The following is a 115343-nucleotide window of genomic DNA, read 5'->3' as shown; positions in this document are numbered from 1 at the left end:
CGGCACCCCGAGGCCCGTGAGCCCCGACGGCTCGCCGCCGGGCCGCAGCTCCCGGCCGTCCAGCAGATCGGCGCCGGGCGGCGGATCGGCGTCCGGCGGGGCCTCCGACCCGGGGCCGTCCGTCCCCGACACGGTGCTGTCCGTGCCCACCAGGGACACGGCGGCCAGACCGGAGACCTCCTCGGCCCCCTCGAGACCGTCGTAGTCCGCGATCGCGGCCAGCCGCGCCGAGGTGTCCATGAACGCCGGGTCGACCCGGTGCACCGCCCGGTAGAGCGGCAGGGCGGCGGCGCTGCGGCCGGTGCCCTCGTACGCGCGGGCCAGCCAGTAGCGCAGCTCCTTGCGCTGGGGCTGCTCGCTGCGGCAGCGCATCAGGGCGGTGGCGAGCAGCGGCTCGGCCTGCCCGTACATCTCCAGCCGCACCCGGGCCATTCCGCCGAACAGCCCCGCCTCGATGCCGAGCAGCGGATCGTCCGTCAGCTGATCGGTGTTGCGGACGAGCTGTTCCCAGTCCTTGACCAGGTACGAGCGGCAGGCGTGCAGGAAGCGCACCTGCGGGTCGGTGTCCACCGGCGGCAGGCCCGCGAGCGCCCGGTCCAGCTCGGGGACGTGGCGGCCGTCCAGCCAGTGCGAGGCGTGCGCGAGCAGCAGGTCGCGCGGGCTCTCCAGTACCGGTTGCACCCACCAGCCCAGCCAGTACCAGGAGTTGAGCGTGCGCCGGTGCCGGGTGCGCTGCTCGCCGAAGCGCTCGCGGTGGCGGTGCATGCGCAGCAGCGCCGTCGTCGTGTCGACCCGCAGCGCGTGGAGGCCGAGCCAGCCGTCCGCCATGCCCGGGTCGAGGCGTACCGCGGTTCTGAATTCCTCCTCGGCCTGCGGATAGGCGCCCATGGTGTAGGCGTCCACGCCGCGCAGCCAGGCGAGGTCGGCCGGGGCCTGAGCGCCCTGCGTGCCGATGTCCATCTGGCCCCCCACAAACCGTGCCCCCGGGATGTCCCGCCGCCCGACCGGCTCGCCGGGGCGCGCCGAATCGATGTGCCACGGACGGGAATTGACCGCACCGAGAGGCATCGTACCTGCGCAGGGAGTGCGCGATTAAGGGCGCAGCAGGCGGAAGGAAGCCCGTGACCCAGGGTGATCGGAACGGGTCGGTCCGGGGCGGGGGAGAGGTGCGGGAGCAGAACGAAGCCCCCGATCACGGGGGAACAACCGGGGGCTTCGTGTCCATGGGGGCTTCGAAAAGCCGCACATTGAGAACGTAAGACCTGTACCGCCCTCGGGTCAAGCGGAGTTGGGGTACTTCCGGGGGGTTTTCTCACCATTCGATACGAGGATGCGGTGCACTCACCCTAAGTGACGGAATGGTTCGCTCCTGCTGCTGTTCGAGGTCCCTCCAGCAACTCGTATCCCACGGGCAACTGCCGTACCAGGGTGTCCGCGTGAGGACGTGAAGGATCGGCCGAGAAGTGCTCCGTCTCGGCCGCCGTCCACTCGTCCCAGAAGTCCGAGAGCGCCGGGCCGTCCCGGTGGCGGCCGCGCCGCCAGGACGCCGCGGCGTCGAGGTCCATCCACAGGAGCCGCGCCAGATGCGGCCGCAGCGCCCGCCGCCCGGCCCCGACCCCCTCGACGACGACCACCGGCGCCGGCTCCAGGACGCGCGGCGTCCCGAACCGCCGCGCGGTCCAGTCGTACGGCGCGTAGCGCGCGCATTCGCCGCGCTCCAGCGGCCCGGTCACCTGTTCCCGCATCCGGTCCGTCCAGGTGAAGAAGGAGTCGTGGGCGGCCAGGTCGTCCAGGTGCAGGACGGGGGCGTCGCCGAGCGCGGCGGCCAGTCGGGCGGCGAAGGTGCTCTTCCCCGACCCCGCGTGGCCGTCGACGGCGACCAGCCGCACCGGGCCGCAGGACGGCGCCAGGGCGGGCAGCCGCGTGGCGAGGAGCGAGAGGGCGTTCATGCGCACCAGCCTACGAGCCGTTCCGGAACAGGCGCAGGTCACGCCAGTGGACCAGACCAATATTGCTTTGCCGACGCCGGTCGAATCACTGGCCGAATCCGGCCGCGACCCGAGATAGTTGGCGCACTGTCGTGCATCCGCAGCCCCATTCCGCCTACGACTACGACCACGACCGGGGGTCTCGCCCATGAACAGACCGACCTCACGCAGGACCGTGCTGACCGCCGCGCTCGCGGTGGCGGCCACCGCCGGCTCGGTGTCGTCCGCCGCCGCGCGCTCCACGACCCCGTCCCGTACCTCCTCGGCGGCCTCCACCGTGGACAACCACTTCTGGCACACCTGCGCCGACTGGCGCGCCGGCCGCGGCGCCGGGACGCGCGTCGTGTCCGGCCTCCGGCCCGGTCTGGTGATCGGCAGGGCCGAGGGAAGCACCGACTACACCGACCCGCACACCGGCACGACCGCCTCCTGGGAGTACGCCACCTGGACCTCCCCGGTCCACCGGTCCGCCGTCCCGGCGACCGAGGTGATCGCCTCCTGGAACGCCGAGACCCCGGCGGGCACCTGGATCCAGGTCGAACTGCAGGGCCACTACTCGGACGCCACGCGGACCCCCTGGTACGTGATGGGCCGCTGGGCCGCGGGCGACGGGGACATCCGCCGCACGTCCGTCGACGACCAGACCGACGGCAAGAGCTCCGTCTGGACCGACACCCTCTCGGTGGACGACGCGACGAGCGGGCTGCGGCTGACCGCGTACCGGCTGCGCCTCACCCTCCACCGCACGCCGGGCAGCCGCCTCACCCCCGTCGTCCGGCGGCTCGGGGCGATGGCCTCCGACGTCCCGGACCGCTTCACCGTGCCGGCCAGCACCCCCGGCCTGGTCCGGGAGCTGCTGGTGCCGCGCTACTCGCAGAACGTCCACGCGGGCGAGTACCCCGAGTACGACAACGGCGGCGAGGCCTGGTGCAGCCCCACCTCGTCCCAGATGATCATCGAGTACTGGGGGCGCAGGCCCACCGCCGAGGACCTCGCCTGGGTCAGGCCGGAACTGGCCGACCCGCAGGTCTGCCACGCCGCCCGGTTCACCTACGACTACCAGTACGAGGGCTGCGGCAACTGGCCGTTCAACGCCGCGTACGCCGCGACGTACGACGACATGCGCGCGGCGGTGACCCGGCTGACCTCGCTCACGGACGTGGAGACGCTGATCCGCGCGGGCATCCCGGTCATCACGTCCCAGTCCTTCCTCAAGGAGGAACTGACCGGGGCGGGGTACGGCACGTCCGGCCACCTGATGACCGTGATCGGCTTCACCGCGGACGGCGACGTGATCGCCAACGACCCGGCCTCGCCGGACAACGAGGCCGTGCGCCGGGTCTACCGGCGCCGGGAATGGGAGAACATCTGGCTCCGCACCAAGCGCTACGACGCGAACGGCAAGGTCAGAAGCGGTACGGGCGGGGTCTGCTACGTCTACTGGCCCGCCCGGCCGACACCGGCCCAGCGCCGCGTCCTGAGGTCGTTCGACCTGGTGTGAGCCCGTGAGGCGCCGAGGTCGCCCCGCCCACCCGACGGCAGCGCTCCCGGCCGTTCCGGGCGGGCGATTCGGCGGCTCGGCGCCGAGTTCCTCGTCAAGGGACGGGCCGGAGACGGCCCCGAACGAGGGAGGGGGCGAGTCGTGCCGGGGGCTTGATCGGGGGGGAATCTGGCGATCGGCTCACGGGTGGTGATCAAGGGATGCCACAGTTGGATCATGCACAGTGACGATTCCGGCAGGACGAAGTCCGTCACCGACCTGGCACGGGAGCGGTGGGGAGTCACGCTGGGCGGAGAGTTCCCGGCGCGGTTCGCCGAGCCGGGGTGGAGCCATGAGGAGACCGTCGACCGCCGCTGCCCCGCGTGCGACGGCGAACTGCACGCCCTGCGCAGGCCGTACGAGTCCCAGGGCCGCACGTACCGGTACACGGCGCTCGTCTGCCCCGCCTGTCCCACCGCCTTCACCCTGGCGGATCTCGGCGTGAAACGGTACGACCAGCTGATCGAGGCCGTGCCCCACCAGGCCGGGCGGACCACCCGGCCCCGCCCGGCGTCCGTGCCGCCCGGGCCCTGCCCGGACGGGCCGGGGCTCACCGTGACGGCGATCGTCAGGGTGCCGGCCCAGCCGCGTCCGGGGACGCATGCGGACCGCGGTCCGGGGTGGCCGGAGGATCTGGCCGTGCCCGACGGGACCGAGCAGCGCGCCTTGGCGTGGTACAAGGTCGCCGATCCCGAGTGGCGCCCGGCCGACGCGACGCTCACGGCGGCCGAGGACGTGCGGGTGATCCTTCCCGACGGCCCGGAGTACGAGGCGCTGCGAACCTGGTTGAAGGAGCGGGACATTCCCTGCCGCGTCAGCCGGTACTGGGAGGAGGGCGGGGAGGTCGGCACGGTCAACGACACCGGCGGCCGTACGGACCTGGTCACGGTCGGCCCGGACGGTGCGGCACCCGCCGCCGGGCCCTGGGCGGTGGCGGCCCGGGACGCCTTCGCCGCCCAGTGGGACGCGCTGGAGGAACTGCCGGACGGCGACGGCGACGCGTACGTGCCCGTGGACGAGCTGGTGCCGGCCGAGTGGGCCGGGCTGCTGCCGCACCCGTCGTTCAACCCGGTGCAGGCCGCCGCCGTTCCGGTGGTGCTGGAGGAGACCGGGCACCTGGTCGTGGTGGCGCCGACGGGGGCGGGAAAGACCCCCATCGGGATGGTGGCGGCGCTGGAGGCGCATGCGCGCGGACGCAAGGCGGCCTGGCTGGTGCCGCAGCGCTCGCTCACCGACGAACTCGACCGCGAGCTCCAGCTGTGGCGCAGCCGCGGGCTGCGGGTGGTGCGACTGACCGGTGAGGCCGCGGTGGACACGGAGCTGATCCGGTCGGCCGACGTGTGGGTGGCCACCACCGAGAAGTTCGAGGCGATCTGCCGTGCGGGCTCGCTGCGGGAGGCACTCGCGGAGGTCGGCTGCCTGGTCGTCGACGAGATCCACCTGCTCGGCGACCCGACACGCGGCGCCGTCCTGGAGGCGCTGCTCGCCCGCGTACGGGAGGACGGCGGGGCCACCCGGATCGTCGGCCTGTCCGCGACGGTCGCCAACGCGGACGAGGTCGCCCGGTGGCTGGGCGCCCGCCTGGTCCGTACCACCTGGCGGCCCACGCGGCTCACCTGGCAACTGCCCCTGCTGCCCCTGGCCGACGAGGCGGACTGGGCGAAGCGGGCCGCCGTCCGCACGGAGGCCGCCGTGCGCATCGCCCGGCAGGTCACCGGGGACGGCGGCAGCGTCCTCGTCTTCTGCGGCAGCAAGCGCGGGGTGCGGTCCACGGCGCTCGCACTGGCCGCCGACCGGGGCGTGCCCACCGCCGGCGTGGACGCCGACGACGCCGAAGAGGTGGAGCGCCTGTGCACCAAGGCCGGTGTACGGCTGCACTACCGGGACTGGCCGTACAAGCGGGAGGCCGAGCAGGCCTTCCGCGCCCGCGAGGCGGAGATCCTGGTCGCCACCTCCACGGTCGCGGCCGGCGTCAACCTCCCCGCCCGCGCGGTGGTCGTCCGCGACACCACCCTGGGCCTGGACCGCGTCGAGGTGTCGATGGTCCAGCAGATGTTCGGCCGCGCCGGACGCATCGGCGCCGGAGAGCGCGAGGGCTGGGCGTTCCTGCTCACCGACCCGGCCGAACGGGCCCACTGGCAGGCCCGGCTGGCCGCCGGCTACACCGTACGCTCACGGCTCGACGAGCACCTGGCCGACCACCTCCTCGCCGAGGCCGTGCAGGAGCGGCTGTCCACCCTCGACGAGGCGGAGCGCTGGTGGGCCGGAACATTCGCCGCGTACCAGGGACACGACAGCGTCGAACCGCTGCACGAGGCGGCGCAGTTCCTCGGCAAGGTGGGCTGTCTGCGACCTGCTGCCGACGAGGGCCGCCTGGAGCCCAGTCCGCTGGGCAAGCTGACCAGCCGTTTCATGGTGGATGCCGTGATCGCCGACGAGGTGGCGACGGCACTGCGGCAGGCCCCGGTGCCTGAAGAACCGCTCGCCGCCGAGCAGTTGCTCGCGACCCTGCTGAGCACCTGCCTTCCCGTGCTCGAACAGGCGCCGTTCACCGAGCGGGCGAAGACGGCGCTTCGCCGGGTCCTGCGTGAGACCGAGGGCGCGGACGGCGAGCCGGAAGACCCCTGGGGACTGGGCTCGACGGAGGAATTGGCGCCGGGCGACGACGAGCAGCGGCCACAGGCCGGAGACCTGGCCCGCGCGGTCCTGCTGCTCGCGGCGACCCGCCCGCACCTCTTCCGCGGCCGGCCCGCCTACGTCCTCGGCATCCCCATGGCCTCCATGACCGGCATCCTGGAGGAGGCCCAGCGCTATCTGGCCTGGCTCGGCGCGCAGGGCCCCCTCGGCACCGTCCACCCCTGGGTCGCCGTCGTCGCCGGCGACCTCGCACTGCGCATCCGATGGCGCACCCTGGGCCCCCACCGAGGAGCCGGACGCCTGCTCTGGATGTGCGAGCGCATGGCCACGGCCCCGCTCGCGCCCGACCTCGTCCCCCGGATGTGGCACGCGGCCCGGGCCCGTGACATCGAGGCGCCCGACTGGAACGGCACGACCCCGCCGGGCGACTGCGCCCTCCCCCCGGACCGCTACCGCGCCCTCCTCGCGGAGCGCGCCACCGGCGTCCGCCTCACCCTCCAGAACGACACGGTCCGGGCATGGGCCCCGCCCGGAGCGGTGATCCGCCTGTGGAACGGTGCGACCACCGTGCTGCACCTCGCCGACGGCGAGGAGACCGCCCTGCTCCTGCCGCCCGCCGACCCGGCCGACCCGTCGGCGGGGCGCTGCGGCGCCGCCGCTTTCACCCGCGCCGACCGGCTGGCGGCAGGCTGGCTCGGAGCGTACGCGGCGATGCGCGCCTGACCGGGGCAGCCACAGGGCCACAAGTGGACCACGCAAACGGTGGGTGAGGCGGGCGGTCATGTCGTTCATGTCGGCCCCTCACCCGCCTTCACATCGAGCGGCTGCTCTCGTCGCCCGGCCCACTCGGACCGATCGCCGGTTCCGTTCGGAGGTTCGCCGGACAGGACGGCACTCTTGGCCCGGGATGCGCAATGGGCGGGGGCGGGACAGGTGCGAGTGCCGGTGCCATGGTTCCTCCACTGGTGCGGACTTGAGCACGGAAAGACAGCCTGTCCGGAAACCTGTGCAGACCGTCTTCCGTCAAATTCGCTGATCCGAAGCGTTGAGGAAGTCGCCGTGTTCACCCTCACGAAGGAGTTCCCCTTCTCCGCGAGCCACGTGCTCGACGAACTGCCGGGTCGGCATCCCTGCGCCCGCATGCACGGTCACAACTACATCCTCGTCCTCGAACTCCCGGCCCAGGACCACGAGCTGACCCCTCCGGGGTTCGTGCGGGACTACCGCGATCTCGATGTGTTCAAGAAGTGGATGGACGACACCCTCGATCACCGGCACCTCAATGAGGCGATGGGGGATCACCCCCTCTGCCGAGAATCTCGCGAAACGGATCTTCGGAAAGTGGCGTGACGAGCTGCCCGAACTCACCGCGGTCAAGGTGTCCGAGACACCGAAGACATGGGCGATCCACCGACCGTAGCGGAGAGACGAGGCCGGGCGCGCCCCGCCAGTCGTGGGGCCGCACCATGCCGGTGGCCCGCCGGTCCAGGGGTCGGTGCCGGCGGTCACCCACCGGGCCGAAGCGGCCGGCGGTCGCAATGTCAGTGGCGGGCAGCAGGGTTTGCACGCCGTACGCCACGGGGCGAAGCTGAAACCGGTGGGGCAGTGGGAGCAGGTGCGTCATGGGCAAGAAGAACGAGGCAGTGGTTCGGACGTTGCTCGATCGACATGGCCGGACCTACGCCGCGCAGGCAGGCATCAGGCTGCGGAACACCCCTGCGCCGCTGTACCAGCTCCTGGTCCTCTCGTTGCTGCTGTCCGCCCGGATCCGGGCGGACACCGCCGTGGCGGCGGCCCGCGCGTTGTTCGCCGCCGGGATGCGCGATGCCCGACGCATGGCGGAGGCCACCTGGCAGCAGCGCGTCGACGCGCTCGGCGAGGGCGGCTACCGCCGCTACGACGAGCGGACCTCCACCCAACTCGGCGACGGAGCAGAGCTGTTGCTGGGGCGCTACCAGGGTGACCTGCGCCGCCTGCGCGAGGGCACGGACCCCGAGAAGCTGCTGCGGGAGTTCCCCGGCATCGGTCCCACCGGGGTGAACATCTTCCTGCGGGAGGTCCAGGGGCTGTGGCCGGAGTTCTCCCCCTACCTGGACCGCAAGGCCCTGGACGGGGCGGAGCGGCTCGGGCTGTCCACGTCTCCCGGGACACTGGCCTCCCTCGTGGAAGCCGCCGATCTGCCACGACTGGCCGCAGGACTGGTCCGAGCGGCCCTCGACGAACGGGTGGCCGAGGAGGTGCGTTCCGCGGCTTCGGCCTGAACGCATGTCGGGTACGGGGGTGGTGCGTTACGCGGACGGCGCGTTGCACGGACGGTGCGTTGCGCGGACGTGGGAGCCGAACCGGTGGCCGCCATCGCCCTCACCGGGGACGAGCGGCGGCACTTCTGGCCCACTCCTGTGCGAGAGGAGTCATGGACGATGCCCGGCAAGGCCGAGAACTCACTGGAGAAGTACCGTTCCAAACGGCATACCGGCCGGACGCCCGAGCCGATGGGCGGCAGCCCGCGCAGAGCGGGCAGGCGGCACTTCGTCGTGCAGAAGCATGCCGCGTCCTCCCTGCACTACGACTTCCGGCTCGAGGCGGGTGGCGTGCTGAAGTCCTGGGCCGTACCGAAGGGGCTCTCCACCAACCCGCGCGAGAAGCGCCTGGCCGTGCGCACCGAGGACCACCCCGTGGGCTACCTGGACTTCGAAGGCGTCATCCCGGAGGGCGAGTACGGCGCCGGGCCGGTCATCGTCTGGGACACGGGGACGTACCGGAACCTGACCGAGCGCGACGGCAAGAAGGTTCCCCTGACCAAGGGGGTGGACGAAGGGCACATCAAGGTGTGGCTGGAGGGGGAGAAGCTCCACGGCGGCTACGCGCTGACGCGTACGGGGCAGCGAGGGCAGGAGCGGTGGATCCTGGTGAAGGTTTCCGATGCGGGGGCTGATGCCCGTCGCAATCCTGTGAGTTCCCAGCCGGCGTCGGTGCGGTCCGGCCGCACGGTGGAGGATGTCGCTGAGGACGCCTGACACCTGATGGCCGGTCAATCGCTTGCAGCTGGTCTCCGGCCTTCACGTACGGTGACCGACCGGCCGACTGGGCGGACCGGCACGGGGGAGCCACTCCCGAGTCGCTGCCAGGGCCGAGGGGGATCAGCATGGAAGAAACAGGTGATTTTGCGATCAGGCGCGGAGGCGAAGCGCGATGACGCTACCCATACGGCACCGGCACGGCAGCCTGATGGAGCGTGGATTCCCCTGGCGGGAGCCGATGGCGTCCGACATGGAGGAACTGTTCGAGCGGATGAGCGAGTACCTGGGTTCCAGTGCGGCCAGGTCGCCCCTGGCCGGGGCAATGGCCTGGGCTCCCCTGGCGGACCTGCACGAGACCGACGAGTCATACGTGGTCGAATGCGAGGTGCCGGGCATCCGCCGCGAGGACATCGACGTCGAGATGTCCGAGAACGAGCTGTGCATCTCGGGAGAGATGAAGGAATGCGGGCGTGAGGGCGTGATCCGCCACCGCGGACGCCCCACCGGGCGGTTCGAGTACCGGGCGACCCTGCCCACCAACGTGAAGGCCGACGAGGTCCGTGCGAACCTCAGCGAGGGCGTCCTGACCGTCACCATCCCGAAGGCGCAGGGGACCAGGCCTCGGCACATCGAGATCGAAGGCTGACCACACGACTGCGTCACCCCGCCCGCCGGGACCGGCCGTCCCGGGCCCGGACCCCGGCGACGGCGGGGGCCGACCTGCCCCACACGGCCCACACCGGCCTTGCCGTCCTCCCGGCCGCCGGGCTGCGGCGCGCTGCACGACAGGAAGGGCCCGAGGCCAATGATCGCAGCCGGCTGGCAGGACGGTCTGTCCGAACAAGCACGCACAGCACTGCGCGCCGCCGCCCAGCCGCGCACCGTACGGCCCATGCTCGCGACCCTGACCAAGGACTACTTCTCCGATCCCGGATGGCTCTTCGAGCGCAAGCTGGACGGAGAGCGGTGCCTGGGATTCCGTGACGGCGACGGGGCACGATTGGCCTCCCGCAGCGGAGAGGACCTCACGGACACCTACCCCGAGGTCGCAGGGGCCCTCGCCGGTCAAGGCTGCGACGACTTCGTCGTCGACGGCGAGATGGTCGCCTTCACCGGCACCCGCACCAGTTTCGCCCGACTGCAACAGCGCATGGGCATCCACGATGCCGACAAGGCCCGGCGCAGCGCGGTCGCGGTCACCTACTACGCCTTCGACCTGCTGCATCTGGACGGCCACGATCTCACCTCCCTGCCACTGCGCACCCGCAAGGCGCTGCTGCGTCACACCCTCGCCTTCCGTGCCCCACTGCGGTTCACGAACCACCGCAACGCCACCGGGGAGGCGTATCTGCGCCAGGCCTGCGGGTGGGGCTGGGAAGGACTGGTCGCCAAGCGGGCGGACAGCCGGTACGTGCCGAGGCGGTCGGCGGACTGGCTGAAGTTCAAGTGCGGGCAGGGGCAGGAGCTGGTGATCGGTGGCTTCACCGAACCGGCGGGCAGCCGTACCGGCTTCGGCGCACTGCTCGTCGGATACTACGAGGGCGACCGGCTTCGCTACGCGGGCAAGGTCGGCACCGGATACGACCGCAGGACCCTGGCCGGGCTGCGTGAGCGCCTGGACGCGCTGGAGTGCGAGCGGCAGCCGTTCACCGGTGGCACGGTCCGCGAACGCGGCGTGCACTGGGTGCGGCCCGAGCTCGTCGCCGAGATCGTCTTCACCGAGTGGACCGATGACGGCAAGCTGCGCCATCCCCGGTACGTCGGCCTGCGCACCGACAAGCCCGCCGAGCAGGTGGTGCGCGAGCGGCCGAAGGCAAAGCAGTGAGGAAGGAGAAGCGGTGAGTACGAAGGACAGCATGCGCGTCGGGGGCCGTACCGTCGCGATAACGAATCCGGACAAGGAACTCTTCCCCGACGACGGCATCACCAAGGCCGAACTCATCGACTTCTACCGCACCGTCTCCCGCCCCATGCTGCCCCATCTGCGCGGACGACCCCTGGCCATGGAACGTCACCCGGACGGGTACGGCGGGAAGTCGTTCTTCCACAAGGACGTCCCCGACTACTTCCCGGACTGGATCCACCGCCAAGAGGTCGCCAAGGAGGACGGGACCCTCTCCATGGTCGTGTGCGACGACGCCGCCACTCTGGCCTACCTCGCCAACCAGGCATGCATCACTCCGCATCCATGGCTCAGCCGCATCGACGACCTCGACTGTCCGGACCGGCTCGTCTTCGACCTGGATCCGCCGGGTGACGGATTCGAGATCGTGCGCTGGACCGCCAGGAAGCTCGGGCATCTCCTCACCGAAGAACTGGGGCTCCGGCCCGCCGTGATGACGACGGGCTCGCGGGGCCTGCACCTCGTCCTGCTCCTGGACCGGCACACCGACTTCGACACCACCCGCGCCTTCGCCCGCCAGGTGGCCGCACTTCTCGCCGGCCGGTACCCGGACAGGCTGACGACCGAGGCGCGCAAGAACAAGCGCCGCGGCCGGCTGTACCTGGACATCCAGCGCAACGCCTACGCCCAGACCTCGGTGGCCCCCTACGCGGTCCGGGCCCGCCCCCACGCCCCCGTGGCCACCCCGCTCGACTGGGACGAACTCGACGACCAACGGATCGGCCCGCAGCACTGGACCCTGCGCACCCTCCCGGACCGGCTGGCCGACCACGGCGACCCCTGGAAGGGGCTGAGCCGCTGCAGACGCTCCCTGGGTCCGGCCCGGCGCCGGCTCGACGCTCTCGTCCGGGAAGACACCTCATGAGGACGTGAGTTCTTCGGTGCGGAGGCACGGAGGGCGGGCACGGGGCCGGCCAGGTATGCGCCGATCCGGCATCACCGTCGTCGGTGAGGACTCTGTAGGAGTGATTCCGGCGGAACGGTCGCTCGCGGTCCGCGCGCTGCCGGAGGATCGGCCCGGTCCTTCGCTAACGTCCGGGGCGCCGCGCCTGCCCGGGCGAGTGAACGTGCAGGCGCCCCACCTCATCGATTCCGACAGCAAGGACTGATCACCATGGCCGTGTGCGAGGTGTGTCACAACGACTACGAGCTGGCGTTCGAGGTGCGAGCCGCAGGAGGGGCGGTCCACGTCTTCGACAGCATCGAGTGCGCCGCCCAGAAGATCGCCCCGATCTGCGTCAACTGCCAGTGCCGCATCCTCGGCCACGGCATGCAGGCCGACGGACAGTTCTTCTGCTGCGCACACTGCGCGCGTGAGAAAGGTCTGTCCCGGTCCCAGCTCGTGGATCACGCCTGAACCCCTCGGCCCGGCCGCCGGACCGCGGCCGGGAGCGGACCACCGCCCAGGAACGCCGGGATGGCATCTGGCGCCTGGCACCGGGCGTCCTCGGCGGCGCGGCCGACGGGGGTGAGGCCGCCCTCGGGCCGGGGGTTCCCCGTTCCACCCGCTCACCTGCCGGACGTGACCTCAGTCGAAATAGGATTCGAGCCCCCCGCGCCGCCGGACATCGAGCGTTGCGCAGTGGAACGAGCCGCCGAACGGTGCGTAATGCAGCAGGTCGCACGGGATCGGTTCGAATCCCCAGCCTTCGAGCGCGCGCAGCATGCCGGTGTGGTGCCGCTCCGCGATCACCCGCTTCTCGTCGATCATGAGAACGTTCATGCTGAGCCACTTGCCGCACATCGAGGTGAGCCTCAGCAGCCGCTCGTCGATCGGGTCGGGCTCGGGGGCGATCAGGATGTCCCAGGACCGCAGGACGTCGGGCAGCCGGTCGGTGTCGACATACTCGGGATTGACCAGCACCTTCCCGGGCGCGAGCGGGAGGAACGTCGTGTCGATGTGCATGGGTGCGCGGCAGCGGCTCTCGATCTCGTGGATGCGGTACGCGGGCCCGAGATGGCGGCGCAGCCATTGGATCCCCATGCCGTTGGTGACGTTGCTCCGGGTCACGAACAGGTCGTGCCCCGCGCGCACGAAGTCCGCCGCATCGAATACCGGTTCGAACTCGGTGAGGAGGTAGCGCATGGGTTCGCCGGTACCGGGGGTGCGGAAGCCTTCCTTGAACAGGTCGCCGGTGAGCTGCGGCCTGGGTGCCGCCGTCCAGCGCGCGCCGCGACGGAAGTAGTCCTTGAGGAGGGAACGGTACGTGTGGGTCTCGAAGTGCCGGCACGGCCAGGCCATCGGGGTCTCGATGATCTCGTCGCCGATCACGAGCATGCTGTCGCGGGGACAGGTGTTGCCGAAGCCGCGCGACGACCAGTCGGGGGTTCGGAACCGCCGCCGGTGGTCGGTCGCGTCCGGACGTCTGACCGTGATGCCGAGGGACTCCAGGAGGGCGACGAACTGATCGAGCTCCTGCTGTGCCCGCTCGGTCAGTACGCGCGGATACCGAAACCCTCCGACCCGCCGGTGCAACCGCGCCGCCCAGGGCGGGAGGTTGCAGGACACGACGGGGTGGTCGGAGGGAATCGTCACGCCGTCGAGGCGTCCGACGATGACTTCCTCCAGCGGGTCCCACTCGTTGTGCGAGTTCACGGGCGAGACAAGAGGCTCCGCGGTGGCGGCAGCCGTGTCCGTCGGCAGCCGCATGACGCGTGCTCCGTACTGCCCGGCACCGCCGTCCGACCGCGGAGCCTCTGCGCTCCCCATTGCTTGACCGCCTTCGATGACATGGTTCGGTAACCGGAGCTGAACAATACGTCACGTACTTGAATGATTCGGGTTTTCAGGGCAAACCGCCACCCGGCCGTGAAGCAGCGGAAGAGCGGCGCCGGTCCGGCGGGATGCGGGTGCTGTCGACGGTCGGCGACCGCCCTCGCTCTTGCCCTCACCCGGCTCGGTGAGGGCCTCGTGCGGGCCCGATGCGCTGGTGTTGTCCTGGATCAGGAAAGGTGGTCCCGGATCACGGCAGAGGGCGGCTGCCGGCGGCGCTGCCGCGACGATCGGGACTCGTCCGGCCGGTTCATCGCTCGTCCCCCTCCGTCCTCTCGTCGTCGACGATCTCGGCATCGACGACCTCCTCCTCACCGCTCTCCTGCCCGGACCGGGACGCGGAGTCGGCGCCGCTTCCGGCACCCGGTGCCTGGGCGTAGAGGGCGCTGCCGATCTTCTGCGCGGCTGTGGCCGCCTTCTCCATGGCGGTACGGATCGCGGTGGCGTCCTCACCCTTGAGCTTCTCCTTCAGCTCGGTGAGCGCGGTCTCCACCTCCGTCCTCACGTCGCCGGGGATCTTGTCCGCGTTGTCGGACAGGAGCTTCTCGGTCTGGTAGACGAGCTGCTCGGCCTGGTTGCGGGTCTCGGCGGCCTCGCGGCGGCGACGGTCCTCCTCGGCGTGTGCCTCGGCATCGCGCATCATGCGGTCGATGTCGTCCTTCGGCAGGGCGGAGCCGCCGGTGACGGTCATCTTCTGCTCCTTGCCCGTGCCCAGGTCCTTCGCGGTCACGTGCATGATGCCGTTGGCGTCGATGTCGAAGGCGACCTCGATCTGCGGGACGCCGCGCGGGGCCGGCGGCAGACCGGTCAGCTCGAACATGCCGAGCTTCTTGTTGTACGCCGCGATCTCGCGCTCGCCCTGGTAGACCTGGATCTGCACGGACGGCTGGTTGTCCTCGGCCGTCGTGAAGATCTCGGACCGCTTGGTCGGGATCGTGGTGTTGCGCTCGATGAGCTTGGTCATGATGCCGCCCTTGGTCTCGATGCCGAGGGACAGCGGGGTGACGTCGAGCAGCAGGACGTCCTTGACCTCGCCCTTGAGGACACCGGCCTGGAGCGAGGCGCCGATGGCGACGACCTCGTCCGGGTTCACGCCCTTGTGCGGGTCCTTCCCCGTCAACTCCCTGATCAGATCGGTCACTGCGGGCATGCGCGTGGAGCCGCCCACCATGATCACGTGATTGATCTCCGAGACGGAGATCCCCGCATCCTCGATCGCGCTGTGGAACGGGCCCTTGCACCGCTCCAGCAGGTCCTGGGTGAGCTGCTGGAAGTGGGCGCGCGTCAGCTTCTCGTCCAGATGCAGCGCGCCCTCGGAAGACGCGGTGATGTACGGCAGGCTGATCGTCGTCTCCGTCGCCGCGGACAGCTCGATCTTCGCCTTCTCCGCCGCCTCGCGCAGCCGCTGCGTGGCCATCTTGTCCTTGGACAGGTCGATGCCGTACGCGTTCTTGAACTGCGCGGTCAGATGGTCGACGATCCGCTGGTCCCAGTCGTCACCGCCCAGGTGCGTGTCACCGTTGGTGGACTTCACCTCCACCACGCCCTCGCCGATCTCCAGCAGGGAGACGTCGAAGGTGCCGCCACCCAGGTCGAACACCAGGATCGTCTGGTCGTTCTCCTTGTCCAGGCCGTACGCGAGCGCCGCCGCTGTCGGCTCGTTGATGATCCGCAGCACCTTCAGCCCGGCGATCTCGCCGGCCTCCTTGGTGGCCTGGCGCTGGGAGTCGTTGAAGTACGCCGGAACGGTGATGACCGCGTCCGTCACCTCCTCGCCGAGGTATGCCTCGGCGTCCCGCTTCAACTTCTGCAGGACCCGCGCGGAGATTTCCTGGGCCGCGTACCGCTTGCCGTCGATGTCCCCGGATTCGGGGAAGTGCCACCCGGCCTCGCCCATGTGCCGCTTCACCGACCGTGCGGTGCGCTCGATGTTGGTCACGGCCTGGCGCTTGGCGACTTCACCGACCAGCACCTCACCCTTCTGCTTCGAGAAGCCGACCACTGACGGTGTGGTCCGCAAGCCCTCCGCGTTGGTGATGACGGTCGGCTCGCCGCCCTCGAGGACGGCGACCACGGAGTTGGTCGTACCCAGGTCGATGCCTACCGCCCGTGTCATCACTCGCTCCCTTCGGACGTGTGTTCCGAATGCGTGACTCCCCCGGCTCCCGGCCACCCGGAGCGACCGGAACGGCGGGCCGAGGGGGCGGGGCGGGCCTCGTCGCGGTGCCGGACACCGGCCGTGTCGGCCGGTCCGTCGCGCGAAAGGGGGCCGATTCGCATGAGCATCCCGTCCGCCCCTTTCCTGCCGGTTCAGGGGTGACTGCGGCGCTACCACCTATATAACTCGCCGCAATAAACTTGACAAGGGTCCAGTCAAGAGTGTGCCGATGCGGGCAGAGCGGGCGGAGTGGATCCTGGGGGCAGGAGGGCTTTGCGATGGCGCAGCGGCACCAGGCCACCTACAAGATGATCACGGGCCTGCTCGACAGCAGTCACCTGATGACCCTGGACCAGCTGCCCGTTTGCGTGACGACGTACGCGGCGGCAGCCGGACTGCACGACATCCTGATCTACCTGTGCGACGTGCGGCAGGACGTACTCCGGCTGCTCACCGGCTCCGGACCCGGCACCGCCGGCCCGGCCGGGACCGGGCCGCCCGAACTGAGCGTGGACTCCACCCTGGCCGGGCGGGGCTTCCAGCACGGCGAGGTCCTCCTCGTTCCCCGGCCCGGGCAGGAAAGGCCCGGTGAGCGCCAGTGGTGGGTGCCCCTCCTGGACGGCACCGAGCGCCTGGGGATGATGCGCGTCACCGCCGCGTCCGACGACGCCCACACCCGGCGGGACATCGAGTGCCTGGCGTCCCTGATCGCGCTGATCATCGTCACGAAGTCCGTGCACAGCGACTCCCACGCCGCTCTCGTCCGCACCCGGCCGATGAACGTGGCGGCGGAGATGCAGTGGCAGCTCATGCCTCCGCGCGCGTACGCCGACAGCCATGTGGTGATCGGCGCGGCCATGGAACCGGCCTACGAGAACGCCGGGGACGCCTACGACTACGCCACCACCGACGGACTCGTACATCTCGCGATCTTCGACGCCATGGGCCACGACACCGCCGCCGGCCTCACCGCCAACCTCGCGGTGGCCGCCTGCCGCAGCCACCGTCGGCGCGGCGCCGGGCTGATCGAGACCGGGGAGGGCATCGAACGCACCCTCCTGGACCACCTCGACCGCTCGTACGTCACCGCCGTCCTGGCCACCCTCGACACCAGGACGGGCCTGCTGACCTGGATCAGCCACGGTCACCACCCGCCGGTCGTGATCCGCGGCGGCCGCTGGACCACACAGCTGAACTGTCCGCCCGCCCCTCCCCTGGGCACCGCCCTCGGGCTGCCCGCCACGCTGTGCCGGGAACGCCTGCAACCCGGTGACCGCCTCGTCCTCCACACCGACGGCATCACCGAAGCGCGCGACTCCGACGGTCGTGAATTCGGCCTCGACGGATTCCTCGACTTCCTCCTGCGCCACCACGCCGACAACCTGTCCGTCCCCGAAACACTCCGCCGCCTCGTCCGCAGCATCCTCGACCGGCACCACGGCACCCTGCGCGACGACGCCACCGTCCTCCTCCTGGAATGGCACGGCCCCACCCCCTTCGACCCCGGGGAGGCCGAAACCCTCGTCGGCCTCCCCGAATGAACCCGGCGCCGCGAACGGCGCGGTACGACCGGACGCCGCCCGAGCCGGCGGGGCACCCCCCACCGCCCGGTGCCGGGAAGCTCCGGCGCGGGGCCCGGCGGCGATCACGTCCGCGTTCGCGTGCGGTGGCTGGTGTCGCACCAGGGGAGGGCGCCGCTGCGCCGGCACGTGCAGATCGCGACGACGAAGCGGTCGGAGGTGTGCACGGAACCGTCCGGCATGGTGACTTCCACCGGCCCTTCCACGAGGAGGGGACCGTCTTCCGTCAGGGTGATGCGGCACGGTGCGTCAGGGGCGTTCGGCACGGATGACCACCAGCTCCTCGTTCGTGTCGTCGGTGCGTATCAGCCGGTGCTCGCGCAGCCAGCGGAGACGGGAGAGCAGCACGGGGCCGAAGGGGATGCGGACCCGGCTGCTGACGGCCGCGTCCAGCCCCGCGCGTCTGAGCCGGTTCAGGGTGGCGTCGGGGTCGCAGAGCCCGGAGTGCACCAGGAGGAGAACCCCGCCGCCCCGCCGCAGCATCGACGGCACCGTCGTGCAGAGGCGGTCGACGACCGCCCGGCCGTCGCTGCCCGCGTTCCAGGCACGGGAGGCGCCGTGCCGCGGGATGTCCGGTGCCGGGACGTAGGGCGGGTTGCACAGGATGAGGTCGTACGAGCGGGTTCTGACGGCGGACATCAGATCGCTGCGGCGCACCGTGATGCGGCGGCGGTGCAGCATCGCGTTGAGGCGTGCGGTGATGACCGCTCGGAGCGCGACGTCCACGGCCGTCACCTCGCAGCCCAGCTGAGCGGCCCGCACGGCCAGCGCACCGCTGCCCGTTCCGACGTCCAGCACGGCGGTCCCGGGGCCGACGCGTTCCCGTTCGAGCGCCGCCAACAACAACCGTGTGTCGCTCTGCGGCGCGTATACCCCCGGAAGCGTGACCAGGAACGGTTGCGAGAACGGGCGCGTCCCGTCGGTTTCACCAGCCACGTGGTCTTCTCCCGTCGTACTGATTCCCTCGCGGCACATCCGTCACGCTCCCCATGCCGCGAGGAACCGCCGACCGAGACGGTCCTCGAGGAACGAGGTGACGGCGATCCCGAACGCGATGTCCGGCTCCAGTCCGGGCTCTTCGTCGAGAAGCCCCCCGATCACTTCGTTCCGTACCACTTGTTCGTGCACGGCGTCGGCTTCGACGTGCTCGTCGTAGAAGTGCTGCGCGGCCGGGCCGGCGCCGGTACGGGCCATCGCGCGGGCGAGGTGCCGGGAGGCCGGCGAGGAGGTGATCTCGACGGCGGCGAAGTGCCCCACCAGGGCGCCGCGCATCGTCCGGTGCAGCCCGAACAGCGACATGGCGTTGACGAGGGCGAGCATTTCCGCGTACCCGCTGTCCAGATAGTGCCCGTATCCGGTGTTCAGACCCAGGTCCGACATGAGATCCGCGAACAGCCGGGCGTGTACGCGCTCCGCTCTGCCGCCGCCGAACTCGTCGAACTCCACGGCGGCCATCGCGGCCTTGGCCCGCCCGCTGAGCCGCGGCAGCACCCAGGCGTGCGGATCGGCCTCCTTCAGGTGGTAGAGGGAGCGCTGTCGTGCGTATTCACGCAGGTTCTCCAATGTGCCTCGCTTCGCGAGGAACTGAGGGACGCCGTCGGAATCGACGGGCTGGACCAGCAGATCGGCAAGCAGACCGTCCAGCGGTTCCGGCACGGGCACGTCGCGCCGCAGAGCGGTGAGGAAGCGGTCCTCCAGCGAAGCCCGCACCGAGAGAAGAGCGGTGTCCCACTCCCGTCCCGCATCGACGCCCTCGAAGCCCCGGTAGTGGAGTTCGTAACAGGTGTACAGGGCCAGTTGCAGATCGTCACCGTACGGATCGGCCGGACCCGCCGCCGCGGGGTCGGGCAGCGCGGCGCGGTCCAGCAGTGCGTCGGAGACCGCTGCCGACAACGTTCCCCTGCGGCGGGGCAGTGGTGGCGCGCTGGGGCTCACGGGCATCGCACTTCCCTCCGGCCGCTCCGGGGCCGTGCCGGGGGCCGGGCGGGACCCACTGGGCGGGGCGACCACATCTGCTTCCGATGCTCCTCGTGCACGGGGCCGACCGCATCTGCGGCGCCGTACGACGGCCGGACGGGCCGTCGGCCGGAGCCACCGCCCAGGGGCCGGGTTCCGGAACCGGTGACCGGGAGAAGGGCCGGTTCTCCATGGCTGTTCCCCTCTCGGTGGTCCGCCCGGCTGTTCCCTCCCGGCGGTCCGTCCCGGCCACGCGAGGTTCACCGCCGTGCCGCGTTCACCCCCACTTCCGGCCGACCAGGGGCGGAGTGTCCAGCCCCGCCCCGCTCCGTACGCCGCGCAGGAACGCCGACAGCGCCTCCTGGGCGGACCGGGTCGGCTGCCACTCCAGCAGGTCGTGGGCCCGGGAGCAGTCGAGGACCGGGAGACGGAGCACCGCGTCGAACAGATGCGGGGAAGCCGGCACGGCGCGGGTGTGCCACGCCGCCGACAGGACCGTCCGCACCATGGACGGCGGGACGCGCACCGCCCGGGTGCCGAGCAGTTCCGCGAGCTCCCGAGGGCCGAGCACCGGCTCCGCCGCCAGGTTGAACGGGCCGCGTACATCGGTGAGCACGGCCGCCCGGTAGGCCTGCGCCGCGTCATCGGTGTGCAGCACCTGGAGCCGCAGCCCCGGCAGGTCCGGCACGAACGGGAGCAGATCCGGGCGCAGCAGGACGCCGGGCATGTAGCGGCCCGCGAAGATGCGGCGCTGCTGGCTGGCGGACTGTTCCTTGAACAGGAAGCCGGGGCGCATCCGCACCACCCGGACGTCCGGATGACGCAGTTCGAAGGAGTCCAGCACCCGCTCCAGGTAGGACTTCTCCCGGCAGTAGGCGGCATCCGGCCACCCGTGCGTCGGCCACGTCTCGTCCACCCCGCGCTCGGCCTTCGGGCCGGGGGAGTACGCACCCACGGACGAGGCGTGCACCAGGGTCCGGACGCCCGCCCGGGCCGTGGCCTCGAAGACCCGGATGGATCCCAGCACGTTGCTCCGCCAGGTCACCACCGGATCGTGCGTGGGCTGGAACCGCCAGGCCAGGTGGACGACGGCGTCCGCGTCGGCGAAGAGTTCGTCCAGCACCGCCGGACTGTCCTCGCCGGAGAGGTCCACGGCCATCCACCGCACCCCGGGGACGGAGACCTCCGGACGTCGGCGGGCCAGGCCGACGACGTCCGCCACGTCCGGATCCCCGGCGAGGGCCTCGACGACGCTGGTTCCCACATTGCCGGTGGCTCCCGTCACCACCACGTGCAGTCCCGCATGTGCGGTCATGGTGTTTCCACCCTTCCCGAAAGCCCGATCCCCGTACGGTGACGCCGCCCCCAGGGGCCCGGACGGGTAGCGGATCGTCCGCCCCCACAGCTGTGAGCCCCTCCATCCAGCCAAACAGCGACCGGGCCGTTCCGCCTCCTGTGGCAGGAACGTTCACGGGCGGGGAGGGGGAAGAACACGAGGAGTGCGGAGTGCGGTACCCGGGGGTGCGACGGCGGCGTGCGCACGAGGAGGAAGCCGGAGCCGGCCGCCCGTGGACGCGATGCGACCAGAAAAGGGCGTCCCGCCCGTCAGGGGAGGGGGGTTCCGCCCGTCACGTTCATGACCTCGCCCGTGACGAAGGAGGCTCTCGACGATGCGAGGAAGACGTAGGCCGGGGCGATCTCGGCGGGTTGCGCGACACGACCGAGCGGGGTCTGCTTCCCGAACTCGTGGGTGTCGGGCAGGGTGGCAGGGATGAGCGGGGTCCACACCGGGCCGGGGGCCACGGCGTTGACGCGAATGCCTTCGGAGGCCAGCTCCTGGGCGAGCCCCTGGGTGAAGGTCACGATCGCGCCCTTCGTCATCGCGTAGTCCAGGAGGTGCGGACTCGGCTGATAGCCCTGGACCGAGGCCGTGTTGATGACCGAGCCACCGGCGGGGATGTGGGGCAGCGCCATCTTGCACAGCCAGAACATTCCGTAGAGGTTGGTCCGCACCACACGGTCGAACTGGTCGGTGGAGATGCCTTCGATGCCCTCCGGCTGTGCCATCTGGTACGCGGCGTTGTTGATCAGGACATCGATACGGCCGAACTCCGACACGGCCGTATCGATGAGGGTGCGGCACGAGGCTTCCTCACGGATGTCGCAGACCACCGGCACGGCACGTCGTCCCGCTCCCTCGACCAGGTCCACCGTCGCCCGGGCCTCCCCCCGCTCGTTCTCCAGATGAGTGAACACGACGTCGGCGCCCTCACGGGCGAAGGCCAGTGCCACGGCCCGGCCGATTCCGGAGTCCCCACCCGTCAGGACCGCTGTGCGGTCGGTGAGCAGGCCGCTGCCCCGGTACGTGTCCTCACCGTGGTCGGGGCGCGGGTCCATCGGTTCCGTCCACCCGGGATACTGCTGGGTCTGCTGCGGGATCTCCTGCTCGTCGGCGCCTCGCGCGGGGTTCTGCGGCTGCTGGGCTGCGTTCATGGCGCGGTCCTTCCTCGGCGGAGTCGGTTCGTGGGGGGAGGGGAGGGCAGGGTGGCTGGAGCCGTACCTCTTTGTCGAGGCCGACTGCCGGAGACGGTGACGGACCCGCCTGCGTGATCATGGATGAGAAAGGCGCCGCGTGGGACTGCGAAGGGCGGGCCTGCGAAGGGTGGGACGGCCGGTGCGGCATCGCCGTCGGCCGCTGCCGTTCTCCCGGGAGCCGCGACACGGAAGTCAACGCCCCGGCACGGTGGCGCCGCTGTCATTGCCTGTCCCACGATTCCCCCGCCCTCGCCACGCCGCACTTCGGCGTCCCGGACGCCGGTGGTCACCCGGGGCGAGCCGGCTTGAGAGCCCGGGCAGTTGCCGCAACGGCTCAGGGGGGACAGAGTGAAGGAAGAACACACACGAGATCGGAGCGTGTTGTGATCATTCTGGGAGTCATACTGCTCGTCATCGGTTTCGTCACCGGTATTTCCATCCTGTGGACGATCGGGATCATCCTGGCCGTGATCGGCCTGATCCTGTGGATCCTGGGCGGGATGGGGCATGCCGTCGCGGGACGCAGACATTATTGGTAGCGCCTTCGGGCGGCGCGCTTCGCCCCTGGAAAGCGGGGCACCGACGAGTAATGCCCCGCCGAGCCGACAACCTGCACTGGGCACGTAAGCGGTGAACCCGCCCGTGCCCAGAAAGGTGTCTATGTGTCCATGGACCACAGTGAGGCGGCCGTCCTGGACGCCCTTGCCTCGCCGACCGGGCGGAAACGCTGCCTTCCGGGCGGCATGTCGAGTTTCCCGACCCCGGCGAGCCGAGGCCGACCCAGGCACGTCTGCCCGCGACGCCTACTTCAATGAACCTCCCCGACCCCACGCTGCGCACCGTCCGGGTCCGAGCGGAGGACAACGGGGCGTGAGTGGGCAGGACGGGGCCTGAACAGCGGGACGGATCACCCGCTGAGGGGCCGGGACACCTCCGTCGAAGGGACCACGCATGACTGCCGACGACAGGAGCACGCGGAAGGTGCTGGCGATCGTCACGAACCACGGCGTCGAGCAGGACGAGCTTCTGGTGCCTCAGGAGCACCTGTGCGGCCGGGACGTTCAGGTATCGGTCGCCGCGGTGTCGACGGACGACGTCCGGACGCTGGTGGGCGACAGGAATCCGGGGAGAACGGTCCGGCCGGGACTCACGCTCGCCGACGTGGATCCGGCCGCCTACGACCTGCTGCTGATCCCCGGAGGAACCCTGAACGCCGACGCCCTGCGCCAACAGGACGACGCCCTGCGCATCGTCCGCGCCTTCGTGTCGTCCGGGCGGCCCGTCGCGGCCATCTGCCACGGGCCGTGGGCGCTGGTCGAAGCGGGGGTGGTGGCGGAGAAGAGGCTGACGTCCTACCCCTCGCTGAAGACGGACATCCGTAACGCGGGCGGGGAATGGACCGATGAGCCGGTCGTCACGGACGACCGGCACGGCTGGCGGCTCGTCACCTCACGCACTCCGAGAGACCTGGAACCATTCCTCCGCGAGGTGGACGCGGCCCTCGCGGCGGGCTCCCGGTGAGGGCGGGCCCGGGCCGGAGGGAGCGCCCCCACCGATGCGGCCGGACGGCGACCCGTACGCCGTACCGCCCCGGAGCCCACGAGCCCGGTGCAGTCCCCGCTTGTTCATGGACGAACGGACGAGCGGTCCCGATCGCGTCTCTCCGGGGCGCCCCGTTCCTCGGCGCTTTTCCGAGGGGCTCGTACGGACGCCGACGCTTCTTGTCCGATTCCGGTCCGGCCGACCTTGTAGGGGCCGGCCGGACCGGACCGGGATCGGGGCGGGTCCGAGGCCCCAAGGAACCCCGGCGCCGGGGCGATCAGTCGGTCACGGTGACCGTCTCGCTCGCGCCGGACTCGGTGCCGTCCGCGTAGAGGACCGTGACGCGGTAGTACACCGTGGTGGCGGCCGGCTGGTCGAGGTCCGTCCAGTCGCCGCTGCCGGCGTTGTCCTCGGGCTCGGTGCCGATCCGTTCGAACGTCGCGGTCCGCGGGTTCCAGCGGTGGATGGCGAAGCCGGAGACCGGGCTGCCGTTCTCGTTCCTGTCGCTGGACAGGAACCAGGAGATCCAGCCGGAGGCGTCGGCGGCGAGGTGGCCGAGCGGCGCGCCGGACGCGGGCGGGGCGGTCGGACGGAGGTCCAGCTCGGTGATCTCGGCGACGGACGCGCCGGTCTCCGGGGTGAGCCGGTTGCCGTACTGGTCGACGGCGACGACGGCGTAGCGCACCTGCTGACCGTCGGCGGGCACGGCGTCGTGGAACGTCGTCGCCGTGATCTCCCGCGGCTTCAGGGTCCAGGGGTCCTGCACCGGGGTGTAGGACCACCGGCCGTCGACGAGGGTGCCGCGCAGCACGCGGTAGTGGTCGGAGCCGGGCTCGTCGTTCGCCTCCCAGGAGAGCGTGACGCCGTTCTCCTTCGGGGTGGCGGTCAGGCCGGCGACCGCGGCCGGCGCGGTCGTGTTGCCGGCGACGTCGAGGGTGAGCTCCTGGGAGGGGACGCCCCCGTTCCCGGCGTGGTCGACGGCCACCACCCGGTAGCGGTACGTGAAGCCGGGCGGCGGGGCGGCGTCGGTGAAGGTGGTGCCCCGCACGCCCTTGCCGACCTCCACGCTCGCGCCGACGGTGGTGCCCCGCACGGTCTTCCGGAAGACCGAGTAGCCCGCGAAGTCGTCGCTGGTCCGCTCGGAGGCGTCCCAGTCCAGGGTGACGCCCGCCTCGCTCTCGACGGCCCGCGCGTTGAGGGCGGTGTCCACGGGGCCCGTCCGGTCACGGGTGTAGTACATCGCCGTGCCCGAGGCCGGGGACTCCAGTCCATGGGCGTCGACGGCGGTGACGACGTAGTAGTAGACGTCGCCGGTCGGCGGCAGCGGTCCGGTGTACCCGCCGGGCGACAGCTTGTCGCCGGTGAGGCGGTTCTCGGGGGTGAGGGCGACCGGGTTGGACGTCGAGCGGTAGACGCGGTACCCGGCGAGGTCCGGCTCCGTGTTGCTGTCCCAGTAGAGGGTGATCTCGGTCGGGAAATCCATGGACCAGTTGTCCTCGACGCCCTTCGGGGCGGTGGGAGCGGTGCGGTCCACGGTGGTGACGGCCAGGTCGGCCGTGCCCGAGGACACGTTGCCGGCCTTGTCGTGGGCGCGGACCTCGTAGTAGTAGACGTTGCCGTCCTTCGGGACGGTCGTGTCGGTGTACGAGGTGGACGTCGTCGTCGCGAGCGGCTTCGTGGGGTAGGAGGTGCCCTTCAGCCGCCGGTAGACGCGGTACCCGGCGAGGTCCATCTCCTTGTTCCTGGCCCAGCTGATCTTCGTGGACAGGGCCGTCGGGCTGTAGGCGACGGTGGTCCCGGTCGGCACGAGCGGCTTGACCTTGTCGACGGTCGCCGAGGTGCGGGGGGCGTAGGAGAACTTGACGTTGGCGGCGCCGGTCCAGTTCACGAAGTCGACGCGGAGACTGTGCCTGCCCGACGGCATGGTCATTTGGACGGTCTTGGAGACGGTGGTGGAGACGTTCTTCCACACGTTGACCTTGCGGACGCCGTCGAGGTAGACGCGGATGCCGTCACGGGAGGAGGCGGTGAACGTGAAGGGGCCGCCCGAGCCGAAGTCGCGGGTCATGGACCAGCGGACGCCGAAGTTGTTGGCGGGCATGCCCTTGACGCCGGGGGCACGGGTTCCCCAGTTCTGGTCGATCACCGAGTCGCAGTCCGTGCCCTTGGGGGTCCCGGAGAACGTGGTGTTCGCGTAGAACGTCCGCTTGAAGACGGGCGACGCGCAGGTCACGGCGGCGGAGGCGGCGGGGGCGGCCACACTGAGCAGGCCCCCCGCGGTGGCGAGTACGACGGCGCCGGCGGTGGCGACCGTTGTGCCTCTGGGTCGGTTCAATTCGTTCCTTCGATCTCGGTCCTCTGCGGCAGGGCGTGCCTGCCGACGATCAAGACTCGTGAGGAACGGGCTTGGTTGTAGGCCGCAGGCGCCCGGAGTTCGTCCGTACGGTCCGGGGGCGCACGACATATGGTTAAAGAATGAGCAAAACCGAGCATGAGACCGGTCCCCAGGGGACGCTTGTGTGCCCGGTCTGCAAGCAGCCCCTGCCCATCACGATCACCAGGCGGCACAAGACCCTCGGAGTCTTCGTACCCGTGCGGGCCGCGGGCCCCTGCGGCAATCCCGACTGCCCCGAATACCTGGAGGAGCCGGCGGGCGAAAGCCCCAGACCCCCCAGACCCCATTGAGGTCCGGCCCGATTGAGGCCCGGCCCCACTGACCTCCGGCCCCGGTGACGCGCTCGGACCCACTGCGGCCCGAGCCCGCTGGTGTCACAGGACCCCACTGCCGTTCGGCCCGCTGACGTCCGTACGGCGGGCTTGGACGGGGCGTCCCGTCACCCGAGGGCCGGGGGAGGGGCGGGCCCGCGGGGGGCTGCCACCGTTCTGCCCGGGGAATCGGCCCCGAAGACCGCACCGTGCAGGTCGTGCAGCAGGACCGTGCGGCGGTTCTTCTCCGCCGACCGGCCGACGACCCCGCCGCCGTACCGGCACGCGGCGACCGCCGCCGATTCGGCGTCCGGCACCGGGAAGTAGAGGTGCCACCCCCGACGCGCCCGTTCACCGCTCAGCGGCGAGCCCGCCGGTACGATCCTGGCCGCCGTGCTGCCGACGTCCCGGAGCGTGACGCCGCCCTTCTCGTACCGGACCTCGCAGCAGCCGGGCCGGCCGCAGGCCCACTCCAGCACCTCGCCGTAGAAGATGGCGGCCTCGAACACGTCGCCCGCGTGCAGCTCCAGCCGCCATGGACGATGGGTGCGCCACGTCTCCCAGTCGGCGATCAGCGGCCCCTCCCAGATGCCGAAGCGGTTGCCCTCCCGGTCGGCCGCGAGGACCCCGCGCCCCAGGGGGAGGTGGACCGGGCCCACCGCGATGGTGCCGCTGCGCTCCATGATGCGGGCCGCCGTCGCGTCGGCATCCGGGACGGAGAAGTAGGGCGTCCAGTCGAGGGCCACCTGCAACGCCGGCGCCGTGCACCCCAGGCTCGCGGTGGGCACGCCTCCCGACAACGCCATCCGGAAGTCCTCGCCCAGCGAGGTGCGCCGGAAGGTCCACCCCAGCACGGCCCCGTAGAAGCGCTGAGCGGCCTCGGTGTCGGGCGTGGCGAGACTCGCCCAGCAGGGCGCCCCGGCGGTGCAGCCGTCTCGTCCGGCGGCATGCGCCGAGGAACTGTGGGGCTTGGGCGGGCTCGGGGTGGACACCATGGGAGGAACCTGACGGCGGGGGCGGTCTCCTCATAAGGGTGCGCGTCCGGTGCCCCGGCGGCGAACGCACAGTGGGCGCGGGAAGGGGGATGCCGCTGTGCCCCTCCGCCCGTGCCCGTCTGTGCCTCTCCGCCCGTGCCCGTCGTGGGGCTGTCGTGCGCCGGTGTTTTCCGGCACCGGCACCGGCCCCGTCGACCGGGAGGCGCGCCGCTCGGCGCGACCCGTGATTCCGGCCGGATCTCCCGGAGCCGACCGGCAGCCGCCCCTTTCCTGTGCATTCATCCGCCCCGTCCGGCCTGTGCCGGGGGTGGGCGCACCCCCTCTCTTTCATACCCCGCAGGGGTATGTTAGGTTTCCGGTCGACGGAATACCCCCTGGGGGTATCAAAGTCCGATCAGGGAGCAAGTGATGTCGGCTATCAACCCTCGGCGGTGGTGGGCACTGGCCGTGCTGGCCACCGCCCAGTTCATGGTCATCATGGACACTTCGATCATCGGGGTCGCGCTTCCCGAGATGCAGCGCGATCTCGGCTTCACCCAGGGGGACCTGCAATGGGTCTTCAACGCGTACGTCATCGCCTTCGGCGGGCTCCTTCTGCTCGGCGGCCGCCTCTCCGATCTGCTCGGGGCCCGGAAGGTGTTCGCGGGCGGCTGGGTGATCCTCGTCGCGGGTTCCGTGGTGGCCGCGGCCGCCGGTGACGCCACCACCGAGATCGTGGGGCGCGCCGTGCAGGGCGTGGGCGGTGCCCTCATCGCGCCCGCCTCGATGACGCTGCTGATGATGCTCTTCGGCCACAACCCGAAGGAGCTCGGCAAGGCGCTCGCCTTCTACGGCGCGGCGGCCCCCGCGGGCGGTACGGCCGGTGTGTTCCTCGGCGGCGTCTTCACGGAATGGGCCAGCTGGCCGTGGGTCTTCATCATCTACGTCCCCATCGGCGCCGTGACCCTCGCGGCCATCGGTCTGCTGCCCGCCGTCCAGGGACGCAGGGGCTCGGTCGACGTCCTGGGCGCGATCGCGGTGACCGCGGGACTCGCCCTCGCGGTCCTCGCCGTCGTGCGCGCACCCGAGATCGGCTGGGGTGCGACCTCGACCCTGCTCGAACTCGGCGGGGCGGTGGTGCTGCTGACGCTCTTCCTGGTGATCCAGCGCTCCGTCCGCAGTCCGCTCATGCCGCTCGGCATCTGGCGGACCCCGCGGCTCGGGGCGTCCAACCTGGCCATGGCCCTGCTCGGCGCCGCCTGGATCCCGATGTGGTACTTCCTCAACCTCTACCTGCAGCAGGTGCTCGGATACGGCGCCTTCGCCAGTGGTGCGGCGCTCCTGCCCATGACGGTCCTGCTGATGATCTTCATGACGACGATCACCGCCCGGCTCCTCGCCCGGTTCGGAGCCAAGCCGCTCGTCGCGGGCGGGCTGTTCGTCCTGGCCGCCGGGCTGGTGTGGCTGTCCGCCGTCGAGCCGACCGGCACCTTCCTGGTCGACGTCCTGCCCGCCTCGCTGGTCGCGGCGCTCGGCATGTCCCTCGCCTACATCCCGGCGATGATGACCGCCATGTCGGGAGCGCCCCAGGAGCAGGCGGGCCTCGCCTCCGGCATCGTCAACACCACCTACCAGGTGGGTTCGGCCCTCGGCCTCGCCGCCCTCACCGCACTGGCGACGTCCCGGGGCGCGGGCAGGCTCGGCGATCTGCCCGCCCTCACCGACGGGTTCGCCTCGGCCTTCACCGCGGCAGCGGGGATCGCGGCGGCGGGCGGACTGCTCACCCTGGCCCTGATGCGGGGCGAGAAGAACGAACCGGCCCCCGGCCGGGACGCCGCACCGCGGAAGGACGGCGAATCGGTCGGCGCGTGACCACCGCGCACGGGTGCGCGAAGAACCCCATCGAGGTACGGGACCGGCAGGCATCGGGTGGTCGATGCCTGGCGGTCCCGTACCGCGTGAACGCCGTGCGCGGCCGTGTGGTCTTCGGCACAGGACCCGCCCGCGGTCCTCGCGCCCCGGAGCCCCGCTGCCGGGGCGCGGTCGGGCTCCGGACGTCCTCGGCGTGCGGACCGGGGGCGGGCGCCGCGCCGGGGCAGTGACGCACGTCTCTACCCGGGAGCCGGTCGTCCTGGCACTGTGGTCGGGTCCTCGGGGGACACCACATGCCGGCCGAACCGAGCGAGATGCCATGACCGCGACTGCTGCCGAAACCGTCACCACCCACTTCGCCGCCCGCCTCCGCGCACGCACCGGCGGCCCCCAGGACGGCCCGAAGATCCTGGAGACCGTGCTGGGTTGGACACTCGTCGTGGTGGTCGCCATGTTCGTCACCCGGGCCGGCCTCATGTGAGCAACGGGCTCGGATGAGGAGCGGGCTCATGCGGGGAACGGGGCGGGGCGCCGATCCCGCCCGTCTTGCCCCGTCTCGTCCCATCCCGTCTCGTCCCGGAACGGACGGGGCGGGACGGAAGGCCGACCGGCCCGCCGCCCCGCCCGCGGTTCCCGTGACTACTTGATCGCCTTGATCAGCTCGCCGTCGGCGGTGTCACCGCTGAGCTCCCAGAAGAAGGAGCCGCCCAGGCCCTGATCCTTCGCCCAGGTCGTCTTGGACGTGATGGTGGCCGGGGTGTCGTAGCTCCACCAGTTGGTGCCGCAGTGGGCGTAGGCGGTGCCGGCGACCGTGCCCGTGCTGGGGCAGGTGTTCTTGAGGACCTTGTAGTCCTCGATGCCCGCCTCGTAGGTGGCGGCGGCGGGGCCGGTGGCGGTGCCGCCCGGGGCGGACTGGGTCACACCGGTCCAGCCGCGGCCGTAGAAGCCGAGACCGAGCAGCAGCTTGGACGCGGGCACCCCCTTGGCCTTCAGCTTGGCGATGGCCGACTCGCTGTCGAAGCCCTCCTTCGGGATGCCCTCGTAGGAGGTCAGCGGGGAGTGCGGGGCCGTCGGCCCCTTCGCGTCCCAGGCGCCGAAGAAGTCGTACGTCATCACGTTGTACCAGTCCAGGGACTGGGCGGCGCCGGCGTAGTCGGCGGCGTCGATCTTGCCGCCATCGGAGGCGTCGGCGGTGATGGCGGCGGTCACCAGGTAGTCCTTGCCGAACTTGGTGCGCAGGGCCGAGGCGAGGCCCTTCAGCGCGTCCGGACCGCTGGTGTCACAGGTCAGACCGCAGGCGTTGGGGTACTCCCAGTCGATGTCGATGCCGTCGAAGACATCGGCCCAGCGCGGGTCCTCCACCAGGTTGTAGCAGGACTCGGCGAACGCGGCCGGGTTCTTCGACGCCTCGCCGAAGCCGCCGGACCAGGTCCAGCCGCCGAACGACCAGATGACCTTCAGGTCCGGGTGCTTCTTCTTGAGCTTGCGCAACTGGTTGAAGTTGCCGCGCAGTTCCTGGTCCCAGGTGTCGGCCACGCCGTCGACCGACTGGTCGGCGGTGTAGGCCTTCTCGTAGTCGGCGTACGAGTCACCGATCGTGCACTTGCCGCCCTGGACGTTGCCGAAGGCGTAGTTGATGTGCGTGAGCTTGTCGGCGGAACCCGAGGTATCGATGTTCTTGACATGGTAATTGCGCTGGTACACGCCCCAGTTGGCGAAGTACCCGACCACCTTGTCGCCGGCCGCCGTGGGGGCGGCGTCGGCGGCCGCAGGGGCCGCCGCCCGCGGAGCGGCCGGAACCGTGCCGGCCGACGCGGTGCCCGCGACGCCCAGCAGGGCGGCCCCGAGGGCGGCGGTACAGGCGGCTGCGGTGAGCGCCCGGAAGCGGGCGCGGGGGCGATGCGATCCGAACATCTTGGCTCCTCGTGGGGGGAGGGAACGTACATGTGGGGTGTACGGCCGGCCACCGCATGGATTTGGCATGAACGCGGAAAGGTCGGTCTGCCTGGAACCGTAGAAGGACTAGACCAGTTGGGTCAATGGTTCGGACCAATTCGGCTCATCGTCCCGCCCGCCGTCGAGTGGCCCGGCCGCCCCGTGACGGATATCGTCCGATCGGGCATACTCGACCCGCCACAGCCGCTGGCCAGCAACTCTCGTAATCCGGGAGGGCCGGCACCGGTTGGGCAGCAGTGCTTGTCCGGGCCCACCCGGAAACCCCCGGCGGCGCCGCCCACACCCCTCGCGCGCGACCGTCGCAACGCCCGACAGGGAGGAGAGCGCCGTCATGTCCGACCGTGCCTTGCACGCGGTGGAACGCCGTCTGCCCACCGAGGAATCCAGGCAACTCGTCGCGCTCGTCCGCGACATCGCCCAGCGGGAGATCGCGCCCCGGGCCGCGGAGGAGGAAGAAGCGGGCCGGTTCCCGCGAGAGGTCTTCTCCCTGCTCTCCGAGTCCGGCCTGCTCGGACTGCCCTACGACTCCGCCCACGGCGGCGGCGACCAGCCGTACGAGGTGTACCTCCAGGTCCTCGAGGAGCTCGCCGCGGCCCGGCTCACCGTCGGCCTCGGCGTCAGCGTCCACTCCCTCGCCTGCCACGCGGTCGCCGGATACGGCACGAAGGAGCAGCAGGCCGAACACCTCCCGGCGATGCTGGGAGGGGGCCTGCTGGGCGCCTACTGCCTCTCCGAGCCCGCCTCGGGCTCCGACGCCGCCTCGCTGCGCACGAAGGCCGTCCGGGACGGTGACGACTGGGTCCTCACCGGCACCAAGGCGTGGATCACCCACGGCGGCATCGCCGACTTCTACACCGTCCTGGCCCGCACCGGGGTCGAGGGCGCCCGCGGCATCACCGCCTTCCTGGTCCCCGGCGACGCCGAGGGGCTGAGCGCGGCCGCCCCCGAGAAGAAGATGGGCATGAAGGGCTCGCCCACCGCCCAGCTGAACTTCGACGGCGTACGGGTCTCCGACGCACGCCGGATCGGCGAGGAGGGCCAGGGCTTCGCGATCGCCCTGTCCGCCCTCGACTCCGGGCGCCTGGGCATCGCCGCCTGTGCGATCGGCGTTGCCCAGGCGGCCCTGGACGAGGCGCTCGGCTACGCCGCGGGGCGGCAGCAGTTCGGCCGCCCCATCGCGGACTTCCAGGGGCTGCGCTTCATGCTCGCCGACATGGCCACCCAGATCGAGGCGGGCCGGGCGCTCTACCTGGAGGCGGCGCGGCTGCGCGACGAGGGCAAGCCCTTCTCGCGCCAGGCGGCCATGGCCAAGCTGTTCTGCACGGACACGGCCATGCGGGTCACCGTCGACGCCGTCCAGGTGCTCGGCGGGTACGGCTACACCCTCGACTTCCCGGTCGAGCGGCTGATGCGCGAGGCCAAGGTGCTCCAGATCGTCGAGGGCACCAACCAGATCCAGCGCATGGTCATCGCCCGCCACCTCGCGGGTCCCGAGACGCGCTGACCCGCGACGGCCGGTCCGGCCGCACGTGCGTCGTCATGATCCGGTTCCCCTCCTGGTCGTGACGGCCCGGCAGGGTCCGGTCCGTGCCCTCCGGTGGCGCAGCAGGGCCCGGCGGAGGGGCGGATCGGCGAGGTGCGGCCCCGGGCGCGATGCGGAGCGGGGGACACGGGCCGGGGAACCGGCGGTGGACCGGGCTGCGGAAGCGATGATCAGGCAGTCGGTGCGGCGAGGTGACGGCGGGCTTCCCGCCCGGCCGGGGCTCCTTGCCGGGGCGGTGCGTGCCGGTCTCCCGGGCGGTCCGGCCGCGGTGCGCGGGCACCACGCCGGTCGGGCCGTCGTGGTGCGGTGCGGATCGTGCCGGACGGGCCCGGACGTGGCCGGGCCGCCCCGCTTCGGGCGCGGGAGTCGCCGTCAGGCGGCGCTGCGGCGCATCCGCGGCACCCGCAGCGGACGCGAGCCGGGGCCTCCGGCGTGGGAGAACGGCTGCATCCGCCAGTCGAGCCCCTGAGGGAGCGTCAACAGCAGGCCCGTCTCCTGCTCCTGGGTGTCGAGCGACTCGTCGGCGGGCCGCGACAGCGACGCCGGCCGGCCGGTACCGGCGCAGACGGTCAGTACGAACGGATTCCACGGCGTCGGGCACAGCGCGTGCTCGGGCAGCACGTCCTCGCCCGCCGGCAGCGCGATCGGCTGCGAGCAGTCCGGGCAGATCACCCGGTACATCTCGAACGTGTCGTACGCGTCGGGAGCGATGTCCTCGACGGGATCGACAGGCTCCGGCTCGGTGCGGCCGGTGAGCTTCAGGCTCTGCATGGGAAATTCCCCCCTCGGGTGGGCCGACTGGGCGACGTCGCCTCGGCCACACCAAGCACTTCCCGTCGCGCATCGGCCGTAACCGCGAGGTGGGTGGCTACCCATCCGTAAACCTGTGGCATTCGTCACATGCCCGCCGCAGGTGCCCCTTCGCGCGCACGTCCGCTGTCCCTGGAGGGACCCGGGGCAATAGGTTGATCCGTATGGAGGAGCTGGACCGACAGATCGTGGAGTTGCTCGTCAAGGACGGGCGGATGAGCTACACCGACCTGGGCAAGGCCACGGGCCTGTCCACGTCGGCCGTTCATCAGCGTGTCCGCAGGCTGGAGCAGCGCGGGGTGATCCGGGGGTACGCCGCGGTCGTCGACCCCGAGGCCGTGGGCCTGCCGCTCACCGCGTTCATCTCGGTGAAACCCTTCGACCCGAGCGCGCCGGACGACATCGCGGAGCGGCTCGCGGGCGTCCCGGAGCTGGAGGCGTGCCACAGCGTCGCGGGCGACGAGAACTACATCCTCAAGGTGCGCGTCGCCACGCCGCTGGAGCTGGAGCACCTGCTCACCAGGATCCGTTCGCTGGCCGGTGTCTCCACCCGGACCACCGTCGTCCTGTCCACGCCCTACGAGGCCAGGCCGCCGCGGATCTGAGGGAGCCGGACCACGGCCCCCAGGGGGCCGGGCGGTGACTTCCGAGGGGGCGCGGGCCGCGCGGCTCCGGGCAGGCGCGAGACTGGTCCCATGAGCGAGAGCACCGCCCCCCAGAGCGAACACCGCACCGTGCTGCTGCGCGGTGGAGACGTCCACAGCCCCGCCGATCCCTTCGCCACCGCCATGGTGGTCGAACGAGGCCATGTCGCCTGGGTGGGCTCGGAAGGGGCCGCCGACGCCTTCGCGAGCGGCGTCGACGAGGTGATCGACCTCGACGGCGCGCTGGTCACCCCCGCGTTCACCGACGCGCACGTGCACACCACGTCGACCGGTCTGGCCCTCACCGGCCTCGACCTCTCCGGCGCCCGGAGCCTCGACGAGGCGCTCGGCCTGTTGCGCGCGTACGTGGCCGGGCACCCCGGGGACCGGGTCGTCCTCGGCCACGGCTGGGACGCCACGCGCTGGCCGGAGCAGCGCCCGCCGTCGCGGGGCGAACTCGACGCGGCGGCCGACGGGCGCCCCGTCTACCTGCCCCGGATCGACGTGCACTCCGCCGTCGTCACCACCGCCCTGCTCGACCTCGTCCCCGGCGTCACCGGGTTGGTCGGGTACCACCCCGACGCACCGCTGACCGACGCCGCCCACCACGCGGTCCGCGCCGCCGCCCACGGCGCCGTCTCGCCGCTCCAGCGGGCCGGGGCCCAGCGCGCCGCCCTGCGCCACGCCGCCTCGCTCGGCATCGGCACCCTCCACGAGTGCGGCGGCCCGGACATCTCCGACGAGGAGGACTTCGCCGGCCTGCTGAAGCTCGCCGGCGAGCAGGCCGGGCCGCGGGTCCTCGGCTACTGGGCCGAGCGGGTCGCCGACGAGAAGGACGCCCGCCGGATCAGGGAGCTCGGCGCGATCGGGGCGGCCGGCGACCTGTTCGTGGACGGCTCGCTCGGCTCGCACACCGCCTGCCTGCACGAGCCGTACGCCGACGGTCCGGCCGGACACACGGGCACCGCCCACCTGGACGCGGCGCAGATCGCCGCCCATGTCACGGCGTGCACCGGGGCGGGGCTGCAGGCCGGCTTCCACGCCATCGGGGACGCGGCGGTCTCCGCCGTGGTGGAGGGCGTCCGGACCGCCGCCGAGACGCTCGGCCTCGCCCGGATCAGGGCCGCCCGGCACCGCGTCGAACACGCCGAGATGCTCACCCCCGAGACCGTCGCCGCGTTCGCGGAACTGGGCCTGACCGCGTCCGTCCAGCCCGCCTTCGACGCGGCCTGGGGCGGCGAGGAGGGCATGTACGCGCGACGCCTCGGGGTCGAACGGGCCAGGACCCTGAACCCGTACGCGGCGCTGCTGCGGGCCGGGGTGCCCCTGGCCTTCGGCTCGGACAGCCCGGTGACCCCGCTCGACCCGTGGGGCACCGTCCGGGCCGCGGCCTTCCACCGCACGCCCGAGCACCGGATCTCCGTCCGGGCCGGTTTCACCGCCCACACCAGGGGCGGCTGGCGGGCCGTCGGCCGTGACGACGCGGGAACCCTGGTGCCCGGCGCCCCGGCCGACTACGCGGTCTGGCGCACCGCCGACCTGGTGGTCCAGGCCCCGGACGACCGGGTCGCCCGCTGGTCGACCGACCCGCGCTCGGGGACGCCCGGCCTGCCGGATCTCAGCCCCGGCGCCGAACTGCCGGTCTGCCTGCGGACCGTGGTCGGAGGGCGGACCGTCCACGAGCGGCCGAACGAGTGACGTACGGACATTCCGTACCGCGGGCCGCGGCGGGGTCCGTTCCGCCGCGACCTGCGGATCTTCGCTACTGACCAGGCAAGTTCCATAAAGGTCGCAGGTCAGACGGCTATTGACAGAAAGCGCCCACCGGCCGGTAGGTTCGGCAAAGTCCACCAAGGACGTCCGACCGGTCGAACCTCCACGCAGTCGTCGAATGCCGCTGGGTCACGGGGGGCTGTGCCGCACCGGCACAGCGCCACTGACAGCCAGGTTCAGCGTCCGCGCCTCGGGGCGAGGGAAGGTTTCAGCCGGACGGCGGTGCGACCCGGGTGGGGCCCGGACGTTCAGTAGACAACGGCTCTAGGTCGATCCGCAGCCAGCGGGTCCCAGGTCGGCCCGAAGGGCGCTGGGCCCCCACCCGCAGTTCCCCTCCGCAGCCGCGACAGGGTTTCTGTCCTCACTTCCCTCCTTCTGTCCCCGACGCCACCCGGCTACCTGCGACCGGGTCGGCGATCGGCGCCCGCCCGCTGGATATGGTGTGCATCTGCGTACGGACTTAAGGGGCAGTAAGTGAACGACGGCGGTCAGCGGCGGTACGGCCCGCTCGGCAGGATCCTGGTGATCATTCCGACCTACAACGAGGCCGAGAACATCAAGCCGATCGTCAGCCGGGTGCGAGCCGCTGTGCCGGAGGCCGACATCCTGGTCGCCGACGACAACAGCCCCGACGGCACCGGCAAGGTCGCCGACGAACTGGCCGCCGAGGACAGCCAGGTCCAGGTGCTGCACCGCAAGGGCAAGGAGGGGCTCGGCGCGGCCTATCTCGCGGGCTTCCGCTGGGGCACCGAGCACGGGTACGGGGTGCTCGTGGAGATGGACGCCGACGGCTCCCACCAGCCCGAGGAACTGCCCAGGCTGCTCACCGCGCTCAAGGGCGCCGACCTGGTGCTCGGCTCCCGCTGGGTGCCGGGCGGCCGGGTGGTCAACTGGCCCAAGTCCCGCGAGATGATCTCCCGCGGCGGCAGCACGTACTCCCGGCTCCTGCTCGGGCTGCGGACCCGGGACGTCACCGGCGGCTTCCGGGCCTTCCGGGCGGAGACCCTGGACGGCCTGGGCCTCGACCAGGTCGCCTCGCAGGGCTACTGCTTCCAGGTCGACCTGGCCCGCCGGGCCGTCGAGGCCGGCTACCACGTCGTCGAGGTCCCGATCACCTTCGTCGACCGGGAGATCGGCGACTCCAAGATGAGCCGCGACATCCTGGTCGAGGCGCTCTGGCGGGTCACCGCCTGGGGGGTCGCCTCCCGCACCAACCGGGCCCTGGGCCGCAAGGCGATCTGAGCCGGGCCCGCGGCGGCGGCCGCCGGTCCGCCGCCCATGAGTGATCACCCCCTTGTGCCGCCCGCACCGCCGTACAGGCACACTGGGGACCATGACGACCGGCACACCGCCTCCGACCGCCCCCCGGCGCTCTCGCGCCCGTACCCTCGTCCCGCTCGCCGTCGCCGCCTGGGCGGTGCTGGAGATCTGGCTGTTCATCGTCCTGGCCGACGCGGCGGGCGGGATCACCGTGCTGCTGCTCCTGGTGGCGGGGATCGTGTTCGGGGCCGCCGTGGTGAAGCGGGCCGGCCGCCGGGCCTTCCGCAACCTCACCGAGACCCTCCAGCGGATGCCGGGCCGGCCCGGCGCCGAAGCCGAGCCGCCCCCCTCCTCGGGGAGCGAGGGCAACGGCTTCCTGATGCTCGGCGGGCTGCTGCTGATGGTGCCGGGAATGATCTCGGACGCGGTGGGGCTCCTGCTGCTGGTGCCGCCGGTCCGCACGCGGCTGGGCCGGTACGCGGAACGCTCGCTGGAGCGGCGGATGAGCGCCGCGAGCCCAGGCAGCTTCTCCGACGCCTTCCAGCAGGCCCGTATTCACCGGCCGGACGGAAAGGTCATCCAGGGTGAGGTCATCCACCAGGACGAGGCGCCGTCCGACGCGCGGCCCGACGGGAGCCCCCGCCCGCCGCTGACCCCCTGACCGCACCCGCCCGGGTCCGCCGGGTCTCCGCCCGGCCGGGCGGAGACCCGGCGGACCCGGGCGCGGAGGGACGCGACAGAGCCGCGGGCCGCGACACACATCGGTGTCGCGGCCCGCGGCTCTGTGGTGCTGTTGCCCGTGCGGTCAGGCGGACTTCCTGCTGTCCCGCGGATGCACGGCGATGTTCATGGCTCCGGAACGCAGGACCGCCAGCCTCTCGGCCAGCACTTCCTCCAGCTCCTCGCGGGTGCGCCGCTCCATGAGCATGTCCCAGTGCGTACGCGCGGGCTTGCCCTTCTTCTCCTCGGGGCCATCCCCGTCCACCAGGAGTGCCATGGCGCCGCACGCCTTGCACTCCCACTCCGGCGGAATTTCCGCCTCTACCGAGAACGGCATCTCAAAACGATGTCCGTTCTGGCATGCGTACTCCACCGCCTGGCGCGGGGCCAGATCGATGCCGCGGTCCGTCTCGTAGCTGGTAACCACGAGGCGCGTACCGCGGAGAGCTCGCTCACTCATGAATCGTGCCTCCCGGGCTTGTCGCCCACAGGACAGGTGTCGCTGTCGTCGTCATCCGGTCAACGTCCGGTCGGCGGCAAAGATTCCCGTTGCCGGTCTGCGTCGCCCGTCGTGCCGCTGCTTTTTCAGGGGTGGGGTACCCACCAATGCCCGGTTTGTCACATCTGGCGGTAGTTGTCACCCAACGGTTCGGCTTCTCCCACTCGCAGTAACGGTCCTCCGGGCAGGCCAAAGGCGTACACTACCGGCCTTTCACTTCGACGTCTAAATCCGTTCCGGCACGGGATTGCCCGCGGCCGCCACGGCACGCCGGACCGGCACCCTCGCGAGCAGGACGGAACCGAGCGCGAAGAAGACCACCAGCGAGAGGATCGCGTCCCGATAACTGCCGGTCAGCTGGTACGCGAGCCCGAACACCAGCGGTCCCAGCCAGCTCAGGCCGCGGTCGCTCATCTCGTACGCGGAGAAGTACTCGGCCTCCTTGCCGCGCGGCACCAGATGGGAGAACAGCGAGCGCGACAGCGCCTGGCTGCCGCCGAGCACCAGACCGATCGCCGCGGCCAGCGCGTAGAAGAAGGCGGGCTCGCCGGCCGGCAGGAAATAACCGGCGAGCAGGATCAGCGTCCAGACCACGAGCGAGCCGAGGATCGTGCGCTTCGCACCGTACGTCCGGGCCAGCCGGCCCATCCCCAGCGCTCCGGCCACCGCGAGCACCTGCACCAGCAGCACCGCTGTGATCAGCGTCGTCTGGTCGAGGCCCAGCTCCTCCGAGCCGTACACCGACGCCTGGGAGATCACCGTCTGCACCCCGTCGTTGTAGACGAGGTACGCCAGCAGGAAGGAGAGCGTCAGCGGATGGCGGCGCATGTCGCGCAGGGTGGCCAGAAGCTGCCGCCACCCCGAGCCGACCGCCCCCTCGCCGCCCGGCGCCGCCTTCCGGTCGCGCAGTCTGCGCAGGGGCACGATCGTGAAGGCGCCCCACCAGACACCGGCCGAGGCCAGACAGATCCGCACCGCGTCGGACTCGGAGAGGCCGAACGAGTCGTGGGCCGTATACAGCACCAGGTTCAGGACGAGGACGAACGCGCCCGAGGTGTATCCGAAGGCCCAGCCCCGCGAGGAGACCGCGTCCCGTTCGTCGGGCTCGGCGATCTGCGGCAGATAGGCGTTGTAGAGCACCATCGACACCGAGACCGACGCGTTCGCCACGATCAGCAGGAAGGCGCCGAGCAGATAACGGTGGCCGTCCAGGAAGAACATGCCGGTGGTCGCGGCGGCCCCCACGTAGGCGGCGGTTGCGAGCAGCGGCTTCTTCCGGCCCGTGCGGTCCGCCGCGGCCCCCGCGAGCGGCATCAGGATCACCGCGATCACGACGGACACGGAGATCGCGTAGGGGAACAGCGAACCGGCGCGCACCGGGATGCCGAACGGGTGCACGAAGCCGTCGGCGTCGGCGGCGGCCTTGGCGATCGAGGTGAGATAGGGCCCGATGAACACCGTCAGCACGCTCGTCGAGTAGACCGAGCAGGCGAAGTCGTAGAAGTACCAGCCGCGTTGTTCGCGTCTGCGGCTCGCGGCGCCGTCGGACTCCTCGGTCGGTCCGGTCGGCTCCGCGGTGTCCGCGGTCTCGGCGTTCAAGCCGCAACCCCCTCATCTCTCCCCGTGGAGACCCCGCGCGGCGGCATCAGGCCCAGGCTCCCCGCTCGCCCAACACCGCGCGCAGCGTCTCGATGTGATCGGTCATGATGCCATCCACACCGAGGTCGAGGAGCGCCGCCATCCGCTCCGGTTCGTTCACGGTCCACACGTGCACCTGGAGCCCGCGCGCGTGCGCCTCGCGCACGAAGCGGCGGTCGACCACCCGGACCCCGTTCTGGCTCTCCGGCACCTGGGCGCACACCGCCCCCGCCCGCAGCGCCGCCGGTATGCCGTACGAGCGCAGTCGCAGCCCCAGCACGCCGCGGACGCCGTAGGAGGTGGCCAGCCGGGGGCCCGCCAGCCGGTGGGCCCTGGCGACCCTGGACTCCGAGAACGAGCCGACGCACACCCGGTCCCAGGCGCCGGTCCGGCGGATCAGCCCGATCAGCGGTTCCAGGGCGGATCCGGCCTTGATGTCCACGTTCCACCGGGCCTCGGGAAACTCCTCCAGCAGCTCCTCGAAGAGCGGCAGCGGCTCCCGGCCCGCCACCCGGGCCCGGCCCACCTCGCTCCAGGGCAGCTCGGCGATCCGGCCGCGGGCGTCCGTCACCCGGTCCAGGGTGGCGTCGTGGAAGGCCACCAGACGGCCGTCCGACGTGGTGTGCACATCGGTCTCGAAGTACCGGTACCCGGCGTCGGCGGCCCGGCGGAACGCGGCCGCGGTGTTCTCGATCCCGTCCGCCGCACCGCCCCGGTGGGCGAAGGGGATCGTCGCGGGGTGGTCCAGATAGGGGTGGCGTACGGAAGTCACTGCGGAAGTATGGCCTGCCCCGGTGTCCGGTCGGTGACGGCCCCGTCTCCGGGGTCCGGCGCGGACGCGACGGATGCCCCGGCGCGTTCCCCGGCCGGTGCCCCGCCGACCGCGAACAGACGCAGGAAGAGCTGGGCGAGCGGGCCGATGGCCAGGGCGTACAGAACCGTGCCCACGCCGACGGAACCGCCGAGCAGGAAGCCGGTCACCACGACCGCCACCTCCAGCAGGGTGCGCACGAGCCGGACGGAACGGCCGGTGCGCCGGTGCAGCCCGGTCATGAGCCCGTCGCGCGGCCCCGGGCCGAAGCGCGCCGCGATGTACAGGCCCGTCGCGATCCCGTTGACGACGACCCCCGCGACCAGCACGGCGCTCCGCACCACGAGACCGTCCGGCTCGGGCACGAGCGCGAGCGTGCCGTCCATGGCCACGCCGACGGCGAAGACGTTGGAGACGGTGCCCAGCCCGGGCCGCTGCCGGAGCGGGATCCACAGCAGCAGGACGACGGCGCCGACGACGATCGAGACGACCCCGATGGACAGCCCGGTGCGTTCGGCCAGCCCCTGGTGCAGCACGCCCCAGGGCTCCAGGCCCAGGTCGGCCCGTACCAGGAGCGCGGAACTGGCCCCGTACAGCGCGAGCCCGACGTACAGCTGGATCAGCCGACGGGTGAGGAGGGCCCCGCGAGGGGCTGCGGTGACGGACAAGGATGCCCCCTGGTGTGGTGGATGTGGACTGCCGCATGTCACTCTGTGGCAGGGGATTGGCCGCCAACTATGGCCAATCCGAGGAAGGTGGACTGATTTCCATGGCTCAGTGGACCTCGGCGGTGGGGGCGGCTCAGCTCGCCCGGCAGCTCCAGGCGCAGCAGTCCCGGCCCGCCGGGCCGGGCACCCGCCGCCCGCCCGCCTATCGTGCACTGGCCGACGGCATCCGTCTCCTGGTCCTGGAGGGCCGGGTGCCGGTCGCCGCCCGGCTGCCCGCCGAGCGCGAACTGGCGCTCGCGCTGTCCGTCAGCCGCACCACCGTCGCCGCCGCCTACGAGGCGCTGCGGAGCGAGGGATTCCTGGAGTCCCGGCGGGGGGCCGGCAGCTGGACCGCCGTGCCCGCGGGCAATCCGCTGCCCGCGCGCGGTCTGGAGCCGCTGCCCCCGGAGTCGCTCGGTTCGATGATCGACCTGGGCTGCGCCTCGCTGCCCGCGCCCGAACCCTGGCTGACCCGGGCCGTGCAGGGCGCCATCGAGGAGCTCGCGCCGTACGCCCACACCCACGGCGACTACCCGGCCGGGCTGCCCGCCCTGCGGCAGATGATCGCCGACCGGTACACCAGGCACGGCGTCCCGACCATGCCCGAACAGATCATGGTCACCACCGGGGCGATGGGCGCGATCGACGCGATCTGTCACCTCTTCGCGGGCCGCGGCGAGCGGATCGCGGTGGAGTCCCCGAGCTACGCCAACATCCTGCAGCTGATGCGGGAGACGGGCGCCCGGCTGGTGCCGGTGGCGATGGAGGAGGGGCTCGGCGGCTGGGACATGAACCGGTGGCGGCAGGTGCTGCGGGACGCGGCGCCGCGGCTCGCCTACGTCGTCGCCGACTTCCACAACCCGACCGGCGCGCTCGCCGACGAGGACCGGCGGCGGGACCTGGTGGACGCCGCCCGCTCCGCGGGCACGGTCCTGGTCGTCGACGAGACGATGAACGAGCTCCGCCTCGACGACGACGTGCGGATGCCGCGCAGGGTCTGCGCCTTCGATCCGGCGGGCTCCACCGTGCTCACCGTCGGGTCGGCGAGCAAGGCGTTCTGGGCGGGCATGCGGATCGGCTGGGTGCGCGCCGCCCCGGACGTGATCCGCAGCCTGGTCGCCGCCCGCGCCTACGCCGACATGGGGACGCCCGTCCTGGAACAGCTCGCGGTCAACTGGCTGATGCGCACCGGCGGCTGGGAGGAGGCCGTCCGGCTGAGGCGCGAACAGGCGCGGGAGAACCGGGACTCGCTCGTCGCCGCGGTCCGCCGGGAACTGCCCGACTGGGAGTTCTCCGTGCCGAGCGGCGGTCTCACGCTCTGGGTGCGCACCGGCGGCCTCTCCGGTTCCCGGCTCGCGGTGGCCGGCGAACGGGTCGGCATCCGGGTACCCTCCGGCCCCCGCTTCGGGGTCGACGGCGCCTTCGAGGGGTACGTGCGGCTGCCGTTCACGGTCACCGGGCCGGTGGCGGACGAAGCGGCGGTCCGGCTCGCGGCGGCCGCGCAGCTGGTGGGGTCGGGCGCGGGCGCGGGGGTCGAGACGCCGCGGACGTTCGTCGCCTGACCGGGCCGGGTGGGCCGGGACGGGGCGCGGGCGGGGCCGGTCCGGCGACCGGCCCCGCCCGGCCCGGTCAGTCGACCGCCTCGGCGGCAACGGCGGCGGTCATGGTGCGCGGCAGCACCGGTTCCGGGACGCCTTCCGGGACGCCCGGCCCGGCGTTCGCCGCGTCCGCCCCGGCCGGCGCGTCCGGCGCGGACTCCCCGGCCCGGTCCTGCCGCTCCGGGAGCAGGCAGAGCACCGACTGCCGCTGTGCCTCGCCGGTCGCCTCGTCGTAGGGGTCGGGTGTGGCGGGCACCTGGAGCCGGAGCACCGGACCGGTGCCGAGCCGGGCGTAGCCGCGGCCGGCCGGGACCCCGGCGGGCGGGGTGGTGGGGGGTTCGGCGCCGAGCACCGTCCCGATCTGCTCGGGGGAGCAGTGGCCGAGCACCACCCGGGCCCGGGTGTGGGCCAGGACGGTCCCGCCGAGGGAGTCCAGTCCGTCGAACTGGTCGGCCAGCACCACGGTGACGTTGGCGGCCCTGCCGTGCCGCAGCGGCACCTGGAGCAGCTCCCACGGATCGGCCCTCTTCTCGGCGGCGGCCAGGTGGCCGAGCACGCCGGGCCGGTCCAGCAGGAGCCACAGCGGGCGCCTGACGTCTTCGGGGGCGGGGTGGCCGGCCTGCCGGGCCCGGTTCGCGGCGAGCAGCCGCCGCTCCGTCTCGTGGGCCGCCCACTCCAGGGTCGCCGACGCGCCGGCCGGGCTGCACTCCAGGGCCAGCACGCCGTCGCGTCCGGCCAGGAAGGCGTACTCGCCCGTTCCGCCGCCCTCGACGATCAGGACGTCGCCGTGCTGGAGCGCCTGGAGGGCGATGGAGCGCATCAGGGTCGTGGTGCCGCTGCCGGGCTGTCCGACGACCAGCAGGTGCGGCTCGGTGGAGCGGGCGCCCGTCCGCCAGACGACCGGAGGCGCGTCGCGCATCGTGTCGCCGTCCTGCACGGGGACCGTGCGCTGCACCGCGTCGTCGTCGGTGAAGCCCAGCACGGTCTCGCCGGGCGCGGTCACGAACCGCTGGGCGCAGATCGAGGTGGGCAGGGGGGCGAGGACCTCCATGACGAGCCGGTTCGCCTCCTCGTCCCAGACGAAGCGGTACTCGCGGCCGCGACCGGACTTGGTGTGCAGCAGCTGCTCGATCCGGGCCCGGGAGGCGGCCTCGCTGTCGGTGAAGTGGGCGGGGTACGTCACCTGGAGGCGGGTCAGCCGTCCGTTGTCGTCGAACCGGTACGCGTCGAGGACCTTCGCCCAGTCGCCGCCGTGGGCGAACAGCGGCTCGGGGTCGTCGGGCACGGAGAAGTACGGCACGAGCGCCTCGTACAGGGACCGGAGCCGGGTGGTCTCCGCCTTGTCGGGGCCGGTCTTCACGGGGGTCCGCTCCCGCCCCGCCCAGGCGGCGGCGCCCATCACCGTGACCAGGGCGATCAGCCCCCCGTACGGCATGAGCGCGAACGCCAGGACGCAGGCCGCGACGAGGAACAGCGTGGGACCCCGCCGGTCCTTGGGCGTCGCGGCCCATCTCTGCCGTCCGGTGCCGGCCAGCAGCCGCAGACCACGGATGACCGTGAACAGCGGATGGAGGACGTCGGTGGCGTTGTCGGCGGCCGTGCGCGCGAACTCGCGACTGCGAGTGATCGAGGCGCTGCCGCTGCTCAGAATGCGGGGAAGTGGTCGCCGGGCCACGTCTGTCTCCTGAAGGGGTGGGAGCGGTCGAGGAGGGTCAGAACTTGATCCCGCCCAGGAGGCCGGCCAGGCTCGCGCCGCCCGCGGTGATGCTCGGGGCGATGGCGGTGCCCGCCAGGTAGAAGCCGAACAGGGCGGTGACGAGGGCGTGCGAGGCCTTGAGGCCGTCCTTCCTGAAGAACAGGAAGACGATGATGCCGAGAATGACGACGCCTGACATGGACAGGATCATGAGAGGTTCTCCTGGTTGGGGGGACGGTCACCATGAGTCCTTCCAGGTTCACCGGAAGTATCCATGCGGTAAAAGCTGCATTCGGGTGAAAAGTCGTTATTTTCACTTGAATGGCCGCAGGATGGTTTCGGTGAAGCGGAATGCGTGGCGGGGGGTGCCGCGTTCGATTCCCCGTTCCGGGTGGGCCGGTCCGTCCGGCCGGGCGGGCAGTACCCTGTCGGTTCATTCGTACGGCCTTCACGGCGTGCGTCCAGGCGGTTCGGCGGCAAGTCGGGACCGGAAAACGGAAGGCGGCCCCTCTGATGAGCGAAACCCCCGATCCCGAGGTGATCGAGCTGGCGACGAAGGTCTTCGACCTCGCTCGCCGCGGTGAGACGGAGACGCTCGCCGCGTACGTCGACGCCGGCGTGCCCGCCAACCTCACCAACGACCGCGGGGACTCGCTGCTGATGCTCGCCGCCTACCACGGGCACGCCGCCGCGGTCACGGCCCTCGTCGCCCGCGGGGCCGACCCGGACCGGGCCAACGACCGGGGCCAGACGCCGCTCGCCGGCGCGGTCTTCAAGGGCGAGGACGCGGTGATCGAAGCACTCCTCGCGGCGGGGGCCGACCCGGCCGCCGGAACGCCCTCCGCCCTGGACACGGCCCGCATGTTCGGCAAGGCCGACCTGCTGGAACTCTTCGGCTCCCGCTGACCGGGTACGTCGTAAATGTGGTCGCGGTGGCGAAATGGCTGGGTCATCATGACGTCGCGGGCCCTGGTTCGGGCCACCGACGAGAGGCAGAGGAAGATGGTCTACACCAAGCAGAAGACGGCGGTCGGCCGATCATGTCGCTGCGCGGCGTAGTGCCCACCCGGCACTTGGAACTGCACAGTCCCGGTTGCGTCGACAGCTTGATGTGAGGCTCTTTCCATGTTCGATCCGTTCATAGCGCCGAGCGGCACCCTGCTCGGCCTGCTGCAGAGAGGCCGCGGCGACGGCACGCTCCACGCGCTCGCCGCACCGCGCCCCGAGGCCCTGGCGGCTCTCAACCACTGCGTCCTGAGCGACCCGCGTCACGACTGGCAGGTGGAGAACCGCTCCCTCTACTACGCACGCCTGTACCTCGACCTCGACGGCGGCATCGAGGAGATCGAACGGCACCTGTGCGGTCCCGACGACCACCTCGACACCGACGACTCGCGCACCGGCCTGGCCCTCTCCGTGCTCGGCCACCTCGCCTCGTACGGCCGGGAGGACGCCCTGGCCCTGCTGCGGCGGTACGCCGCGACCGGTGCCAACTGGGCCTGGGCCCTGGACGAGCTCGCCCTGCGCGACGACGACGCGGGACTGCGCGCCCTCGCCGTACCCGTCCTCGGCAGGTTCCCGGACACCGAGGAGGGCGCCGCCGAACTGGCCGCCACCGTTCGGGACGCCTACGAGCCCCGCCCCTGGCGGCTCTGGGCGGACGACCCGCGCGAAGCGGTCGGCGGCCGGGTCAGGGCCGCATCGGAACGAGGCTCGTTCGACCGCTGGCAGCGCCAGATGCGACCGGGCGGCCCCCGCCCCGGCTGGAGCGTCCAGGCCGTCTTCGACTGGGCCCAGCAGGGACACGAGCGCGGCAGCGCCCTGCACGTGCCTGCCGCCCGCTGCCTCAACGCCGTCGCGGGCCCCGAGGACCGGGTCGCCATCCTCGAGGCCGCCCGCAGCGGCCCCGACGGCGCCCGTTGCGCCGCCCTGCATTACCTGGCGGAGGCCAGGGACCCGGCCGTGCTCGATCTGATCGAGACCGGGGCGGCCAGCCCCTCGCACACCGTCGCCGAGGCGTCCGTCGCCGCCTTCGAGCGGATGTGCGGCGAGGCGGCCGTGGACCGGGCCCGGCGCTGGGCCCGGCGGCCCGACGCGCTCGGCGCCTCCGCCGCCGGGGTGCTCGCCTGCCGGGGCGGCGCCCAGGACACCCCCCTGGTCCTCGGCGCGCTCCGCGAGGCCGTACGGGGCGAGGGACCGGACACCCCGCGGCTGTGGACCCTCGTCGACGGCGCGGGCCGGCTCGGCATCGCCTGCGCCGCCCCCGTGCTGCGGCACGTCTACCGGGAGACGTCCTCGTCGCACCTGCGCGGCCGGACGGCCCGCGCACTGGCCGCCACCGATCCCTCCTTCGCCACCGGATTCGCCGTCGAATGCCTGTGGGACTGCGAGGAGACCACCCGGGAGCTCGCCGCGCTGCACGCGGAGACCGGCGACATCAAGGTCGCCGAACGCCTGCGCCGTCTCGCCGCGGACCCGGCCGAGGAGGCCGAGGTGCAGACGGCGGTCCGCAGCCGGATCGGACCCGACGCCCCCGCGGTCTGACCGCGCGGGGCGCGGCCCCGGCGTCCGGACGTACACGCTGTCGTACTGGGCCGACTCCTGGGCGGGCACTTCGCCGAACCGGGCTGGCAGTCGGACGTACACGCCGTCGTACTGGGCCGACTCCTGGGCGGGCACCTCGCCGAACCGCCCCGGCGTCCTACGGCCCGCCGCCCGCCGTACGGGCCGATCACGCCCCGGCCCCGCCGCGCCGTCCGGCCCCCGGCCCGCCCCGCGGGCCACCATGGAGGGATGAGCGGACGCTGGGAGTTCTGGGTCGACCGCGGCGGCACGTTCACCGATGTCGTGGGCCGGGACCCGGACGGACGGCTGGTCACCCGCAAACTTCTCTCCCACGACCCGGGCCGCTACCGCGACGCCGGCGTGGCCGGGATCAGGGCGCTGCTGGGCCTCGGCCCCGGCGAACCGGTCCCCGCCGACCTGGTGGACACGGTGCGGATCGGCACGACGGTGGCCACCAACGCCCTGCTGGAACGGCGCGGCGAACCGACCGTCCTGCTCATCACGCGGGGCTTCCGCGACGCCCTGCGCATCGCGTACCAGAACCGGCCGAAGCTCTTCGACCGCCGCATCGTGCTGCCCGAGGCCCTCTACGAACGGGTGATCGAGGTGCCCGAGCGGACCGACGCCCGGGGCCGGGTCGTGACCCCGCTGGACCCGGACGCCCTGACCGCACCCCTGGCGGCCGCACGGGCCGACGGACTGCGCGCCGCCGCCGTGGTCCTGATGCACGGCTACCGCCACCCCGCGCACGAACGCGCCGTGGCCGCCGCGGCCCGTGCCGCGGGCTTCACCCGGATCAGCTGCTCGCACGAGGTGAGCCCGCTGATCAAACTCGTACCGCGCGGCGACACCACCGTCGTCGATGCCTACCTGTCGCCGATCCTGCGCCGGTACGTCGAGGGGATCGCCGAGGAGCTCGACGGCATCCGGCTGATGTTCATGCAGTCCAACGGCGGGCTGCGCGAGGCCGCCCACTTCCGGGGGAAGGACGCGGTGCTCTCCGGGCCCGCCGGCGGCGTGGTCGGCATGGCCCGCACCTCCGGACAGGCCGGCTTCGACCGCGTCATCGGCTTCGACATGGGCGGCACGTCCACCGACGTGTCGCACTATGCGGGCGCGTTCGAACGCGAACTGGGCACCCAGGTGGCCGGTGTCCGGATGCGCGCCCCCATGATGAGCATCCACACCGTCGCGGCCGGCGGCGGCTCCGTCCTGCACTTCGACGGCCGGCGCTACCGGGTCGGCCCCGACTCGGCGGGCGCGATCCCCGGCCCGGCCTGCTACCGCCGCGGCGGACCGCTGACCGTCACCGACGCCAACGTGATGCTCGGCCGCATCCAGCCCGCGTACTTCCCGGCCGTCTTCGGACCGGACGGCGACCTGCCGCTCGACGCCGACCTGGTGCGCGAACGCTTCGACGCGCTCGCCGACGAGATCGCACACGCCACGGGGACCCGCCCCACGGCCGCCGGGGTCGCCGCCGGATTCCTGGAGATCGCCGTGCTCAACATGGCGAACGCGGTCAAGAGGATCTCCGTGCAGCGCGGACACGACATCACCCGCTACGCCCTCACCGGCTTCGGCGGCGCAGGCGGCCAGCACGTCTGCGCCGTCGCCGACTCCCTGGGCATCGACACAGTCCTGGTGCCCCCGCTCGCCGGTGTGCTCTCCGCGTACGGCATCGGCCTCGCCGACGCCACCGCCATGCGCGAACGGTCCGTGGAGGCGGAACTGAACGCGACGACCTGCGAGGAGGTGGGCGAGCTCTGCGCCGAACTGGCCGCCCGCACCCGCGCCGAACTGCGCGCCGACGCCATCCCCGACAGCGCGATCAGCACCCGCGCCCGGGTGCTTCTGCGCTACGCCGGTACGGACGCGAGTCTGCCGGTCGACCTGGACACCGCCCCCGCCATGGCCGAGGCGTTCACCGCCGAGCACCGCGCCCGCTACTCGTTCACCATGGACAAGCCCCTGGTCGTCGAGGCGGTCTCGGTCGAGGCGATCGGGACGGCGGGCAGGCACCGGCCGAGGCCGGCCGGCCGGCCCCGCCGGGACGGCGCACCACCGCGACCGCACGACACCGTGCGGATGTTCGCCGACGGACACTGGCACGACACCCCCCTCCACCGCCGCGAGGAACTGTGCCCCCGGGACACCGTGACCGGCCCCGCCGTGATCACCGAGCCGGACGCCACCACCGTCGTCGCCCCGGGCTGGCGGGCCTCGCTCACCGACACCGGCCACCTGCTGCTCACCCGGGCGATCCCGCGACCGGAGCGCACGGCCGTCGGCACCCGGGTCGACCCCGTCATGCTGGAGGTCTTCAACAACCTCTTCATGTCGATCGCCGAACAGATGGGTGTGCGTCTGGAGAACACGGCCCACTCCGTCAACATCAAGGAACGGCTGGACTTCTCCTGCGCGCTCTTCGACGCGGACGGCAACCTGATCGCCAACGCCCCGCACATCCCGGTCCACCTCGGCTCGATGGGGGAGTCCATCAAGGAGGTGCTGCGCCGCAACACCGGCTCGATCCGGCCAGGGGACGTGTACGCGGTCAACGACCCGTACCACGGCGGCACCCATCTGCCCGACGTCACCGTCGTGACACCGGTCTTCGACGACCGGGACGGCGGCGGAAAACCGGTCTTCCTCGTGGCCTCGCGCGGACACCACGCCGAGATCGGCGGCATCACCCCCGGCTCCATGCCCGCCTTCAGCCGCACCGTCCACGAGGAGGGCGTGCTGTTCGACAACTGGCTGCTGGTACGGGACGGCAGGTTCCGCGAGGCCGAGACGCGCGAACTGCTCACCACCGCCGCCCATCCCTCCCGCGACCCCGACACCAACATCGCCGACCTGCGCGCCCAGATCGCCGCCAACGAGAAGGGCATCGCCGAACTCCGGCGCATGGTCGACCAGTTCGGACGCGAGACCGTCGCCGCGTACATGGGCCACGTGCAGGACAACGCCGAGGAGTCCGTCCGCCGGATCGTCGCCGGACTGCACGACGGCGCCTACCGCTACGAGACCGACAGCGGCGCGGTCATCGAGGTCTCCCCCACCGTGGACCGGGCCGCCCGCGGCGCGGTCATCGACTTCACCGGTACGTCCCCGCAGCGGCCGGACAACTTCAACGCGCCGAAGTCCGTGGTCATGGCGGCCGTGCTGTACGTCTTCCGGACCCTGGTCGACGACGACATCCCGCTCAACAGCGGCTGCCTCGAGCCCCTGGAAGTGAGGATCCCCGAAGGCTCCATGCTGGCACCCGTCCACCCCGCGGCCACCGTCGCGGGGAACGTGGAGACGTCCCAGGCCGTCACCGGCGCCCTGTACGCCGCCCTCGGCATCCAGGCCGAGGGCTCGGGCACCATGAACAACCTCACCTTCGGCAACGAACGGGTCCAGTACTACGAGACCGTGGCGAGCGGCTCGGGCGCGGGCGAGGGCTTCGACGGGGCCGACGCCGTGCAGACCCACATGACCAACTCCCGCCTCACCGACCCCGAGGTCCTCGAATGGCGCCACCCCGTGCTGCTGGAGGACTTCCGGGTGCGGGAGGGCAGCGGGGGCGTCGGCCGATGGCACGGCGGCTGCGGCGTGGAGCGGCGGATCCGCTTCCTGGAACCCGTCACCGTGGCCCTGCTCTCCGGCCACCGCAGGATCCGCCCCTACGGCATGGCGGGCGGTGGACCCGGCGCCCTGGGCGACCAGCACGTCGAGCACCCGGACGGCCGCCCGCCCACCCCGCTGCGCGGCTGCGACACGGCCGACCTGGAACCGGGCGACGTACTGGTGCTCCGTACCCCCGGCGGCGGGGGATACGGCACCCCGGAACCCGACCGCGACACCCCCGCCCCCGCGCCCGCCGACGAACGGCCGTGACGGCGCCGGCCGGGCCGCCGGGCGAAGGCTCCGGCCGGGCCCCGGACAGGCCCCGGGCGGGGGTCGCTTCTGCGCCGTTTCGACCGGTGTCGGTGTGAGGACCTAATCTGTGCACCGTGACTTCGCCTGCCTACACGGACAACGCTGCGCCCCAGCTCAGCGCGGGGCCGCGACCCGCCCCGGGCCCGGCCGCCGACGAGGGGCTCGCGCGGCGGCTGCGCGCGCTCGCCTGCACGGCGCCGCTGCACGACCTCGACGTGCGCAAGGCGAATCTGGCCGGGGAGTACACGGTCTACGCGATGGCCGAGGTGGCGCTCGCCGCGATCGACCTCGTGACGCTCAACATGGACTTCGACACCGGCGCCGACCACGACCAGGTAGTGACCAGGCTGCTTCCCCGCGTCGCCGCCCAGGCCCCGGCCCGCCCGGCCGCCGAGCACGAGCGGGTGGCCCGCTGGGTGCTGGAGAACCTGATCAACGTCGGCAGCGTGGACCGCGGGTTCCGCGCCGTGTACGGCACCTTCGGCTCCGACGGCCTCTACACCCGCCGGGACTACGACTTCAAACTGATCGAGGAGGTCCCGGGGCACGGCGGCGCGGTCTACCTCCGCACCACCGACGAGGCCGTCAACGTCCTGGTCGGCGCCCTCGACACGGACGTCACCAGCGCCCAGATCGCCGCCGAGGTCAAGCTGGAGGTTCTCATCAGCCGGGGCCGCCTCGCGGACGCGCAACTCGCCGCCGAACAGGCCCGCTACCGCACCGTCCAGTACGCGGAGACGCTCCGCAAGACGCTGGAGGCCACCCGGCGCAACGTCCGCGCGGTCGACTGGCTCAACGCGGTGCCCGACATGATCGCCGAGGCGCTGGACCACGTGGCCGACCGCTACCGCCACGAGAACGCGATCCTCACCAACATCCGCAAGGCCCGTGACGAGGCCGAGGAACCCGAGCACAAGAGGCGCGCCGCCGAACTCGTCGACATCGTCAAGGACTGCATCCGCCGCCACACCCAGCTCCAGTCCCGCCTGCTGGAGGCCGGCCCGCTCTTCCGCGCCGAACAGGACCGGCAGGCATTCGCCACCCCCGCCGCCCGCACCGGCCTCGACCTCTACGGCCAGCTCGTCGCCCCGCTGCTGCCGCTCCCCGTGGAACAGGCCATCCGTGTCACCGACGCGTTCTTCGCCCGCGGCACCGGGCTGCGCACCCCCTCCTCGGTACGGATGGGCGACCTCGTCGACCTGCTGCTCACCCCGCCCCTGGAGCGGGAGCACCTGGGCGCCGAGATGCCCGAACCCGATCTGATCGCCACCCCGGACGACAGCCGGTTCAGCGAGGAGCAGCTCGCGAGCGCCATGGACCTCCTCGACCTGGAGCACGACGCGCCGAGGAGACTCTCCGGACTCCTCGCCGAGGCCCGTCGCCGCGATCCGGAACTGCCCTACCTGGTCGCCCTGCTCGCGGTGCACGCCGCGAGCCCGCCGGTCGGCACCGCCTACCGGCAGGGGGAGCAGCGCCTGCTGTTCTCCGTGGACGACGGGACGCAGCTCGACGACCCGGAGTTCGGCGGCGCCGACCTGATCGTGGGCACGGCCCTGCTGGACGCGGCCGGGATGGCCGCGGACCGCTCGGAGGCGTCATGACCGGCGCGGCGCGCCCGGCCCGCCACCCGCTCGCCCGGACGGCACCGGCCGGCCGGGTGCGCCCCTGCCCCGTCGGCATGTACGCCATCCGCCCCGTACCGCCCCGGCGGACGTCCACGGCGGGAGCCCGTGCCGTCCGCCCCGTACCGAAGAGTTTCCGCAGCAAGGAGCGACCGTCGTGAGCGACCACCGCGCACAGCACGCCGACGCGTGGGGCGAGCCGACCGCCGCGTACGCCACCGAGAGCGCGCCGCCCGCCGACCCGGCGGGCACCACCACCGCGTCCGTCACCCCGGCCGACGCGGCCGACGCGGCCCGGCTCGTCGCCTTCGGCCTCCAGCCCAAACTGCTGCCCGCCCGCGACGCCGAGTACGCCGAACTGCTCCGCCGCTACCGGGAGGAGCCCGCCTTCGCCCGGCTCGCCGACGCGGTGGCGACCGGGCTGGGCCTGGTCGTGCTGGAGGTGTCCACCCGCGCGGGCATGGCCGTGACGGCGGGGGAGGACTCCGTCTTCGCCGTCCGCATGGGCGACTACGCCCGCCGCGCCTCCTCCGATTCCGCCGACCGCTTCCTGCACGGCCTCGCGCACCTCGCCGTCGCCGCGATGGCCTTCCCCCGCCCCGAGGACCTCGCCGACGACGCCTACATCGGCCGCATCACGGTCAACGGCGTCGACTCCTTCGTACGCCAGGCGTGTCGTCGGCTGGAGGAGCGCGCCGAGGAGCACGGGGACAACACCGACCCGGCCACCGACGCCCCCGGCCTCGAAGCGGCATGGCGGATCTACGCCCGGCGCAGCGCCACCGGCGCGACGAAGGACGCCCGCCGACTGGCCGGTTCCACCACCGGCATCGTCGGGAAGGCCGTGGCCTTCCTCACCGACTCCGGTTTCCTCCAGCGCACCGGCGACGACGCCGGCGGCGCCTTCCGCACCACCGCCCGCTACCAGCTCCAGGTGCGCGACATGGCCGGCGGCGCCGCCATGGCCGAACTGCTGGAGCTCGGCGTCGTCCCGGTCACCGACGGCACGGCGACGCTGCTCCCGCCGCCCGACCCCGACGACCTGGAGCTGGTCGCCGACGCCGGTCTGCCCTTCCACGCCTGACCGGCCCCCACCGCCCTTTCGCAGCCCCACGCCTTCACGGCCTCCACCGCCCCACCGTCTTCACCGCCCCACCGTCTTCACCGCCCCACCGTCTTCACCACTCCACCGCCTTCACCGTCCGAACGACGAGAGTCCGCCGCCATGTACGAGCTGTCCCGGGTCCGCCTCTACTCCATCGGGCCTGCCGGTGCGCGCTACGCCGACACCGTGCTGGACCTGCGCGGAGTGGGCGAACCCGTGCCCAACCCCGCGCCGACCCAGGCGGAGTTCTTCGAGGAGGAGCCGGTCGGCCCGCCGCGCCGCCCGGCACCCGCCGGTGTGCTCTTCCTGGAGAACGGCGGCGGCAAGTCGGTGCTGCTGAAGCTGATCTTCTCGGTGATGCTGCCCGGCCACCGCAACACCCTCGGCGGGGCCAGCTCCGGCGTGCTGCGCAAGTTCCTCCTCGCCGACGACTGCGGACACGTCGCCCTGGAGTGGCAGCACACCCTCACCGGCGAGTGCGTGGTCGTCGGCAAGGTCAGCGAATGGCGCGGCCGGCAGGTCTCCAACGACCCGAGGAAATTCGCCGAGGCCTGGTACTCCTTCCGGCCCGGACCCGGACTCAGCCTGGACTCCCTGCCGGTCGCCGAGGCCACCTCCGTACGCCCCTCCGCCGAAGGCGCCTCCGGCGCGCGGGGCAGACGGCGCACGATGAAGGGCTTCCGCGACGCCCTGACCGAGGCGGGCAAGTTCTACCAGCACCTCGACGTGCACTGGGAAGAGATCCACGACCGGTGGAACGAACACCTCGGGGACCTCGGACTCGACCCCGAACTCTTCCGCTACCAGCGCGAGATGAACGCCGACGAGGGCGAGGCGGCGGGCCTCTTCGCGGTCAAGAAGGACTCCGACTTCACCGACCTGCTGCTGCGGGCCGTCACCGACACCCGGGACACGGACGGCCTCGCGGACCTGGTCGGCGGCTTCGGCAACAAACTGGGCCGCCGGGCCGAGCTGACCGCCGAACGCGACTTCACGGCGGGCTCGGTCGATCTGCTCGGACGGATCGTGGAGGCCACGGCCACCCGCTCCCGCGCCCGGGACATCCACGCCGCCGCCGAGCGCCGCACCCGTACGCTCGCCCGCAGGCTCTCCGTCCGCGCCGGCCAGGAACGCGGCCGCAGCACCGAACTCGCCCAGCAGGTGACGGGCGCCGCCCACACCGTCACCGCGGCCGAGGAAACCCGCGGCCGCAGCGCCCTGGTCGCCGCCGAACTGGCCTACCGGCACGCCTCCCTGGCCCTGGCCGCGGCGGAGAAGGGCGCCGCCGCCCAGCGCCGCGAACTGGTCGAAGCCCGCACCCTGCACTCCGCCTGGCAGGCTGCCGAGGCCGTGCTGCGGCACCGTGCGGCCGGCGACCGCTCCGCCCGGGTGGCCGCCGCCATCCGGGAGGCCGAACGGGACGCCGCGCCCGCGCTCGCCGCCCGCGCCGAGGCCGCCGCCGACCTGGTGCAGGCCCTGCACATCGCCGCGGAGGCCGGGGAGAACCTGGCCAACGAGGAGGAGGAGCGCTCCGACGCCCTGCAGCGCGCGGGCGAGACCGCCCACCGGGACGCCACCACCGCCGCCACCGAGGCCCAGCGCGCCCGCAGCGAGGCCGGGCACCTGCGCCAGCGCCTCGCCGAGGTCGAACAGGAGACGGCCCAGGCGGTACGGGCCGGCTGGCTCGACGACACCGCGCCGGACGCCGACCCGGCGCGCGCCGCCCTCGCCGCGAGCGACGCCGAGCAGGCCGCCGTCGCCGCCTGGGACACCGCCAGGGAGGCCGCCCGCTCGGCCGCGGACCGGGCCAGGGAGGCCGCGACCGCCGAGAGCCGCGCCGAACTCGCCGCGGCCCGCGCCGCCGACGCCGCACAGGCCGCGGAACAGTCGTACGAGGCCGAGTTCAGGGCCGCCGAGTCGATCGCCGCCGACCACCGGCTGGCCGACCTGCTGGGCCTTCCCGCACCGCACGGCACGGACACCACCGGCACGGACACCGGCCCGGCCGGCCCGGGCCCGCACCCCGCCGGGGAAGAGCAGGACGACCGGTCCGCCCGCGGCGACCACCCGTCCACCGGCACCGGGCAGCAGCCCGGCGTGCGCGAACGGCCGCTCACGGTCCAGGAGTTCGACCGCAGCGCCGACGAACTGAGGGAACTGCTCGACCAGGGCATCGGCTCCGCCGAGCGACGCCTCTTCGAACTGCGCACCGTGGCCGCCGACGACGCGCGGATCCTCGGTGCCCTCGGCGACGGCGGCCTGCTGCCCCCCGGGCCCGACGTCCTGGCCACCGTCGAGTACCTCGGCGAGCACGGCATCCCCGCCCTGCCCGGCTGGCGGTACCTCGCCCAGGCGGTGGACCCCGCCGACCACGCCGCGGTCCTCGCCACCCGCCCCGAACTGGTCGACGGCGTGGTCATCACCGACCCCGACTCGCACGCCCGCGCCCGCGAGGTCCTCGACGGCGCCGCCCTGCTGCCGCGCTCCGCGGTCGCCGTCGGCACCGCCGCGGCGCTGCTCGCCCCCGTCCCGGCCGCGGGTCCGCACACCGAGGGCGTGTTCCTCGTCCCGCCGAACCCGGCGATGCACGACGAGCACGCGGCCGACGAGGAACGACAGGCCCTCAGGACCCGGGCCGCGGCCCGCGACGAGGACATCCGTTCCCTCGCCGCCCGGCTCACCGCGGACCGCTCCCTCGCCGCCCGTATCAGCTCCTGGCGCGCCGACTGCCCGCCCGGCATGCTCGCCGAACTCGCCGAGGCCGCCCGCACCGCCCGCACCGTCGCGGAGACGGCCGAGGCCGAACTCGCGGAAGCCCGTACGGTGCGCGCCGAGGCCGACGAGGCGGCCGCGGACACCGCCCGCGTCCGCGACGAGCGCCAGGAGGCGGCCCAGCGCGCCCGCCGGGCCGCCGACGCCCTCGCGGGCCTGGCGTACCGGCTCCGCGAACGCGCCGGCTGGCAGGCGAAGCTCCGCGAACTGACCGACGAGGCGGCCGAGTCCGAGGCCCGGGCCACCGTCTGCCTGGAGCGGGCCCGCGCCGCCGACGAGGACCGCAGGGCCGCGCAGCGCGCCGCCGACGACGCCCGGCGCACGGCCCGGGCCCTGCGTGCCGAACGCGCCGAGATCGCGGGCGCCCCCGAGCAGCTCCCGGAGACCGACGGCGACGCCCCGCGGCTCGCGCTCCCCGCCCTGCGCGAGGCGTACCGGGCCGCCTCCCAGCTGTACGAGAAGGTGGGCGTCGGTGCGGACCTGCGCGCCGAACAGGCCCGCGCGGAGAGCGACGAGAGCGCCGCCCTCGCCGAACTGGACCGGCTCACCAACAAGGTCCGCACCCGGGCCGCCCAGCTCCTCGAAGGAACCGACGGCGCCGACGGGCCCTCCCGGCAGGCCGCCGCGGCCCGTGCGGAGTCCCTGGTGCAGCTCCTGGAGACCCGGGCCTCCACGGCGAGCGAGCAACTGGGCCGGCTGCGCGGCGAGGCCGAGCGCCTGGCCCCGGCCGACGGCGAGCCCCACCACACCGAACTCCCCGACGAACTGGTCCCCGCTGACGCCGAGCAGGCCCAGGCCCTCCTGCGCACCGCCACGGCCGAACTGGCCTCCGCCACCGCCGCGCTGGACACCGCCCGCGCCGCCCACGCCGAACTGCTGCACGCCCACCGCACCGCGGAGGACTCGGCGAGCGGCTTCGACGAGACGGCCGCCCTCCTGCGGGACCTGCTCAGGGACCACGGCGCGGACGACGACCCCGAGGCCCCCGAGCCGTACCCCGGCAGCCTCGACGAGGCCCGGCAGTCCGCGGCCGAGGCCCGCCGCTCACTGCGCGGCTGCGCCACCGACCTCTCCGCCGCCGAGAGCGCCGTACGGGAAGCGAGCGACATCCTCGTACGGCACGCCAACTCCACCCGCTACGAACAGGTCCGCACCCCCGCGCGCCAGCAGATCCGCGAGCTGCCGGCCGCCGCGCTGCCCGAGCACGCCGAGAAGTGGGCCGCCGCCTTCGCGCCCCGGCTCCGCGTGCTCACCGACGAACTGGCCCAGCTGGAACGCAACCGCGACTCCATCGTCGACCGGCTGCGCGGTCTCGTGGAGTCCGCGCTCACCACCCTGCGCTCCGCCCAGCGGCTCTCCCGGCTCCCGGAAGGACTGGGGGAGTGGTCCGGTCAGGAATTCCTCCGCATCCGCTTCGAGGAACCCGACCAGGCGACGCTCACCGAACGCCTCGGCGAGGTCATCGACGAGGCCACCCGCGCCGCGCTGAGGAAGAACTCCGACCTGCGCAGGGACGGCATGTCCCTCCTGCTGCGCGGGGTGCAGGCGGCGCTGGAGCCCAGGGGCATCGCCGTGGAGATCCTCAAGCCGGACGCGGTGCTCCGCGCCGAGCGCGTCCCGGTCGGACAGATGGGCGACGTCTTCTCCGGCGGTCAGCTGCTCACCGCCGCCATCGCCCTGTACTGCACCATGGCCGCGCTGCGCAGCAACGACCGGGGCCGGGACCGCCACCAGCACCGGCACGCGGGCACCCTCTTCCTGGACAACCCCATCGGCCGCGCCAACGCCACCTATCTGCTGGAGCTCCAGCGCGCGGTGTCCGACGCCCTGGGCGTGCAGCTCCTCTACACGACCGGGCTGTTCGACACCACGGCACTCGCGGAATTCCCGCTGGTCATCCGGTTGCGCAACGACGCGGACCTGCGGGCCGGGCTGAAGTACATCAGCGTGGAGGAGCATCTGCGTCCCGGCCTGCCGCAGCAGGACCCGGGCGGCGAGACGGTGCACGGCGAGATCACCGCCACCCGCATGTTCAAGCGCGCCACGACACCGCCCGCCACCGACGGGGCCCCCGCGGAGCAGGAGGCCCGGGGCGTGTCCCGGAAGTAGCGTCCTCTGCCCGGAGGGCGGGGCCGGGAATTCCCGGCCGGGCGGTAACTCCCGTTCCCGCACCGGGACTTCCCTTCCGGATCGCGCCGGGTCCGCTGAGGCCGGCGCGATCCGGAAGGGAGACCCCGGCCCCGCCCGGGTGGGCGGGCCCCAGGGGCTCAGGCCTGTGAGAGGTTTCCCGAGCCCCGGCGGCGTATCCGCGCCTCTTCCCGCTCCGCGGCCCGGGCCGCCCGTCGTGCCCTGCGCCGCTCGCGGCGCAACTGCCGTGCCGAACTGCTCGGCGCGGACACCACGCCGTTGCGCTGGTTCCACACCTGCCGGGTGATCCAGACGTCCAGCACCGACCAGGTCGCGACCACCGTGCTGCCCACACTGCTCAGCACCATCGGGAACGCCAGCCAGGACCCGGTCAGCGTGCACAGGAACGCCACCATCGCCTGAATGATCGTCAGCGACATGATGAGAACCGCGCGCACGGCGGACGTGCGGACCGGGTCCGGCATCCGGCGCCGTCCCGCGGGCTCCTCCACCCACAACTGCTGGCGCGGGATTCTCGCCCCGTTCGCCGCCGCCGGGCGTGCCGCCGCGGCCGGTGCCGACAGCACCGCACCCCGACGCTCTTCCGTTTCCAAGGACTCTCAACTCCCCACCACTGTCCGACTTCAGGGTTGCTGCCCGGCATGTGCCGTCCCTACGCGGGAGAGCCGGACCGTCCTGCCCCCACCGGTTTCCTCCGGCGGACCGGGATCGCAACCCCCACCATGATCCCGCCTCACGTACACCGTTTCTCCCCGGGCTGTCCCCACCTCGTACAGATGTCCCGTACAGACGGACGAGTGGCCGGTCGTGAAGATTCCCCCGATCCGTCATGGAGCGAATAATTCCAGCCAACTGCCCTGTCGAACATGGTGAAGCATTGGCGGGTCTCTTCTGCCGCTTTCGTGAATTTCATTGCCCGGAATGCCAGGACAACCCATGATCAATAACGAGGAGTGCGGCTGAAAATCGTCCGGACGTCTCTTCGAGTTGTCTCCGTGTCGGTAGTAGGCTCGCGCCGTTTGCTGACGGAACACGACCCCCGGCACACGGGGTCGAGCTGGGGGAGTCCATGCGCTTTCGCGGAAAGTCCATCCGCAGGAAGATCGTGGCGCTGCTGCTGGTGCCGCTCGTCTCCCTCACCGGGCTCTGGGGATTCGCCACCTATCTGACGGGGCGCGAGGCCGGACAGCTGATGAGTGCGAGCACCATCGTGGAGAAGGTCGGCCATCCGCTGGAGGACACGGTCCGGGCCATTCAGGACGAGCGCCGTCAGACCCTCGTCTTCCTCGCCGACCCCAGGGCCTCCGACGCCCTCCCCCTCCTGCAACGTCAACGGACGGCCACCGACCGCGTCCTGACGGGCCTCAAGGACGGCGCCCGCCAGAAAGACATTCGTGAGGCGCTCAGTTCCGAGGACGACTCCCAGCTCGACTCCATCCTGGGCACCGTGGAGGAACTCGGCGCACTGCGCGAATCGGTCGACGAGCGCACCATCGACCGCTCCAGGGCGATGGAGTTCTACGGACGGCTCATAGATCCCTGCTACCGCTTTCTGACCGGTCTCCGCACGATGGAGAACGTGTCGATGGACAAGCAGGTCCGGGCCCTGGTCGGACTCTCCCGCGCCCGCGAGATGCTCTCCCGCGAGGACGCCCTGATCGCCTCGTCGCTCATCGCGGGCCGGCTCACCGCCGCCGAACTGCGCCAGGTCTCCGACCTCGTGGCCAATCGCGAACTGCTCTACGAGATCAACGCCGAGATGCTTCCCGCCCGGGAGCGCCGGCGCATCGAGCAGTACTGGGCGAGCCCGGACAGCGAACCGCTCAGGACCGCGGAAAGGACCCTCGTCCAGGACGGCCCCACCCAGGACCCGCGGGCCGTCGACACCGAGCGCTGGCAGGAGGCGGCCGCACCGGTCCTGGAACGGCTGGCCAACGACTCCACCGAGATGAGCCACCGTTTCCAGGAGCGCGGCAAACCCGCCGGGTACGGCGTCCTGATCAAGGCCGGCATCGCGGGCGTCCTCGGATTCCTCGCCCTGGTCGCCTCGCTGTTCGTCTCCGTGCGCATCGGCCGCGAACTCATCCGCGACCTCTCCAGGCTCCGCAAGGACGCCCACGAGGTCTCCGGCGTGCGCCTGCCCAGCGTGATGCGCCGCCTGGCCGCGGGGGAGCAGGTCGACGTGGAGACGGAGGCCCCGCACCTCCAGTACGAGCGCGACGAGATCGGCCAGGTCGGCCAGGCCCTCAACACCCTGCAACGGGCGGCCGTCGAGGCCGCGGTCAAGCAGGCCGACATGCGGCGCGGCGTGTCCGAGGTGTTCGTCAACCTCGCCCGCCGCAACCAGGTGCTGCTGCACCGTCAGCTGACGCTCCTGGACACGATGGAGCGCCGGACCGAGAACACCGACGAACTCGCGGACCTCTTCCGCCTCGACCACCTGACCACCCGCATGCGGCGCCACGCCGAGGGCCTGGTGATCCTCTCCGGCGCCGCGCCCTCCCGCCAGTGGCGCAAGCCGATCCAGCTGATGGACGTGGTACGGGCGGCGGTCGCCGAGGTCGAGGACTACGAACGGATCGAGGTCCGCCGACTGCCGCGCATCGGCGTGGGCGGCCCCGCGGTCGCCGACCTCACCCACCTGATCGCCGAACTCCTGGAGAACGCGACCGTGTTCTCGCCCCCGCACACCGCGGTCCAGGTGCATGGCGAACGCGTCGCCAACGGCTTCACGCTGGAGATCCACGACCGCGGCCTGGGCATGCCCCCCGAAGTCCTCCTGGACGCCAATCTGCGGCTCGCCGAGACCCCCGAGTTCGAACTCTCCGACACCGACCGGCTCGGCCTGTTCGTGGTCAGCCGCCTCGCGCAGCGCCAGAACGTCCGGGTCTCGCTGCAGCCCTCCCCCTACGGGGGCACGACCGCGGTCGTCTTCATCCCGGCGGCGCTGCTCACCGACGCCCCGGACACCCACGGCACCGGCTTCCGCCTGGACCGCCGGGCCGAGCGGGCGATCGGCGCGGCCGGACGGAAGACCGGCGAGGCCACGGGCGGCGACGGCGCACCGGACCGCCGGGCCGGCCGGCCCTCCACCCTCGCCCCGGTGCCGACCGGCCTCGTGGACCCGGCCCTCCTGGACGGCCCCGTGGAGCTCGAAGGCCCCGTCGGGGCACTGGATTTCGACGACGACCCGGCCCTCGACCCGCTGCTCGACCCCCTGCTGGGCGGCGCCTCCGACCTCGACGACATCGAGAGCGAGCGCGGCGGCATCTTCCGGGCCCGCGAGCCGCGCCGCGACGGCGGCCGCGACCAGCACCAGCAGGCCGCGGACCGGCCGGCCGGGACCGCGGCCGACGCGCACCCCGGCAGACCGGTGCCCCTGCCCCGCCGCAAGCCGCCGACCCTGGTCGCCGACAACGGCCGCCGGGTCGACGAGGCGGGGCGGGCCCGCTCCGCGCCCGCCGGGCGCGGCCCCGCCGAGACCTCCGGGCCCCGGTCCCTCGACACCGCGCGCCCCGGACCGGGTGCCGCATCGCCGGACCGGGGCAGCACGCCGCCGGCCGCCGCCCCGTGGCACCCCGGTGCCGCCACCGAACCCCGGCAGCCCACCGGCTTCCGGAAACCCACCGAGCCCGCCACCCCCGCAGGGTCCGCTCCCGCCGGGGCCCCGAGCACCCGCGAGACCGTGGGAGGGCTGCCCCGCCGCATCCGGCAGGCCAGCCTCGCCCCGCAGCTGCGCGAGGACTCGGGCCTCCGCGCCGCGGAACCGGCCCGGACGGACCCGGCCCAGGACTTCGACCGCGACGCGGACGAGGTGCGCAGCCGTATGGCTTCGCTCCAACGCGGCTGGCAGCGCGGACGCCGGCAGAACGCCGAGGACGTGTCCGGTCCCGGTGACACAGCACAAGGAACCACTCCGGGAGGGGACGGTCCATGACCGCACCGAACGTCGCTGCGACCGATGCCGCACGCCAGGGCTCCGGCCAGCTCAACTGGCTCCTCGACGAACTCGTCGAGCGGGTCTCCAGCATCCACAAGGCGCTGGTGCTCTCCAGCGACGGCCTCGCCACCGGCACGTCGAAGGACCTGACCCGCGAGGACAGCGAGCACCTGGCGGCCGTCGCCTCCGGGTTCCACAGCCTCGCCAAGGGGGTCGGGCGGCACTTCGAGGCGGGCAGGGTCCGCCAGACCGTCGTCGAACTCGACGAGGCGTTCCTCTTCGTCACCGCGGCCGGGGACGGGAGCTGTCTCGCGGTGCTGGCCGACGCAGACTCCGACGTCGGTCAGGTGGCGTACGAGATGACGCTGATGGTCAAGCGGGTCGGTGCCCACCTGACCAACGCCCCCCGGACGCCCGGTTCGGCCGCCGGGGGGTGAGTGGACGGTGAGCGCCGAATCCTCCAGATCTCCGGCAACGCCCACCGACCCGCGGGCTTCGCACTGGTACGACGCCGAAGCGGGGCCGGTGGTCCGTCCGTACGCGATGACCCGGGGCCGTACCAGCAGCGCCTCCCGTCACCGGCTCGACCTGATCGCGATCGTCGTCCCCGAACCGGAGGCCGACGATCCGGGCAGGGACCAGACGCTCTCCCCGGAACACGTGGAGATCATCGAGCTCTGTTCCGGCGTGCCCCAGTCGATCGCCGAGCTCGCGGCCGGCCTGGACCTCCCCGTAGGGGTGGTCCGGGTGCTGGTCGGCGACCTCGTCGAGGACGAACTGGTGCATGTGACCCGTCCCGTTCCGCCGGCCGAGCTGCCGGACGTGAACATTCTTCGCGAGGTGATCAATGGCCTTCGGGCGCTCTAGCCGCAAGAAGCGGCCCGTGGAGCCCGTTACCCTGAAAATCCTGGTGGCGGGCGGCTTCGGGGTGGGCAAGACGACCCTGGTCGGCGCGGTCAGCGAGATCAGGCCGCTGCGCACGGAGGAGAGGCTGAGCGAGGCGGGCCGTCCGGTGGACGACCTGGCCGGGGTGGAGGCGAAGACCACCACCACGGTGGCCATGGACTTCGGCCGCATCACCCTCCGCGAGGACCTGGTGCTCTACCTCTTCGGCACACCGGGACAGGACCGCTTCTGGTTCCTGTGGGACGAACTGGCGCAGGGCGCCCTGGGCGCGGTCGTGCTCGCGGACACCCGGCGCCTGGAGGACTGCTTCGCAGCGGTCGACTACTTCGAACGCCGCGCCATCCCGTTCGCCGTCGCGGTGAACTGCTTCGAGGGGGCCGACCGGTTCCCCGCCGGGACGGTGCAGGCCGCACTGGACCTGGACCCCGAGGTGCCCGTGCTCATGTGCGACGCGCGCGACCGCTCCTCCGTGCGGGAGGTCCTGGCCACGGTGGTCGAACACGCCCTGGCCCGCGCGGAACGCGTCCGCGAACCCGTCACGACGTGACGTCCCGCGTCCGGATCACGGCGGGTGGCCCGGAACCCCCGCCGACCGGGGTCCGGGCCACGTGCCGACCGGCGCCGTGACGGGCGGTCCGCACCCGCCGGACGGGCCGGTCGCGCGAACCGCCGACCGTGCCGCCGTCAGCGGCGGTCGGCGAGCCACTTGGCCGCGATCTCCGCCAGCTCCCGGTCGCGCCCCGCCAGCATCATCCGGATCATCTGCACGTCGCCGCGCAACGACCAGGCCGGATGCCCGAAGGTGGCCGGGTTGTTCTTCTCGATCAGGAAATGCGCGGGCCAGGCCGTTCCGTAACCGATCAGCGGCAACGCGGCCAGATATCTCCGACGCCCCCGCGCCAGGCCGTAGGCGCTGACGGCGAGCCCCGTCAGCGTGCCCGTCAGATGGACCCAGCGGGTCGCCGCGCGGGAGTGCATCGCCACGTAATAGGGCCAGAACTCTTCGTAGGAATCGAACGTCTGCTGTGACATACGGGCACGGTAATGGCTCGAACCGCAACCGGAAACGGCCGGTTCGCGTCGAAGTGGAAGAAGCGGGCGGCCGGAATCCGCGGGGGTGGTGCCGGCCGCCCCTTCCCTGCCGCGGCCCCGGAAGAGGGCCGCCCGGGGGATCTCAGTGCCCCGCCACGGACCTCCTGGCCACCGGGAAGTCGAAGTAGGTGTCCGGGAACGTCTCGGGCTCGAAGGTGTAGTGCCACCACTCCTCGGCCAGGTTGACGAAGCCGACCTCGGCGAGGGTCTTCTTCAGGAACTTCCGGTGGGCGCGCTGCTTCCCCCCGATGCGCGGGTCATCGGTGTGGGAGAGCGTGTCGAAGCAGTCGAACCCCGTGCCCATGTCCACGGAGTTGTCCGGGAAACGGTCGGCCGCGGGCGCGTGACAGGGCACCTGCTCCTGGCCGGGCAGGTACGGCGGGGTCGGCGCGGAGGGCAGCCTCACCAGCGTCAGGTCCACCGTGCTGCCCCGGCTGTGCCCGGACTTCTCCGCGATGTAACCGTCCGCGAACAGCCGCGTCTTGTCGACCCGGGGATAGAACTCGCGCTTCATCGCCTGGTCGTCGAGGTCCTTCGCCCAGCGCACGAAGTGATCGACCGCCCGCTGCGGCCGATAGCAGTCGTACACCTTCAGCGAGTAGCCCCGGCGCAGCAGCCGGACCTGCGCGCGGTGCAGGGCGCGGGCGGCGGGCCGGGTCAGGATGCAGAGCGGCTGGCGGTAGCCGTCCACCGGAACGCCCATGAAATTGTGCGCGGTGGGGTAGCGCATCTCCTGGATGATCGTCGGATCCACCGAACGCAGCGCGACGAACTCCTCGGGCGCCTTCGGCTCGGGCGCCGCCCCGGCCACGGGAACGGCGGCGACGACGGCGAGCAGGGTGGCGGCAGCGGTCGTCAGGACACGGGAAGCGAAAGCGAGACCTGTCATGAGCACATAATCCAGGAGTGCGGGGGAGCCCGCCCGGAGATCGGATACAGTCCGTGCGTGTCCGCACCCATGAACAATCCCCACCCACCGGTCGACCACTCCCACTGCGGCAGCTGCGGAGCACCGTACGCCGCGGTCGCCGACTGGCCCCGCACCTGCGCCGCCTGCGGCAGCACCGCCTACCGCAACCCGCTGCCGGTCGCCGTGGCCCTGCTCCCCGTCACCGACCCCGAGGGCACCGGACTCGTCGTCATCACCCGCACCATCCCGCCCCACCCCGGCGGCCTCGCCCTCCCCGGCGGCTTCATCGACCACGACGAGGACTGGAAGCACGCCGTCGTCCGGGAACTGCGCGAGGAGACCGGGATCGAGGCCGCCGAGCAGGACGTCCGCCTCGCCGACGCGCTCAGCTCCCCGACCGGCCACCTGCTCCTCCTCGGCCTCCTCCCGCCCCGTCCCGCGAACGCCCTCCCACCCTCCGTACCCACCGACGAGACCGCCGGATTCCAGGTGCTGCGCACACCCGCCGAACTCGCCTTCCCCCTGCACACCCGGGCCGCCCGCACCTGGTTCGACGGCGGCTACCGCTGACCCGCGGCCCGCCCGCCTCCCCGCCGACCCTCCGCCCCGGACGCCCTACAACCCCCGCACCCGCACCGGCAGGTCCACCGGCACCTCCGCACCCTCGCCCTCCCGCTCCACCAGCACCCGCCCGTCCACCAACCGCGACGTGTACCGCTCGACCTCCGCCCGCTCCCAGCCGTCCCCCGCGTCCCGGACCACCAGGCCGCCCCCGGCGCGCCCCGCCACCGGAGCCCACACCTCCAGCTCCACACCCCCGCCCGCGGCCCGCACCGGCAGCACCGAACCCGCCCGCGCCAGCACCGGCACCCGGGACAGCGGCGCGTCGAGCAACACCTGCCCCGGCCCCTCGTGCACCTCGCCCGTCGCCGTGTCGTACCAGTGCCCCCGCGGCAACCGCACCGCCCGCCGGTCCGCCCCCGGCTCCAGCACCGGCGCCACCAGCAGACAGTCACCCAGCAGGAACGCGTCCTCGCACTCCCGCAACGCCCGGTCCCCGGGCGCCCGCCACCACAGCGGCCGCACGTACGGGGCACCCGTCAGCCGGGCCAGGTGCGCCAGCGTCACGAAGTACGGGCGCAGCCGCTCCCGCTCCTCCAGCACCGCCCTCGCGTGCCCGAGCACCTGCGAACCGAACTCCCACGGCTCGCGCCGCCCCGCGTCGATCGCGGCATGGGTACGGAACAACGGCAGGTACGCACCCAGCTGGAACCACCGCAGATACAGCTCCGGCGACGGCGACCCGTCGAAACCGCCCACGTCCGGCCCCGAGTACGGCACCCCGCACAACCCCAGACCCAGCACCAGCGCCAGCGAAGCCCGCAGCCCCGGCCAGCCGGTCCCCACGTCACCGGACCAGGTGCCCCCGTACCGCTGCATCCCCGCCCAGCCCGAACGCGAGAACAGGAACGGCCGTTCCCCGGGCCGCAGCCGGCACAGCCCCTCGTACCCGGCACGCGCCATCGCCAGCCCGTACACGTTGTGCGCCTCGCGGTGGTCACCCCCGCGGCCCTCCAGACAGTGCCGCGCCGACCGGGGCAGCGTCGGATCCCCGAAGGCGGCGAACGCCACCGGCTCGTTCATGTCGTGCCACACCCCCGAGAACCCCTGCGCCAGCCGCTCCTCGTACAGGCCGCCCCACCACTCCCGCACCAGCGGATCGGTGAAGTCCGGATAGACGCACTCACCGGGCCACACCTCCCCGCGCACCATCCGCCCCCGCGCGTCCCGGACGAAGGCCCCGCCGCCCCCGACCGCCGCCCCCGAGTCGAACACCGCGTCGCCCTCCTCCGCCCGCACCCCCGGGTCGACGATCGACACCAGCCGCACCCCGTCCTCCCGGAGCTCCTTCGCCAGCCCCGGCATGTCGGGGAAGCGCCGGTGGTCGACGGTGAACACCCGGTGCGCGTCGTAGTGGTCGATGTCCAGATGCAGCGCGGACAGGGGCAGACCCCGCTCCCGGTACCCGGCGACGATCCGCCGCACCTCCTGCTCGCTCCCGAACCCCCACCGGGCGTGCTGCGGTCCCAGCGCCCAGGACGGCGGCAGCGCCGGAGCACCCGTGAGCCCCGTCCAGCCCTGCAGCACCCGGGCCGGCGTCCCCGCCATCACCCAGCAGCGCAACGGCCCCCCGTCCATCCGCACCTCGCACGTCCCCGGACGGTCATGACCCGACCCCGCGCCCTCCTCGCCCTCGCGCAGCGTCACCCGCCCCGACCAGGTGTTGTCGTGGAACACCAGATGCGTCCCCGCGTCGGAGACCACGAACTGCACCGGCATCGTCAGGTACAGCGGATCGTCGCCCGGCCCGAAACGCCCGCCCGGATCGGTGTTCCACAGGCCGTACACGCCGTCCCGCAACCGCGGCCCCGACGCCCGGCCGCCCAGCCCGAAGAACCGGGCGTCCGCCGGCACCACGGAACGCTGCACCCACCTCGCCCCCGCCGCACGCCCCCGCGCGCCCCCGCCCGCCACCGGCTCCCACCAGCGCGGCGGCGCCTCGCGCCGGAGCACCACCCCGCCGGGAGTACGCAGCTCCACGGCCCCGTGCCGCGACACCGCGACGGTCAGCCGCTCCGAAACCACCTGCCAGCCACCGTCCTTGTCCGGCTCCAGCTCGGCCCGCGGGTCCACCTCGGGCACCGCCCCGGCCAGCGCGTACGAGGGCGCGGGCTCCGCCCCGTCCCAGCCCAGGAACACCGCGCCGCCCACCGCCACCCGCACCCGCAACTCCGAACGCGCGAACCGCACCACGCCCCCGCCCGGCTCCGGCTCCGCCCCCACCACCGGCCCGGGCACCCTCGCCCGCTCCGCACCGCGGGCCGGCAACGCCCGCGCGTCCGCACGGCGACGCCGCCAGGAGGAGCGCACCGTGCGCAGCCCCCGCACCGAACCGACCAATTTCACCGAACGCACCAGGTCACGACCATCCATGCGGCTCACCCTGCCACCCGGCTGGGCGGGCGCGGGCTCCGTTCAACTTCCATTCACCCGGAGGTCCACGACATGTACACACCCCGGCCGCAGCGGGGAACCCTGGTGCGAAAGACGATCACATGGCATCGTCCGTGAAGGCCGCCGCGCGCACACCCCGGCACGTGTGTGCGCCACCCACGCCACCCCGCGTACGCGCAACAGTCCAGGGAGCCGCCCCATGACCGCAGCAGCCCACGAAGCCCCCCTCTGGCAGCCGGGCCCCGACCGGATCGAGGCCGCCGCCGTCACCCGTTTCCAGCGGTGGGCGGCCGAGCACCACGGAGCACCGGCCGAGGGCGGCTACCCGGCTCTGCACCAGTGGTCCGTGACCGAGCTCGACACCTTCTGGAAAGCCGTCGCCGAGTGGTTCGACATCCGCTTCTCCACCCCGTACGAGACCGTCATCGGCGACCGGACCATGCCCGGCGCCCAGTGGTTCCCCGGCGCCACCCTCAACTACGCCGAGCACGCGCTGCGCACCGCCGAGGACCCCCTGCGCGCGACCACCCCCGCCCTGCTCCACGTCGACGAGACCCACACCCAGGTCCCCCTCTCCTGGGCCGGATTCCGCCGCCGGGTCGGCTCGCTCGCCGCCGAACTGCGCGCCCTCGGCGTCACCCCCGGCGACCGCGTCAGCGGCTACCTCCCCAACATCCCCGAGGCCGTCGTCGCCTTCCTCGCCACCGCGGCCGTCGGCGGTGTCTGGACCTCCTGCGCCCCCGACTTCGGCGCCCGCAGCGTCCTCGACCGCTTCCAGCAGGTCGAGCCCGTCGTCCTGTTCACCGTCGACGGCTACCGCTACGGGGGCAAGGAACACCACCGCGCCGACACGGTCGCCGAGCTGCGCCGCGAACTGCCCACCCTGCGCGCCGTCGTCCACATCCCGCTGCTGGGCACCGACGCCCCCGAGGGCGCCCTCGAATGGTCCGCCCTCACCGCCGCGGACACCGAGCCCGTCTTCGAGCAGGTGCCGTTCGACCACCCGCTGTGGGTGCTCTACTCCTCCGGCACCACCGGGCTGCCCAAGGCGATCGTCCAGTCCCAGGGCGGCATCCTGCTCGAACACTTCAAGCAGCTCGGCCTGCACTGCGACCTCGGCCCCGACGACCGCTTCTTCTGGTACACCTCCACCGGCTGGATGATGTGGAACTTCCTCGTCTCCGGCCTGCTCACCGGAACCACGGTCGTGCTCTACGACGGAAGCCCGGGCCACCCGGACGTCAGCGCCCAGTGGCGGGTCGCCGAGCAGACCGGGGCGACCCTCTTCGGCACCTCGGCCGCCTACGTCATGGCCTGCCGCAAGGCAGGCATCCACCCGGGCCGTGACTTCGACCTCGCCCGCGTCCAGTGCGTCGCCACCACCGGTTCCCCCCTCCCGCCCGACGGCTTCCGCTGGCTGCACGACGAGGTGGACGACGACCTGTGGATCGCCTCCGTCAGCGGCGGCACGGACGTCTGCAGCTGCTTCGCCGGCGCGGTCCCCACCCTCCCCGTCCACATCGGCGAACTCCAGGCCCCCTGCCTCGGCACCGACCTGAGGTCCTGGGACCCCGCGGGCGAACCGCTCATCGGCGAGGTCGGCGAACTGGTCGTCACCGCGCCCATGCCCTCCATGCCGATCCGCTTCTGGAACGACCCCGACGGCAGCCGCTACCACGACAGCTACTTCGACATGTACCCCGGCGTCTGGCGCCACGGGGACTGGATCACGATCACCGACCGCGGCTCGGTCGTCATCCACGGCCGTTCCGACTCCACCCTCAACCGCCAGGGCGTACGGATGGGCTCCGCGGACATCTACGAGGCCGTCGAACGGCTCCCCGAGATCCGCGAGTCCCTCGTCATCGGCCTCGAAGAAGCCGACGGCGGGTACTGGATGCCGCTCTTCGTCCACCTCGCCGAGGGCGCGCGGCTCGACGACGCGCTGCGCGACAGCATCAAGCGGACCATCCGGGAGAACCTCTCGCCGCGCCACGTCCCCGACGAGGTCATCGAGGTCCCCGGCATCCCGCACACCCTCACCGGCAAGCGCATCGAGGTTCCGGTCAAACGCCTCCTGCAGGGAACGGCCCTGGCCAAGGCGGTCAACCCCGGCTCGGTCGACAACATCGAGCTCCTCCACTTCTACGAGGACCTCGCCCGCAAGCGTCACTGACCGTCTGCATTGTCAGTGCCCGTGATTACTCTGAGTGAGCAATGTTCTACGGCGCACTGGGGGACAGTCATGGCACACACCGGGAACACCGACAACAGCAAACACACCAACAAGGGCAAGCGCACCGGAAACGGCAGGCACACCCGTACGGCCGGAGACCGCAGGTCCGGCGCATCCATGCGACGCACGCTGCGCCGCGAAGCACCCAGCACCATCGGCCTCCTGGCCGACGAGCAGGACTTCGCGGCGATGCGGCGCTACCGCACCTTCGACTTCGACGACCACACGGTCTACCTTCAGCAGGTCGAGCACCTGCTGAAGTCCCTGTCCGCCCAGGGCGTGCACGCCACGGTGGCGCTCTTCGACCCCGAGGAGTACGCGGAGTTCTGCGCCGAGTCGGGACTCGCCCCCGACACCCCGGCCAGCCGCAGCCGCTTCACCGCCGAGATCGCGGCAGCCGGAGCCACCGTCTCCTACACCGGACAACCCCTCGACGCCCTGATCCCGGTCCTGGTCGGCCGAGCCGTCCGCCGAGCCACCTGGGAGTACTCCACGATGCTCCTGGCGAACCTCGGCGAATGCGCCGACTGCGGCCAGGACGTCGGCCGCGAGGCCTTCGACCGGGCCTCCCACCTGCTGCTCCGCATGCTGGAGGCGGCCGGTCCGGGCACCCACCACCTGGTCTGCAGCGTCCCCGCCGACAACGAGCACCTGCTCGCCGTCCTGCACATCGAGCGCGACGACGCCGCGGGCCCCGCCCGGCTCGAATCGGACGAGGGGGCCGAGTTCGTCACGGTGCTCGCGGTCGGCATCGCCCTCGAAAAACCCGGCGGAGTCGTACTCCGTACGAGCCGGCCCGGCGCCCAGGACCGCGTCCACGGCTGGCGCCTGTCGCACGGCAGCCTGCTGCCGCTCAGCGTCGGCCAGGTCTTCGACGCCTACTGCACCGACGCCGAAACCGGTGAACCGGTCGCCCCGGAATCGCACGTGGAGTACTGCGCGGGCTTCGACCTCGGCGCGGACGAACCGAAGCCGCACCACTGACGGCACCGACAGCGAAAGGGGCTCCCCGCCCTCGGCAGGGAGCCCCTTCACGACATGGCACCGCCGCAGCGGCTACTCGCCCGACAGCACCGCCTGGGCCGCCACCCGAGCCTCTTCGGCGGAATCCGTAGCCCGCGCGGCGGAAGCGGCACGCTCGCACTGCGCGAGCGTGTACTTCGCCAGCGTGGCGCGGACATAGGGGATGGACGCGGCACCCATCGACAGCGACGTCACACCCAGCCCCGTCAGGACACAGGCGAGCAGCGGATCGGAGGCGGCCTCACCACAGACACCACAGCTCCTGCCCTCGGCCTTGGCGGCCTCCGCCGAGAGCGCCACCAGGTCGAGCAGCGCGGGCTGCCACGGGTCCTGCAGCCGGGACACCGCACCCACCTGCCGGTCCGCGGCGAAGGTGTACTGCGCCAGGTCGTTGGTGCCCAGCGAGAGGAACTCCACCTCCTGCAGGATCGAACGCGCCCGCAGCGCGGCGGACGGAATCTCCACCATCGCGCCGAACTTCGCCCGCAGCCCGGCCTCGCGGCAGGCGTCGGCGAAGGACTTCGCGTCCGCGCGGTCCGCCACCATGGGCGCCATGACCTCGAGGTGGACGGGCAGCCCCTCGGCCGCCTTCGACAGCGCGGTCAGCTGCGTACGCAGTACTTCCGGGTGGTCCAGCAGGCTCCGCAGCCCGCGCACGCCCAGCGCCGGGTTCGGCTCGTCGGCCGGCGTCAGGAAGTCCAGCGGCTTGTCGGCACCGGCGTCCAGCACCCGCACGACGACCCGCCCCTCGGGGAACGCCTCCAGCACGGCCCGGTACGCGGCGACCTGCTTCTCCTCGGAGGGCGCCTGTTTGCTGTCGTCCAGGAACAGGAACTCCGTGCGGAACAGCCCCACGCCCTCCGCCCCGGCCTCGACCGCCGCGGGTACGTCCCCGGGCCCGCCGACATTGGCGAGCAGCGGGACCTTGTGGCCGTCGGAGGTCGCACCGGGGCCGGTGGAGGCCGACAACGCGGCCTTGCGCGCGGCGGCGGTCTGCTCCATCTCGGCACGCTTCTCCATGCTCGGGTCGACGAAGATCTCGCCCGTGCTGCCGTCCACGGCGATGACCGTGCCCTCGGTCAGCTCACCGGCCCCGGGCAGCGCCACCACGGCGGGCACCCCGAGCGCCCGCGCCAGAATCGCGCTGTGACTGGTCGGCCCGCCCTCCTCGGTCACGAAACCGAGCACCAGCGTCGGGTCGAGCAACGCCGTGTCGGCGGGCGCCAGGTCCCGCGCGATGAGGACGTAGGGCTCGTCGCTGTCCGGCACGCCGGGCATGGGCACTCCGAGCAGACGGGCCACGATCCGGTTGCGCACGTCGTCGAGGTCCGCGACGCGGCCCGCCAGGTACTCCCCGGCGTTGGCGAGCAGCGCCCGGTAGGAGGCGAAGGCGTCGTAGACGCCGCGCTCGGCGGTGCTGCCGACGGCGATGCGCCGCTCGACATCGGCCATCAGCTCCGGGTCCTGGGCCATCATGGCCTGGGCCTCCAGCACGTGCTGGGCCTCGCCGCCGGCCAGGTTGCCGCGCGCCATCAGATCGGCCGCCACCGCTTCCACGGCCTGCCGGGCGCGCCCCTGTTCGCGCTCGGCCTCCTCGGCGGGGATCTGCTTGGCCGGCGGTTCGAGCACCGCCGTGCCCATGTGACGCACTTCGCCGATCGCCACTCCGTGGCTCACACCGACGCCTCGCAGCGTTGTCTCCATTTCACCCGTCCCCGGTTGTGCGGCGGCCCGTGCTGCCGCGGTGGATATCCAGTCGGCCGTCATCGCGCCGATTCCGTCACTGCCAACCGAACAAGGTGTCGCCGGTCTTCACGTCGCCGTCCTCACGGACGTCGGAGAGGGACTCGGTGGTGGCCTCCAGCGCCACGACCGGACACACGGGCGACTTGCCGGCCGTCTCGACGCCCGCGGGGTCCCAGCGCACGATGCCCTGTCCCCGCGTGACGTTGTCCCCCTTGTTCACGAGCAGCTCGAAGCCCTCGCCATTGAGTTGAACGGTGTCGATGCCCAAGTGCGTGAGCACCCCGTGCCCGTGCTCGTCCACGACGACGAACGCGTGCGGGTGCAGGGAGACGATCACGCCGTCGACCGGCGACACCGCCTCGGACGGTTCGCGCACGGGGTCGATGGCGGTACCGGGGCCCACCATCGCGCCGGAGAAGACGGGGTCCGGTACCGCGGCGAGCCCGATGGCACGTCCGGTAAGAGGGGACGTCACAGTGGTCATAGGGGCCTCCCAGGGGGTGGAGCTCGATCTGCGCCGACGCAGATGGGGGCGACGGCATGCTGTTCAGCAGCGTAAGTCATAAGAAGTGTCGGTTCCGCCCGAGTCATGGTGGTTCACGGCCTTAGAGGGGTGCCGGAAACGATTTGCCTCGACTCCCGGCGGCCTGTACTGTCGTACCCCTGCCTGGCCACAACACGACTTTGAGTCGTGGGTCGGCGGCGACTTTCAAGCCCTGAATCCCACTCGAACTCGGCACCTGCATGCCTGCAGGGGTTGGTCAAGGGGAGGAAAAAGAGCTGGTAAAGTCTGAATCCGCCGAAAGGCAAAAGACCACTCCGGCGGTCGCCAGGAATTCGGAATCCGGTCCGGGAACGGAACGGGAAAAGAGTTCTGGTAGAGTCGGAACCGCCGGAAAGGGAAGAACGCGGAAGCGGGAATCCCGGAAGGCGAATCCCGCTGACTGGGAATCGGGTCCGGAAGGGTCTGGTAGAGTCGGAGACGCAAGACCGGAGGGAAAAGCCCGGAGGAAAGCCCGAGAGGGTGAGTACGAAGGAAGCGTCCGTTCCTTGAGAACTCAACAGCGTGCCAAAAGTCAACGCCAGATATGTTGATACCCCGGCCTGCCACGGCAGGTTGAGGTTCCTTTGAAAGTCCTGCCGGGCCGTTTCGGTTCCGGCAGGCAATTGCACAGCGAGGACGCTGTGGACGACCGGTCCTATTCCGACCGGTGGTCCCGCTCTCGTGTCGTGTTGTCCCGATCACGGGAAAACATTCACGGAGAGTTTGATCCTGGCTCAGGACGAACGCTGGCGGCGTGCTTAACACATGCAAGTCGAACGATGAAGCCGTTTCGGCGGTGGATTAGTGGCGAACGGGTGAGTAACACGTGGGCAATCTGCCCTTCACTCCGGGACAAGCCCTGGAAACGGGGTCTAATACCGGATATCACTCCGTCCCGCATGGGACGGGGTTGAAAGCTCCGGCGGTGAAGGATGAGCCCGCGGCCTATCAGCTTGTTGGTGGGGTGATGGCCCACCAAGGCGACGACGGGTAGCCGGCCTGAGAGGGCGACCGGCCACACTGGGACTGAGACACGGCCCAGACTCCTACGGGAGGCAGCAGTGGGGAATATTGCACAATGGGCGCAAGCCTGATGCAGCGACGCCGCGTGAGGGATGACGGCCTTCGGGTTGTAAACCTCTTTCAGCAGGGAAGAAGCGCAAGTGACGGTACCTGCAGAAGAAGCGCCGGCTAACTACGTGCCAGCAGCCGCGGTAATACGTAGGGCGCAAGCGTTGTCCGGAATTATTGGGCGTAAAGAGCTCGTAGGCGGCTTGTCGCGTCGGTTGTGAAAGCCCGGGGCTTAACCCCGGGTCTGCAGTCGATACGGGCAGGCTAGAGTGTGGTAGGGGAGATCGGAATTCCTGGTGTAGCGGTGAAATGCGCAGATATCAGGAGGAACACCGGTGGCGAAGGCGGATCTCTGGGCCATTACTGACGCTGAGGAGCGAAAGCGTGGGGAGCGAACAGGATTAGATACCCTGGTAGTCCACGCCGTAAACGTTGGGAACTAGGTGTTGGCGACATTCCACGTCGTCGGTGCCGCAGCTAACGCATTAAGTTCCCCGCCTGGGGAGTACGGCCGCAAGGCTAAAACTCAAAGGAATTGACGGGGGCCCGCACAAGCAGCGGAGCATGTGGCTTAATTCGACGCAACGCGAAGAACCTTACCAAGGCTTGACATACACCGGAAAGCGCCAGAGATGGTGCCCCCCTTGTGGTCGGTGTACAGGTGGTGCATGGCTGTCGTCAGCTCGTGTCGTGAGATGTTGGGTTAAGTCCCGCAACGAGCGCAACCCTTGTTCTGTGTTGCCAGCATGCCCTTCGGGGTGATGGGGACTCACAGGAGACTGCCGGGGTCAACTCGGAGGAAGGTGGGGACGACGTCAAGTCATCATGCCCCTTATGTCTTGGGCTGCACACGTGCTACAATGGCCGGTACAATGAGCTGCGATGCCGCGAGGCGGAGCGAATCTCAAAAAGCCGGTCTCAGTTCGGATTGGGGTCTGCAACTCGACCCCATGAAGTCGGAGTTGCTAGTAATCGCAGATCAGCATTGCTGCGGTGAATACGTTCCCGGGCCTTGTACACACCGCCCGTCACGTCACGAAAGTCGGTAACACCCGAAGCCGGTGGCCCAACCCCTTGCGGGAGGGAGCTGTCGAAGGTGGGACTGGCGATTGGGACGAAGTCGTAACAAGGTAGCCGTACCGGAAGGTGCGGCTGGATCACCTCCTTTCTAAGGAGCACTTCTCACCGGGCTTCGGTCCGGTCAGGGGCCAGTACACCGGCGAGTGTCCGGTGCTGGTTGCTCATGGGTGGAACGTTGACTATTCGGCACGGTTCTTCAGGGGTTCCTCAGTACTGCTTCGGCGTGGAACAGGGACTCCGGCGGGACTGTGGCGGGCACGTTGTTGGGTGTCTGAGGGTACGGCCGCATGGTCGCCTCAGTGCCGGCCCCGGTGCAGCATCGCCTTGTGGTGGTGTGTGACGGGTGGCTGGTCGTTGTTTGAGAACTGCACAGTGGACGCGAGCATCTGTGGCCAAGTTTTTAAGGGCGCACGGTGGATGCCTTGGCACCAGGAACCGATGAAGGACGTGGGAGGCCGCGATAGGCCCCGGGGAGCTGTCAACCGAGCTGTGATCCGGGGGTGTCCGAATGGGGAAACCCGGCAGTCGTCATGGGCTGTCACCCGCTGCTGAACACATAGGCAGTGTGGAGGGAACGAGGGGAAGTGAAACATCTCAGTACCCTCAGGAAGAGAAAACAACCGTGATTCCGGGAGTAGTGGCGAGCGAAACCGGATGAGGCCAAACCGTATGCGTGTGATACCCGGCAGGGGTTGCGCATGCGGGGTTGTGGGATCTCTCTTTCACGGTCTGCCGGCCGTGAGGTGAGTCAGAAACCGTTGATGTAGGCGAAGGACATGCGAAAGGTCCGGCGCAGAGGGTAAGACCCCCGTAGCCGAAATGTCAGCGGCTTGCCTGAGAGACACCCAAGTAGCACGGGGCCCGAGAAATCCCGTGTGAATCTGGCGGGACCACCCGTCAAGCCTAAATATTCCCTGGTGACCGATAGCGGATAGTACCGTGAGGGAATGGTGAAAAGTACCGCGGGAGCGGAGTGAAATAGTACCTGAAACCGTGTGCCTACAAGCCGTGGGAGCGTCGCGCATCGAGCTTGCTCGGTGCGTCGTGACTGCGTGCCTTTTGAAGAATGAGCCTGCGAGTTTGCGGTGTGTTGCGAGGTTAACCCGTGTGGGGAAGCCGTAGCGAAAGCGAGTCCGAACAGGGCGGTTCAGTAGCACGCTCAAGACCCGAAGCGGAGTGATCTAGCCATGGGCAGGTTGAAGCGGAGGTAAGACTTCGTGGAGGACCGAACCCACCAGGGTTGAAAACCTGGGGGATGACCTGTGGTTAGGGGTGAAAGGCCAATCAAACTCCGTGATAGCTGGTTCTCCCCGAAATGCATTTAGGTGCAGCGTCGTGTGTTTCTTGCCGGAGGTAGAGCACTGGATAGGCGATGGGCCCTACCGGGTTACTGACCTTAGCCAAACTCCGAATGCCGGTAAGTGAGAGCGCGGCAGTGAGACTGTGGGGGATAAGCTCCATGGTCGAGAGGAAACAGCCCAGAGCATCGACTAAGGCCCCTAAGCGTACGCTAAGTGGGAAAGGATGTGGAGTCGCAGAGACAACCAGGAGGTTGGCTTAGAAGCAGCCATCCTTGAAAGAGTGCGTAATAGCTCACTGGTCAAGTGATTCCGCGCCGACAATGTAGCGGGGCTCAAGCGTACCGCCGAAGTCGTGTCATTCCGGCATGTAGCCCCAACGGGCGCCGGGATGGGTAGGGGAGCGTCGTGTGCCGGGTGAAGCAGCACCGGAAGGTAGTTGTGGACGGTTCACGAGTGAGAATGCAGGCATGAGTAGCGATACACACGTGAGAAACGTGTGCGCCGATTGACTAAGGGTTCCTGGGTCAAGCTGATCTGCCCAGGGTAAGTCGGGACCTAAGGCGAGGCCGACAGGCGTAGTCGATGGACAACCGGTTGATATTCCGGTACCCGCTTTGAAACGCCCAGTACTGAATCAGGCGATGCTAAGTCCGTGAAGCCGGCCCGATCTCTTCGGAGTTGAGGGTAGTGGTGGAGCCGACGAACCAGACTTGTAGTAGGTAAGCGATGGGGTGACGCAGGAAGGTAGTCCAGCCCGGGCGGTGGTTGTCCCGGGGTAAGGGTGTAGGACGCACGGTAGGCAAATCCGTCGTGCACATAAGTCTGAGACCTGATGCCGAGCCGATTGTGGTGAAGTGGATGATCCTATGCTGTCGAGAAAAGCCTCTAGCGAGTTTCATGGCGGCCCGTACCCTAAACCGACTCAGGTGGTCAGGTAGAGAATACCGAGGCGTTCGGGTGAACTATGGTTAAGGAACTCGGCAAAATGCCCCCGTAACTTCGGGAGAAGGGGGGCCACGCCCGGTGACCGGACTTGCTCCGTGAGCTGGGGGTGGCCGCAGAGACCAGCGAGAAGCGACTGTTTACTAAAAACACAGGTCCGTGCGAAGCCGTAAGGCGATGTATACGGACTGACGCCTGCCCGGTGCTGGAACGTTAAGGGGACCGGTTAGCCGACTTTCGGGTCGGCGAAGCTGAGAACTTAAGCGCCAGTAAACGGCGGTGGTAACTATAACCATCCTAAGGTAGCGAAATTCCTTGTCGGGTAAGTTCCGACCTGCACGAATGGCGTAACGACTTCTCGACTGTCTCAACCATAGGCCCGGTGAAATTGCACTACGAGTAAAGATGCTCGTTTCGCGCAGCAGGACGGAAAGACCCCGGGACCTTTACTACAGTTTGATATTGGTGTTCGGTTCGGCTTGTGTAGGATAGGTGGGAGACTGTGAAGCGGCCACGCCAGTGGTTGTGGAGTCGTCGTTGAAATACCACTCTGGTCGTGCTGGATGTCTAACCTGGGTCCGTGATCCGGATCAGGGACAGTGTCTGATGGGTAGTTTAACTGGGGCGGTTGCCTCCTAAAGGGTAACGGAGGCGCCCAAAGGTTCCCTCAGCCTGGTTGGCAATCAGGTGTTGAGTGTAAGTGCACAAGGGAGCTTGACTGTGAGACCGACGGGTCGAGCAGGGACGAAAGTCGGGACTAGTGATCCGGCAGTGGCTTGTGGAAGCGCTGTCGCTCAACGGATAAAAGGTACCCCGGGGATAACAGGCTGATCTTCCCCAAGAGTCCATATCGACGGGATGGTTTGGCACCTCGATGTCGGCTCGTCGCATCCTGGGGCTGGAGTCGGTCCCAAGGGTTGGGCTGTTCGCCCATTAAAGCGGTACGCGAGCTGGGTTTAGAACGTCGTGAGACAGTTCGGTCCCTATCCGCTGTGCGCGTAGGAATATTGAGAAGGGCTGTCCCTAGTACGAGAGGACCGGGACGGACGAACCTCTGGTGTGCCAGTTGTCCTGCCAAGGGCATGGCTGGTTGGCTACGTTCGGGAGGGATAACCGCTGAAAGCATCTAAGCGGGAAGCCTGCTTCGAGATGAGTATTCCCACCAACTTGATTGGTTAAGGCTCCCAGCAGACGACTGGGTTGATAGGCCAGATGTGGAAGCCCGGTGACGGGTGGAGCTGACTGGTACTAATAGGCCGAGGGCTTGTCCTCAGTTGCTCGCGTCCACTGTGTTGTTCTGGAATAACGAACGGCTGTGTTGTCACCGGTGGTTCAGTAATTCCATAGTGTTTCGGTGGTCATTGCGTTAGGGAAACGCCCGGTTACATTCCGAACCCGGAAGCTAAGCCTTTCAGCGCCGATGGTACTGCAGGGGGGACCCTGTGGGAGAGTAGGACGCCGCCGAACAGTTTTTCCGGGAAGGCCCCGCACCTGATGGTGCGGGGCCTTCCTGCGTTCACCCCCAGCTCGCGGGCGTTTCCGTCACCCCTGTGGCTCTCCCCGCCGTGGCTGAAGGTAGGGTCAGGGGGCATCATTGGCACGTTCTTCACAGGAGGCCCCCGGGTGGAGGTCCAGGAGACTCGGGTTCAGACGGACCGGGTGCTCACCATCCCCAACATCCTCAGCATGGCTCGCCTTGCCGGGGTTCCGCTCTTCCTGTGGCTGATCCTCCGCCCCGAGTTCGGGGGGCCCAAGAGCGACGGCTGGGCGCTGCTGGTGCTGATGCTCAGCGGCGTCAGCGACTATCTCGACGGCAAGCTCGCTCGCCGGTGGAACCAGATCAGCAGTCTCGGCCGGCTCCTGGACCCCGCTGCGGACCGCCTCTACATCCTTTCCACGCTTGTCGGACTGACCTGGCGCGAGATCCTTCCGCTGTGGCTCGCCGCGGCACTTCTCGCCCGTGAACTGATGCTCCTCGTGATGGTCGGAATCCTGCGTCGGCACGGTTACCCGCCGCCCCAGGTGAACTTCCTGGGCAAGGCTGCCACGTTCAACCTGATGTACGCCTTCCCCTTGTTGCTGCTCAGCGACGGAAGTGGTTGGCTTGCATCGCTGGCCGCCATTTTCGGATGGGCGTTCGCAGGTTGGGGTACAACGCTCTATTGGTGGGCAGGGATCCTCTATGTGGTTCAGGTCCGCCGACTCGTCAAGGCGGATGCAGTAGCCGATTGAGCTCGTTGACGCGGTGCCGCGCAGTGTGGCCGGCCCGCCGCTGATGAACCGAATGGTGCCCCCGACGGGCGAAGTCGGCTGACCGTCGTCTCTTCAAGGAGGACGTTTCCGACATGAAGGCCGTCGTGATGGCTGGTGGCGAAGGCACTCGCCTTCGCCCCATGACCTCGAGCATGCCCAAGCCGCTTCTGCCCGTAGCCAACCGGCCGATCATGGAGCATGTGCTTCGGCTGCTGAAGCGGCACGGACTCAATGAGACCGTCGTGACGGTCCAGTTCCTCGCCTCGCTGGTCAAGAACTACTTCGGGGACGGCGAAGAGCTCGGGATGGAGCTCAGCTACGCCAACGAGGAGAAGCCGCTCGGCACAGCCGGGAGCGTGAAGAACGCCGAGGAAGCGCTGAAGGACGACACCTTCCTCGTCATTTCCGGTGACGCGCTCACCGATTTCGACCTCACCGAGCTCATCGCCTTCCACAAGGAAAAGGGCGGCCTCGTCACGGTGTGCCTGACCCGGGTGCCCAACCCCCTGGAATTCGGCATCACCATCGTGGACGAGGGCGGGCAGGTCGAGCGTTTCCTGGAAAAGCCCACCTGGGGCCAGGTCTTCTCGGACACCGTCAACACCGGCATCTACGTCATGGAACCCGAGGTGTTCGACTACGTCGAGGCCGATGTGTCGGTGGACTGGTCGGGCGATGTCTTCCCGCAGCTCATGAAGGAGGGCAAGCCCATCTACGGCTACGTCGCCGAGGGCTACTGGGAGGACGTCGGCACCCACGAGAGCTATGTGAAGGCCCAGGCCGACGTCCTCGAACGCAAGGTCGATGTCGACATCGACGGATTCGAGATCTCGCCGGGCGTATGGGTCGCGGAAGGCGCGGAAGTACACCCCGACGCGGTGCTGCGCGGCCCGCTCTACATCGGCGACTACGCAAAGGTCGAAGCCGGTGCGGAGGTCCGCGAACACACGGTCATCGGATCGAACGTGGTCGTCAAGAGCGGTGCTTTCCTGCACCGGGCCGTGGTGCACGACAACGTCTACATCGGCCAGCAGAGCAACCTGCGCGGCTGCGTCATCGGCAAGAACACCGACGTCATGCGGGCCACCCGCATCGAGGACGGCGCGGTCATCGGGGACGAATGCCTGATCGGCGAGGAGTCGATCATCCAGGGCAATGTCCGCGTCTACCCGTTCAAGACCATCGAGGCCGGCGCCTTCGTCAACACGTCGGTCATCTGGGAGTCGCGCGGACAGGCACACCTCTTCGGTACCCGGGGAGTCTCCGGGATCCTGAACGTGGAGATCACGCCCGAGCTGGCGGTCCGGCTCGCCGGAGCGTACGCCACGACGCTGAAGAAGGGCTCCACGGTCACCACCGCACGTGATCACTCCCGTGGCGCCCGCGCCCTGAAACGGGCGGTGATCTCGGCCCTCCAGGCCAGTGCCATCGACGTCCGGGATCTGGAGAACGTACCGCTGCCCGTCGCCCGCCAGCAGACCGCACGGGGCAGCGCCGGCGGGATCATGATCCGCACGTCCCCCGGGGTGCCGGACTCGGTCGACATCATGTTCTTCGACGAGCGGGGAGCGGACCTCTCCCAGGCGCGGCAACGGAAGCTGGACCGGGTCTACGCACGCCAGGAGTACCGGCGCGCCTTCCCCGGGGAGATCGGGGACCTGCACTTCCCGTCCAGCGTCTTCGACTCGTACACCGGGGCCCTGCTGCGGAACGTGGACACCACGGGGATCGCCGACGCGGGGCTCAAGGTGGTCGTCGACGCGACCAACGGAAGTGCCGGGCTCGTACTGCCCAGCCTGCTGGGACGGCTCGGCGTGGACGCGCTGACCATCAATCCCGGCCTCGACGAGTCCCGGCCCACCGAGAGCGCCGAGTCCCGGCGCTCCGGGCTGGTACGGCTGGGCGAGATCGTCTCCTCGGCACGGGCCTCGTTCGGGGTGCGGTTCGACCCGGTCGGCGAGCGGCTCTCCCTGGTCGACGAGCGGGGCAGGATCGTGGAGGACGACCGGGCCCTCCTCGTGCTGCTCGACCTCGTGGCGGCCGAGCGGCGCAGCGGACGGGTGGCCCTGCCGGTCACCACGACCCGTGTGGCCGAGCAGGTCGCGGCGTACCACGGCACGCAGGTCGAATGGACGACGACATCGCCCGACGACCTGACGCGCGTCGGACGCGAGGAAGGAACCATCTTCGGTGGAGACGGCCGCGGCGGCTTCATCGTTCCCGAATTCAGCAGCGTCTTCGACGGATCCGCGGCGTTCGTGAGACTCCTCGGGCTCGTCGCCCGGACCCAGCTCACCCTCAGCCAGATCGACGCCCGCATCCCCCACGCCCACGTCCTGCGCCGTGACCTCGCCACACCGTGGGCCGTCAAGGGCCTGGTCATGCGCCGGGTCGTGGAGGCGGCCGGTGACCGCAGCGTCGACACGACGGACGGTGTACGGGTCGTCGAGGCCGACGGGCGCTGGGTGATGGTGCTGCCGGACCGGGCCGAGGCGATCACCCATCTGTGGGCCGAGGGCCCGGACGACGCCTCCGCGCAGGCACTGCTGGACGAATGGACGGCGGTCGTGGAGAGCGCAGGTCAGTAAGGGTCCGCCCGGTGTGTCCGGAGGCATTTGGCCACGCCTTCGGGCACACCGGTGGGGCCATTCGGCGGTAGCGGCGACGACGTGCGACGATGTGCGGCATGTCGCAGCAGCCCCCCGATCGGAGTACAGCCTCCCCACCCGCGCGCCCCGACGCGTCCATGTCGCTGCTGACCAATGTGATGGACCACAGCCTGGACGACGGGTACGCCGAAGCCTCGGCTCGTCGCAAGGCGGACGGAAGCGCGGGCATGCCCCGTACGCTCAAGGCGAAGCTCGGTCTCGCCGCCTGTCTGGTGCTCGCCGCCCTCGTCGTCACGCTCGGTGCCGCGGAGGCACGAGTCGCCGCGCCGGTCCTCGCCAAGGAGCGCCAGGAACTGATCGACCGGATCGACGACGAGACGGAGGCGGCCGACACCCTGGAGTCCCAGGTGGACGAGCTCCGGGCCGACGTGGGCAGGCGCCAGCGCAAGGCGCTGGAGAAGCACGGCGGGGACCAGGGCGAACGGGTGGCGCTGCTCGCCGGGGCAACCCCCGTGCAGGGGCCCGGTGTGAAGCTCGTCGTCGACGACGCCGAGGACACCGCCCAGGGCGGCGGAGGGCCCAGGGAGACCAGTGGGTTCGCCGACACCGGGCGGGTGCGCGACCGGGACCTCCAGCGGGTCGTCAACGGCCTGTGGCAGTCCGGCGCGGAGGCGATCGCGATCAACGGCCAGCGCCTGACGGCCCTGTCCGCGATCCGGGCGGCGGGCGACGCCATACTGGTCGACAACAGGCCGCTCGTGCCGCCCTACACGGTGCTGGCGGTGGGCAACGGCAAGCAGCTCGGCAACGCGTTCCGGGAGAGCGCCGACGGTCAGTACCTGCAGGCGCTCAAGGACACCTTCGACATCCGGACGAGCCTGTCCGTGCAGCAGAAGGTGAGCCTTCCGGTCGCGCCGAGCCTGATCGTACGTACAGCAGAGCCTTACAGGGCCGCAGACACCGGCAGTGGTGCGGCAGACACAGGGAAGGGCACATCGTGATCGCCGTACTGGGCCTCGTCGTGGGAGTCGTGGTCGGACTGTTGGTCCGGCCCGAGGTGCCGGCGGTGGTCGAGCCCTATCTGCCCATCGCCGTCGTGGCCGCCCTCGACGCGGTCTTCGGTGGCCTGCGGGCCATGCTCGACGGGATCTTCGTCGACAAGGTGTTCGTCGTGTCGTTCCTGTCGAACGTCGTGGTGGCGGCCCTGATCGTGTTCCTGGGCGACAAACTGGGCGTCGGCGCGCAGCTGTCCACCGGCGTGGTGGTCGTGCTCGGGATCCGGATCTTCTCCAACGCCGCGGCCATCCGTCGGCACGTCTTCAGGGCCTGAGGCCGATGAGCAACGAAGAACTTCCCGAGGGCGGACTTCCCGGGGACGGCGAGAGCAAGGAAAGCACGGACGAGCGGCCCGCCGGCCCCGCCAAGGAACTCACCGGGCGCCAGCGGCTGATCGCCGGACTGTGGCCGCCCCGGGTGACACGGGCCCAACTCGTCGTCGCGCTGCTGTTGTTCGGACTCGGCCTCGGGCTCGCCATCCAGGTGCGGTCCAACAGCGACAACAGCGCCCTGCGAGGAGCCCGCCAGGAGGACCTGGTCCGGATCCTCGACGAGCTGGACGACCGTACGCAGCGTCTCGAGGACGAGAAGCAGCGGCTGGACGCCCAGCGCACGGAGCTGGAGAACAGCTCCGACCAGGCCGAGGAGGCGCGCAAGCAGACCGTGGAGAAGGAGCGGCAACTCGGCGTCCTCGCGGGCACCGTGGCGGCTCACGGCCCCGGCATCACGCTCACCGTCAACGACCCGGGGAACGGGGTCAAGGCGGACATGCTGCTCGACGCGCTCCAGGAGCTGCGCGCCGCGGGCGCCGAGGCCATCCAGGTCAACGGGGTGCGCGTGGTGGCCAATACGTACTTCTCCGGTGACGGGGGCGACGTCAAGGTCGACGGCCGCAAGATCACCGCGCCGTACGTGTTCGAGGTGATCGGCAAGCCCCAGGATCTGGAGCCGGCGCTGAACATCCCGGGTGGCGTCGTGCAGACGCTGGAGAAGGAGCAGGCCACCGTGCAGGTCGCCCGGGTCGACGACATCGTGGTGGACGCCTTGCGACCGGCGAAGGAGCCTGACTACGCTCGGTCGTCGTCACCGTGAGTCCGCGGCGCGAAGGGGCCGGAGGAGACGGGCACGAGGTTGCGGGGGGTCGCCGCATCGTATTGGTGGCGCGTGGTGGAAACTGTCGAGTGGATACGGACGTTGTGAAGATGTCCGGGTCGGCAGGTGTGTTCATTCAGGGTTCGTCCTGCCCCACGGGCGGGTCTATTTCGGTCAAGGGGAATCGCCCGTGAAGTTGTTTGGGAAGTTGTTCGGCAAGAGCGCTCGCGACGAGGCCGCCCGCCATCGCGCACCGCGCCATGGCCAGGGGGATGAGCAGGGCACGGAACGCCCGCTCTTCCGTGATGAGGTGGCGGGTCAGGGCAGTGACAATTCGGGATTTTCCGGCGCGTCGTCTGTTGACCCTGCCGGTCCCGGCCGCATAGGTTTCGGAGAACCGTCGACCTCAAGTACGGGTGGAGGGTTCACCCCCGGACAGGAAGGCTCGTCCATGCCGGTCTGTACGAGGTGCGGGCATCGCAATGCCGAGGACAGTCGTTTCTGCTCCCACTGCGGTGCGCCGCTGAGGGGCGGGATTCCCGAGCGTGCCTCGGAGACGACCTCGACCATCTCCATCTCCGGCCTCGAGGCGTACGAGTCGGAGACCACCGGGCAGACGGCCCTGCCGTCCCTCTCGCCCGAGGCACAGGCCGCGGTCGACGCCCTTCCGCTCGGCTCGGCGCTCCTGGTGGTGCGTCGCGGGCCGAACTCGGGCAGCCGCTTCCTGCTGGACGGTGAGCTGACCACGGCCGGCCGCCACCCGCAGAGCGACATCTTCCTCGACGACGTGACGGTGTCGCGTCGACACGTGGAGTTTCGCAGGAACCCCGACGGCAGCTTCACGGTCGGGGACGTGGGCAGCCTGAACGGCACCTACGTCAACCGTGAGCGCATCGACTCCGTGCCGCTGTCCAACGGCGACGAAGTGCAGATCGGCAAGTACCGGCTGGTCTTCTACGCGAGCCAGCGCGGCATCTGACCCGCCCCCCGACTCCGTCGGGGGGACCCCCAGGAAGGTCCATGCTGAGAACACCGACGGGCGGTGCCGTGACCGGCGCCGCCACCGCCGACGAGCGCCCGATGAGCATCGGCACGGTGCTCCTGCGCCTGCGGGACGAGTTCCCCGAGGTCACGATCTCCAAGATCCGCTTCCTGGAGGCCGAAGGGCTCGTCGAGCCGCAGCGGACCCCTTCCGGTTATCGCAAGTTCCACAGCGCCGATGTGGAACGCCTGGCCCAGGTGCTGCGCATGCAGCGGGACCACTACCTCCCGCTGAAGGTCATCCGCGAGCACCTCGACGCCCTCGCCCGCGGCGAGCAGTCCGCACTGCCGGCCGCGGGCGGCGTGCGGGAGCTCGTCGGCGGCCGGGAGACGGAACCGGGACGGCCCACCGCGGCCCGGATCGGCCGCGCCGAGCTGCTCGCGGCCGCCGAGGTCAGCGAGAGCGACCTCGACGAGTGGGAGTCGTACGGCCTGGTCGCTCCGACGGCCGAAGGCGGTTACGACGCCGAGATGGTCACGGTGGCCAAGCTTGTGGCGGATCTGGGCAGGTTCGGTCTGGAACCGCGTCACCTGCGTGCCATGCGGGCGGCTGCGGACCGTGAGGCGGGGCTCATCGAGCAGGTGGTCGCGCCTCTGCGCCGGCACCGGAATCCGCAGACCAGAGCACATGCGGAGGCCACCGCGAAGGAGCTGGCGGAGCTGTCCGTGCGGCTTCATTCGGCCCTCGTCCAGACCGCTCTGGGAATCCGGCTGCACTGATCGCGAGGGTGCCCGACTACCCAAACCTGCCGAGCACGTCCTAGGGTTGCTGTGTGAACGAGCTCGACGTTGTGGGTGTCCGGGTGGAAATGCCCTCCAACCAACCGATCGTGCTCCTGCGTGAAGTGGGAGGCGACCGGTACCTCCCCATTTGGATCGGTCCTGGTGAGGCGACCGCGATCGCCTTCGCCCAGCAGGGCATGGCTCCGGCCAGGCCGCTGACCCATGATCTCTTCAAGGACGTGCTCGAGGCCGTCGGCCAGGAGCTCACCGAGGTCCGCATCACGGACCTGCGGGAAGGGGTCTTCTACGCGGAGCTGGTGTTCGCCAGTGGTGTCGAGGTGAGCGCGCGGCCGTCCGACGCCATAGCGCTCGCGCTGCGCACCGGAACGCCGATCTACGGCAGTGACGGTGTGCTCGACGACGCGGGCATCGCCATCCCGGACGAGCAGGAGGACGAAGTGGAGAAGTTCCGCGAGTTCCTCGATCAGATCTCTCCGGAGGATTTCGGCACCAACAGCCAGTGACCGGTCCACGGGGCCGCCAGCAGCGCATCCGGCAAGCCTTTCCCGCTCGCGAGACATGGGAAACCACCCTCGGGGTGATTATCACTCGGCGTGCCGAGTGTGGCGATCGTTGACGCACCCCGAGTGACTGCCTACCTTCGAGATGGCAGGTCAAGGACGGAGGTCGGCGTGAGAAGCAGCGGCGACGGTACGGCGGCGGGTGGGCCGTATCCGCAGCAGGGGAGTACAGCCGACCACACCATCGTGCAGCCGGTTCAACCGGCCGCGGTGGCGGGGGACGGCGGGGCATTGGTCGGCGACATCGGCTACCGGGGGCCCACGGCCTGTGCGGCCGCGGGCATCACCTACCGGCAGCTCGACTACTGGGCGCGCACAGGGCTGGTGGAACCGAGCGTGCGCCCGGCGTACGGCTCCGGTACGCAGCGGCTCTACAGCTTCCGGGACGTCGTCCTGCTGAAGATCGTGAAGCGTTTCCTGGACACGGGCGTCGCCCTGCAGAACATCCGCACCACGGTGCAGCACCTGCGGGCCCGCGGATTCCAGGACCTGGAGCGGATGACCCTGATGAGCGACGGGGCCACGGTCTACGAGTGCTCGTCGCCCGACGAGGTCGTCGACTTGCTCCGGGGCGGTCAGGGCGTCTTCGGCATCGCGGTGGGCGTGGTGTGGCAGGACGTCGACGTCGCCCTGTCGCAGCTGCACGGCGAGCGGGTGGACACCGGCGAGACGCTGATCGGCAACAACCCCACCGACGAGCTCGCACGGCGGCGCAACCGCGCCGGCTGACCCCGTCGCGGCCCCGGGCCCGGCGATTGTCAGTGCCGTGGTGCAGCATCGGTTGATGTGAGAACCGCTCCCACCATCCTGCATCTGGACATGGATGCCTTCTACGCCTCCGTGGAGCAGGCGGCGAAGCCGAGCCTGCGCGGCAAACCGGTGGTGGTGGGAGGCCTGGGGCCCAGGGGAGTCGTGGCGACCGCCTCGTACGAGGCGCGGCGCTTCGGGGTCCACTCGGCGATGCCGACCGCGCAGGCGCGGCGACTGGCACCCAACGCGGCCTATCTGGTGCCCCGCTTCCAGCTGTACCGGACGGTCAGCAACCAGGTGATGGAGCTGCTCGCACGGCTCTCCCCACTGGTGGAGCCCCTCAGCCTGGACGAGGCGTTCGTCGATCTGGAGGCCGGTGGGAGAGCCGACGACACGGCTTCGGCGCGGGAGATCGGCGAGCAGCTGCGCACCGCCATCAGGGCGGTCACCGGGCTCACCGGCTCGGTCGGGCTCGCCGGTTCCAAGATGCTGGCCAAGATCGCCTCGGAGGAGGCGAAGCCGAACGGCTTGCGGGTCATCGAGCCGGGCACGGAACGGGAGCTGCTCGCGCCCATGCCGGTGCGGATCCTGCCCGGGGTCGGCCCCGCCACGGCGGACCATCTGCGCCGGGCCGGGATGACGACGGTGGACGACCTGGTCACGGCGGGGGAGGCCGAGCTGGTACGTCTGCTGGGCAAGGCGCACGGCGGCTCGCTCCACCACATGGCGTTCGGCCACGACGACCGGCCCGTGGTCGCGGAGCGCGACGCGAAGTCGGTGTCGGTCGAGGACACCTTCGACGTCGACCTGCACGACCGGGTGCGGGTCAGGGCGGAGGTGGAGCGGCTGGCCGACCGGTGCGTCCAGCGGCTGCGGGGCGCGGGCCGGTCCGGGCGGACGGTGGTCCTCAAGGTGCGCCGGTACGACTTCTCGACGCTCACGCGGTCCGAGACGCTGCGCGGGCCCACGGACGACCCCGCGGTGGTCCGTGAGGCCGCCGCACGGCTCCTGGAAGCCGTGGACACCACCGGGGGCGTCCGGCTGCTCGGAGTGGGCGTCACGGGGCTCGCCGACTACACGCAGGAGGACCTCTTCGCCCAGGCCGCGGGCGAGCGGACCGCCGAGGGGCGGACCTCGGCCGGGGAGCCGGCCGAGGAGGCGACGACGGCGAAGGACGACCGGACCGGACCGGCGGACGGCCCGCGACCGGAACACCCGGCCGCCCCCGACGACCCCGCCGCGCGGCACTGGCACGCCGGGCACGACGTGCACCACGACACCTACGGGCACGGCTGGGTGCAGGGCAGCGGCATCGGGCGGGTGACGGTGCGGTTCGAGGAGCCCGACTCGGCGCCCGGCCGGGTGCGCACGTTCCGGATCGACGACGCGGCGCTGCGGCCGGCCGATCCGCTGCCGTTGGTGCGCGAACCGGCGGACTACTCCTCCTGGCCCGCCAGCCTGCCGAAGTCCCGGTCGGGGCCGACCGCCTCGGGCGGGGAGTCCAGACCGTAGTGCCGGTAGAGCTGGAGCTCCTGTTCCGGTGAGAGGTGGCGGCCGACACCGAAGTCGGGCGCGTCCTTGATCAGCGCGCGGTCGAAGGGGACACGGAGCGTGTCGTCCACGAATTCGCTGGGTTCCAGCGGGACGAACGCGTCCCGGCTGAAGAGTCCGGTACGTACGGCCGCCCATTCGGGCACACCGGTCGCGTCGTCGAGGTACACCTCGTCCACGGTTCCGATCTTGGTGCCCCTGCGGTCGAATGCCTTGCGGCCGATCAGGCTGCGCGGATCGATGTCGCTCTGCACGATCCCTCCCATTGGTCGCGGCTACTCCACAAGCACTACAAAAGGGCAGATTCGGGGGGTCGGCCACTCGAGGGTTCGGCGAAGAACCCCGCTGGTAGGCTGGTGACGGCCGCTGACCCCGTGCGGGAGAGTCCTCCGGAACTGATCCGAAGGCGCCGAAGGAGCAAATCCTCCCCGGAATCTCTCAGGCCCCCGTACCGCACGGACGAGGTCACTCTGGAAAGCAGGGCGGGTTCCGTGCGGCCGGGTGCCGAAGCGGTTCCCTTCCTCACCGACGGTGAAAGCCGGCAGGCCGTAGGGCATGCCGGTGAAGCTCTCAGGTTGAGATGACAGAGGGGGAGGCCGTCCGGGCACCCGCGCCGAGGTGCCCCTCGCAGGTCGTGACAGACCAGGAGGCCTCCACCATGACCCCCCGTCGCACCCCGCTCTCCCAGCTGGAGCAGGGCATTCCGTTCGAGCAGCGGCACATCGGCCCCGATGCCGAGGCGCAGTCGAAGATGCTCGCCCAGGTCGGGTACGGCTCGCTGGACGAGCTCACCGCGGCCGCGGTGCCCGACGTCATCAAGAGCACCGAGGCACTCCGGCTGCCGGGCGCGCGAACCGAGGCCGAGGTCCTCGCCGAGCTGCGCTCCCTCGCGGACCGCAACCAGGTGCTGGCCCCGATGATCGGGCTCGGCTACTACGGCACCTTCACCCCGCCGGTGATCCTGCGCAACGTCATGGAGAACCCCGCCTGGTACACGGCCTACACGCCGTACCAGCCGGAGATCTCCCAGGGCCGCCTGGAGGCGCTCCTCAACTTCCAGACCATGGTCGCCGAGCTGACCGGACTGCCCACCTCCGGCGCCTCCCTGCTCGACGAGGGCACCGCGGCCGCCGAGGCCATGGCGCTCTCCCGGCGCGTCGGCAAGGTGAAGAACGGCGTCTTCCTGGTCGACGCCGACGCCCTGCCGCAGACCATCGCGGTCATGGAGACCCGGGCCGAGCCGACCGGTGTCGAGGTCGTCGTCGCCGACCTGTCCGACGGCATCCCGGCGGAGATCGCCGAGCGCGGCGTCTTCGGCGTGCTGGTGCAGTACCCGGGCGCCTCCGGAACCGTCCGGGACATCCGGCCGGTCGTCGAGCAGGCCCACGAGCTCGGTGCGATCGTCACCGTCGCCGCCGACCTGCTGGCCCTGACCCTGCTCACCTCGCCGGGCGACCTGGGCGCGGACATCGCGGTCGGCACCACTCAGCGCTTCGGTGTGCCGATGGGCTTCGGCGGACCGCACGCCGGGTTCATGGCCGTGCGCGAGAAGTTCGCCCGCAGCCTGCCCGGCCGCCTCGTCGGCGTCTCCGTCGACGCGGACGGCAACAAGGCCTACCGGCTGGCCCTGCAGACCCGCGAGCAGCACATCCGCCGCGAGAAGGCGACCAGCAACATCTGCACCGCGCAGGTGCTGCTCGCCGTCATGGCCGGGATGTACGCCGTCTACCACGGCCCGGACGGGCTGCGCACGATCGCCCGGCGCACCCACCGCTACGCGACGATCCTGGCCGAGGGCCTGCGCGCCGCCGGTGTCGACGTCATGACCGGCTCCTACTTCGACACCCTCACGGTGCGTGTCCCGGGCCGGGCCGCGGAGGTCGTCGAGGGCGCCCGCGAGCGCGGGATCAACCTGCGGCTCGTGGACGCCGACGTGGTCTCCCTCGCCTGCGACGAGACCACCACCCGTGAGCGGATCGCCGCCGTCTGGGCCGCCTTCGGCGTCGACGGGGACATCGAGGCGCTGGACGCCTCCGCCGCCGACGCGCTGCCCGAGGGGCTGCTGCGCACCGACGAGATCCTCACCCACCCGGTCTTCCACCAGCACCGTTCCGAGACGGCGATGCTCCGCTACCTGCGCCGGCTCGCCGACCGGGACTACGCGCTGGACCGCGGCATGATCCCGCTCGGCTCCTGCACCATGAAGCTGAACGCGACCACCGAGATGGAGTCGATCACCTGGCCCGAGTTCGGCGCGCTGCACCCCTTCGCCCCGGCGGAGCAGGCGCAGGGCTTCCTCACCCTCATCCGTGAGCTGGAGGAGCGGCTCGCCGAGGTCACCGGGTACGACGCGGTCTCCCTCCAGCCGAACGCGGGCTCGCAGGGCGAGTTCGCCGGCCTCCTGGCCGTACGGGCGTACCACCGGGCCAACGGCGACGACCAGCGGACCATCTGCCTCATCCCGTCCTCCGCGCACGGCACCAACGCCGCCAGCGCCGTGATGGCGGGCATGAAGGTCGTCGTGGTCAAGACCGCCGACGACGGCGAGGTCGACGTCGAGGACCTCCGCGCCAAGATCGAGAAGCACCGCGAGGAGCTCGCCGTGCTCATGATCACGTACCCGTCGACGCACGGTGTGTTCGAGGAGCACGTCGCCGACATCTGCGCCGAGGTGCACGACGCCGGCGGTCAGGTGTACGTCGACGGCGCCAACCTCAACGCACTGGTCGGTCTCGCCCGTCCTGGCCGGTTCGGCGGCGACGTCTCGCACCTCAACCTGCACAAGACCTTCTGCATCCCGCACGGTGGCGGCGGCCCCGGTGTCGGCCCGGTCGGCGTGCGCGCGCACCTCGCCCCGTACCTGCCGAACCACCCGCTCCAGCCCACGGCGGGTCCCGAGACCGGCGTCGGACCGATCTCCGCCGCTCCGTGGGGCTCGGCCGGCATCCTCCCGATCTCCTGGGCGTACGTCCGCCTGATGGGCGGGGAGGGCCTCAAGCGCGCGACGCAGGTCGCCGTGCTGGCCGCCAACTACATCGCCAAGCGGCTGGAGGCGCACTACCCGATCCTGTACAACGGCCCGGCCGGGCTGGTCGCGCACGAGTGCATCGTGGACCTGCGGCCGATCTCCAAGGCCACCGGCGTCAGCGTCGACGACATCGCCAAGCGCCTGATCGACTACGGCTTCCACGCGCCGACCATGTCGTTCCCGGTCGCCGGGACGCTGATGATCGAGCCGACCGAGAGCGAGGACCTCGCGGAGCTCGACCGGTTCTGCGACACGATGATCGCCATTCGCGGCGAGGTCGAGAAGGTGGCCTCGGGCGAGTGGAGCGCGGACGACAATCCGCTGGGCAACGCCCCGCACACCGCCGCGATGCTGGGCGGGGAGTGGAAGCACGGCTACAGCCGGGAGACCGCGGTCTTCCCGGCGGGCGTCTCGGCCGCCGACAAGTACTGGCCGCCGGTGCGCCGGATCGACGGTGCCTTCGGTGACCGCAACCTCGTCTGCTCCTGCCCGCCGCTGGACGAGTACGACAGCTGAGTCATCGGCACGGGGGAGTGACGCGGACGCGCGTCGGGGCCGGTTCGGAGGAATCTCCGGGCCGGCCCCCGTTCGTACCGGCCGCGGTCAGGCGGCCTTCACCACCCGGCCGGCCTCCAGCGGGCGGTGCGGGGCGATGATCTGCCCGTCCGGAAGCAGCTCACCGGTGTCTTCGAAGAGCAGGACGCCGTTGCACAGCAGACTCCAGCCCTGTTCCGGGTGGTGGGCCGTCAGGCGGGCGGCCTCCCGGTCGGCTGAGTCGGCGGTGGGGCAGGGTGGCTGGTGTTGGCACATGGCTGGGTTCTTTCGCTGCGTGGTGGTGAGTGTCCTGCGACTGGCTGAGCTGTTCATGGCCGCCCCCGTCTCGATCGGTCCGGTCCCAGTGTTGCCCCACGGGCGTCTTTCCGCAGGGATTTCGCAGCAGCACTTCTTCTTACTCGGAGGACGCGTCACCCGGGAGGACGGTTCACTGCAACTGCGCTGTCCCTTCGGGTGGTTCGGGGTGGCCTGAGCGGGCTAGTCCGGACGGGCGGGAGTGCGCCCCCGCAGCACTGTGCCCCGCCACTCGGGGCGGGGCACGGGGTGCCGGTGCGGCGGCGCGGCCGTCCTCAGGCGGGCGATCCGAGCAGGGGGCCGGGACCGGGCGTGATGCGCAGGGTCATCGCCCGGAGCAGGTCGGCGACCCGGTGCGGGCGGTGCGCCGCGATGCCCGGCGGGGCCGGGGCCAGCGGAACCAGGAGATCGGTGGGGGCCAGCGCGCCCCCGGCGGCGTCGGCCTCGGCGTCGCCGTGCAGCCACAGCGCCAGCATGTAGAGCTCCGGGATGGACAGCAGCCGCGGCTGGTAGGACGACGTCCCCGCCTCGGCCTGGCGCAGGGCTAGTTCGGTCGAGGCGATGTAGGGCCCCTCGAAGAAGTGCGAGAAGGCCCAGCCGTCCGCGGTGAGGACGGTGTCCGCCGCGGCGACGGCCTGCTCCGGGCCGCGGATCAGGAAACGCCACGCGGCGAGCCTGGTGGCGGGTGCCAGGCCGCCCGGTCCGATCCGGTCCAGCACATGGACGGGAAGCGGGAGTTCGGGACTCAGCGGTCCCTGGGCGGACCGGAGGGCGGGTGTGCGGGCCTCGCGGACGGCGCTGGGTGAACCGAGTGCCGCGAGGACGCTGCGCAGAGCGGGCGCGGGAGCCGGGGGAACATGCAGCGGCATGGTGGGTCGCCTCTCACTTCGGAGACACGGTGGTGCTGGGCGGGTGCAGACGGCGTTGTCGGCGTGCGGGGCCAGAGGGGCCGGTGACCGATCCGGTGCGTCAACTCTCTGCCTCGTCCGCGGAGTTTATACGACACGCGTTCACGCGGTGATTCCACTAGCCGTCGCAGCTATTGCCGACAAGGCGGTATCAGGACTTTATTATGCGGAGAATCTGCTGTTTTCGTGTCCGCCGCGCAGTCGCCGCCTGGTGTTTCCTCCCCGGCGCGGTCGGCCGAATCACGTCGGCGTTTTCACTGCGTCCTCAGCGGATACCATGTGCTGCTCCATGCCCATGGAATGTGCCGCGGGCCGCAGGGCTCAGACTACTGGGTCGGCGGCGTTCGCACAGGCGTTATGGATCACCTGGTCTGGGCATTATCGATCGTGACGCGAGTGGCCTGGGCCGTGGGCCGCCCACTTGAGGGAGGGACGCTCCGATGGGGGAGAAGGTCGTGTCCGGAGCCTTTGACCTGTCCGATCCGCAGAGGTACCGGAGGAAGCTCCACCAGTGCCTGGAGGGGCTGGGGAGGCTTCTGGCGGAGCGGAGGTTCGACCGCCCCCGCAACCTCATGGGCCTGGAGATCGAGCTGAATCTCGCGGGTTCCGACGGGATGCCGAAGATGCTGAATGGGGAGGTGCTCCCGCGCATCGCGAGCCGCGATTTCCAGATGGAACTCGGGATGTTCAATTTGGAAGTGAACATAGTCCCGCACCGCCTGGAGGGGCGAGTTCTCGACCAGCTGGCCGAAGAGCTCAGAGCCGGTCTCGGATATGCCCACCGGAAGGCGGGCGAGGTCGATGCCGGGATCATGATGATCGGTATTCTTCCCACCCTGGGTCAGACGGACCTCGTGGCGGCGAACCTCTCCGACGCGGACCGCTACACCCTGCTGAACGATCAAATGGTGGCCGCCCGGGGCGAGGTTTTCTCACTCGATATCCAGGGCGTGGAGCGACTGGCCTGCACCTCCGCTTCGATCACCCCCGAGGCCGCCTGCACCTCGTTCCAGCTCCACCTGCAGGTGACCCCGGAGCGGTTCGCGGCCGTGTGGAACGCGGCCCAGGCCGTCGCCGGGGTGCAGATAGCACTGGGTGCCAACGCGCCCTTCCTGTTCGGCAGGGAGCTCTGGCGGGAATCGCGCCCGCCGCTCTTCCAGCAGGTCACCGACACCCGGCCGCCCGAACTGCGGAACCAGGGCGTGCGGCCCCGGACCTGGTTCGGCGAACGGTGGACCGGATCGGCGTACGAACTCTTCGAGGAGAACGTGCGCTACTTCCCGCCGCTGCTGCCGATCTGCGACGAGGAGGACCCGCTGAGGGTCCTCGGTGACGGTGGCGTCCCGCGGCTGCAGGAGCTGGTGCTCCACAACGGCACCGTCTACCGCTGGAACCGGCCCGTGTACGGCCTGGTCGACGGCGTGCCCCACCTGCGGGTGGAGAACCGGGTCCTGCCTGCCGGGCCCACGGTCACCGACATGATCGCCAACGCGGCGCTGTACTACGGGCTGGTGCGGGCGCTGGCCGAGGAGTCCCGCCCGGTGTGGACCCGGATGCCGTTCGAGGCGGCGGCGGAGAACTTCGAGACCGCCTGCCGCCGGGGCATCGACGCGGAGCTGATCTGGCCGCGCCCCGGCCGTACGGGCGGACTGGCCCGGGTGCCCGCCGTCAAGCTCGTACGGGACGAACTGCTGCCGCTGGCCGCGGCGGGGCTCGACGCCTGGAACATCGAGGCCGCGGACCGCGACCGCTACCTCGGGATCATCGAGGAGCGCTGCAGACGGCGGGTGAACGGGGCGTCCTGGCAGGTGGACACCTACTACGAGGCGCGGGAGGCCGGGCTCGGCCGGCACGCGGCACTGGCCGCGACCACCCGGCGGTACGCCGAACTGATGCACGGCGGGGAGCCGGTGCACAGCTGGCCGACGGGCGCTCCCAGGCCGTGACGGATGCGTCGTGTGGGCCTGGTGAGATGGATGTGTAGTACAAGCCTGGTGAGACGGGTGCGTTGTGTGGGGCCCTGCGCGGCGGATGAGTCGTACGGCCCTGGTGTGGCATGTCGTACGGGCCTGGTGAGACGGATGCGTCGTGGGGGCCCTGCGCGGTGGATGAGTCGTACGGCCCTGGTGTGGTGGATGTGTCGTGCGGGCTGAGTGTGGTGGATGTGCTGTACGAGTCTGGTGGGGCCGATGCGTCGTGCGTGCCCCTGCGGGCGGTCCCCTGCGCGAGCGGTGCCCGATGGTGCGCGGGAGAGGGGTCCCGTGCCGTGCCCCGGGCCGCGGGCGCCGTCCGCCGCGCCGGGCCCGGCGCGTGTGGCGCTACTCCTGGGCGACGCGGCCGTTCTGCCCGGCCGTCATGATCGCCTGCAGGATCACCGCCTGGATGTCGGCCGGGTCGGTGACCTGGTAGCCCCCGCCGCCGGTCACCTTCGCCATCTCGTGCACCTCTTCGCGGTCGGCCTCGGGGCCGACCGCGATGGCGAGCAGCGGCACCGGGCGCTCCGGATCGGCGATCCGCTTCAGCTCCGCGATCAGGGCGCTGCGGGACAGGGACCGGACGTCCTGGTTCGAACCGTCGGTGAGGATCACCACGGCGTTGAACTTGCCCTTCACGTAGGTCGCCTGGGCGTCCTTGTAGGCGGCCAGCGTGGTGTCGTACAGACCGGTCGCGCCGCCTGGCACGGGCTGCAGCGAGGCGAAGGCGGCGGAGAGCTTCTCCCGGTGGGTGCCGCCGCCCTTCGCCGGGGCGCCGAGCCGGTGGGTCGGCATCAGCCTGCGGTAGTCCTTGTCGCCGTCGAGCGTGGTGGCGAACTCCCAGAGCCCGATCTCGTCGTTCGGAGTGAACTGGTCGAGGGCCTGGATCAGGGACGCCTTGGTCACGTCCATCCGGGACTGGTTGCGTCCCGGCACGAGTGTGGCCATCGACCCCGAGGCGTCGACGACCGTGGTGAGCCGTGCGCTCTGGACGGTGATCGTCCACATGCCCAGCGTCTGCTGGAGCTCCTCGGCGGTCGGCTGGGTGGTTGCCGCGGTGGCGTACGGCTGGGGCTTCTTGCCACCCGCCGAGGCGACCATCGATTCCCCGGCCGTTCCGTCGACCTTCCGGAAGCCGTGCTTCTCCAGGAAGGCCTGCGAGGCCGGCTCGTTCAGCAGGGTCATGAACCGCAGTGCCGCCCGGCCCTCGGCCGTGCTCATCCTGTTCTCGTCGACCAGGGTGTACGGGTAGTTGAGGAGGGGGGTGCCGTCCTCGGGGTAGAAGAGGTCGAGTTTCGCGGCGTCGGCCGACTCCGCGTTGTGGGCGAACGCGGCCTGCTCGGAGAGCAGCAGTGCCTGATTGTGGTCCCGATCGCCCTTCTCGGCGCGCGGGTCGCTCCGCGCCAGTGTCTTCAGCACCTGGCCGTCACTGTCCGACATGCGCTGGGCGAGCAGTTTGGCGGTCGCCGCGACCCGGGTGTCGCCGTCACCGTCCTGCTTCTCGGAGGACGTGCCGATGCTGGAGAGGGCGAGCAGTGCGGTGGCGCTGCGCGCCGGGTCGGCCGAGCCCAGGCCCGTCCCGTCCGACTCCATGGTCGCGGCCGTCAGTTCGGCCCAGGAGTACTTCTTCCCCGGCCAGCCGAGCCGCTCGGCCGCGGACGGCACCATGGCCATGGTCACGGGAGAGGAGGCGGCGGAATCGCCCGGTGTCAGCGGGACGCCGTCGCCGGAGCCCTCGGCCCGGTCGAGCCAGAGGTCGGAGTCGGGCAACCAGATCTGGTAGTCCGGGGCGCCGGTGTCCCTGGAAAGGGCCTGGGCGACCTTGTGGGAGTCCCGGGCGGTCACCGTCACGTACAGGCAGCGGCCGTCGGACCGCACCTCGTCCGTGCGCGCCCGGTCGGCGAGGGCGCGCACGGAGGGGGCGATGTCCGGCGAGGCCACCATGGACAGCCGTACGGCCGAGTCCTCGCAGGATTCCGAGAACGACAGCAGACCGCCCCGGGCGGCGACCGCCGTTCCCGCGGCCACCGCGAGGACGAGCGCGGTCGCGATCACGACGGTGCGACGACGGCGGGGCGGTGACCCGTCCCCGCTTCCGTCCCTCGCGCGGTCGTCGGGCAAGCTGTGACGTCCCATGTCGGTGGTGCCCCTCCTTGAGGATGAACAAGGAAAAGGGGGACCACCCCATCCCCATGGTGGTCGTCCCCCGGCCGGTCGCGCATGATCTTCGTACCTGCATTCGAGACCTTAACCGGGCGGGGAGCGGGACGGGACGTGAATGCACAACTCAAGGCAGGTGTACAGGTGGAGGCGGGGCTTATGGCTGATTCTTATCCCCGGGAGGCCGTGCCGCGACGGATTCTGCGGTCCGAGACAGTGCTCGTACTGGCCCTCTCGCTGGGTGCCAGCGGAGTCTCTGCCCTGATCAGTTTTGTCGGTTCACTGACGAAACCAGGCGGGTTGAAGGATCAGGCCGCGACGCTCAACGGATCGTACGCACCGGGGCGTCCATGGCTGGATCTCGCCTGGCAGCTCTTCGGCATCACGACCGCTCTGGTGCCCGTCGCGCTGGTCGCGCACCTGCTGATCAGAGAGGGATCCGGGCTGCGGGCCATCGGCTTCGACCGCACCCGGCCGTGGTCGGACCTGGGGCGCGGCACGGTGATCGCGGCGGGCATCGGGAGTGCCGGACTCGCCTTCTACCTGGTGGCGCGGGCCGCCGGGTTCAACCTGACGGTGGTGCCGGAGTCCCTGCCCGACGTGTGGTGGAAGTTCCCGGTCCTGATCCTGTCCGCGCTCCAGAACTCCGTCGTCGAGGAAGTGATCGTCGTCGGGTACCTGCTGCGCAGGCTGGACCAGTTGGGGTGGACACCGACGGCGTCCCTGGCGGCGAGTTCGGTGCTGCGCGGCTCGTACCACCTCTACCAGGGCATCGGCGGCTTCATCGGCAACATGGTGATGGGCGTCGTCTTCGTGCTGCTGTACCGGCGCTGGGGCCGGGTCGGGCCGCTGGTCGCGGCGCACACGCTGCTGGACATCGGGGCGTTCGTCGGATACGCCCTGCTGGCGGGGAAGGTGGGCTGGCTGCCCACGCCGTGAGACGGGAAACCGCGCCGGGTCCGTAGGGAGCCTTCCGTACGGGAGCCCTCCGTGCGGGCCCGGCGCTTTTGCCGCAGGGGCAGGGCTCAGGGCGCCGTCAGCAGTTCGCCGTCGATGACCGTCACGGCGTTGCCGGTCAGCAGGGTCCGCCCGCCGCGCAGCGAGGTGCGGACCAGGCCGGAACGGGCGGAGACCTGGAGCCCGGTCAACTCGTCCCGGCCGAGCCGCGCGGACCAGAAGGGGGCCAGCGCGGTGTGGGCACTGCCGGTCACGGGGTCCTCGTCGATCCCGAGGCGAGGGAAGAAGCCCCGGGAGACGAAGTCGTGGCCGAGGGCGGGGTCCTGCGCGGCGGCCGTGGCGATGACGCCCCGCCGGGAGAGACCGGCCAGCGCGACGAGGTCGGGCCGCAGTCCCCGTACGGTCGCCTCGTCGGACAGCTCCACCAGCAGGTCGCCGACGTACGGGCCCGTGTCGTGGACGGAGAGCGGCTGTGCGCCCAGGACGGCGGCCAGCCCGGCCGGGGCGGGCTCCGGCGTCAGCGGGGCCGTGGGGAAGTCGAGCGTGATCGCGCCGTCCGGTCCGGCGGTCGCGGTGAGGATTCCGCACCGGGCCGTGAAACGCATCGTGCCGCTCGCCGCCCCCGTGGTGTGCAGGACGTGCGCGGTGGCGAGCGTGGCGTGCCCGCACATGTCGACCTCGGCGGCCGGGGTGAACCAGCGCAGCGCCCAGTCGGCCCCACCGCCCGGGGGCAGGGGACGGACGAAGGCGGTCTCGGAAAGGTTCAGTTCCGTGGCGATCCGCTGGAGCAGACCGTCGTCGGCGAAGGTGTCGGCGTCCAGGACCATGACTCCTGCGGGGTTGCCGGTGAAGGGACGGTCGGTGAACGTGTCGACGGTGCGAATCCTCATGACGTGAACGTAAGCGGGGAACGGAGCCGCGGGCCAAGGCCAATCCCATGACATTGGCCCCGAAAACCGGCCGACGGGTGGCGGGGCCGGTGGGGCCGACCGGGCGGGTGGGGTCCGATGGCCAAAATTGGTTGAGCCGCCGGTCCGGGGGAGGTGGGATCGAGCGGTATGCGGATATCGCGGGACGGGGTCGGCGGCCGCCGGGATCGTGAGGTGGGGGTGACGGGTGTGTCGCTGGACGCGGCGCTGTGGGACCGACTGGACGCGGTGCCCTGGGACCGGTTGGAGTCGGCGTTTCCACAGCACGCCGTCGCGGAGGTGCCGCGCACGCTGCGTCGCCTCGTACGGGCGGGCGGGGGCCGCGACGGAGGAGGACTGCTGTCCGCTGTTCTCCTGTCTCGTCACGGAGGACGGCCGGACGATCCCGGCGGCGGCCGCCGCGCTGCCGTTCGTGGTCGCGCTCGCCGCCGATCCGGGCATGGGCGCCCGGGGCACGCTCGTCGCACTGCTGGAACGCCTGCACTGGGCGGCGACGGCCGGGGCGCGTCCGGCCGACGGGCAATGGGCCGAGGCATGGCTGCGTCAACGGGACGCGGCCCGGGCCCTGCGGGCGGACCCGGACCCCGTGGTGCGGCGGGCGGCCCTTTCCCTGGTGGACGGTGTCGAGCCGCTGCTGGAGTGGTGGCGGACCGAGACGGATCCGTCGGTACGACTGCCGGTGCTGCTGGAACTGGGCGCGGTCGCAGCCACCGCCACTGCCTTCGGGGGGAGAGGCGGCGGAGCGGGCACCGGACGGCGCGTCGGAGCACACGAGGGTGGGGAGCTGCGCCGGGCCGGCCGGGGAGGTGCGGGCGGCGCTGGCCGACGTGCTGCGCGGCGGCGAGCCCGTCATGAAGGTCGCGGCCCTGCACGCCTGGGCGCGCCTGGACCGGGACGCGCCGGTGCGGCGGGCCGACGTGCTGGTGGAGGCCCTCACCGACCCCGGCGTGCGGCCGCGGTTCGCGGAGATCTGGTGGGAGCAGGGGGTCGAGGACCCCTTCTCCCGCGAGGACGTGGTCCGCGGGACGGGGCGGCTGTTCGACCATGTCCCGCAGGCCGCGGCCGCGTTCGTGGTCCGGCTGGCCGGGGCGGCGGACCGGACCGGGGACACCGTCCTGCGCCGGGCCGTGCTGAACGAGGCGTGGCGGGTGCTGGTGCGCCGGCCGTCCGCCGCGTCCGCGCTGCTGCCGGTGGCGGGCGGACTGTCGGCCGACCCGGACGACACCGTACGGCTCAAGGCGGCGAGCCTCCTGGCGGTGCTCGGCCGGCGGGCCGCCCCGTACGCCGACCGGCTGCGGCACATCATGGAGAACACCGACGGATGGCGCCGGATACAGGCGGCGCGCGCGTTGTGGGCGGCCACGGGCGAGCCGGAGCCGAGCGTCCAGGTCCTGGAGGAGTTCGTCCTGGCGGTCGCCGACGGCGACGACGGTTACGGAACCTTCGACGAGGCGCTGCGGGCCCTGGTCCGGATCGGTACGGTCACCCCGGCGTCCCGTACCGCCCTTCGGACGCTGCGGGAACGCGACGGGCGGCTGTCGCCGTACGGGGACTATCGGGCGTTTCTCCAGAACGAGAAGCTCCGGGGCATGATCGAGGAGGCACTCGCCCTGCCCTGACGGCGAAAACGGGGGAGCGAGGAGAGCGGCGGGAGTGGCGAGAACGGCGGATCAGCCGGTCAGTCGTTCAGCCGGTCAACTGCTCAGCAGGAACTTCAACGGCTCGTGGAGATCGGCGGGTTCGCGGTAGTGCATACCGGTCATGCCGAGCCCGACCGCGGCCTCGACGTTCTCGAGCCGGTCGTCCACGAAGAGACACCGGTCCGCGGCAACCCCTGCTCGCTCGGTCGCGATCTCGTAGATCCTCCGGTCCGGCTTGGCCACCTTGACCCGGGCGCTGCTGACGACGTGGTCCGCGAGGTCGGCCAGCCCCAACGACACCAGATCGTCCTCCAGCGCCACGCTCGCATTGGTCACCAGCACCAGGGGAACGTGGGCCCGCACCCGACGGAGCATGGCCACCACGACCTCGTCGGCCCGGAACGGTGCCCGGGCGAGCGCGGTGCCCAGTTCGCGCGCCCGGTCCTCCCCCACCTGTTTTGAGAGACCGGCCACGATGGACTCCACCCATTGCTGCTCGGTGATCGTGCCGAGAAGCAGCGGAAGGTCCGTCTCCGGTGCATAGGCAACCCGCATGGTCGTGCCCTGCGCCACCCCCGCGTCACGCTCCAGGCGGGCCAGCTCCGTCGTGTCGTAGAAGCGGATCACGTTGTCGAGGTCGCACAGCACCGCGTCGAAGGGCCTGCCCGATAGCCTGGAAGTCGTCATCTCCCCTGAATAGCACGGAACTTGGCGCTCCCTGGTGCTCCGGACCCGGTCTCCGGTGTTCGGGCCCCGGCCCCGGCCCCCGGTATGGGGCGGCGCGTCGTCAGGTCCTACTCCTCCGGCTCCCAGTCGCGGAGCAGGCCGAACAGCTGCCGGTCGCCGTCGAGCTCCACGGAGTCCGCCGGGATCCGGCCGTATATGAAGAGGACCAGCTCACCGGCCGTGCCCCGAGCGGAGACGTCGGCCGCGTCCGGCCCCTCGTCCGCAGCGGTGCCGGGGGTGGCGAGGCGGGTGGAGTGCGCGCCGTCGGCGGAGAGCGAGAGGCGCCAGGAGCGGCCCTCGGTGGCGTGGAAGTCGATGGTGGCGGGCTTGTGCGGCCAGGCACTCGGCGTCGCGCAACAGGTGAACAGGAAATCCTCGACACCGTCGAGTGCCGCCTCGTCCGGCAGCGGCTGCGGAGCGCCCACGGTGATCTGGGCGTCGTAGGTGTGCACCGCGATTTCCTGGAGCTGGTGCCGGGCGACGGCACCGCAGGTCTGCGGCGACTGCGACAAACCCCACCACGTCCAGCAACCGCGATCCGGACCGGCCTCGCGCAGCGCGCCCAGCATCAGCTCCGTCGACTCGGCCAACCAGGCCGACAGGGCCTCGGGTTCCCGCGGCGCGACCGGGGTGCCTTTCGCCGCGGAACCGGCCGGGGGAGCAGCGGCGGGCCCAGCGGCGACGACGTCGGCCCAGAAGCGGCGCCTCTCGCCCAGATGCTGCACCAGATCGAACAGCGTCCACTCGGGGCAGGTCGGTACCCGCACGTCGAGGTTGGGCGCGGAGGCGACCGCGGCCCGGAACGCGGCCGACCGGTCGTCCATCAACCGCAACAGTGCGGCGAACTGAAGTGTTGTTGCCACACGGATTCTCCATCACCCTGTTCCGAAGGATCGGACATGGTTTTTCACGACGGAGGAGGCGGGCCCGCAACCAGGGCCTGCCGGGCGGTCGCTCGGTATACGCGCAGCAGGCCGTTGCACATGCCGGGGTACTGCGCCGGTAACCGGTTCCGCACTGCCTCGACTGCTTTCCGCACTGCTTCGCCCGCGTGCACTGAGGCCCGGAGGCCTCGTCGTTGTCGCATCGCTGTATCGACGTCGAAGCGATCACCGCCGACCCCAAGCAGATCCTCGGCCACAGCGACATCTTGCTGCTGCATCTGGTGCGCCACGCCCGCACGGGCCTGGTCGGTTTCCATACCGACTTGGCCACCCCCGGACTCGGCGGGCACTGGCAGTCCGCGCCCGCAACTCGCCGAGCGGTGCTCGAGGGGCTCTACTCGGGGCTGTTGACCGGGGACTGTCGGCGTACGCAGCAATGTGTTCAGCCGGGCGAGTACGAGTGAATGCTCGGCGTCAGGCCCGGCTCAGTCGCGGCGTTGCAGGATGTAGAGGTCCCAGCTGTCGGGGTCGCCGATGTAGACGAACAGCTTTGGATGCTCGGGGCTCCCAAAAACCTCCCAGGCGTTCATGGGGCAGTTGTCGAGGGACACATCGACCTCTTGGGACCACGATCCGGCACCTGGGTCGTATCCCCAGGTTCCGGTGCCGGTGCACTCGTGCACCACGGGTTCGAAGGAGTCGTCGAGGTCGAACGTTTTGACGCGGGTCGCCGTGGCCTTGCCATCCGCGGTGAGGATGAGTGTGCCGCCCTTTCCGTCGGACCATGTCCCGGCAACCCGTTCCGTGCTCAGTCGCGGAGGTTCGTATCCGATCCCGGCGTACAGGCCGATGACGCCGAGTGTGCCGGCAGTGACGACAGCGAGCGTCCCGTACAGCGCCACCCGCCCGAACATCACGCCGCCAGAGAGCCGCGGGCGGTCCGGCAACAGCAGCCTGCGGGCGACCAGCGCCGGGACGGCCAGCGCCGGGACGGCCAGCGCCGCCGTCACCGCGAGCCATCCGCCGAGGCCTGCCAGAGGACCGGCCTCCACGAGCACCGATGCGGCCAGGGGCAACGGGGCAGTGCCGGCGGCAGCCAGCGCCGGGACCCACCACCATGCCTCGCGCCCCGAGAACCGGCGACCGAGCCACCCGGCCACGACCAGGAGCGGCATCACCACGCCGGCCGACAACAGGGCGCCGAGGACAGCTCCCGCCACCGCCATGAACGGTGCTATCACAATCAAGAAGATGATCCCCAACGCGTTGCAGGAAAGCCCCGGGCTCTCCTGGGTCTGCTCCCACACGAGGAGCGCGATCGTCCCGATCACAGCCTCGACGGACAGCACCGACATCGAAGCCGTCAATACCGCGCCGAACCTGGCCCTCACCCGCGTCTGCGGCTGCACCGGCACCTGCCCCGACATCTGCTTTTTTGAACGCATTCAAATCCCCTCCCATGCTGCATTCTCCTCCATACGGGACGGGCCTGCGCGACCGATTCCCCTCTGACGGGTGCCGTCTTGCATTGGGGCGCGGCCGGGAGCGGACAGGCGTCTCCGGACTGGGAACTTCCGGTGGCGGACCGCTCGGGCCAGGGCGACAGGAGACGGCAGCCGTACGAGGCGTTACGCACCGTTGTGAGCGTCTGAGAAGTCCTTGATCCGGGCTCACCTGGAGCCCGGAAAGCGTCGGGACACTGCAGACGGCCACCAGCGCCGGGGAAGGCCATGCCTGCTCAGAGTGGTTGCGGTGCAAGGGTGGCACTCCGGGCCGGGCGGAAGCGCACGCTCACTGGAAGCACCGACGTGAGAGGCGTTCTTGGTGTCGGCATGTTCGGGAGCGCAGGTTTCAACTCCTGTGCAAACGGCTCCTTTTCGCTCCATGATCATGTCGTCAGTGGCGTGTGCGGCGGCGCTCGAATGGCTCGACGACGTCCTTCCCGGGGAGCCGGTGGTGCTCACCACCCGGACCGCCAACGCCGGCTCGATGCGTCTCGCGGCGAAGCTGGGGTTCACCGAGGTGGAACGGTTCTGGGCATGGGGCGCCGAGCAGTGGCTCGGCCTGCGATCCCCGGTCATACCGTCCGCTTGAGCCCGTACCCGAAACGAAGGAGGTGTGTCGGCCATCGGTCCTCGACGGGGTCCGGGGCTCCGGCCCGTGCGCTCGACCAGGCCGCGCTCACGGTGTTCGGGCCAGACCTCCACCCGCGATCGGCGAACGCCCTTTGCTTCAGGGGTCATTGCCGGAGCAGCAACCGTCAAGACCGGCGGACGGGAGTATCGACTCAGCGGGGAAAGACATCCATGTCGACATTGCTGCCACACACGATGGTGGCCACGGGCCGGTCGGCGAAGTCGAGCCGCACCAGCCCGCTCACTGTGGGCTCGGGTCCTGTCCGAGAACATGGTGATCGAGGAAGTTCAGCACCGTCTCGTACATGAGTCGGACATGGTTCGGCGCCGCGATGGTGTGGCCCTCCGTCGGAAAGTGCAGGAGCCTGACCGGCACCCCGAGCCGCTGCAGCTCGCTGTGCAGGCTCAGTGCCTGGTCCATCGGCACGCGGTGGTCCTTGCCGCCGTGCACGATCAGCATCGGTGTCTTCATCCTCGCCGCGTCGAAGTGCGGAGAGTTGGCTTCGTACCGTTCCGGCCGTGTCCGAGGATCACCGAAGATCTTGCGGAAGTAGGCGCGCAGGTCCGTGCCGGCCTGAAACGACTTCAGATTCCACATTCCAGCGGCCGAGACGACTGCTTTGAAGCGGTGGGTGAGGGTGGTGGCCCGGTTGGCGAGGTAGCCGCCGTAGGACCAGCCGGCGATGGCCGTCCGGGTGGCGTCGAGGTCATCGCGTGCCAGCGCGGCGTCCGTCAGCGCGATGACGTCACGGTAGGGCTGACCGCCGTACTGGCCCCGGCCGCGTTCTTGCATCCGTTGCCCGTAACCGGTGGACAGGGCCGGGTCCGGCAGCAACACCGCGTAGCCGCGGGCAGCGAAAGGCCAGGGATTCCACGACCACGTCCAGGCGTTCCAGGATGCCTGTGGTCCACCGTGCGGAATGACGAGCAGGGGTGCCGGCCGCTCGGCCGAGGCGCCTTCGGGCAGGACGAGCCAGCCGCGCAGCGGGAAGCCGTCGTCCGCCGGGGCGTTCACTTCGGTCAAGGCACCGGGAAGCGGGCGGAGGCCGCCGGGGGCACCGAGGAAAACCGGTTGCTGATCGGGTGTGACGGCATCCAGGCGAACCACCCGGGGCGGGCTGTCGATCGCGCTGCGCAGTGCGTAGAGAGTGGTCCCGTCGGGTGTCACGCAGAGCGATGCATAGGCGCCGGAGGCGGTCAGGCGTGTAATCGTGCCGTCCGCGTCGCGGCGGAAGACCGGGCAGTGTCCCCGCTCGTCCCCGGTGAACCACATGGTCGAGTCCTCGGGGACCGGAGAGGGGACCGGTCGTCCCGGCCAGTTGTCGAACTCCGGCAGCAGATCCGTCTCTTCGCAGGAGCTCAGGTCGAACGCGACGAGTGTGATGTGCCATTCGGTGTCGTAGGTCTCCTCACGCTGACGCTGACAGACCAGTGCCGAGCCGTCGGCCGTGAACGCCAGGCGGTAGTACTGATGGCCAGGACGGGAGAAGGCGTGACGTTGCATGCCGGTGGTCGCGTCGGCGACGACCACGGTGTTGGTGGCCGGGGCGCGGTCGGTCGCGGCCCGCGTGAAGGCCACCAGTGCCCCGTTTGGAGAGAGGGCCATGTCGGCAGTGCCTGCCAGGCCCTGACTGCCGGCGATCACCGTGTGTCCGTCGGAACGCAGGACGAACGTATGCGGTTCGTCGGGTACAAGAGCCGTGTCCCCCGCAGGAGCCGCAGTTTCCTTGTACGAGACGGCGTCGACCATGGCTTTCTCGCACTCACGGCGAGCCGCGGCGTATGTCTCGCTGTCCGCTGTGCTGGGCAGAGGGTCAGCGGTGTAAGCGACCGTGTCGGCCTTGGCTGCGGAGGTGAAGGCGGCTATTCCCCCGGGGTGATGGGCGATCTGCCTGGCCTCGCCGCGCTCGGACAGCCCCCACAGCGATGTCCCCTGGCTGTCAGGCCTTTCACCGGCGGGGCCTGCGTGCTCCCGGCCGGAGAGGAACAACAGCGTCCCATCGGCGGCGAAGGCGGGAGCGGAGTCGTCCTCCGAGGAGTCGGCCACGAGGCGGCTCTCCCTCCTGCCGGAGGGGGCGACCTCCCACAACCTCGCAGTGTGCCCGGTGTCCTCCTCGTTGATCGACTGCACCGACACGATCAAGCGCATCCCATCGGGCGCCAGAGCCAGGGCAGTCAGGCGCGGTTGTGCAGCCAACAGGACATGGAACGCAGGGGCGCCATCCGGCTTGTAGATCATGGCGGTCATCCTGCCCGGCGTATCCGATGCGCGACAGAAACTGATGAGCCGACAACTGACGAGCCGAAGGAGCGCCTCCTGGCAGAAAACAGCCATCCGAACCGCTCGGCCAGGCAGTACGGGCCTCATCTCGGCCTCATTCCGACCTCATTCCGGAATGACCAGTCAGGCCTTGTACAGGAAGGGGGCGAAGTCGGCCCGGGCGACTTCGCCAGCGGGTGTCCGTTCTCATCGAACCCAGTCGTCCCGAGCCCGTTGACCAGGGCGGACCGGCATCGTGAAGGCGCCGCCCATGCGGGCGTCCCGTCCGTCACGACCGGTTGGCCTGCGGCGACTGGGGTCGATGAGACAGATCGCGGTCGACTCGGTTCGCCGGGGCGGGACACGGGCGGGCGCGGTCGGAAGGGATTGTCATGCGACTGGTTCCGATATATCGTCGAAGCATCGCGACAGATCAAAGATAGGAGGAGTGTCAGTGATGCGTTCACATGGACACGAGCATGAGTACGGGCATGGGCGCGGTGGTCCCCACCGTGGATTCAGCGACTTCGAGGGGCACCGGGCGGCCTTCGGGCAGTTCGGGCCGCCGTTCGGTGGCGGGCCCTTCGGGGGTGGCCCCTTCGGTGGCGGGCACGGCCGGGGCGGTGGCAGGGGAAGGGCGCGGCGCGGTGATGTGCGCGCGTCGATCCTGGCGCTGCTGAAGGACCGCCCGATGCACGGGTACGAGATGATCCAGGAGATCGGCGAGCGCAGCGGCGGGGCCTGGAAGCCCAGCCCCGGCTCGGTCTACCCGACCCTCCAGCTGCTGGAGGACGAGGGGCTCATCGTCAGCGAGAGCGAGGGCGGCAAGAAGCTGTTCACGCTCACCGATGCCGGCCGTACCGAGGCCGAGTCGGGGGGTGAGGCGCCCTGGGAGGAAGCCGGGCGCGGCGTCGATTGGGAGAGCCTCAACGAGATCCGGCAGGCCGGCTTCGGTCTGATGGAGGCGTTCGGTCAGGTCTGGAAGACCGGCTCCGCCGATCAGCGCCAGAAGGCGCTCACGGTCATCAACGACGCGCGCAAGAAGCTCTATCTGATCCTTGCCGACGAGCAGTGAGCCCGTGGGTACGGTGTCGGGGCCTCGCGGCCGGGCCGCGAGGCCCTTCTCCGTCGGCGGACGGGTGGTGCCTGTGGGTGGTCCTGGCGCCCTCAGGTGACGAGGCCGTCCAGCCTGCGCAGCGACTCGACGAGCGCGGCCGTCGCCGAGTCCTTGAGCTTGCCCGCCATCAGGGACACCGCGGCGCCGGTGAACTCGCCGTCTATCCGGACCGTGGTCGCGTCCCCGTCAGGGATCAGGGAGTAGCGCATGGCGAGCGTGACCCCCATCGGCCCCTTGCCCCGGGTGGCCAGCAGGCGTGCGGTCTCCAGCTCCGCCACCGTCCACGTCACCTCGGCGGGGAAGCCCATGAGCTTCATGTTTTCCTCGTAGGTGGCCGAGAGTTCGAGCGTCTCGGGGCCGCCCTTGGGGAAACTGGTGTGGGTGGCGTTCCACCGGTCGTACGCGGTGAAGTCCGTCAGTTGGGCCCACACCTTCTCGGCCGGTGCTCCGATGCGCGCTTCCGCACTGACTTCGGCCATGCGACCACCCCTTCTCGGCGGGTAACGGTGTCGCGGAAAGTAGTCGCAGTGGCGTGAACATTCAATACTGATGAACTGTCAGATCGGTTCATTCAGTTTCCTCGGCCCCGCCCGCCAGATCAGAGCGGCGTCGAACCGGTCGCAGGCGCGCGGGTGCGGGCCGTCGTCGTGGCAGTGGAACGCGGCCCAGAAGAGGTCGGCGCGCAGCGCGTCCTCGGGCGCGTGGACCCGGTACACGTACTCCCGCCCGTCGAGAGCGGGCAGGGCGACCAACCAGGACACGTCCGTGGTCTCCCTTCCGGCTGTCGCATGGGGTGGGGGCTGTGGGGGGCGTACGGGAAGCCGGCCGCGGTTGCCCGGGGAGCGCATGGCAAGACGGCGCGCGCCGTTTTTCCCGATCGGATCCAGAAATGGCGAGATCTCATCCGCAAGGAGGAGAAACCGCTCTGGTGTACCCAACTTGCGTGGGATGCCTGGATGAGCCCCTCCGGCGATGTTCCGGTGCCGTGGAACTGATGGGGTGGGAGGCGTGCAGAACCGGACATCGCGGATCCCTCAGCAGCCTGCCCTCGGTCATGCCGGGCTCGACGCCGGCCTCACCGCGGAGCTGGCTGTCGTGGTGACGGGCGCCCGCAGGCGTGCGCTTCGCGACGGTGACCGACAGATCGACACGGCTCATCTGCTGCACTCTCTCATCGAATCGGACCCCGAGGTGCGGTCGGCCTTCGAAGGGGGGCCGCAACTGGCCAAAGTGCTCGGCTACCTCGTCCAGCGCAGCATCGGGTACGGGCTCCGCTGGCAGGGGTCGGTGGAGGATTCCGGTGCCGTTCCGGTCGTCCCGGACCCGGAATCCCTCGGGTGGGACGTCGCGGCGGAGGGCTGGTCGCCCTCGGCCGCCTCGGCGATGGCCGAGGCGCGGGAACGGGCGGAGCTGCGCGGTGACGCACGGCCCGGAGGGCTCGATCTGCTCGCGGCGCTCGCCGCGGACCGCGAGTGCCGGGCCGTCGAGGTGCTGGAACGGGCCGGGGTCGACGCGGAACGGCTCGCCGCCCGGATTCCGGGGGTCGTCGGCCGGGAGGCGTGGGAGGCCGACGGCTGACCGGGGTCGACCGGGTCGGTCATGGGCGGCCGGGCGCGCCGTGGGGGACCGTGCGTGCCGTGGATGACCGGGCGTGCCGGGGCCGGGCGGTGGGGATTCGGGTGGTCGGGGAATCGGGTGGGGCGGAATTGCTCATTCCCTGGGGAGTGTGAGTCAGGGGTCACAGGGGTGACGCTCCTGACCTCAGCTGTCATGATGTGCCGATGCACGCGTCTCAGGGGAGAAACGCCGGCCTGGGAATCGCCCTGGCCTCGGCCTTCGCATTCGGTGGTTCAGGGGTGGCGGCCAAGCCGCTGATCGAGGCCGGACTCGATCCGCTCCATGTGGTGTGGCTGCGCGTGGCGGGTGCCGCCGTCCTCATGCTGCCCGTGGCCTGGCGCCACCGGGCCCTGGTGCGCAGCCGGCCGGTCCTGCTGCTGGGGTTCGGGCTGCTCGCCGTCGCGGGCGTACAGGCCTGCTACTTCGCTGCGATCTCCCGCATCCCCGTCGGCGTCGCCCTTCTCGTCGAGTACCTGGCGCCCGCGCTCGTCCTCGGCTGGGTCCGGTTCGTGCAGCGCAGGCCGGTCACCCGGCGGGCCGCAGTTGGTGTGGTCCTCGCCGTCGGAGGGCTCGCCTGCGTGGTCGAGGTCTGGTCGGGGCTGAGCTTCGACGCCGTCGGGCTGCTGCTCGCGCTCGGTGCCGCCTGCTGCCAGGTCGGCTACTTCGTCCTGTCGGACCAGGGCAGCGGGGACGGGGCGGACGGCGTCGAACCGCCGCACCCGGTCGGCGTCATCGCGTACGGGCTGCTGATCGGTGCGATCGTCCTCACGCTGGTCGCGCGGCCCTGGGGCATGGACTGGACGGTCCTGGGCGGTGACGCGGGCATGAACGGCACGGAGGTCCCCGCCTGGCTGCTGCTCGTCTGGATCGTGCTGCTGGCGACCGTGATCGCCTATGTCACCGGCGTGATCTCGGTGCGGCTGCTCTCGCCGGCCGTGGCGGGGGTGGTCGCCTGTCTGGAGGCGGTCATCGCCACCGTGCTCGCCTGGGTGATGCTCGGCGAGCACCTGTCCGCACCCCAGCTCATCGGGGGCGCCACGGTCCTGATCGGTGCCTTCATCGCCCAGTCGGCAACCCCGAAGGCCCCTTCGGGGCCCGTCGCCTCGGGGCCGGGCGGGACGGGCCCCGGGGGAGCGGACGGCGGCCGGGGCGCCGCCGGGGGAGAGCTGTCGGCCGGTCGGGCCACGAGGTAGGGCCGGCTCGTCGCCCGGTCAGAGCGCCGTGATGTAGTCCGGGACGCCGATCGCGGGGTCGAGGTCGTCCGACGGGAGCGGCGCCCCGTAGCCGCGGGCGAGCGGAACGACCCCCGCCCAGTGGGGGAGCGCCAGGTCGCGGGCCTCGTCGTTGGGGCCGCCGGTGCGGATCTTGGCGGACACCTCCCGGAGGTCCAGCCGGATCACCGCCGTCGCCGCCAGTTCCTTCTCGTCGGCGGGCCGCGAGTCCGCCGACCGGCCCGGCACCACGTGGTCGACGATCGCGTCGAGAGCGGTCCGCCGCTCCTGCGGGTCGGTCACGGTGCGGGCGATGCCGTGCACCACCACGGAGTGATAGTTGATCGAGTGGTGGAAGGCGGAACGGGCCAGCACCAGGCCGTCCACCTGCGTCACCGTCAGGCAGACGGGCAGGCCGGGGTCGGTGCGGCCCGCCTCGCGCAGCGGACGGGAGCCGGTCGAGCCGTGCACGTAGAGCCGCTCGCCGATCCGGCCGTAAAGGGTCGGCAGGACGACCGGCGCCCCGTCGCGGACGAAACCCAGATGGCAGACGTACGCCTCGTCGAGTATCGAGTGGACCAGCTCCCGGTCGTATGCCGCGCGCTCCCGGGAACGGGTCGGGACGGTCCGCCCGGTCGGCGGGTATCCGGCCGCGTCCGGGGTCGTGGCCTGCGGGGAAGGGGTGTCCGGCATTGCATACTCCATTGCACTAGTGCATAATCTTGTTTGTGCTAGGAGAGTATCGGATTGTCGGGCGGCGCGCATCGGAGATTGCCGCCAGCGTGGAGCGCGGGGTCGGGTCGGGCGAGCTCGCGCCGGGCCAGGTGCTGCCGCCGATGCGGGAGTTGGCGGAGAGACTGGGGGTGAACGCGAACACGGTGGCCGCCGCGTACCGCACGCTTCGCGAGCGCGGGGTGATCGAGACGGCCGGGCGCCGGGGCAGCAGGGTGCGACCACGCCCTGCCAGCACGGCGCGCGGGTCGCTCCGGGTCGAGGCGCCTCCCGGGGTGCGGGATCTGGGCGAGGGGAACCCCGACCCGGCCCTGCTGCCCGCACTGGGGGACGCCTTCGCGGCGGTCGCGCAGGAGTACGCCCGGCGGCCCGGCCTGTACGGGCAGGCCCCGGTGGACCCGGAGTTCGCCGCGCTCGCCCGCGCCGCGCTGGACGCCGACGGTGTGCCGGCCGGATCCGTGGTCGCGGCCTCCGGCTCGCTGGACGCGATCGAGCGGGTCCTGGTCGCGCACCTCAGACCCGGTGACGCGGTGGCCGTCGAGGACCCGGGCTGGGGCAGCATGCTGGACCTCGTGCCCGCGCTGGGGCTGCGCCCCGTACCCGTCGCGCTCGACGAAGAGGGGCCGCTGCCCGACGCCGTCGAACAGGCGCTGAAGGCGGGGGCCCGTGCTCTCGTGGTCACCGGCCGGGCCCAGAACCCGACCGGTGCGGCGATCGGCGCCGGGCGGGCCTTCGAGCTGCGGGGCGTCCTCGCCGGACACCGCGGGGTCCTCCTGATCGAGGACGACCACGGACACGGCATCGTCGATCTGCCGCTGCACCCGCTGTCGGGGGCCACGGACCGCTGGGCGTTCGTGCGGTCCGTGGCCAAGGCGTATGGCCCGGACCTGCGGGTCGCCGTGCTGACCGGCGACCCGGTGACCGTCGACCGGGTCGCGGGACGGCAGCGGCTGGGGCCCGGCTGGGTCAGCAGACTGCTGCAACGGGCCGTGGTGCACCTGTGGACGTCGGAGGCCGTGGACCCCGGCAGGGCGGCGCGGGCGTACGGCGTGCGACGGGACGCCCTCATCCGGGCGTTGGAGGAGCGGGGGGTGGAGGCCCACGGACGCAGCGGGATGAACGTGTGGGTGCCGGTCAGCGACGAGACGGGCGCCGTGGCGAGACTGCTGCACTCCGGCTGGGCCGTCGCGCCCGGGGCGCGGTTCCGGATAGCCGCGCCCCAGGGGATCAGGCTCACCGTCTCGCCGCTCGCCATGGCCGACATCGAGCCGCTGGCCGACGCGGTGGCGGCAGCGGCGGGCCCGGCGAAACCGCTGAACTACGGATGACGCCGGATGCCGGGGAGGGTCCCGAGGCCCTTGAAGCCCTTGAGGTCCTCGAAGCCTTCGGGGGCTCCGAAGCCTTCGGAGCCCCCGGGTGTCGTCACCGGCTGCGTGCCCTGCTCTGGGTGAGGGCGGCGCCCGCCAGCACGACGAGGGCGCCGACCGGGGTGTTCCAGCTCAGCCGTTCTCCGAGCAGGGCGACCCCGGCCGCGGTGGCGATGACCGGAATGAAGTAGGTGACCATCTGCGCGGTCGTCGGCCCGACCTCCTCCACCAGGCCGTACTGCAACAGCACCGCGAGGCCCGTGCCGAGTGCCCCGAGGGCGAACACCGCCAGGGTCGGCAGAAGCGGAAAGCCGTCGGGGGCCGAGGTGAACAGCGGGGTCACCACGGCGAGCTGCACCGTGCCGAGGAAGAGCTGGCTCCCGGTCAGCGCGAGCGTCGACGAACCGCTT

89 protein-coding genes, 3 rRNA genes, 2 pseudogenes and 1 riboswitch (2 of these 95 running past the window's edge) are annotated in these 115343 nt (G+C 71.2%); of the genes and pseudogenes, 56 read left to right on the top strand and 38 right to left on the bottom strand.

The genetic code is table 11. The features are described 5' to 3' along the window. Together OCT49_RS04480 and OCT49_RS04475 are read right to left on the bottom strand one after the other, a co-directional pair. A protein-coding gene (locus OCT49_RS04480) for an AAA family ATPase (RefSeq protein ID WP_283850597.1) crosses the window boundary here: on the bottom strand, window positions 1-960 show its beginning. 966 nt of this gene lie to the left of the window's left edge; 960 of the gene's 1926 nt are visible here — the first part of the coding sequence; the start codon lies at window positions 958-960; its stop codon lies beyond the left edge, outside the window. Window positions 961-1346: 386 nt separating this feature from the next. Beyond that, window positions 1347-1949 (bottom strand): nucleoside/nucleotide kinase family protein, encoded by a 603-nt coding sequence (locus OCT49_RS04475; protein ID WP_283850596.1) that lies wholly within the window; start codon window positions 1947-1949, stop codon window positions 1347-1349. 187 nt (window positions 1950-2136) lie between these two features. On the opposite strand from OCT49_RS04475, the gene OCT49_RS04470 reads away from it, so the two are divergent. From OCT49_RS04470 to OCT49_RS04430, 9 genes and pseudogenes are all read left to right on the top strand, one after another. Next, window positions 2137-3489: a C39 family peptidase gene (locus OCT49_RS04470; RefSeq protein WP_283850595.1), complete on the top strand. Its 1353-nt coding sequence runs from the start codon at window positions 2137-2139 to the stop codon at window positions 3487-3489. Between the two features lie 216 nt (window positions 3490-3705). Beyond that, entirely contained in the window at window positions 3706-6888 is a 3183-nt protein-coding gene (locus tag OCT49_RS04465; RefSeq protein WP_283850594.1) for a DEAD/DEAH box helicase, read from the top strand. Window positions 6889-7224: 336 nt separating this feature from the next. Further along, window positions 7225-7585 (top strand): annotated as a pseudogene (locus OCT49_RS04460) (6-pyruvoyl trahydropterin synthase family protein). A gap of 202 nt (window positions 7586-7787) precedes the next feature. Then, window positions 7788-8426, top strand: a complete 639-nt coding sequence (locus tag OCT49_RS04455; RefSeq protein ID WP_283850593.1) for an endonuclease — start codon at window positions 7788-7790, stop codon at window positions 8424-8426. 69 nt (window positions 8427-8495) lie between these two features. Next, a complete protein-coding gene (locus OCT49_RS04450) occupies window positions 8496-9182 on the top strand; it encodes a DNA polymerase ligase N-terminal domain-containing protein (RefSeq protein WP_283850592.1) in 687 nt (228 codons plus the stop codon). A 175-nt stretch (window positions 9183-9357) separates the two neighbouring features. Beyond that, entirely contained in the window at window positions 9358-9831 is a 474-nt protein-coding gene (locus OCT49_RS04445; protein ID WP_283850591.1) for an Hsp20/alpha crystallin family protein, read from the top strand. A gap of 159 nt (window positions 9832-9990) precedes the next feature. Beyond that, window positions 9991-11010 (top strand): non-homologous end-joining DNA ligase, encoded by a 1020-nt coding sequence (ligD, locus tag OCT49_RS04440; protein ID WP_283850590.1) that lies wholly within the window; start codon window positions 9991-9993, stop codon window positions 11008-11010. 31 nt (window positions 11011-11041) lie between these two features. Then, window positions 11042-11953 carry a non-homologous end-joining DNA ligase gene (gene ligD, locus OCT49_RS04435; protein ID WP_283855665.1) on the top strand — a complete coding sequence of 304 codons (912 nt, stop codon included), beginning with the start codon at window positions 11042-11044 and terminating at the stop codon, window positions 11951-11953. Window positions 11954-12202: 249 nt separating this feature from the next. Then, a complete protein-coding gene (locus tag OCT49_RS04430) occupies window positions 12203-12445 on the top strand; it encodes a metallothionein (protein WP_283850589.1) in 243 nt (80 codons plus the stop codon). Window positions 12446-12616: 171 nt separating this feature from the next. Here the strand turns inward: OCT49_RS04430 and OCT49_RS04425 are convergent, their stop codons facing one another. Further along, entirely contained in the window at window positions 12617-13738 is a 1122-nt protein-coding gene (locus OCT49_RS04425) for an amidinotransferase (protein WP_283850588.1), read from the bottom strand. A 373-nt stretch (window positions 13739-14111) separates the two neighbouring features. Next, the gene (dnaK, locus tag OCT49_RS04420) at window positions 14112-15977 is read right to left on the bottom strand and encodes a molecular chaperone DnaK (protein WP_283850587.1); all 1866 of its coding nucleotides are present in this window, start codon (window positions 15975-15977) and stop codon (window positions 14112-14114) included. A gap of 320 nt (window positions 15978-16297) precedes the next feature. On the opposite strand from dnaK, the gene OCT49_RS04415 reads away from it, so the two are divergent. Beyond that, window positions 16298-17560: a PP2C family protein-serine/threonine phosphatase gene (locus tag OCT49_RS04415; protein WP_283850586.1), complete on the top strand. Its 1263-nt coding sequence runs from the start codon at window positions 16298-16300 to the stop codon at window positions 17558-17560. Window positions 17561-17664: 104 nt separating this feature from the next. Here OCT49_RS04415 and OCT49_RS04410 read toward each other — a convergent pair whose 3' ends face one another. The 5 genes from OCT49_RS04410 to OCT49_RS04390 all read right to left on the bottom strand — a co-directional run bounded on the left by OCT49_RS04410 (window position 17665) and on the right by OCT49_RS04390 (window position 22048). Then, complete coding sequence (locus tag OCT49_RS04410; RefSeq protein ID WP_283850585.1) at window positions 17665-17865, bottom strand: CDGSH iron-sulfur domain-containing protein; 201 nt, start codon at window positions 17863-17865, stop codon at window positions 17665-17667. Then, window positions 17849-18535, bottom strand: coding sequence for a HemK2/MTQ2 family protein methyltransferase (locus tag OCT49_RS04405; protein ID WP_283850584.1), 687 nt, complete (start codon window positions 18533-18535; stop codon window positions 17849-17851). The genes OCT49_RS04410 and OCT49_RS04405 overlap by 17 nt, the downstream gene beginning before the upstream one ends. A 42-nt stretch (window positions 18536-18577) precedes the next feature. Next, a complete protein-coding gene (locus tag OCT49_RS04400; protein ID WP_283850583.1) occupies window positions 18578-19540 on the bottom strand; it encodes an iron-containing redox enzyme family protein in 963 nt (320 codons plus the stop codon). Between the two features lie 292 nt (window positions 19541-19832). After that, window positions 19833-20870 (bottom strand): NAD-dependent epimerase/dehydratase family protein, encoded by a 1038-nt coding sequence (locus OCT49_RS04395; protein WP_283850582.1) that lies wholly within the window; start codon window positions 20868-20870, stop codon window positions 19833-19835. A 290-nt stretch (window positions 20871-21160) separates the two neighbouring features. Beyond that, complete coding sequence (locus tag OCT49_RS04390) at window positions 21161-22048, bottom strand: glucose 1-dehydrogenase (protein WP_283850581.1); 888 nt, start codon at window positions 22046-22048, stop codon at window positions 21161-21163. A 425-nt stretch (window positions 22049-22473) separates the two neighbouring features. Here OCT49_RS04390 and OCT49_RS04385 point away from each other — a divergent pair, with 425 nt between their 5' ends. Together OCT49_RS04385 and OCT49_RS04380 are read left to right on the top strand one after the other, a co-directional pair. Continuing rightward, the gene (locus OCT49_RS04385) at window positions 22474-22629 is read left to right on the top strand and encodes a DUF6131 family protein (protein WP_283850580.1); all 156 of its coding nucleotides are present in this window, start codon (window positions 22474-22476) and stop codon (window positions 22627-22629) included. A 412-nt stretch (window positions 22630-23041) separates the two neighbouring features. Beyond that, window positions 23042-23611: a DJ-1/PfpI/YhbO family deglycase/protease gene (locus tag OCT49_RS04380; RefSeq protein WP_283850579.1), complete on the top strand. Its 570-nt coding sequence runs from the start codon at window positions 23042-23044 to the stop codon at window positions 23609-23611. A gap of 298 nt (window positions 23612-23909) precedes the next feature. On the opposite strand, the gene OCT49_RS04375 is transcribed toward OCT49_RS04380, so the two are convergent. Next, window positions 23910-25967: a PA14 domain-containing protein gene (locus tag OCT49_RS04375; RefSeq protein ID WP_283850578.1), complete on the bottom strand. Its 2058-nt coding sequence runs from the start codon at window positions 25965-25967 to the stop codon at window positions 23910-23912. Window positions 25968-26466: 499 nt separating this feature from the next. After that, a complete protein-coding gene (locus tag OCT49_RS04365) occupies window positions 26467-27333 on the bottom strand; it encodes a VOC family protein (protein WP_283850576.1) in 867 nt (288 codons plus the stop codon). 408 nt (window positions 27334-27741) lie between these two features. On the opposite strand from OCT49_RS04365, the gene OCT49_RS04360 reads away from it, so the two are divergent. Then, entirely contained in the window at window positions 27742-29184 is a 1443-nt protein-coding gene (locus OCT49_RS04360) for an MFS transporter (protein ID WP_283850575.1), read from the top strand. Window positions 29185-29503: 319 nt separating this feature from the next. After that, window positions 29504-29665: an SCO1431 family membrane protein gene (locus tag OCT49_RS04355; RefSeq protein ID WP_283850574.1), complete on the top strand. Its 162-nt coding sequence runs from the start codon at window positions 29504-29506 to the stop codon at window positions 29663-29665. 158 nt (window positions 29666-29823) lie between these two features. Here OCT49_RS04355 and OCT49_RS04350 read toward each other — a convergent pair whose 3' ends face one another. Continuing rightward, window positions 29824-31098 carry a glycoside hydrolase family 18 protein gene (locus OCT49_RS04350; protein ID WP_283850573.1) on the bottom strand — a complete coding sequence of 425 codons (1275 nt, stop codon included), beginning with the start codon at window positions 31096-31098 and terminating at the stop codon, window positions 29824-29826. A 373-nt stretch (window positions 31099-31471) separates the two neighbouring features. Between OCT49_RS04350 and OCT49_RS04345 the strand changes: the two genes are divergently transcribed. Further along, window positions 31472-32644: an acyl-CoA dehydrogenase family protein gene (locus OCT49_RS04345; protein WP_283850572.1), complete on the top strand. Its 1173-nt coding sequence runs from the start codon at window positions 31472-31474 to the stop codon at window positions 32642-32644. 411 nt (window positions 32645-33055) lie between these two features. Here OCT49_RS04345 and OCT49_RS04340 read toward each other — a convergent pair whose 3' ends face one another. Next, complete coding sequence (locus tag OCT49_RS04340) at window positions 33056-33454, bottom strand: hypothetical protein (RefSeq protein ID WP_283850571.1); 399 nt, start codon at window positions 33452-33454, stop codon at window positions 33056-33058. A gap of 203 nt (window positions 33455-33657) precedes the next feature. On the opposite strand from OCT49_RS04340, the gene OCT49_RS04335 reads away from it, so the two are divergent. The 4 genes from OCT49_RS04335 to fxsA all read left to right on the top strand — a co-directional run bounded on the left by OCT49_RS04335 (window position 33658) and on the right by fxsA (window position 37831). Further along, on the top strand, window positions 33658-34098 hold the full coding sequence (locus OCT49_RS04335; RefSeq protein ID WP_014044761.1) for an Lrp/AsnC family transcriptional regulator: 441 nt from the start codon (window positions 33658-33660) through the stop codon (window positions 34096-34098). Between the two features lie 90 nt (window positions 34099-34188). After that, entirely contained in the window at window positions 34189-35835 is a 1647-nt protein-coding gene (locus OCT49_RS04330) for an amidohydrolase (RefSeq protein WP_283850570.1), read from the top strand. A gap of 549 nt (window positions 35836-36384) precedes the next feature. Beyond that, window positions 36385-37152: a polyprenol monophosphomannose synthase gene (locus OCT49_RS04325; protein ID WP_283850569.1), complete on the top strand. Its 768-nt coding sequence runs from the start codon at window positions 36385-36387 to the stop codon at window positions 37150-37152. Window positions 37153-37243: 91 nt separating this feature from the next. After that, window positions 37244-37831, top strand: coding sequence for an FxsA family membrane protein (gene fxsA, locus OCT49_RS04320; protein ID WP_283850568.1), 588 nt, complete (start codon window positions 37244-37246; stop codon window positions 37829-37831). 144 nt (window positions 37832-37975) lie between these two features. On the opposite strand, the gene OCT49_RS04315 is transcribed toward fxsA, so the two are convergent. The 4 genes from OCT49_RS04315 to yczE all read right to left on the bottom strand — a co-directional run bounded on the left by OCT49_RS04315 (window position 37976) and on the right by yczE (window position 41506). Continuing rightward, entirely contained in the window at window positions 37976-38350 is a 375-nt protein-coding gene (locus OCT49_RS04315) for an RNA polymerase-binding protein RbpA (RefSeq protein ID WP_007262928.1), read from the bottom strand. 264 nt (window positions 38351-38614) lie between these two features. Beyond that, window positions 38615-39988, bottom strand: a complete 1374-nt coding sequence (locus tag OCT49_RS04310; protein ID WP_283850567.1) for an MFS transporter — start codon at window positions 39986-39988, stop codon at window positions 38615-38617. Between the two features lie 46 nt (window positions 39989-40034). Further along, window positions 40035-40799, bottom strand: coding sequence for a glycerophosphodiester phosphodiesterase family protein (locus tag OCT49_RS04305; RefSeq protein ID WP_283850566.1), 765 nt, complete (start codon window positions 40797-40799; stop codon window positions 40035-40037). Beyond that, window positions 40796-41506: a membrane protein YczE gene (gene yczE / locus OCT49_RS04300; RefSeq protein WP_283850565.1), complete on the bottom strand. Its 711-nt coding sequence runs from the start codon at window positions 41504-41506 to the stop codon at window positions 40796-40798. The genes OCT49_RS04305 and yczE overlap by 4 nt, the downstream gene beginning before the upstream one ends. A 101-nt stretch (window positions 41507-41607) precedes the next feature. Between yczE and OCT49_RS04295 the strand changes: the two genes are divergently transcribed. After that, complete coding sequence (locus tag OCT49_RS04295; RefSeq protein WP_283850564.1) at window positions 41608-43107, top strand: SCO1417 family PLP biosynthesis transcription factor; 1500 nt, start codon at window positions 41608-41610, stop codon at window positions 43105-43107. Between the two features lie 67 nt (window positions 43108-43174). Here the strand turns inward: OCT49_RS04295 and OCT49_RS04290 are convergent, their stop codons facing one another. Together OCT49_RS04290 and OCT49_RS04285 are read right to left on the bottom strand one after the other, a co-directional pair. Beyond that, the gene (locus OCT49_RS04290) at window positions 43175-44818 is read right to left on the bottom strand and encodes a P-loop NTPase family protein (protein WP_283850563.1); all 1644 of its coding nucleotides are present in this window, start codon (window positions 44816-44818) and stop codon (window positions 43175-43177) included. Between the two features lie 37 nt (window positions 44819-44855). Next, window positions 44856-45050, bottom strand: a complete 195-nt coding sequence (locus OCT49_RS04285) for a hypothetical protein (RefSeq protein ID WP_018103962.1) — start codon at window positions 45048-45050, stop codon at window positions 44856-44858. 302 nt (window positions 45051-45352) lie between these two features. Between OCT49_RS04285 and OCT49_RS04280 the strand changes: the two genes are divergently transcribed. The 6 genes from OCT49_RS04280 (at window position 45353) to OCT49_RS04255 (ending at window position 58939) form a co-directional block, all read left to right on the top strand. After that, window positions 45353-45745: an ankyrin repeat domain-containing protein gene (locus tag OCT49_RS04280; protein WP_283850562.1), complete on the top strand. Its 393-nt coding sequence runs from the start codon at window positions 45353-45355 to the stop codon at window positions 45743-45745. 219 nt (window positions 45746-45964) lie between these two features. Next, window positions 45965-47383, top strand: a complete 1419-nt coding sequence (locus OCT49_RS04275; RefSeq protein WP_283850561.1) for a HEAT repeat domain-containing protein — start codon at window positions 45965-45967, stop codon at window positions 47381-47383. A 249-nt stretch (window positions 47384-47632) separates the two neighbouring features. Next, window positions 47633-51289 (top strand): hydantoinase B/oxoprolinase family protein, encoded by a 3657-nt coding sequence (locus tag OCT49_RS04270; protein ID WP_283850560.1) that lies wholly within the window; start codon window positions 47633-47635, stop codon window positions 51287-51289. 116 nt (window positions 51290-51405) lie between these two features. Continuing rightward, window positions 51406-52932: a hypothetical protein gene (locus tag OCT49_RS04265; RefSeq protein ID WP_283850559.1), complete on the top strand. Its 1527-nt coding sequence runs from the start codon at window positions 51406-51408 to the stop codon at window positions 52930-52932. Between the two features lie 178 nt (window positions 52933-53110). Beyond that, the gene (locus OCT49_RS04260; protein ID WP_283850558.1) at window positions 53111-54037 is read left to right on the top strand and encodes a hypothetical protein; all 927 of its coding nucleotides are present in this window, start codon (window positions 53111-53113) and stop codon (window positions 54035-54037) included. A 141-nt stretch (window positions 54038-54178) separates the two neighbouring features. Beyond that, window positions 54179-58939, top strand: a complete 4761-nt coding sequence (locus OCT49_RS04255) for a hypothetical protein (RefSeq protein ID WP_283850557.1) — start codon at window positions 54179-54181, stop codon at window positions 58937-58939. Window positions 58940-59097: 158 nt separating this feature from the next. On the opposite strand, the gene OCT49_RS04250 is transcribed toward OCT49_RS04255, so the two are convergent. Further along, window positions 59098-59571 (bottom strand): hypothetical protein, encoded by a 474-nt coding sequence (locus OCT49_RS04250; protein WP_502963337.1) that lies wholly within the window; start codon window positions 59569-59571, stop codon window positions 59098-59100. Window positions 59572-60047: 476 nt separating this feature from the next. On the opposite strand from OCT49_RS04250, the gene OCT49_RS04245 reads away from it, so the two are divergent. The 4 genes from OCT49_RS04245 to OCT49_RS04230 are packed head-to-tail and all read left to right on the top strand — an operon-like array spanning window position 60048 to window position 64371. Next, window positions 60048-62915: a sensor histidine kinase gene (locus OCT49_RS04245; protein ID WP_283850556.1), complete on the top strand. Its 2868-nt coding sequence runs from the start codon at window positions 60048-60050 to the stop codon at window positions 62913-62915. After that, complete coding sequence (locus OCT49_RS04240; RefSeq protein WP_283850555.1) at window positions 62912-63355, top strand: roadblock/LC7 domain-containing protein; 444 nt, start codon at window positions 62912-62914, stop codon at window positions 63353-63355. Before OCT49_RS04245 ends, OCT49_RS04240 begins: the two co-directional genes overlap by 4 nt. 7 nt (window positions 63356-63362) lie before the next feature. Next, on the top strand, window positions 63363-63785 hold the full coding sequence (locus OCT49_RS04235; protein WP_148833191.1) for a DUF742 domain-containing protein: 423 nt from the start codon (window positions 63363-63365) through the stop codon (window positions 63783-63785). Then, the gene (locus OCT49_RS04230) at window positions 63766-64371 is read left to right on the top strand and encodes a GTP-binding protein (protein ID WP_283850554.1); all 606 of its coding nucleotides are present in this window, start codon (window positions 63766-63768) and stop codon (window positions 64369-64371) included. Before OCT49_RS04235 ends, OCT49_RS04230 begins: the two co-directional genes overlap by 20 nt. 137 nt (window positions 64372-64508) lie before the next feature. Here the strand turns inward: OCT49_RS04230 and OCT49_RS04225 are convergent, their stop codons facing one another. Next, on the bottom strand, window positions 64509-64856 hold the full coding sequence (locus OCT49_RS04225) for an Mpo1-like protein (RefSeq protein WP_283850553.1): 348 nt from the start codon (window positions 64854-64856) through the stop codon (window positions 64509-64511). Window positions 64857-64998: 142 nt separating this feature from the next. Continuing rightward, window positions 64999-65805 (bottom strand): M15 family metallopeptidase, encoded by an 807-nt coding sequence (locus tag OCT49_RS04220; RefSeq protein WP_283850552.1) that lies wholly within the window; start codon window positions 65803-65805, stop codon window positions 64999-65001. A 69-nt stretch (window positions 65806-65874) separates the two neighbouring features. Here OCT49_RS04220 and OCT49_RS04215 point away from each other — a divergent pair, with 69 nt between their 5' ends. Further along, a complete protein-coding gene (locus tag OCT49_RS04215; protein WP_283855663.1) occupies window positions 65875-66396 on the top strand; it encodes an NUDIX domain-containing protein in 522 nt (173 codons plus the stop codon). A gap of 45 nt (window positions 66397-66441) precedes the next feature. On the opposite strand, the gene OCT49_RS04210 is transcribed toward OCT49_RS04215, so the two are convergent. After that, complete coding sequence (locus OCT49_RS04210) at window positions 66442-68820, bottom strand: glycoside hydrolase family 31 protein (protein WP_283850551.1); 2379 nt, start codon at window positions 68818-68820, stop codon at window positions 66442-66444. A gap of 220 nt (window positions 68821-69040) precedes the next feature. Between OCT49_RS04210 and OCT49_RS04205 the strand changes: the two genes are divergently transcribed. Together OCT49_RS04205 and OCT49_RS04200 are read left to right on the top strand one after the other, a co-directional pair. Continuing rightward, window positions 69041-71017: an acetoacetate--CoA ligase gene (locus OCT49_RS04205; protein ID WP_283850550.1), complete on the top strand. Its 1977-nt coding sequence runs from the start codon at window positions 69041-69043 to the stop codon at window positions 71015-71017. A gap of 69 nt (window positions 71018-71086) precedes the next feature. After that, window positions 71087-72061, top strand: coding sequence for a DUF8829 domain-containing protein (locus OCT49_RS04200; protein WP_502963336.1), 975 nt, complete (start codon window positions 71087-71089; stop codon window positions 72059-72061). A 72-nt stretch (window positions 72062-72133) separates the two neighbouring features. On the opposite strand, the gene ptsP is transcribed toward OCT49_RS04200, so the two are convergent. Together ptsP and OCT49_RS04190 are read right to left on the bottom strand one after the other, a co-directional pair. Then, a complete protein-coding gene (gene ptsP, locus OCT49_RS04195; RefSeq protein WP_283850549.1) occupies window positions 72134-73804 on the bottom strand; it encodes a phosphoenolpyruvate--protein phosphotransferase in 1671 nt (556 codons plus the stop codon). A gap of 76 nt (window positions 73805-73880) precedes the next feature. Continuing rightward, the gene (locus tag OCT49_RS04190; RefSeq protein ID WP_283850548.1) at window positions 73881-74330 is read right to left on the bottom strand and encodes a PTS sugar transporter subunit IIA; all 450 of its coding nucleotides are present in this window, start codon (window positions 74328-74330) and stop codon (window positions 73881-73883) included. A gap of 771 nt (window positions 74331-75101) precedes the next feature. Between OCT49_RS04190 and OCT49_RS04185 the strand changes: the two genes are divergently transcribed. From OCT49_RS04185 to OCT49_RS04125, 13 genes are all read left to right on the top strand, one after another. Next, window positions 75102-76629 (top strand): 16S ribosomal RNA (locus OCT49_RS04185). 302 nt (window positions 76630-76931) lie between these two features. Further along, window positions 76932-80056, top strand: a 23S ribosomal RNA gene (locus OCT49_RS04180). Between the two features lie 78 nt (window positions 80057-80134). Further along, a 5S ribosomal RNA gene (rrf, locus tag OCT49_RS04175) occupies window positions 80135-80251 on the top strand. Together the 16S, 23S and 5S rRNA genes form the textbook arrangement of a ribosomal RNA operon. A 156-nt stretch (window positions 80252-80407) precedes the next feature. Beyond that, window positions 80408-81016 carry a cardiolipin synthase ClsA gene (gene clsA, locus OCT49_RS04170; protein WP_148837746.1) on the top strand — a complete coding sequence of 203 codons (609 nt, stop codon included), beginning with the start codon at window positions 80408-80410 and terminating at the stop codon, window positions 81014-81016. 113 nt (window positions 81017-81129) lie between these two features. Further along, window positions 81130-83625: a mannose-1-phosphate guanyltransferase gene (locus OCT49_RS04165; RefSeq protein WP_283850547.1), complete on the top strand. Its 2496-nt coding sequence runs from the start codon at window positions 81130-81132 to the stop codon at window positions 83623-83625. A 98-nt stretch (window positions 83626-83723) separates the two neighbouring features. Continuing rightward, a complete protein-coding gene (locus OCT49_RS04160) occupies window positions 83724-84647 on the top strand; it encodes a DUF881 domain-containing protein (RefSeq protein ID WP_283850546.1) in 924 nt (307 codons plus the stop codon). Next, entirely contained in the window at window positions 84644-84976 is a 333-nt protein-coding gene (locus OCT49_RS04155) for a small basic family protein (protein WP_003970459.1), read from the top strand. Before OCT49_RS04160 ends, OCT49_RS04155 begins: the two co-directional genes overlap by 4 nt. Window positions 84977-84981: 5 nt before the next feature. Continuing rightward, window positions 84982-85794, top strand: a complete 813-nt coding sequence (locus OCT49_RS04150) for a DUF881 domain-containing protein (protein WP_283850545.1) — start codon at window positions 84982-84984, stop codon at window positions 85792-85794. Between the two features lie 61 nt (window positions 85795-85855). Next, window positions 85856-86773, top strand: a complete 918-nt coding sequence (locus OCT49_RS04145) for an FHA domain-containing protein (RefSeq protein WP_283855661.1) — start codon at window positions 85856-85858, stop codon at window positions 86771-86773. Between the two features lie 41 nt (window positions 86774-86814). Next, a complete protein-coding gene (gene ftsR, locus OCT49_RS04140) occupies window positions 86815-87555 on the top strand; it encodes a transcriptional regulator FtsR (RefSeq protein WP_283850544.1) in 741 nt (246 codons plus the stop codon). A 53-nt stretch (window positions 87556-87608) separates the two neighbouring features. After that, entirely contained in the window at window positions 87609-88082 is a 474-nt protein-coding gene (locus tag OCT49_RS04135; protein ID WP_006123076.1) for a bifunctional nuclease family protein, read from the top strand. 168 nt (window positions 88083-88250) lie between these two features. Next, window positions 88251-88868, top strand: coding sequence for a MerR family transcriptional regulator (locus tag OCT49_RS04130; protein ID WP_283850543.1), 618 nt, complete (start codon window positions 88251-88253; stop codon window positions 88866-88868). Window positions 88869-88925: 57 nt separating this feature from the next. Next, window positions 88926-90401: a DNA polymerase IV gene (locus tag OCT49_RS04125; protein ID WP_283850542.1), complete on the top strand. Its 1476-nt coding sequence runs from the start codon at window positions 88926-88928 to the stop codon at window positions 90399-90401. Here the strand turns inward: OCT49_RS04125 and OCT49_RS04120 are convergent. Further along, entirely contained in the window at window positions 90326-90706 is a 381-nt protein-coding gene (locus OCT49_RS04120) for a PRC-barrel domain-containing protein (protein ID WP_283850541.1), read from the bottom strand. The two genes, OCT49_RS04125 and OCT49_RS04120, sit on opposite strands and share 76 nt — an antisense overlap. Window positions 90707-90807: 101 nt before the next feature. Then, a riboswitch (glycine riboswitch) is annotated at window positions 90808-90904 on the top strand. A 194-nt stretch (window positions 90905-91098) separates the two neighbouring features. On the opposite strand from OCT49_RS04120, the gene gcvP reads away from it, so the two are divergent. After that, window positions 91099-93984 carry an aminomethyl-transferring glycine dehydrogenase gene (gene gcvP, locus OCT49_RS04115; RefSeq protein ID WP_283850540.1) on the top strand — a complete coding sequence of 962 codons (2886 nt, stop codon included), beginning with the start codon at window positions 91099-91101 and terminating at the stop codon, window positions 93982-93984. 87 nt (window positions 93985-94071) lie between these two features. Here the strand turns inward: gcvP and OCT49_RS04110 are convergent, their stop codons facing one another. Continuing rightward, entirely contained in the window at window positions 94072-94278 is a 207-nt protein-coding gene (locus OCT49_RS04110; RefSeq protein ID WP_283850539.1) for a DUF5999 family protein, read from the bottom strand. A 314-nt stretch (window positions 94279-94592) separates the two neighbouring features. After that, window positions 94593-95186, bottom strand: coding sequence for a hypothetical protein (locus OCT49_RS04105; protein ID WP_283850538.1), 594 nt, complete (start codon window positions 95184-95186; stop codon window positions 94593-94595). Window positions 95187-95665: 479 nt separating this feature from the next. Between OCT49_RS04105 and OCT49_RS04100 the strand changes: the two genes are divergently transcribed. After that, on the top strand, window positions 95666-97171 hold the full coding sequence (locus OCT49_RS04100; protein ID WP_283850537.1) for a glutamate-cysteine ligase family protein: 1506 nt from the start codon (window positions 95666-95668) through the stop codon (window positions 97169-97171). 372 nt (window positions 97172-97543) lie between these two features. Here the strand turns inward: OCT49_RS04100 and OCT49_RS04095 are convergent, their stop codons facing one another. After that, on the bottom strand, window positions 97544-99334 hold the full coding sequence (locus tag OCT49_RS04095) for a substrate-binding domain-containing protein (protein ID WP_283850536.1): 1791 nt from the start codon (window positions 99332-99334) through the stop codon (window positions 97544-97546). Between the two features lie 183 nt (window positions 99335-99517). Here OCT49_RS04095 and OCT49_RS04090 point away from each other — a divergent pair, with 183 nt between their 5' ends. Beyond that, window positions 99518-100297 carry a CPBP family intramembrane glutamic endopeptidase gene (locus OCT49_RS04090; protein ID WP_283850535.1) on the top strand — a complete coding sequence of 260 codons (780 nt, stop codon included), beginning with the start codon at window positions 99518-99520 and terminating at the stop codon, window positions 100295-100297. An 86-nt stretch (window positions 100298-100383) separates the two neighbouring features. On the opposite strand, the gene OCT49_RS04085 is transcribed toward OCT49_RS04090, so the two are convergent. After that, a complete protein-coding gene (locus OCT49_RS04085; RefSeq protein ID WP_283850534.1) occupies window positions 100384-101205 on the bottom strand; it encodes a PhzF family phenazine biosynthesis protein in 822 nt (273 codons plus the stop codon). An 815-nt stretch (window positions 101206-102020) separates the two neighbouring features. Here OCT49_RS04085 and OCT49_RS04080 point away from each other — a divergent pair. Next, window positions 102021-102863 (top strand): hypothetical protein, encoded by an 843-nt coding sequence (locus OCT49_RS04080; RefSeq protein ID WP_283850533.1) that lies wholly within the window; start codon window positions 102021-102023, stop codon window positions 102861-102863. Between the two features lie 75 nt (window positions 102864-102938). On the opposite strand, the gene OCT49_RS04075 is transcribed toward OCT49_RS04080, so the two are convergent. Then, window positions 102939-103571 (bottom strand): HAD family hydrolase, encoded by a 633-nt coding sequence (locus OCT49_RS04075; protein ID WP_283850532.1) that lies wholly within the window; start codon window positions 103569-103571, stop codon window positions 102939-102941. A 107-nt stretch (window positions 103572-103678) separates the two neighbouring features. After that, window positions 103679-104473: a maleylpyruvate isomerase family mycothiol-dependent enzyme gene (locus tag OCT49_RS04070; RefSeq protein WP_502963335.1), complete on the bottom strand. Its 795-nt coding sequence runs from the start codon at window positions 104471-104473 to the stop codon at window positions 103679-103681. Window positions 104474-104688: 215 nt separating this feature from the next. On the opposite strand from OCT49_RS04070, the gene OCT49_RS04065 reads away from it, so the two are divergent. Further along, a complete protein-coding gene (locus tag OCT49_RS04065; RefSeq protein ID WP_283850531.1) occupies window positions 104689-104958 on the top strand; it encodes an LD-carboxypeptidase in 270 nt (89 codons plus the stop codon). 21 nt (window positions 104959-104979) lie between these two features. Here the strand turns inward: OCT49_RS04065 and OCT49_RS04060 are convergent, their stop codons facing one another. Beyond that, complete coding sequence (locus OCT49_RS04060) at window positions 104980-105939, bottom strand: hypothetical protein (protein ID WP_283850530.1); 960 nt, start codon at window positions 105937-105939, stop codon at window positions 104980-104982. Between the two features lie 457 nt (window positions 105940-106396). On the opposite strand from OCT49_RS04060, the pseudogene OCT49_RS04055 reads away from it, so the two are divergent. Then, window positions 106397-106588: pseudogene (locus OCT49_RS04055) on the top strand (GNAT family N-acetyltransferase); the annotation flags it as partial. Window positions 106589-106870: 282 nt separating this feature from the next. Here the strand turns inward: OCT49_RS04055 and OCT49_RS04050 are convergent. Beyond that, complete coding sequence (locus OCT49_RS04050; RefSeq protein WP_283850529.1) at window positions 106871-108877, bottom strand: alpha/beta hydrolase family protein; 2007 nt, start codon at window positions 108875-108877, stop codon at window positions 106871-106873. A gap of 469 nt (window positions 108878-109346) precedes the next feature. On the opposite strand from OCT49_RS04050, the gene OCT49_RS04045 reads away from it, so the two are divergent. Further along, complete coding sequence (locus OCT49_RS04045) at window positions 109347-109964, top strand: PadR family transcriptional regulator (RefSeq protein WP_283850528.1); 618 nt, start codon at window positions 109347-109349, stop codon at window positions 109962-109964. 92 nt (window positions 109965-110056) lie between these two features. On the opposite strand, the gene OCT49_RS04040 is transcribed toward OCT49_RS04045, so the two are convergent. Together OCT49_RS04040 and OCT49_RS04035 are read right to left on the bottom strand one after the other, a co-directional pair. Further along, window positions 110057-110485 carry a type II toxin-antitoxin system Rv0910 family toxin gene (locus OCT49_RS04040; RefSeq protein WP_283850527.1) on the bottom strand — a complete coding sequence of 143 codons (429 nt, stop codon included), beginning with the start codon at window positions 110483-110485 and terminating at the stop codon, window positions 110057-110059. A gap of 78 nt (window positions 110486-110563) precedes the next feature. Continuing rightward, complete coding sequence (locus OCT49_RS04035; protein WP_283850526.1) at window positions 110564-110767, bottom strand: hypothetical protein; 204 nt, start codon at window positions 110765-110767, stop codon at window positions 110564-110566. Window positions 110768-111014: 247 nt separating this feature from the next. On the opposite strand from OCT49_RS04035, the gene OCT49_RS04030 reads away from it, so the two are divergent. Continuing rightward, window positions 111015-111584, top strand: a complete 570-nt coding sequence (locus OCT49_RS04030; RefSeq protein WP_283850525.1) for a Clp protease N-terminal domain-containing protein — start codon at window positions 111015-111017, stop codon at window positions 111582-111584. A gap of 203 nt (window positions 111585-111787) precedes the next feature. After that, window positions 111788-112816, top strand: coding sequence for an EamA family transporter (locus OCT49_RS04025; protein WP_283850524.1), 1029 nt, complete (start codon window positions 111788-111790; stop codon window positions 112814-112816). An 18-nt stretch (window positions 112817-112834) separates the two neighbouring features. Here OCT49_RS04025 and OCT49_RS04020 read toward each other — a convergent pair whose 3' ends face one another. Next, window positions 112835-113527, bottom strand: a complete 693-nt coding sequence (locus OCT49_RS04020; RefSeq protein ID WP_283850523.1) for a pyridoxamine 5'-phosphate oxidase family protein — start codon at window positions 113525-113527, stop codon at window positions 112835-112837. Window positions 113528-113562: 35 nt separating this feature from the next. Between OCT49_RS04020 and OCT49_RS04015 the strand changes: the two genes are divergently transcribed. Continuing rightward, on the top strand, window positions 113563-114894 hold the full coding sequence (locus tag OCT49_RS04015) for an aminotransferase class I/II-fold pyridoxal phosphate-dependent enzyme (protein WP_283850522.1): 1332 nt from the start codon (window positions 113563-113565) through the stop codon (window positions 114892-114894). A gap of 94 nt (window positions 114895-114988) precedes the next feature. On the opposite strand, the gene OCT49_RS04010 is transcribed toward OCT49_RS04015, so the two are convergent. Next, on the bottom strand, window positions 114989-115343 hold the 3' portion of the coding sequence (locus OCT49_RS04010) for a DMT family transporter (protein WP_502963334.1). It continues 656 nt past the right edge of the window; the window shows 355 of its 1011 coding nt (coding positions 657-1011); the start codon falls outside the window, past its right edge; the stop codon is at window positions 114989-114991.

The sequence above is a fragment of the Streptomyces sp. ML-6 genome (assembly GCF_030116705.1).
In the GTDB taxonomy this organism is placed as follows: Bacteria; Actinomycetota; Actinomycetes; order Streptomycetales; family Streptomycetaceae; genus Streptomyces.
This window is presented reverse-complemented; position numbering and strand designations above follow the sequence as displayed.

Bases quoted from the DNA above. Each gene is read 5' to 3' on its own strand.
- OCT49_RS04475 (WP_283850596.1), bottom strand. From the start codon at position 1,949: ATGAACGCCCTCTCGCTCCTCGCCACGCGGCTGCCCGCCCTGGCGCCG.
- OCT49_RS04470 (WP_283850595.1), top strand. From the start codon at position 2,137: ATGAACAGACCGACCTCACGCAGGACCGTGCTGACCGCCGCGCTCGCG.
- OCT49_RS04465 (WP_283850594.1), top strand. From the start codon at position 3,706: ATGCACAGTGACGATTCCGGCAGGACGAAGTCCGTCACCGACCTGGCA.
- OCT49_RS04455 (WP_283850593.1), top strand. From the start codon at position 7,788: ATGGGCAAGAAGAACGAGGCAGTGGTTCGGACGTTGCTCGATCGACAT.
- OCT49_RS04445 (WP_283850591.1), top strand. From the start codon at position 9,358: ATGACGCTACCCATACGGCACCGGCACGGCAGCCTGATGGAGCGTGGA.
- ligD (WP_283850590.1), top strand. From the start codon at position 9,991: ATGATCGCAGCCGGCTGGCAGGACGGTCTGTCCGAACAAGCACGCACA.
- ligD (WP_283855665.1), top strand. From the start codon at position 11,042: ATGCGCGTCGGGGGCCGTACCGTCGCGATAACGAATCCGGACAAGGAA.
- OCT49_RS04430 (WP_283850589.1), top strand. From the start codon at position 12,203: ATGGCCGTGTGCGAGGTGTGTCACAACGACTACGAGCTGGCGTTCGAG.
- OCT49_RS04425 (WP_283850588.1), bottom strand. From the start codon at position 13,738: ATGCGGCTGCCGACGGACACGGCTGCCGCCACCGCGGAGCCTCTTGTC.
- dnaK (WP_283850587.1), bottom strand. From the start codon at position 15,977: ATGACACGGGCGGTAGGCATCGACCTGGGTACGACCAACTCCGTGGTC.
- OCT49_RS04415 (WP_283850586.1), top strand. From the start codon at position 16,298: ATGGCGCAGCGGCACCAGGCCACCTACAAGATGATCACGGGCCTGCTC.
- OCT49_RS04400 (WP_283850583.1), bottom strand. From the start codon at position 19,540: ATGCCCGTGAGCCCCAGCGCGCCACCACTGCCCCGCCGCAGGGGAACG.
- OCT49_RS04395 (WP_283850582.1), bottom strand. From the start codon at position 20,870: ATGACCGCACATGCGGGACTGCACGTGGTGGTGACGGGAGCCACCGGC.
- OCT49_RS04390 (WP_283850581.1), bottom strand. From the start codon at position 22,048: ATGAACGCAGCCCAGCAGCCGCAGAACCCCGCGCGAGGCGCCGACGAG.
- OCT49_RS04380 (WP_283850579.1), top strand. From the start codon at position 23,042: ATGACTGCCGACGACAGGAGCACGCGGAAGGTGCTGGCGATCGTCACG.
- OCT49_RS04365 (WP_283850576.1), bottom strand. From the start codon at position 27,333: ATGGTGTCCACCCCGAGCCCGCCCAAGCCCCACAGTTCCTCGGCGCAT.
- OCT49_RS04360 (WP_283850575.1), top strand. From the start codon at position 27,742: ATGTCGGCTATCAACCCTCGGCGGTGGTGGGCACTGGCCGTGCTGGCC.
- OCT49_RS04355 (WP_283850574.1), top strand. From the start codon at position 29,504: ATGACCGCGACTGCTGCCGAAACCGTCACCACCCACTTCGCCGCCCGC.
- OCT49_RS04350 (WP_283850573.1), bottom strand. From the start codon at position 31,098: ATGTTCGGATCGCATCGCCCCCGCGCCCGCTTCCGGGCGCTCACCGCA.
- OCT49_RS04345 (WP_283850572.1), top strand. From the start codon at position 31,472: ATGTCCGACCGTGCCTTGCACGCGGTGGAACGCCGTCTGCCCACCGAG.
- OCT49_RS04340 (WP_283850571.1), bottom strand. From the start codon at position 33,454: ATGCAGAGCCTGAAGCTCACCGGCCGCACCGAGCCGGAGCCTGTCGAT.
- OCT49_RS04335 (WP_014044761.1), top strand. From the start codon at position 33,658: ATGGAGGAGCTGGACCGACAGATCGTGGAGTTGCTCGTCAAGGACGGG.
- OCT49_RS04330 (WP_283850570.1), top strand. From the start codon at position 34,189: ATGAGCGAGAGCACCGCCCCCCAGAGCGAACACCGCACCGTGCTGCTG.
- fxsA (WP_283850568.1), top strand. From the start codon at position 37,244: ATGACGACCGGCACACCGCCTCCGACCGCCCCCCGGCGCTCTCGCGCC.
- OCT49_RS04315 (WP_007262928.1), bottom strand. From the start codon at position 38,350: ATGAGTGAGCGAGCTCTCCGCGGTACGCGCCTCGTGGTTACCAGCTAC.
- OCT49_RS04295 (WP_283850564.1), top strand. From the start codon at position 41,608: ATGGCTCAGTGGACCTCGGCGGTGGGGGCGGCTCAGCTCGCCCGGCAG.
- OCT49_RS04285 (WP_018103962.1), bottom strand. From the start codon at position 45,050: ATGATCCTGTCCATGTCAGGCGTCGTCATTCTCGGCATCATCGTCTTC.
- OCT49_RS04280 (WP_283850562.1), top strand. From the start codon at position 45,353: ATGAGCGAAACCCCCGATCCCGAGGTGATCGAGCTGGCGACGAAGGTC.
- OCT49_RS04275 (WP_283850561.1), top strand. From the start codon at position 45,965: ATGTTCGATCCGTTCATAGCGCCGAGCGGCACCCTGCTCGGCCTGCTG.
- OCT49_RS04270 (WP_283850560.1), top strand. From the start codon at position 47,633: ATGAGCGGACGCTGGGAGTTCTGGGTCGACCGCGGCGGCACGTTCACC.
- OCT49_RS04255 (WP_283850557.1), top strand. From the start codon at position 54,179: ATGTACGAGCTGTCCCGGGTCCGCCTCTACTCCATCGGGCCTGCCGGT.
- OCT49_RS04245 (WP_283850556.1), top strand. From the start codon at position 60,048: ATGCGCTTTCGCGGAAAGTCCATCCGCAGGAAGATCGTGGCGCTGCTG.
- OCT49_RS04240 (WP_283850555.1), top strand. From the start codon at position 62,912: ATGACCGCACCGAACGTCGCTGCGACCGATGCCGCACGCCAGGGCTCC.
- OCT49_RS04230 (WP_283850554.1), top strand. From the start codon at position 63,766: ATGGCCTTCGGGCGCTCTAGCCGCAAGAAGCGGCCCGTGGAGCCCGTT.
- OCT49_RS04225 (WP_283850553.1), bottom strand. From the start codon at position 64,856: ATGTCACAGCAGACGTTCGATTCCTACGAAGAGTTCTGGCCCTATTAC.
- OCT49_RS04220 (WP_283850552.1), bottom strand. From the start codon at position 65,805: ATGACAGGTCTCGCTTTCGCTTCCCGTGTCCTGACGACCGCTGCCGCC.
- OCT49_RS04215 (WP_283855663.1), top strand. From the start codon at position 65,875: ATGAACAATCCCCACCCACCGGTCGACCACTCCCACTGCGGCAGCTGC.
- OCT49_RS04210 (WP_283850551.1), bottom strand. From the start codon at position 68,820: ATGGATGGTCGTGACCTGGTGCGTTCGGTGAAATTGGTCGGTTCGGTG.
- OCT49_RS04205 (WP_283850550.1), top strand. From the start codon at position 69,041: ATGACCGCAGCAGCCCACGAAGCCCCCCTCTGGCAGCCGGGCCCCGAC.
- OCT49_RS04200 (WP_502963336.1), top strand. From the start codon at position 71,087: ATGGCACACACCGGGAACACCGACAACAGCAAACACACCAACAAGGGC.
- ptsP (WP_283850549.1), bottom strand. From the start codon at position 73,804: ATGGAGACAACGCTGCGAGGCGTCGGTGTGAGCCACGGAGTGGCGATC.
- OCT49_RS04190 (WP_283850548.1), bottom strand. From the start codon at position 74,330: ATGACCACTGTGACGTCCCCTCTTACCGGACGTGCCATCGGGCTCGCC.
- OCT49_RS04165 (WP_283850547.1), top strand. From the start codon at position 81,130: ATGAAGGCCGTCGTGATGGCTGGTGGCGAAGGCACTCGCCTTCGCCCC.
- OCT49_RS04160 (WP_283850546.1), top strand. From the start codon at position 83,724: ATGTCGCAGCAGCCCCCCGATCGGAGTACAGCCTCCCCACCCGCGCGC.
- OCT49_RS04150 (WP_283850545.1), top strand. From the start codon at position 84,982: ATGAGCAACGAAGAACTTCCCGAGGGCGGACTTCCCGGGGACGGCGAG.
- ftsR (WP_283850544.1), top strand. From the start codon at position 86,815: ATGCTGAGAACACCGACGGGCGGTGCCGTGACCGGCGCCGCCACCGCC.
- OCT49_RS04120 (WP_283850541.1), bottom strand. From the start codon at position 90,706: ATGGGAGGGATCGTGCAGAGCGACATCGATCCGCGCAGCCTGATCGGC.
- gcvP (WP_283850540.1), top strand. From the start codon at position 91,099: ATGACCCCCCGTCGCACCCCGCTCTCCCAGCTGGAGCAGGGCATTCCG.
- OCT49_RS04110 (WP_283850539.1), bottom strand. From the start codon at position 94,278: ATGTGCCAACACCAGCCACCCTGCCCCACCGCCGACTCAGCCGACCGG.
- OCT49_RS04105 (WP_283850538.1), bottom strand. From the start codon at position 95,186: ATGCCGCTGCATGTTCCCCCGGCTCCCGCGCCCGCTCTGCGCAGCGTC.
- OCT49_RS04100 (WP_283850537.1), top strand. From the start codon at position 95,666: ATGGGGGAGAAGGTCGTGTCCGGAGCCTTTGACCTGTCCGATCCGCAG.
- OCT49_RS04095 (WP_283850536.1), bottom strand. From the start codon at position 99,334: ATGGGACGTCACAGCTTGCCCGACGACCGCGCGAGGGACGGAAGCGGG.
- OCT49_RS04090 (WP_283850535.1), top strand. From the start codon at position 99,518: ATGGCTGATTCTTATCCCCGGGAGGCCGTGCCGCGACGGATTCTGCGG.
- OCT49_RS04085 (WP_283850534.1), bottom strand. From the start codon at position 101,205: ATGAGGATTCGCACCGTCGACACGTTCACCGACCGTCCCTTCACCGGC.
- OCT49_RS04075 (WP_283850532.1), bottom strand. From the start codon at position 103,571: ATGACGACTTCCAGGCTATCGGGCAGGCCCTTCGACGCGGTGCTGTGC.
- OCT49_RS04060 (WP_283850530.1), bottom strand. From the start codon at position 105,939: ATGCGTTCAAAAAAGCAGATGTCGGGGCAGGTGCCGGTGCAGCCGCAG.
- OCT49_RS04050 (WP_283850529.1), bottom strand. From the start codon at position 108,877: ATGACCGCCATGATCTACAAGCCGGATGGCGCCCCTGCGTTCCATGTC.
- OCT49_RS04045 (WP_283850528.1), top strand. From the start codon at position 109,347: ATGCGTTCACATGGACACGAGCATGAGTACGGGCATGGGCGCGGTGGT.
- OCT49_RS04040 (WP_283850527.1), bottom strand. From the start codon at position 110,485: ATGGCCGAAGTCAGTGCGGAAGCGCGCATCGGAGCACCGGCCGAGAAG.
- OCT49_RS04025 (WP_283850524.1), top strand. From the start codon at position 111,788: ATGCACGCGTCTCAGGGGAGAAACGCCGGCCTGGGAATCGCCCTGGCC.
- OCT49_RS04020 (WP_283850523.1), bottom strand. From the start codon at position 113,527: ATGCCGGACACCCCTTCCCCGCAGGCCACGACCCCGGACGCGGCCGGA.